The organism is Streptomyces sp. JJ38, assembly GCF_019303475.1.
In the GTDB taxonomy this organism is placed as follows: Bacteria; Actinomycetota; Actinomycetes; order Streptomycetales; family Streptomycetaceae; genus Streptomyces.
On record NZ_JABLSI010000004.1, the window covers coordinates 56,103 to 168,794 of the forward strand.

The window sequence follows — 112,692 nt, forward strand, 5'->3', positions numbered from 1 at the left end:
AGCTCGTCCAGCGCACCCGCGCGCGCGGCGGCGCGGGGGCGGAGGCGTTCGTGCGCCAGCTCGCCTGGCGCGACTTCCACCACCAGACGCTGCACGCGCGTCCGCGGTCCGCGCACGCCGACTACCGCACGCAGCAGGACCGCTGGCGGACCGACGAGGACGATGCCGCGGCCTGGCGGGAGGGCAGGACGGGCTATCCGATCGTGGACGCCGCCATGCGGCAGCTGCGCCACGAGGGGTGGATGCACAACCGGGCCCGCCTCCTGGTGGCGAGCTTCCTCGTGAAGACGCTGTACCTGGACTGGCGGATCGGGGCCCGGCACTTCCTGGACCTGCTGGTCGACGGCGACGTGGCGAACAACCAGCTGAACTGGCAGTGGATGGCGGGGACGGGTACGGACACCCGCCCGAACCGGGTCCTCAACCCGCTGACGCAGGCACGGCGGTTCGATCCGGACGGCGTCTACGTGCGGCGCTGGGTGCCGGAGCTGCGCGCCCTAGAGGGGCGCGCCGTCCACGAGCCCTGGAAGGCCGGGAACGTGGACTACCCGGCCCCGATCATCGACCTCGCCGACGGGCTGGCCCGCTTCCGCGCCGCCCGCGGCCTGGAGTGACCGGCCGGCCGCTCCAGGCCCGGGGCGACGTCAGCGTGAGCGCGGCGGGCGGGGGAAGAACCCGCTCGTCCGCGCCGCGTACTCGGCGTATCCCGGCCGGTCGGCCATGTGGGCCTCCAGCAGCCGCTTGCCGCTGCCCCGCGTGAGCAGCAGGCTCATGACCACGGGCGAGACGAGGACCGCGGCGGCCACCGCGGGGTCGGCGGCGGCGAAGAGGAACAGACCCCACCAGACGCAGGCGTCACCGAAGTAGTTGGGGTGCCGGGTCCAGGCCCACAGGCCGCGGTCCATGACGCGCCCCCGGTTCGCCGGGTCGGCGCGGAACCGGGCGAGCTGCCGGTCGCCGACCGCCTCGAAGACGAAGCCCGTCAGCCACAGCAGCAGTCCGGCCAGGGCCAGCGGTCCGAGCCCCCGGGGGAGGTGGGCGGCGGCCTGGACCGGCAGGGACACCAGCCAGACGAGGAAGCCCTGCAGCAGGTACACCACGCCGAAGGCGTAGACGTCGCGGGGGACGCCCCGCGGCGCCCTGGCGAGCAGCTTCTCGTAGCGCGGGTCCTCCCCGTGGCCGCGACCGCGCCGGGCGATGTGCGCGGCCAGCCGCAGCCCCCACACGAGCGTCAGGGCGGTGACGAGAAGCCGACGGCCGGGGTCGCCGCCGTCGGCGGAGAGGGCGAAGCTCGTCAGGGCGACGACGGCGAAGCCCGGCCCCCAGGCGATGTCCACCACCCGGTGCAGGCCCCGGCGCACGGCCACCGCGAAGGTGACCAGCATGACGCCGAGGGCCCCCGCGGCGCTGAACGCGAGGTTCACCCCGAAGTCGCCCCAGGGGAAGCCGGTCACGACACCGCTCCCGCCCCGGTGTGCCAGCGGGGAACCGTACCGCCGAGGCCGCTGCCGCCGTCGGCGTCGGGCCGTACGGCCAGGATCTGGTCGACGCCCATGCGGCCCTCCTCGAAAGCCAGCGCGCCGCCCACGAGGTAGAGCCGCCAGACCCGGGCGGTCCGTTCGCCGACGAGCTCGACGAAGGCCTCCCACCGCTCCTCCAGCGTCCGGTGCCACGCGCGCACGGTGCGCACGTAGTCCTCGCGCAGGGCGTGCACGTCGCGTACCTCCAGCCCGGCGTCCTCCAGCAGCGAGACGGTGCCGCCCAGCGGCCGCATGTGCATGTCGGGGGCGATGTACGTCTCGATGAACGCGCCGCCGCCCGGGGCCGTGGAGCCCCGGGACATCTGCTGCACCAGCACCCGGCCGCGCGGCCGGACCGAGCGCCGCAGCAGCGCCGCGAACGCGGGGTACTCGGCGTCACCGACGTGCTCGCCCATCTCGATCGTGCTGACGGCGTCGAAGCCGCCGGCCTCGATGTCGCGGTAGTCCCCCCACTGCACGTCGACGCGGTCGGCCAGGCCGCGCCGGGCCGCCCTCTCCCGCACGAAGCGGGCCTGCTCACGCGAGAGCGTGACCGCGGTGACCTCGGCCCCGTGGTGCTCCGCGGCGTACAGACTGAGCGAGCCCCAACCGCAGCCGACGTCCAGCAGCCGCGCACCAAAGCGCAGGTCCAGCTTGCGGCAGATCAGCTCCAGCTTGTCCCGCTGCGCGTCGGCGAGTCCGTAACCCGGCTCCTCCGACGGCGACGTCCAGTATCCGCAGGAATAGGCCATCGACTCGTCCAGCAGGAGTTCGTAGAAGGCGTTGGACAGGTCGTAGTGGTGGCTGACGGCCGCGCGGTCGCGGCTTCTGCTGTGCGGGGTTCCGGTCAGCCGGGCCTGCTCGGCGGGAGAGGCGGGCCGGGGGCCGACGACGCCGAGCCGGCCGGCCGTCAGCAGGGCGCGGCCGAGGAGGGACGCCGCGGCGCGCGGCCCTCCGGCTCGAAGCCTCGGCGGGTGAAGACCATGCTCCCGGGCGGCGCGCCACAGGGAGCGCAGCCCCTCGGCGAGGTCTCCCTCGACGTCGAGTTCGCCGGTGATGTAGGCCTCCGCCAGGCCGAGCTCGCCGGGTGACCAGAGCAGCCGGCGGACCGCCCGGGGGCTGCGCAGGACGACGACGGGGCCGTGGGCGGGGCCCGCCTCGCTGCCGTCCCAGGCACGCAGCCGCACGGGCAGCGGGCCGCCGAGCAGCTCTGCGGTGAGGGTGTCGATCTGGTGTGCGGCGTCCCGGTTCACGCGCGGGCCTCCCGGTGGTCGTGACTCGGGGTACGCGTGGCGCGGGGCGTCCCGTCCGTCAGCAGGATCTGGTGGACGTCCAGGTATCCGGAGCGGAACCCGGCTTCGGAGTAGGCGAGGTAGAGCCGCCACATACGGTGGAAGGTCTCGTCGAAACCCAGCGCCGCGACCTCGGCGGCGCGGGACTCGAAGCGTTCCCGCCACAGGCGCAGCGTCTCCGCGTAGTGCGGGCCGAAGGGGGCGCAGCGCTCGACCACCAGCCCGGTGTGCGCCCGCGTGATCTGCCCGATCGCCGTGACGGAGGGCAGGAACCCGCCGGGAAAGATGTACTTCTGCACCCAGGTGTGGGTGTTGCGGGTCGCCAGCATCCGGTCGTGCGGCATCGTGATCGCCTGGAGCCCGATCCGCCCGCCGGGGGCGAGGAGGCGTTCCAGGGTGCCGAAGTACTCCGGCCAGAACTCGGCCCCCACGGCCTCGATCATCTCGACGCTGACCACGGCGTCGTACCGGCCCGTGGCCCGGCGGTAGTCCTGGAGCAGAACCGTCACGTCCTCGGCGTGTCCCGCGGCGGCGATCCGGCGTTCGGCGAGGTCGCGCTGTTCGGCGGAGAGCGTCAGGCTGACCACCGTGGCTCCGCGCCCGGCCGCCCGGATGGCCAGTTCCCCCCAGCCGGTGCCGATCTCCAGCAGCCGGGACCCGGCCCGGACGCCGACGGCGTCCAGGAGCTGGTCGATCTTGCGGTGCTGTGCCGCGCGTAGTGCGGCGAAGTCGGCGGGGAAGCCTCGGAACACGGCGCTGGAGTACGACATCGTCGGGTCCAGGAAGAGGCCGAAGAGGTCGTTGGACAGGTCGTAGTGACGCTGAATGTTGTCCCGGGCTCCGGCCGGGGTGTTGCGCTGCCCCTCGGGCTGCCGTCGCACCCACAGCGCGCGCAGCCGCTGAAGAGGCCGGGGCACCAGTTCGGACACGTGGGTGGCCAGCACGGTCAGCACGCCGACCAGGTCCTCGGCCTCCCACTCACCGGCCATGTAGGACTCGCCGAACCCGATCAGCCCGTCGGCCCCGACACGCCGGTGGAACCGCTCGGGTGCCCGCAGTTCGAGGAGGGGGCCGCCCAGCCCGAGCGTCCCGCCGTCGGGCAGCCGTACCCGCAACGGCAGCCGGTCCAGGGCGCGTGACACGATCCGTTCGGCTATCAGGGTGCGCGCCACGGAGGCACGGGGTACGCGGGCCACGTCGGGCCACCGCGTGGGATCGGGGGCGATACCGCCGGTGGCTGGGGACATGTTCACTCCAGGCCTTTCTGAACTCGGTGACGGGGGCGCGGCAGCACGGGCAGCCCGCGCAGGAGGAGGCGGATGCCGTGCAGGCGGATGGCCGCGGAGACGGCGAGGGTGGACCACGGGTGGCGCAGCATCGCCCCGAGCACCCGAGGAGCGGTGGCCGCGCGGCGGTGACCGCGCACGGTCGCGGTGAAGGGGCGGGTGCCGTCCCGTTCGAGGTGGACCGTCAGGTCCAGCCGTCCGTCCGGCTCGGGGAGCCGCATGCGGTAGTGGCCGTCCACCGGGAAGAAGGGCGAGACGTAGAACTCCTTGGCGACCCGGGCCGCCCCGGAGTCCTCGGGACGCAGCACGTAGCAGTGCCGCTCGCTGTAGGTGTTGTGCACTTCCGCGACCACGCGCTCCCCCGAGCCGTCGGCGGGGGTGCACCAGTACAGGGTCAGCGGGTTGAAGACGTGGCCGAGGACCCTGGCGTGGGCCAGCATGCGCACCCGGCCGTCGCCGAGTCGGACGCCCTGTGCGTCCAGCAGCCGGGCCAGCCCTTCCCGCAGGGTGGGGGCGGTGCCCGCGAAGTGGTCGCGCGGATCGAACCGGACCAGCAGACGCAGCGGCAGGGGCAGGCGGGGCAGGTGGTCCACGTCGACGAACCAGAGGAAGGTGCGGTGCCGCAGCGTGTGCCGCACGGGCCGGCCGCGGACGTGGACGATCTCGCACGGGTACAGGGCCGGGACACTCACCACCCCACCCCCAGGGCACGGGCGGCCAGGGCCCCGGAGCGGCAGCCGTCCTCGTGGAAACCCCAGCCGTGGTAGGCCCCGGCGAACGCCGTGACGGGGCCGGAGAGCGCGGGCAGACGGCGCTGGGCGGCCACCGACTCCGGTGTGAACACCGGATGCTCGTAGACCATGCGCGCGAGCACGGCGTCAGGGTCGACCCGGTCGGCACCGTTGAGTGTGACGATATGGGGTCTCGAACTGCTCAGCCCCTGGAGCCGGTTCATGTCGTAGCTGACCCGCACCGCGCCGGAGCCGGCGTCACAGGCGGGCATCAGGTAGTTCCACGACGCCCTGGCCCCGGCCCGCCGGGGCAGCACGGTCGTGTCCGAGTGCAGCTGCGTGGGGTTGCGCGAGTAGCGGATGGCACCCAGGACCTCGCGTTCCGGTTCCGTGGGATCGGCGAGCAGCTGGAGTGCCTGGTCGGGGTGGACGGCGATCACCACGGCGTCGTAGCGCTCCGTGCCGCCGCCCGCGACCGTGATCTCCACCCCGTCGGCGTCGCGGCGCACCGCACGCACCGGGCGGCCCGTGCGCACGGTGCCGATCGCTTCGGCCACCCGCTCCACATACGTCCGTGAGCCGCCCACGACCGTTCGCCAGACGGGGGAACCGGTCACGGCGAGCATCCCGTGGTGGTCGAGGAAACGGAACAGGTAGCGGGCGGGGTAGCGCAGGGCCGTGTCCGCGGCGCAGGACCACACGGCGGAGACGAGCGGCGTCATGAAGTGCGTGACGAAGTAGCGCGAGAACCGCTCCTGGGTGAGGAACTGGCCGAGCGTTGGCTCGGCCTCGCCCTCGGGCGTGGCCAGGAGGGCCCGAGCCCTCCGGTGGAAGAAGGGCACCTCCGCCAGCAGCCGCAGGTAACCGGGACGGACCGCGTGCCGGGGGCTCGCGAACAGGCCGCGCGGCCCACGCGATCCGGCGTACTCGAGCCCGCACCCCTCGCAGCGCACCGACATGCTCATCTCGGACTCGCGGGTCTCGACACCGAGTTCCGCGAAGAGGCGCAGCAGGTACGGATAGGTACGCCGGTTGTGCACGATGAAGCCGGAGTCCACGCGTACGGGCCGACCCGTGCCGTCGGTGAGGTCGTGGGTGTGGGCGTGACCGCCGAGGCGGTCGTCGGCCTCGTACAGCGTGACGTCGTGGGCACGGCTCAGGACGTATCCGGCCGTGAGCCCCGCGACTCCGCCGCCGATCACCGCCGTACGCCGTCGGTCCCGGGACATGCTGTTCTCCTTACGTTCCCCGCGCCCGGCACCGTCGTCGGCCGGACAGGCGTGGGGGATTCGGGGCAGCCGCCCCGGCGGATTGGTCGACGCACGACGAAAGCGCAGGCCGCGGGGGTTGGCGTCACTCGATCGAAGGACAGACCAATCCGCCCTGCCCCGGGGCCCGAATGCCGGGTGTGACAGCGACATCCTCACCACGCCTCGCCCGGGCCGGACTCGGCGCGCTCAGCGGCCTGCTCGCGGCGGCGACGGCGCTGGCCTCGGCCGAGCTGGCCGCGGGGCTGGCCGACCGCCCGGAAGCGGGCCCGGTCGCGGTCGTCGGCGCCTCGGTCATCGACCTCACGCCACAGGCCGTCAAGGAGTGGGCGGTCCAGACGCTCGGGCCGGAGAACAAGACCTGGCTCACGCGGGGCGTGCTGGCGCTCAGCGCCCTGTTCGCGATGGGCCTGGGAGTTCTCGCACTCAGCCGACGCGTTCTCGCCTCGGCCGGGGTGCTGGTGTTCGGCGCGATCGGCGTCCTGGCCGCACTCGACCGTCCGACCGGCGTGGCCGGGGACGTCGTGCCCCCGCTGGTGGGCGCCGGCCTGGGTGGTCTCGTGCTGTACCTGCTGGCGGGCCGGCTCACCGCGCCGCCCCGCGCCGCGGAGGGCGGCGTCGGGCCGGCCGGCCTGCCGGGGCGGGAACAAGACTTTGGCGGCCCCGGGTTCGACCGGCGCGGGTTCGTCATCGTGGCCTCGGCCGCGGCGGCCGCCTCGGCGGGCGCGGGCGCACTGGGGCAGCGCCTGGACAGCTCCAGCGGGGCCGAGGCGACCGCCTCCCGCGGAGCCGTCCGCCTCCCGGAGCCGAACTCCCCGGCCCCGCCCCAACCTTCGGGCGCCGATCTGCGCCTGACCGGACTCACTCCGTTCTTCACGCCCAACGCCGACTTCTACCGCGTCGACACGGCCCTGGTCGTGCCGCGGGTGGACGCCACCCGGTGGTCGCTGCGCGTCCACGGCGAGGGGGTGCGCAAGCCGCTCACCCTCACCTTCGACGACCTGCTCGGACGTGAACTCGTCGAGCGCGACATCACGCTGGCCTGCGTGTCCAACCAGGTCGGCGGCCCCTATGTCGGCAACGCGCGCTGGATCGGGGTGCGGCTGGCCGACATCCTGCGGGAGGCGGGGGTTCAGGCGCCCTCCGCCGGCGGGCCCGCCGACCAGCTGGTCGCGCGCTCGGTGGACGGCATGACGATCGGCACCCCGGTCGAGACCGTCCTCGACGGGCGGGACGCCCTGCTGGCCCTCGGCATGAACGGCGCGCCGCTCCCCTTCCGGCACGGCTTTCCCGTGCGGATGGTCGTGCCCGGGCTCTTCGGCTACGTGTCCGCCTGCAAGTGGCTGCGCGAGCTGGAGCTGACCACCTTCGCCGACTACGACGCGTACTGGGTCAGGCGGGACTGGGCGGCGAAGGCCCCCGTCAAGACCCAGTCCCGGATCGACACCCCGAAGCCGCTGGCCACCGTCCGACGGGGACGGGTGCCGGTGGCGGGGGTGGCGTGGGCCCAGCACCGGGGCATCGCCCGCGTCGAGGTCCGGGTCGACGAGGGGGCGTGGCAGCGGGCCGAACTCGCCCCCGCCGCCACCGAGGACACCTGGCGCCAGTGGGTCTGGGAGTGGGACGCCACCCCCGGGCGGCACCAGGTGGAGGTGCGGGCCACCGACGGCGACGGCCGGACCCAGACCGCCCGGCGCGTGGGGACCATCCCGGACGGCGCCACCGGACGGCACACGGTGGTGGTCAACGTCGACTAGCCCCTGACCTTTCGGTGCTCGGCGCCGCAGGGCCGGCTCAACGCAGCCTTGTCGCGCCCGTTATCCACCCATAAGAACCTTTTCCGTCACTGTATTCCCGGGCTCGTTCGAGTCCGCCCACCAAGGAGAATCACTGATGACCACCTTCCACCACGTCCGCCGCTCCGCCGTGGCCGTCGTCGCCGCCGTCGTGCTGCCGCTCGCGCTGACCGCCTGCGGCTCCGACGGGGACACCTCCGACGACTCGACGGCCGCGGCCTCGGAGCAGACCAACGGCGCGAACGAGGAGTCCACCGAGAAGTCCGACAGCGCGGGCTCCGAGCCCTTCGGCCCGGGCTGCGCGGCGGTCCCGGAGGACGGTGCCGGCAGCTTCGAGGGCATGGCCAAGGACCCGGTGGCCACGGCGGCCTCGAACAACCCCGCCCTGTCCACCCTCGTGACGGCGGTACAGGCGGCCGACCTGGTCGACACGCTCAACAGCGCCGAGAACATCACGGTGTTCGCACCGACCAACGACGCCTTCGCCAAGATCCCCGAGGAGGACCTGAACGCGCTGCTCAACGACAAGGAGCAGCTCACCAAGGTGCTGACCTACCACGTCGTGGGCGAGCGTCTGCAGCCCTCCGACCTGGAGAACGGCACGTTCAAGTCCCTGAGCGAGCAGGAGCTGAAGACCTCCGGCTCCGGTGAGGAGTACGAGGTCAACGACGCCTCCACGGTCGTCTGCGGCAACGTGCAGACCGCCAACGCGAACGTGTACATCGTCGACACCGTTCTGATGCCCGGCTCCTGACCTGGCTCGCCCGGTGCCGCCGTCCGCAGTGCGGACGGCGGCACCGCCGCGTCGGCGGGACGACTCCAGGCCGTCTTGCCCCGGCGCGGAGGGGGTCGTAGTTTCCCGGACGAGACGGCTCCGCACGCGGCGGACCGTCACACCCCCCACGATTCGCCGGTCCGCTCACGGCCGCTCCCGGCACCCGGACGGGCCGCGCCGCGAGATGAGGACACATGGACCTGGAGCTACGGCATCTGAAGGTCGTCCGGGCGATAGCCGACGCGGGCAGTCTCACCCGCGCCGCGACCTCGCTGGGACTGGCCCAGTCGGCGCTGAGCGGCCAGCTCAAGCGCATCGAACGCGCCCTCGGGGGCGCCCTGTTCGTCCGGGACCGCAACGGCACCCGGCCCACCCAGCTCGGTGAGCTGCTGCTCGACCGGTCACGGATCGTACTGCCCGCGATGCGTCAGCTGGAGGAGGACGTCAAGCGGCTTGCCGGGGGTTCGGCGCCCCGCTTCCGGATCGGCGGCACCCACGGGCCGCTGCTGGGGGGCCTGGTGGACCGGCTCACCGCCGCTCACCCGCAGGCCCCGGTGAGCACCGTCACCGCCTGGTCGGTCGCCGAGCTCGCCGGCCAGGTGGCCGACGGGCGGCTGGACTTCGCCCTGGCGGGAGTGTGCGGGCACAGCACGCACCCGGCCGCCGGACGGCTGGACTGGCAGCCGTTGGGCCACGACCCCGTCTTCGTGATGCTGGCCGACGACCATCCGCAGGCCACCGAGCCGGAGCTGGAGCTGGGCAAGCTCGCCGGGGAGCGCTGGGTGGCCGTTCCGGGGGACGGCTGCTTCGCCGACTGCTTCACGGCCGCCTGCGCCCAGGAGGGTTTCGCTCCCGTCTCGTTCTTCAAGACGGACACGGCCGCCTGTGTGCATCTGGTCCAGGTGGGCCGGGCGGTGGGGCTGTGCCGGGCCACGATGCCCCCGACGCCAGGCGTCCGCTGCGTCCCGCTGGCCGGGACGCCGCTGAGCTGGCGTCATCTCATCGGCTTCGACCCCCGTTCGACGGCCGCGGAGAGAGCGGGCGAGGTGGCGCTGCACGCCCGGGCCGCGTACCGGGAGGCGATCGCGCGCAGCCCGGGGTACGCGCGCTGGCTGGAGGACCACCCGTGGTTCGGCCCGGAGCACTGACGGCACACGGGAGACCGCCGTGGGGGCCATCGCACCATAAGAGGGGCTAAATGACAGGTACACGACCTCAGTTCGGGTGGCTAGCTTCATCTCGGCACCCCCCAACACTGAGGAGAAACCCCATGCTCCACAGGAGACGTGCACTGGCCGGCACCGCCGCGGCGATCGCCGCACTGGGCCTTTCGACGCTTCCCGGCACCGCTACGGCGCAGGAGGTTCCGCAGAGCGAGATCGCGGCCGAACTCCCGGCCGGGATGCTGGAGGCGATGGAGCGCGACCTCGGCCTCACCCGGGCCGAGGCCACGGCCCGCGTGGCCAACGAGGCCGAGGCCAGCAAGGTCGCCCCCCGGCTGGAAGAGTCGCTGGGCCAGGAGTTCGGCGGCGCCTGGGTCACCGGAGCCACGGCGGAACTCGTCGTGGCCACGACCGACCGGGACCGGGCCGCCGAGATCGAGCGCGCCGGCGCGACGCCCGTCGTCGTCGAGCACAGCATGGCCGAGCTGGACGCCGTGCGCGCCAAGCTCGACCAGGCCGCCAAGGGCGCCCGGAACAACTCCCGGGCCGCCTCGCTCTGGTACGTGGACACCAAGGCCAACAGCGTCGTCGTCCACGCCCAGAACGCCGCCAAGGCCGAGAAGTTCGTCGCCGCCAGCGGTGCGGACGCCGACGCCGTCCGCGTCGTCACGTCGGACGAGCGGCCCGAGCCGTTCTACAACCTGCGGGGCGGCGACGCCTACTACATGGGCAGCGGCGGCCGCTGCTCGGTCGGCTTCTCCGTCTACCGCGGCTCCACGCCGGGCTTCGCGACGGCCGGGCACTGCGGTACCCGTGGTACGTCCACCTACGGCTACAACCGGGCGTACCAGGGCGCCTTCCAGGCGTCCTCGTTCCCCGGCAACGACATGGCCTGGGTCGCGGTCAACAGCAACTGGACCCCGACGTCGTACGTCAACGGCAGCAGGTACCGGGTCGCGGGCTCCCGGTCAGCGGCCGTCGGCTCGTCCATCTGCCGCTCCGGTTCCACGACGGGCTGGCACTGCGGCTACGTCCAGCAGTACAACTCGACGGTCCGCTACCCGCAGGGCACCGTCTACGGGCTCGTCCGCACCAGCGTCTGCGCCGAGCCCGGTGACTCCGGCGGTTCGTTCATCTCCGGCAGCCAGGCCCAGGGCGTGACCTCCGGCGGCTCGGGCAACTGCAGCTCCGGCGGTACCACGTACCACCAGCCCATCAACGAGATCCTGAACACCTACGGGCTCAGCCTCGTGACCGGCTGACGGTCGCACTCCGGTGCCCGTTCCCCCCTGCCAAGACGGGGAGCGGGCACCGGGCCGGGCGGCCGCAGGCCCGGCCCTAAGGCCCCGCGCTCACGCGCTAACGCGCTCCGTGGCCCGCCGCGATCTCCTCGATCCGGCGGGCCAGCCGCGTGTCGAGGGCCGTGATACGGCCGCCGACGCTGTGGGTGTTCACCGAGATCCCCACGGTGTTGTAGCCCAGGGCCACGTCCGCGTGGTGGCCCAGCTCCTCGTGGATGGCGGCCACGTGCATGACCATCGCGGCGGCGGGCAGATGGCCCGGGAAGCGGTAGTCGCGGGTCAGCAGATCGCCGTCCCGCTCCCAGCCCGGCAGCTCGGCGAGCGCGGCGGACAGTTCGGCGTCGGTGAGCGGCTCGGGTGCCGGCATGTGTGGCGTCTCCTTCGGTGCGGCGCGGTGTGTTCCCCCGCGGTGACGGTGTATCAGACGGGCGGCCTCTCCCGCCGCCTCACGGCAGCGCGCGCGAGCCGCCGACCGGCAGGTCCCACAGGTCCGCCGCGGGGCGGCCGTCCCGCTCCCACGCCTCGCGGACCCGCTCCAGCGGCTCCAGCGGAGGCTCGCTCGACAGCAGGAACGTGGCCCAGTGCATCGGCGCCATCCGGGCGGCCCCCACGTCCCGGCAGGCCCGGACCGCCTCGTCCGGATCGGTGTGCACCGGCCGCAGCAGGGCGCGGGGCGCGTAGGCGCCGATCGGCAGCAGGGCGAGGTCGATGCCCGGGCAGCGGCGGCCGATCTCGGCGAACCAGTGCCCGTATCCGGTGTCCCCGGCGAAGTACACGCGTCTGTCGTCCGGTGCCGTGAGCACCCAGCCGCCCCACAGCGAACGGCAGGTGTCGAGCGCGCCGCGGCGCGACCAGTGATGGGCGGGCACGAAGTCGAAGCGGACGGCGCCGCCGGGGGCGGGCAGCTCCGCGGCCTCCCACCAGTCCAGCTCCGTCACGGTGGTGAAACGGCGACGCCGGCACCAGGAGCCGAGCCCGGCCGGCACGAACAGCGGGGTGTCGCGGGGCAGCCGGGCGAGCGTCGGCGCGTCGAGGTGGTCGTAGTGGTTGTGCGAGATCACGACGGCGTCGACGCGCGGCAGCTCCTCCCAGGCCACGCCCACCGGGGTGAGGCGTGCCGGGGTGCCCAGGATCCGCCGGGACCACACGGGGTCGGTCAGGACCGTCAGCCCCGCGATGCTCACGACCCAGCTGGCGTGCCCGGCCCAGGTGACGGCGACGGTGTCCGGGCCGGCCTGGGGCAGCGGCTCCGGCCGCACCGGCAGCCGGGGGGCCTGGCTGCGGAGCTCCTCGGCGCTCGGGCGGAACCCGCCGCGCCGGCTGGCGCGCAGCATGTCCAGGGCCCTGGGGAGCGGTTCGGTCAGCCGGTCGGCGAAGGTGCGCGGCCAGGTACGCCGCTCCCCCAGCGGACGGGGCGGGGCGGCCGGCCGGGACGGGCCGGTCTGCTCGTACTGTTCCGTCATGGTCGGCTCTCCGTCGGTGTGCGGGTCAGTTCGGCCAGGGCGGCCTCCACCCGGGCCAACGCCGGGGCTCCGGGCGGGTGTTCCTGGGCGCCGTCCCGCTGCGCGGTGACGGGCAGCCGGGCGCGCAGGGCGCCCGGGTCGTCACCGAAGCGGTGCCCGCCCAGCACGCCGGGGCCGAGGCGCAGGACGAGGGCGGCCTCCAGGGTGGCCGCGTCGGTGACGCCGTGCCGGGCCAGCCGGTCGCGCAGCGGCTCCAGGTCGGGGTAGAGGTGCCCGCCGGCCTGAGGCGGCCGGCACAGGCCTCCGGCCGCGGTCACCGCCCGGCAGACGGCGGCGGCGTGGCGGCCGTCGGTGCGGGCGGCCGCCTCGCGCCGGGCGCGGAGCCCGGCCGGCTCGCTCAGCGCCAGGTCCGCTTCCGGGTCGGGGCCGGGGGGCCCGGCGAGAGTGTGCAGGGTCCGGCGGACGGCGTCGGCGGCGGCCCGGCCCCGCCCGGCCCCGGGGAAGCGGGCGAGCCCGGTGTGCCGGCCACCGGGGACGAGGGCGGCGGCGAGGTCGAGGAGCACGACGACGTCCTCGGCGTCCGCGGTTTCGGCGCCCTCGGTGGCCACGGGCCTCCCGCGGGACCCGGCCCGGCTTCCGGCCGCCCCGCCCTGCGGGTGCAGCATCTCGGCGGGCGAGACGACGACGGTGCCGTGCGGGTCGTGGCAGGTGTCGCGCAGGCTCTCGTCGCTGACGATGAGAAGGTCCTGGTCCACCGCCGCCTCGCAGACCTCGTACAGCAGTTCCGGCGGCGGGACGGTTCCCGTGGGGTCGTCCACGAGGGACAGCAGCAGCACCCCGGGATCCACGCCGGCCGCGCGGTCCCTGCGGACGGCTTCCAGCAGGGCGAAGGGGTCGGGCACGCCCCCGCACTCGGCGGGCGTCGGCACCGGGTGGACGGGCAGGCCCAGCAGCCGCGCCGGCGTGCCGTGCCAGCGCGGGCCGGGGACGGGCAGGTAGACGCCGCGCGGTCCCCCCGGACCGGGGGTTCCCCCCGGGCAGACGGCGAGGAGCGCGAGCAGCAGCAGTTCCGCGCCGGAGGCCGAGACGACCTGCGCCGGGACGGTGGGCAGGCCGCGCCGCTCCCAGTAGCCGCAGGCCGCGGCCTTGAGGTCCGGGCTCTCCCGGTCACCACGCATCCACGCCTCCGGTGCCTCTCCTGCCCTCCACGATGGCAGGTTCCCGGGCCCGCCGCGCGCCGTCGTCCCGGAGCGGGTTCCTCCTCCGCGCGGCGCGGTGCCCCGGCCCGGTGGATGTCCCGGCTCCCCGGACACGGTGATGCGGATGACGACGCCGGGTGAGCACCTGCCCGACCAGGATCTCGCCGGGTTACGCACGGACGACGTCAGGCGGCACACCGCCGAGGCGCTGGACCGCTTCCGGGCCGGACGCGGGGCGGGACGACGCCGGGCTGACGGCCCACCACACAACAAGTCCATAATACGAGATGATTATTCTCGTATCTCGGACTCTTGGCTACGGTGCGGACATGACCCAGGAGACCGCCGTGTACACCCACGGCCACCACGAGTCCGTGCTGCGCTCGCACCGTTGGCGCACCGCCGAGAACTCCGCCGGCTACCTGCTGCCGGAGCTGCGTCCGGAGGCGGCGGTGCTCGACGTGGGTTGCGGCCCCGGCACCATCACCGCCGGGTTGGCCGCACGGGTCGCCCCGGGGCCGGTCACGGGGCTCGACGCCGCCGGGGACGTGTTGGCCACCGCCCGGGAGGCCGCCGCCGAACGGGGCGTGACCAACGTCGCGTTCGTCACCGGCGACGTCGCTGCCCTGGACTTCCCGGACGACTCCTTCGACGTCGTCCACGCCCACCAGGTGCTCCAGCACGTGGGCGACCCCGTCGGCGCCCTGCGGGAGATGCGCCGCGTCTGCCGCCCCGGGGGCGTGGTGGCCGCCCGGGACGCCGACTACGCCGCGATGACCTGGTATCCGGCCTCGCCCGAGCTGAGCGCCTGGCAGGAGCTCTACGGGCGGGTGGCCCGGGCGAACGGCGGTGAGCCGGACGCCGGACGGCGGCTGCTGTCCTGGGCCCGGGCCGCCGGGTTCACCGACGTCACGGCCTCGGCGGACGTGTGGTGCTTCGCCACCGCGGAGGAACGGGCCTGGTGGAGCTCCCTGTGGGCCGACCGGACCGAGTCCTCGGCCTACGCCCGGCACGCCGTCGAGGGCGGTCACGCCACCCCCGGGCAGCTGGCCGGGATCGTCGACGCGTGGCGGGCCTGGGGCGCGTGCCCGGACGGCTGGTTCACCGTGCTGCACGGCGAGGTGCTCTGCCGCGCCTGACCGGCCCGCACAGCGGCCCTCCACGGCGCCCGCGAGCCGCCGACCACTGCGGTTGCCGGGCCTCTCCCACGGGCGGAGGATGACTGGTGTCGTACGGACGCCCCGTGCGGCGCCAGCACCAGCTCGACGTGGAGGTACCTACATGACCACGGCGAAGGACATCATGCACCCCGGTGCCCAGTGGATTCCCGCCCACGAGACGCTCGACCGGGCCGCTCAGCTCATGCGTGAGCTGAACGTGGGCGCCCTGCCCGTGAGCGATGCCGACGAACGCATGTGCGGCATCATCACCGACCGCGACATCGTCGTGGAGTGCGTCGCGGCCGGACACGACCCGGGGAAGGTGACGTGCGAGCAGCTGTGCCACGGTACGCCCCGGTGGGTTGAGTCCTCCGCGGACATCTCCGAGGTCCTGAACGAGATGGAAGGCCACCAGATCCGGCGGCTGCCCGTGATCGAGAACAAGCGGCTGGTCGGCATGATCTCCGAGGCCGACATCGCCCGCCATCTGGACGAGGGTCAGATCGCCGAGTTCGTCGAACGCATCTACGCCGGAAGCTGACACCCTTTCCCCGCCCCGCGCGTGGGGCGGGGAGGCGGCGCTCCCGCCCACCGCAGCGGACGTAGCGGTGGGCGGGGCCGCGCTTCCGCGGTGGTCCGGCCCCGTCTCACGCGGGCTCCGGTGTCGTCACCGGGGCGCCGAAGACCTCCAGGTACAGGTCGAGTTCGGCCTCCACGGCCCGCGCGATGGTGTCCGCCCGCCGGAAACCGTGGGCCTCGCCCTCGAACGTGAGGTAGGTGTGCGGCACCGGCGTGCCGCCGACGGCGGCCAGCGCGTCGAGGAAGCGTTCGCACTGCGCGGGCGGGCAGATGACGTCGTCGAGCCCTTGCAGGAGCAGGAACGGGGCCGTCATCAGGTGGGCGTTGCGTGCCGGAGAACGCTCGCGGTAGCGCTCGGCGTCCCGCTCCGGGTCACCGATGAGCCCTTCCAGGTAGCGGGACTCGAAGTCGTGCGTGTCATCGCCGGACCAGCCCTCGGGCTCGAGGATGGGGAAGCTGATGGTGCCGCACGCGTACACCCCGGCGGCCGCCGGTGAGGTGAGCGAGACCGCCGTCGTCCAGCCCCCGGCGCTGCCGCCCCGGATGGCGAGCCGGGCGCGGTCCGCGCTGCCCTCCTCGGCCAGGCCGAGCGCGACCGTCGCGCAGTCCGCCACGTCCACGACGCCCCAGCCGCCGCGCAGCCGCTCCCGGTAGGCCCGCCCGTAACCGGTCGAGCCGCCGTAGTTGACCTCCGCGACGCCGATGCCGCGCGAGGTGAAGTAGGCGATCTCCAGGTCGAGGACAAGCGGTACCCGGCTCGTCGGACCGCCGTGGACCCAGATCACGTACGGCGGCGCCTCCCCTTCGGGGCCGCGCGCCCGCGGGTTGGCCGGCGGGTAGACGTGGGCGTGCACCTCGCGGCCGTCGGGACCGGTGAACGTCCGCTCGACGGGGTGCGGGTAGTAGGCCGGGTCCACCGCGTGGGTGTGCCGCTCGGCGAGGACGCGGCTGTGCCCGGTTGCGGTGTCCAGTTCCACGATCTCGTACCCGCTGCGCGCGCCGGCGCCGACACCGACGACCCGGGTGCCGTCCAGGGCGAGCGTCGGGGCCCACTCCGTCCAGGGCCCGACGGCGTCCACCAGTTCACCGGTGTGCGGGTCCAGCACCCCCAGCCGCTTGGCTCCGCGCCCGTGCAACACGGCCACGGTGCCGTCCGCGAGCGGGGCGAACCAGCGCAGCCCCAGCTTCCACAGGCCGTCGCCGAACTCCTCCGCGCGCGGGCAGAGCCCGACCGCTTCCCCACCCTCCGGGTCGACGCGGTAGAGGTTCCACCAGCCGGAGGCGTCGCTCACCGCGAGCAGCGTGCCGTCGGCCGCCCAGTCGGCCTGGACGACGGACTCGGCCGGGCCGCCCAGCACCGTGCGCGCCGCGGTGAGGCACCCGTCCGCGGCCACCTCGGCGAGCCGCAGTTCGGTGCCGTCCCAGGGCATGTTCGGGTGGTCCCAGGCGAGCCAGACGGCCTGCCGCCCGTCCGGGGACAGCTTCGGCCCGGTGACGAAGTCGTTCCGGGCGGGGGCCAGTTCGCGGACACGGGAGCGGTCGTCCGCGGCGGAGCCGTCCAGTGGGACGGCCACCGGCACACGGCGCACGTCGGTGGGCCGCTCCCCGGTGAACTCCTCCAGGACGCACCACACCTCGCCACGGTCGAGGTGGACCTCGGGGTCGGCCCAGCGCAGCCCTTCGCCCCGGGAGCCCAGCGGGGTGAGCGGGCGCGGCTCGGCGCCGGGGACGTCGGGCTCGTGGGCGTACAGGCGCTGGTCGCCCTGGTGACAGAAGACGAGCAGGGGCCCGCCGGTGGCCCGGGCGGCGGCGCCCCAGGGCAGGCCGCCGTACTCATGGACGCGGTTGCGCACGTCCCACGGCGGCGGCAGCACGGACCGCGGCGTGCCCGGGTCGTCGCCTCCCGCGGCGTCCGGGGCGGGCAGCCGCAGCAGGGCCCGCCGGCCGCCCTCCTCGGGCCGCGGGGCCGTCCACCACAGCTCGCCACCGACGGCGCCCAGGAACTCGGGACGTCCGTCGTGGGCGGCGACCGTCCGGGCGTCGAGCGGGGAGGGCCACGTCCCGTAGGGGGCCGTCAGCACAGCGGTCACGGGGGTTTCCTCCTGAGGGTCGGGCGCTACAGGGCCAGCAGGGCACGGTCCAGGACGCGCACGCCGAAGTGCAGGGCGTCGACGGGGACGCGTTCGTCCACGCCGTGGAAGAGCGCGCCGTAGTCGAAGCCCACCGGCAGCCTCAGCGGCGAGTAGCCGTATCCGGCGATGCCGAGGCGGGCGAACTGCTTGGCGTCGGTGCCCCCGGTCAGACACCACGGGACGGCGTGCGCGCCCGGGTCATGGTGTTCGAGCGCCTCGCACAACACCTCGAACGTGCGCCCCTCCACCGGGGCCTGGAGCGGGATCTCGCGGTGCCGGAACTCCCAGTCCACGCCGTCCCCGGTGAGCTCGTCCAGCGTGCGGACGAACTCCTCCTCGGCACCGGGCAGCATCCGCCCGTCCACGTGGGCGCTCGCGCTGCCGGGGATGACGTTCACCTTGTATCCGGCGTCCAGCATCGTCGGGTTGGTGCTGTTGCGCAGGACGGGGCGCACGAGGTCGCCCGCGGTGGCCAGGGCGTCCAGCAGCGCGTCCACGTCGGCGTCGGGCGCGTCCAGGTCGCCCGGGTCCACGCCGCGCAGGGCCGCCAGGCGGGAGAGCGCGGCGCGTGTGGTGGGCGTGAGCCGCACCGGCCAGCGGTGCTCCCCGATCCGGGTGATGGCGGCGGCGAGCCGCGTGACCGCGTTGTCCGGGTGGATCTTCGAGCCGTGCCCGGCCGTGCCGCGTGCGGTCAGCCGCGTCCAGGCCGTGCCGCGTTCCCCGGCGCCGACGGGGTACAGCCGCAGCCCGTCGTCGGCGTGGAAGGTGAACGCGCCCGACTCGCTGATGCCCTCGGTGCAGCCCTCGAACAGCTCCGCGTGCTGCTCGGCGAGGAAGCCCGCGCCGTACTCGGCGGTGTCCTCCTCGTCGGCGGTGAAGGCGAGCACGATGTCCCGCCGGGGGCGCACCCCGGCCCGCGCCCAGGCCCGCGCGACCGTGAGCACCATGGCGTCCATGTTCTTCATGTCGATGGCGCCCCGGCCCCACACGCAGCCGTCCCGCAGCTCGCCGGAGAACGGGTGCACCGACCACTCGGCCGGGTCGGCGGGCACGACGTCGAGGTGACCGTGCACCAGCAGGGCGTCGGCCGAGGGGTCGCTACCCGCGATGCGGGCGACGACGTTGGTGCGGCCCGGCGCCTTCTCCAGCAGCTTGGCCTCGATGCCGGCGTCGGCCAGCCTCCCGGCGACGTACTCGGCCGCCGGGCGCTCGTGGCCCTCGCCGTCGCCCCGGTTCGTGGTGTCCATGCGGATCAGCTCGGCGGTGTCGGTCACCACCTCCTCCAGCGCCCGGGCGTCGATGGGCCGGCCGCCGGTCGTCTGCTCAGCCATACTGCTCCTCCACCGCCGCCGAGACGACCGTGGTGACGGCCTTGAAGCAGCGGACACCGTCGTACATGGTCGGGGAGGTGTACGCGACGCGCCGCTCCCCCGTCTGCCGGACGCCGGGCACCACCGTGGCCGCACCGGCCAGATGCTCGGCGTCGAACTCCAGGATCACCTCGTGCTCGGTGACGACCGGTGGCTGCCGCACGGCGAGCGCGGCCGCCTCCCGGGCCGCCGCGCGGATGGCGGCGGCGCTGCGCGCGGGCGGCAGGCACACGGCGGCGTAGCGCGACACGTACTCCTTGACGGCGGCGGTGCACGCCCGGGGGGCGTACACCTTGGCGTCCTCGCAGGCCTTGTCGTCCCCGGTGACGAGGACGACCGGCACCCCGAACTCCGCGCACACCAGCGCGTTCAGCAGGCCCTCGCTCGCCCGGGTGCCGTCGACCCACACGCCGGTGACGGAGTTGGCGAGGTAGGTGTGCGCGAGGACGCCCTCGGCCCCGGCCGCCGCGTGGTAGCCGACGAACGCCACGCCGTCGACGTCGCCGCGCTGCACGCCCTCGACCATCGACAGCTCCTTGTGTCTCCCGGTGAGCATCCGGGCGCGCTCGTCGAGCTGATCCAGCAGCAGGTTCCGCATCGTCCAGTGCGCCTCGTTGACGAGGACGTCGTCGGCGCCGCCGTCGAAGAAGCCGGCCACCGCGGCGTTGACGTCACCGGTGAACATCGGCCGGTGCCGCTCCCACTGGGCGTGGCCGGGCAGCACGTCGTCCGGCCAGGTGACGCCGGTCGCGCCCTCCATGTCGGCGCTGACGAGGATCTTCATGGCGGGCCACGTTACGCGCCCGGCCCTCGGCGGGGAAAGACCGGCGCCGACGGGCCCGGCGCGCCGCGCCCGGCCGACTCCCCGAGGGTGCCGGACTCAGCCCTCCCGGCCGAGGACGAGGTAGTGGGCGGGCAGTTCGACCGGCGAGCCGTCGGCCCCGGTCTCGGTGGTGGTGAGCGGAACCAGGCCGCTGTCGAGCAGCCCCAGCCCGGCCGCCGCGAACAGCCCGGGCACCTCCTCGTCGGCCATGGCCATGGGGGCGATGCCGTGCTCGAACACCGCGGCCAGGCTCGCCGGCGGGCCGCCCGGCCGCTTCATGAGCCTGAGCAGCGTGTCCTTGGCCGCCGCCGAGGGCTCGACGACGAAGGCCCGGCCACGGTCGCCGACGAGCCGGGCGACGGCCGCGGCCATGCGACCGCGGTCCTCGGGAGGGCACTGGTGGATCACGCCGCGTATGTAGACGTGGCTGTCGCCCAGTTCGGCGTGGAGGCGGTCGGCGGCCTTCGCGTCGGTGAGATCCTCGGCCCGGAAGTCCACCGCGGCACCACCGGGCAGCCGACGGGCGAGGGTGACGGCCGCCGGGGATATGTCGATGCCCAGCACGGGCGTGTAGAACCGGGCGAGGACCACGCTGTGCCGGCCGTTTCCGCAGCCCAGGTCCAGCACCGGCAGCTCGCCGGTGAAGTGCGGTGCGAACAGCGGGCGGTGACGCTCGACGGCCGCCTCGGGCACGGCGTCCCAGAAGACACCTCCCGGTACCGGTGGAGCCTCCCGCCAGAATCCCTCCCAGGCCCTGCCCGGCTCGGCGTTCACGTGCTCGGATGCCGTCATCTCGCTCCCAGGTTCCGTCGTCAGGGGCGCTCCAGCGCCGTCTCGCACCACACCGTCTTACCCCGGGCGGTGGGGCTCGTACCCCACCGCCCGGCGAGTTGGCCGACGACGTGCAGGCCGCGTCCGGCGTCGGCCTCCGGCTCCGGGCCCAGCAGCCGCGGCGGGGCCGGGTCCTCGTCAAAGACCTCGCACAGCAGCGCGTCCGTGCGCACCAGCCGCAGCTCGACGCGCGCGGTGCGGGCGTGCCGCACCGCGTTGGTGACCAGCTCGCTCACCAGCAGCTCCGCGGTGTCCGTGACGCCCGGAGCGCCCCAGCGCGCGAGCTGCTCGCGGACGAGGGCGCGGGCCCGCCCGGGCGCGCGGTGGTCCGCGGCGAGGTCGTGGACGGCCACGTCCCGGCCGCCGACCCCGTTGAGCCGGGTCATGAGCAGCGCGACGTCGTCGCGCCGCCCGCCGCGCTCGGTGGCCGTCGCGGTGGCGAGGGTGCGGATGATCGTGTCGCAGGCGTCGTCCATGGACGCCGCCGGATGGGCGGCGGACTCGCACAGCGCGGCCAGCCCGGCGCCGATGTCCTGGCCGCGCACCTCGACCAGTCCGTCGGTGCACATGACCAGCCGGTCGCCGGACTCGACGGCGAACTCGGCGGTCTCGAAGGCGACACCGCCGACCCCGATGGGCGCGCCCGTGGGAAGGTCGAGCAGTTCGCTGCGGCCGTCGGCGGCGCGCACCAGGACGGGCGGGATGTGCCCGGCGTTGGCGATGCGCAGCCGGGAGCCGATCGGGTCGTACACGGCGTACTGGCAGGTCGCCAGGTGGGTGTCGCCGAGCCGCTGGGCGAGGTCGTCGAGGTTGCGCAGGAGCTGGGCGGGCTCCAGGTCCAGCCCGGCCATCGTCTGCACGGCGGTGCGCAACTGGCCCATCATGGCGGCGGAGTTCAGCCCGTGACCCATGACGTCGCCGACGACGAGGGCGGTGCGCGAGCCGGGCAGCCGGATGGTGTCGAACCAGTCACCGCCGACGCGGCCGAGCCGGGTGCCGGGCAGATAGCGGGTGGCGGTGTCGCAGCCGGGCATGCGCGGGGCGATGCGCGGCAGCATGCTGTCCTGCAGGGTGTCGGCGACGTTCTCCTGGTGGGTGTACATGCGGGCGTTGTCGAGCACGAGCCCCGCGCGGGCGGCGAGCTCGGCGCCGGTGACCCGGTCCATGTCGTTGAACTCGGCGCGTCCGCGGTGGCGCAGGAGGATCATGAAGCCGAGGACGACGCGGCGGGCCATGAGCGGCACGACCAGCATCGAGCGGTCCGTGATGAGCGGGCGGATGTCCCGCTTCTCGAACTGCGAGGCGATCGCGTGGCCCATCGCCTCGTCGATGTGGGGGACGAGGACGGGCTCGCCGGTCGTCATGCAGCGGAAGAACGGGGTCTCGGCCGGGAACGTCATCGTCTCCCCGACGGGGACGACGTCGTCCCAGCGCCCGGGGGCGTCGGTGTGCTCCAGGGCCACGCGGTGCCACACGGTGCTGGTGTCGGGGACGCCGTCGGGGAAGCCCTCCCCCGCCACGACCTGTTCCCGCAGATAGGTGCCGGCGACATCGGTGAAGCGCGGGACGACGGCGGCGCTGACCTCCTCGATGGTGCGGGCCAGGTCGAGGGAGCTGCCGATGCGGCCGCTGACCTCGTTGAGGAACTCCAGCCGCTCGCGGACCGCGGCGTGTTCGAGGTCGGGGGCCGCCGTGTCCTCCCCCGGCGTGGCGGCGCCGTCCGGCGCCACGGCCGCGTGGGCGCCGTCGGCCGCGCCCCTCGCCCGTACATGGCGCCCGGACCGGCGCGGCACGCCCCAGTCGGGGGTGACCGGCACCCGCTCCTGCCGGTTGAGTTCCAGTACCGGATAGCCCAGCTCCAGCACCTGCGAGACGACGCGGGCACTCTCCTGCGGGCTCATGCTCGGCAGGATCTCGGGCAGCCCGGCGGCGAGCCGCGCGGAGCCGGAGAGCTCGGTGTGCCGTGCGGTCCCGGGCACGACGTGCCGTGCGTCCTCCTCGGTCGCGCCCAGGGCGTCGGTCCCGGTGGCGAGGACGAGCAGCCGGCCGGAGCCCGGGCCGACCAGGGGGTAGGCCCACCACAGCACGTCGCACCCCGGGCCTCCCGGACCGGCGCCGCGCGAGGCCCGGCCGGTGGTCGCGTGGCCCGCGGTGTCGCCCCGGAGCCCCGCCTCCCAGCCACGGTCGCCGAACGCGCCGAAGACGGGCATGAGTTCGATGGCGGGCCTGCCGACCGCCTCCGCGCGGGCGGGGCCGAAGAGCCGCCGGGCGCCGGTGCTCCAGTGCGAGATCACGCCCCGGTCGTCCACGACCACGACCGCCAGGGGGACACACCCCGGCACCTCCGGTTCACCCACGGGGGCCGGGGTGCGTGCTCGCTCGTGCTCCATGGGCTGCGGGTCTCCTTCCCTGCGGGCCCCTCCCACGGTAGGGGCCCGCGGGCCGCCCGCGCCGGTCAACCGCCCGAAAGGACCAGCAGAAACGGTCCACTGGGCCCGGGAAGCGGCTCAGGGCTTGCGCGCCACGCCGCAGTAGAAGGCGACCTCCTCCGGCTCACCGTCCGCCGAGGGCTCGGGGCGCCAGCGGGAACACGACACGACGCCGGGCTCCAGCAGCTCCAGCCCGTCGAAGAAGCCGGCGATCTGCTCGGGGGTGCGCTGCTTGAGCTTCGGCGTCCCCACGGAGTTCCAGAACTTCACGGCCTCGTCGACGTCGGGAAAACCGGGGGCGGTGATGGTGTGGGAGAGGACGAGGTGGCTGCCGGAGGGGACGGCGTCCATGACCCGGCGCACGATGCGGTACGCCTCGTCGGTGTCGTCGACGAACATGGCGACGCCGAGCAGGATGACGGCGGTCGGCTGGCTGAAGTCCAGCGTCTTGGCGGCCTGTTCGAGGATCGACTCGGGCTCGTGCAGATCGGCGTCGATGTAGTCGGTGACGCCCTCGGGGCTGCTGGTGAGCAGGGCACGGGCGTGGGTCAGCACGAGCGGGTCGTTGTCCACGTACACGATGCGGGACTCGGGGGCGACGCGCTGGGCGACCTCGTGGGTGTTGTCGGCGGTGGGCAACCCGGTGCCGATGTCCAGGAACTGACGGATGCCCACCTCCCCGGCCAGGTGCCGGACGGCGCGGCCGAGGAGTGCCCGGTCCGCCCTGGCGTAGTCGAGGATGCCGGGGTGCAGACGGCGAATCTCGTCGCCCGCGCCCCGGTCCACCTCGTAGTTGTCCTTGCCGCCGAGCCAGTAGTTCCACATCCGGGCGGAGTGGGGCACGGTGCTGTCGATCCGCGGCATTCCGGGCATGGCGGTGGACGCGTCGTCGGTCATGGGAACTCCGCGAAGTGAGCCGGTTGGTTGCGGTCCCAATCTAGACGGGAGGCGGCCCGGGCACGAGAGCCTGGGCGATCTTGCCCCACCCGAACCCCGCTCCGGCGTTTCCCGCCCGTTCGCGCCCGGGCGGCGGGCTGGACGCTCAGGGGTGGGCCGGCGCCGCTCGCACCCGTCGGCCCCATCTCCCGCACGAGCCCTCGCGCGGGAGATGGGGCGGCGCGGGATCAGCTCACCACGGAGTCGAGCCGGGCGAGCATGTCGTCGTAGATGCGGCCCAGCCCCTTCGGGGCGAAGGTCCGCTCGAAGAAGCCGCCGACGCCGCCGGCGCCCTGCCAGGTCGTCTCCACCGTGACGCGGCTGGCACCCTCGGCCGAGCCGGGCGTGACGGTCCAGGTGGTGACCATGGAGGAGTTGCGGTCCCGCTCGACGAGGCGGCCCTCGGTGGGCTCGTCGACGTCCAGGAGGCAGTCGCGCACCCGCTTGCTGGTGGCCTGGAGCCTCCAGTGCACGACCGTGCCCTTGCCCGTGCCGCCTTCGCGCACCTCGTACTCGCTGAAGTGGTCGGTGAGGATCCGCTCCCGGGTGCCCGCGTAGTCGGCGAGGGCCGCGAAGACGGCGTTCGGGTCCGCGGCGATCTCGCGCTCCCTGCCGACCTCTACCTGAGCCATGACTCCTCCTGCTGCTTGTCGCGTGGGGGCGGCTGCTGCCGCCGTGACCATCCCATCACCGCGCGGCGGGGGCGCCAAATCGCGGTTGACAGGACGGATGGGAACAGGTGTTCTATTCTCGAACCGGGGGCGAGACGAGGAGGCAGCCATGCGCTGGGATCACCTGGGTGAGGACGGCCCGGCCGCCCTGTTCGGCACGGACACGGTCGTCACCCGGACGTTCGACACCCCCGAGTTCCGCGGAATCACGTTCCACGAGGTGCGCGCCCGTTCGATCGTCAACCGGGTGCCGGGCGCCTCCCGGATGCCGTTCGACTGGACAGTGAACCCCTACCGGGGCTGCACCCACGCCTGCGTCTACTGCTTCGCCCGCAGGACGCACAGCTATCTGGACCTCGACACCGGGCACGGGTTCGACTCCCAGATCGTGGTCAAGACCAACGCGCCGGAGCTGCTGCGGCGCGAGCTGGCCTCGGCCAGGTGGCGCGGCGAGCACATCGCGATGGGCACCAACGTCGACTGCTACCAGCGGGCGGAGGGGCGCTACCGGCTGATGCCGGGCATTCTGACGGCCCTGCGGGACTGCGCCAACCCGTTCTCGATCCTCACCAAGGGCACCCTGATCCTGCGCGACCTGGACCTGCTGCGCTCCGCCGCGGCGGTGACGGAGGTCGGGGTGGCCGTCTCGGTCGGATTCACCGACGAGGAGCTGTGGCGGACGGTCGAGCCGGGCACCCCGGCCCCCGAACGCAGACTGGACGTGGTGCGCACCCTCAGCCAGCACGGCATCGGGGTCGGCGTCCTCATGGCCCCGGTCATCCCCTTCCTCGGGGACTCACCGGCCCAGCTGCGCGACACCGTGCGGGCGATCGCCGCCGCAGGAGCGACGTCGGTCACGCCGCTCACCCTGCACCTGCGCCCGGGCGCCCGCGAGTGGTTCATGACCTGGCTCCAGCGTCACCACCCGCGCCTGGTGCGCTCCTACGAGGGGCTGTACGCGGACGGGGCCTACGCGCCGAAGTGGTACCAACGCCGGATCACCGGCCAGGTTCACGAACTGGCCGCGGAGTACGGGATCGGACCCTCCCGGCCGGGGGCCGCCCGGCGGCTGCCCCCGGCCGGGCAACCCGCGCCGGAGCACGCCCACCCGTCCGAGGACGGCGTCCAGCTCACCCTGATCTGACGCCCACCACCACGCGCGGCGGCGGGCGGACGCCTGGGCGCGACGGCCCGCACCCCGCCCGGGCGTTCCGCGCGAGGCGCCACGACAAGAAGTTACCGACTAGTCGGTAACCCCTTCCGCTCCGCCGGGGATTGCTGACATCGTGTCTACTCGCACTCCCACCGAGCCTCCCCCGGTTGTCGGCCGGGGTACCCCAGAGGAGCCCTCATGACCGTCGCCCCCAGCGCCACGCCGCAGTCGTCACCGGGTTCGGTGATCCGGGTCAGCCCGGAGCCCGGGGCCGCTTTCGACGTCGTCTACGAGCGGCGCGGCAGCGGCGAGCCCATGCTCCTGCTGCACGGCATCGGCCACCACTGGCAGGCCTGGGAGCCGGTGTTCGACGCCCTCGCCGCCTCGTACGAGGTCACCGCCATCGACCTGCCGGGCTTCGGCGCCTCGCAGGGCCTTCCCCCCGGTCACCCGTACGGCGTCGCCACGATGGTGCCGGTCCTGGCGCAGACTGCCCGCGCGCTGGGCATGGACCGGCCGCACGTCGTCGGCAACTCGCTCGGCGGGCTGCTGGCGCTGGAGCTCGGGCTGCACGGCCACGCCCGCTCGGTGACGGCCCTCTCCCCGGCCGGCTTCTGGAACGAGCCCGAGCGACGCTGGGCCTTCGGGGTGCTGAAGGCGCTCCGGCTGGGCGCCGCGAGCATGCCCGAGGGCCTGGTGCGGCGCCTGGCGGACACCGTCGCCGGGCGGGCGGCACTCGTCGGCCCCATCTACCACCGCCCGGGCCGCCGTGCGCCGGAGGCCGTCCGCGCCGAGGTGGCGGCCCTGCGGGGCGCCGTGGGCTACGCCGACACCCTCGCGGCGGGCCGCTCTCCCGAGGCCCGCTTCACCGGCGACATCACCGATGTTCCGGTCACCGTGGCCTGGGGCGACCGGGACCGGCTGCTGCTGCCCCGGCAGGGCGTGCGGGCCAAGCGGGCTCTTCCCGACGCGCGGCTGGTGCGGCTGCCCCGCTGCGGCCACGTCCCGATGAACGACGACCCGGCGCTCGTCGCCCGCGTCGCGCTGGACACCGCAGCCCGGGCCTGACGTCTCCGGCAAAGCCGCGCCCCGTCGGAAACCCGGTTGGCACGGCCGAGGCCGCGGGGGCATGCTGACGCCGTGCTGATCAGGGAAGCGACCGAAGAGGACTGGCCCGCCATGTGGGCCTTCATGCGCGGCATCGTCGAGGCGGGCGACACCTACTCCTACGACCGGGATCTGACGCAGGAGGCGTGCCGGGAGCTCTGGCTCGTGCCGGAGCCCGGCCGGGCGTTCGTCGCCGTGGACGAGGACGGCAAGGTGCTGGGCACCTCGAAGGTGGCCCGCAACCAGGGCGGCGGCGGTTCGCACGTCGCCAACGGCAGCTACATGGTGGACCCGGCCCACCACGGCCGCGGGGTGGGCCGCGCCCTCGGCGCGCACTCGCTGGAGTGGGCCCGCTCGGCGGGCTTCCGCGCCATGCAGTTCAACGCCGTCGTCTCCACGAACACCCGGGCCGTGGCCCTGTGGCAGGCGCTCGGCTTCGAGATCATCGCGACGCTGCCGGGCGGCTTCGAGCATCCGGAGCAGGGCTTCGTCGACCTCCACATCATGTACCAGCGGCTCTGAGGCCGCGGGTGCCGGCCCGGCTCACAGCGCCGGGTGGCGGTGGGCAGGGCGGCCGCCGGCGCGTCAACACCCCCTCCGCCGAGCCGGTCCCGCCCCGCTCGGCGGTCCCGGCCTCGCCCTGCCCGTCGGCATCGCCCTCGCCCGTGGCCCCGGGCGTTCCTCGTACGCCGCACCGGTACCGGACTCGCCGTCGCCCACCGCTGTAGCCGCGCCGTCCCGTCCGTCCCCGGCGGCGGACGGGACGGCGCGGCTACAGCGCGCGCAGCGCCTCCGCGGCCGCCGGGCGCAGGGGCGGATGGTCCAGCGCCGCGGTCAGCAGGGGGCGGGCGACCGGATCGCCGAGGGCGGCCAGCCCCTCCACGCACGCCCGCGCCACCGGCCAGTGCCGCTCCGGCCCGGCCAGCAGTCTGCGCAGCACCGCCGCCAGCGTCGGAACGGACTCCGGCGCCCGCAACCGCGCCAGCAGCCGCACGGGATGAACGGCGTACGCGGTCCGCAGCTCGTTCCCGGCCAGCGCGGCGGCGGCGCGGGCGGTACGCGGGTCGCCGAGCCGGAACAGGCCCTCGGCCGCCGCCGCACACCGCTGCGGGTCCCGGTGGTTCAGCAGGAAGACCAGCGTCTCGAAGGCCCGGGGGTCGCGGGCGCCGGCCAGGGCGCAGGCGGCCATCTCCTGTTGCCACAGCGGCCGTCCGGTCTCCGCCAGGACCGCCGCGAGCGCGTCCCGTGCGGCGACGTCCCCCCGTCCGGCCTCCGCCTCTCCCCTGCCGTCCGCCGACGACAGCGCGGCGGCCAGCCCCAGCAGCCGGTCCCGCTCCGGCCGGTCGGCCTCCGCCGTCACGCGGTCCGCGATGGCCCGCAGCGTCTCCTCCACGTCCCCGCCCTCTCCCCGGCTCCGCGCCCGGTCTCGTCTCGCCGCTCTCCCACGTCGCGCACCGGGCGCCCCGGCGTGTGTCGCGGGGGTGTCCGGCACGTGTCACGCACCACACAGGATCGCGCGCCACGCCCTCTGGCGTTCTGGTTACTCGCCGGTTAGCCTGCTCATCAGAGCGGGAATACCGCTCAGGCGGTCTGGTGACGCAGCCGCCGAGAGTGTCAGTCGGTTCAGCATCCGTACCCCGGTACGCAGTGCGGCTCCGGCCCCGGGACAGGGCCGTGCCGACTCCTTCGTTCCGCCACGCCCACACCGTGCGCGCCTCTTCCGGGCGGCCCCACCGGCCCTCACCCGCGCCGGGCGTTCCGTGGCGGCCAACACCCTCCTTCTCGTCGTCACCCCTGGAGTCCCGTGATGGACCGTCCCTTCCTGAGCACAGTCGCCGTCGTCGGCCTCGGCACGATGGGCACCGGAATCGCCGAAGTCCTGGCCCGCGCGGGCCGGGAGGTCATCGGCATCGACACCAGCGACGAGGCCGCACGCCAGGCCGTGGCCACGCTGGAGGCGTCCACGGCCCGCGCCGTGGCGCGCGAGCGCATCACCGAGCAGGAGCGGCAGGACGTCCTGGCCCGCTTCCGCACGTTCACCGAACTGCGGGCCGCGGCCGAGGCCGACCTCGTCATCGAGGTCGTTCCCGAGGACTACGAGCTCAAGCACGCGGTCTTCCGAGGGCTCGACGAGGTGGTGAAGCCGTCCGCCGTCCTCGCCACCGGCACGAACGCGCTGTCCGTCACCCGCCTCGCCGCGGACTCCGCCCACCCCGAACGCGTCCTGGGTCTGCACTTCTTCAACCCCGCCCCGGCGATGAAGCTCGTCGAGGTCGTCTCCTCCGTCCTGACCTCGCCGGAGGCCGTCGACGCGGTGACCCGGCTCGCACAGGAGCTGGGCAAGGAGCCGATCAGGGTCGGCGACCGCCCCGGCTTCGTCGCCGACGGCCTGCTGTTCGGCTACCTCAACCAGGCCGCCGCCATGTACGAGTCGCAGTACGCGACCCGCGAGGACATCGACGCCGCGATGAAGCTCGGCTGCGGGCTGCCGATGGGGCCGCTGGAGCTGCTCGACCTCATCGGTGTCGACACCGCCCGCACCGTCCTGGAGGCCATGTACGCCGAGTCCCGTGACCGGCTGCACGCCCCGGCGCCCATCCTCGGCCAGCTCAGCCGGGCCGGGCTCACCGGGCGCAAGGCCGGGCGCGGCTTCTACACCTACGACGCCCCGGGCAGCGCCACGGTCGTGCCCGACGCCCTCACCCCCGACGCCGGAGCCCAGCGCGGCACCGCCCGCGCGGTGGAGAAGGTCGGCGTCGCGGGCTCGGGCACCATGGCCAGCGGCATCGCCGAGGTCTTCGCCAAGGCCGGCTACGAGGTCGTCCTGATCGCCCGCAGCCAGGAGAAGGCGGAGAAGGCCACCGCCCGCATCGCCTCCTCCCTGGACCGCTCGGTGAAGAAGGGGCGGATGAGCCAGGAGGACCGGGACGCGACCGTCGCCCGCGTCACCCCGGCCGGCACCCCGGACGCGCTGGCCGACGTGGACCTGGCCGTCGAGGCCGTCGCCGAGGACCTGGGCATCAAGCAGGAGCTGTTCGCCACCCTGGACCGCGTCTGCAAGCCCGGCGCCATCCTCGCCACCACGACCTCCTCCCTGCCCGTCGTCGCCTGCGCCCGCGCCACCAGCCGCCCGCAGGACGTCATCGGCATGCACTTCTTCAACCCGGCCCCGGCGATGAAGCTCGTCGAGGTCGTCCGCACCGTCCTGACCGACGACGACGTCCACGCCACCGTCCGCGAGGTCACCTCCCGCGTCCGCAAGCACCCCGTGGACTGCGGCGACCGCGCCGGGTTCATCGTCAACGCCCTCCTCTTCCCGTACCTGAACAACGCGGTGAAGATGCTGGAGGAGCACTACGCCTCCCTGGAGGACATCGACGCCGCGATGAAGCTCGGCGGCGGCTACCCGATGGGCCCGTTCGAGCTCCTCGACGTCGTCGGCCTCGACGTCTCACTGGCCATCGAGCAGGTCCTGCACCGCGAGTTCCGCGAGCCCGGGCTCGCCCCGGCCCCGCTCCTGGAGCACCTGGTGGCCGCCGGCTGCCTGGGCCGCAAGTCCGGCCGCGGCTTCCGCGAGTACGCCCGTCGGTGAACGTTCCGAACGGATGGGGCGGGCTGCTGGACCCTGGATCCGGCGGCCCGCCGCACCCGAACAGCGGCCCGTGTAACGTTCCCCACATGTCGCAGCCTGCCAAGACCGTTCGAACGACCACACGAAGCTCCGCTTCGTCCCAGCGCCTCAAGATGCGCCGGGAGCTGGCTGCTGCCGCGATGGAACTCTTCGCCACCAAGGGGTACGCGGAGACCACCGTCGACGAGATCGCCGCCGCGGCCGGAGTGGCCCGGCGCACCTTCTTCCGCCACTTCCGCTCCAAGGAAGAGGCGATCTTCCCGGACCACGACGACACCCTGGAGCGTGCCCGCGCCGTCCTGGACGCCGCACCGCCGCACGAGAACCCCCTCGACACGGTGTGCCGCGGCATCAAGGAGGTCATGCGCATGTACGCGGCCTCCCCCGCCGGCAGCGTGGAGCGCTACAAGCTGACCCGGGAGGTACCCGCGCTGCGGGAGCGCGAGATCGCCTCCGTGGCCCGCTACGAGCGGCTGTTCACCCGCTATCTGCTCGGCCACTTCGACGAGGCCGCGCACCACGACGGCGACGACGACCCGCTGCTGGCGGAGGTCGCCGCCTCGGCCGTCGTCACCGCGCACAACCACGTCCTGCGGCGCTGGCTGCGCTCGGGCGCGCAGGGCGATGTCGAGGCGCAGCTCGACCGGGCGTTCGCCATCGTCCGGGAGACGTTCGGCACCGGGTTCGGCGCGAGCCGGGCCACGGGCCAGCCGGCGCGCGAAGCCGAGTCCGCGGCGGCCAGCGCCACGTCCTCCGGGGACGTGCTGGTCACCGTGGCGCGGACGGATGCGCCGCTGGCGGAGATCATGCGGACGATCGAGGCCGCCCTCCGCCCGGAGTAGCCCGGGGCCCGGCGTCGGGAGCCCCGCCGAGCCCGCCGGACGCGGAGCTCACCGGCGCCCCCGGCGGCCCGTCCGGGGCCGTCTGCCTGCCTCCGCCGCCGAGTGTGCCCCGGTCCCGCCCGTCCCCGAAACCGGGGCCGCGCTCCCGACCCCAGCCCTCGCCCTGGCCGCCGACGGCCAGGGCGAGGGCATGCGGGGCGGCCCGCAACCGACGCTCCGGCTGACGGCTGCGGGGCCGCGGCAGTCCTCCGCCAGAGCGGATGCGCGGCCGGGGCTCGCGGGACCCGGGGTCGGGCCCCGGTTTCGGGGAGGGGCTCGGGGAGGGGCGGGACTGGGAGAGCCCCGCGGCGGAGCCGACAGGGGGCACCGAAAAGAAATGGCACGGGGTGTCTTGCGGGGTGGCACTGCGTGTCATACGGTGGGCGGCACACCGGCACTGTCCCCGCGGCCACACCCGATCCGCGTGCCGGAACCGCCTGCGTCACCAGGCACAACGCTGCACCGACGGCGTCCCCCTCGCGTTCTCGCACCACACGCTTCGCCGGAGGCATACCGTGACCAACCCCATCCTCGACGCGATCGTCTCGCCGGACAGCACCGCCGAAGACTTCGCCGCCCTGGAACTGCCCGAGTCCTACCGCGCGATCACCGTGCACAAGGACGAGCAGGAGATGTTCCACGGCCTCGACAGCCGGGACAAGGACCCGCGCAAGTCGCTGCACCTCGACGAGGTGCCCGTGCCGGAGCTGGGCCCCGGCGAGGCCCTCGTCGCGGTCATGGCCAGCTCGGTCAACTACAACTCGGTGTGGACCTCGATCTTCGAGCCGGTCTCCACGTTCGGCTTCCTGGAGCGCTACGGCCGTCTCTCCCCGCTGACGAAGCGCCACGACCTCCCGTACCACGTCATCGGCTCCGACCTCGCGGGCGTCGTCCTGCGCACCGGCCCGGGCGTCAACGCCTGGACCCCGGGTGACGAGGTCGTCGCGCACTGCCTGTCCGTCGAGCTGGAGTCGGCCGACGGCCACAACGACACGATGCTCGACCCGGAGCAGCGCATCTGGGGCTTCGAGACGAACTTCGGCGGCCTCGCGGAGATCGCCCTCGTCAAGTCCAACCAGCTCATGCCGAAGCCGAGCCACCTGAGCTGGGAGGAGGCCGCGGCCCCGGGCCTGGTCAACTCCACCGCCTACCGCCAGCTCGTCTCGCAGAACGGCGCCGGGATGAAGCAGGGCGACAACGTCCTGATCTGGGGCGCCAGCGGCGGTCTCGGCTCCTACGCCACCCAGTTCGCGCTGGCCGGTGGCGCCAACCCGATCTGCGTCGTCTCCAGCGAGGACAAGGCGGAGATCTGCCGCAAGATGGGCGCCGAGGCGATCATCGACCGCAAGGCCGAGGGCTACAAGTTCTGGAAGGACGAGAACACCCAGGACCCGCGCGAGTGGAAGCGCTTCGGCAAGCGCATCCGTGAGCTCACCGGCGGCGAGGACATCGACATCGTCTTCGAGCACCCCGGCCGCGAGACCTTCGGCGCGTCCGTCTACGTCACCCGCAAGGGCGGCACCATCACCACCTGTGCCTCGACCTCGGGCTACATGCACCAGTACGACAACCGCTACCTGTGGATGTCCCTCAAGCGGATCGTCGGCTCGCACTTCGCCAACTACCGCGAGGCGTGGGAGGCCAACCGGCTCATCGCCAAGGGCAAGATCCACCCGACGCTCTCCAAGACGTACTCCCTGGAGGACACCGGGCAGGCGGCCTTCGACGTCCACAAGAACCTCCACCAGGGCAAGGTCGGCGTGCTGTGCCTGGCCCCCGAGGAGGGCATGGGCGTCAGCGACCCCGAGACGCGGGCGAAGCACATCGACGCCATCAACCGCTTCCGGAACGTCTGAGAAGAGACGCCACCACCATGACTGAGCGTCAGAACACCAGCGCGCGCCCCCAGCGCGACCGCCCCTGGCTGATGCGCACCTACGCCGGGCACTCCACCGCGGAGGCGTCGAACGAGCTGTACCGGCGCAACCTCGCCAAGGGCCAGACGGGGCTCTCGGTCGCCTTCGATCTGCCGACGCAGACCGGATACGACCCGGACCACGTCCTGGCCCGCGGCGAGGTCGGCCGGGTCGGGGTGCCCGTCGCGCACGTGGGCGACATGCGGAGGCTGTTCCAGGACATCCCCCTGGAGCAGATGAACACCTCGATGACCATCAACGCCACCGCCATGTGGCTGCTGGCGCTCTACCAGGTGGTCGCGGAGGAGCAGGGCGCCGACATCGGCAGGCTCCAGGGGACGACGCAGAACGACATCGTCAAGGAGTACCTCTCGCGCGGGACGCACGTCTTCCCGCCGGGGCCCTCCCTGCGGCTGACCACCGACATGATCACCTACACGGTGGCGAACATCCCCAAGTGGAACCCGATCAACATCTGCAGCTACCACCTGCAGGAGGCCGGGGCCACGCCGGTGCAGGAGATCGCGTACGCGATGTCCACGGCGATCGCCGTCCTGGACGCCGTGCGCGACTCCGGCCAGGTGCCGCCGGAGCGGATGGGCGACGTGGTGGCCCGCATCTCCTTCTTCGTCAACGCGGGCGTGCGGTTCGTCGAGGAGATGTGCAAGATGCGGGCCTTCACCCGCATCTGGGACAAGATCACCCTTGAGCGGTACGGCATCGAGAACCCCAAGCAGCGCCGCTTCCGCTACGGGGTGCAGGTCAACTCGCTCGGGCTGACCGAGGCGCAGCCGGAGAACAACGTCCAGCGCATCGTCCTGGAGATGCTGGCCGTGACGCTGTCGAAGGACGCGCGGGCCCGTGCCGTGCAGCTTCCGGCCTGGAACGAGGCGCTGGGCCTGCCCCGGCCCTGGGACCAGCAGTGGTCGCTGCGCATCCAGCAGGTGCTCGCCCTGGAGAGCGACCTGCTGGAGTACGACGACATCTTCGCCGGCTCGCACGTGATCGAGGCCAAGGTCGACGGCCTGGTCGAGGAGTGCCTGACGGAGATCGACCGCATCCAGGACATGGGCGGTGCGATGGCCGCCGTCGAGTCCGGCTACCTCAAGTCGCAGCTCGTCTCCTCACACGCGGAGCGGCGGGCGCGGATCGAGTCGGGCGAGGAGAAGATCGTCGGTGTCAACTGCTACGAGGCCACCGAGCCGAGCCCGCTGACGGCCGACCTCGACACCGCGATCATGACCGTCGACCCGGCGAACGAGGCCCGGGTCATCGAGGCGCTGGGCGCCTGGCGGGACGGCCGGGACGAGCCGCGTGCCCAGGAGGCGCTGGCGGCGCTGAAGAAGGCCGCCGCCGGGGACGTGAACCTGATGCCGGCCACCGTCGAGTGCGCCCGCGCGGGCGTGACGACGGGTGAGTGGGCCTGGGCGCTGCGGGACGTCTTCGGCGAGTTCCGCGCGCCGACGGGCGTGAGCAGCGCCCCGGTCGCCGTCAGCGCCGAGGAGGGCTCCACGCTGGCCGAGGTGCGCCACAAGGTGGACGTGACGGCCCGGGAGCTGGGCAGCGGACGACTGCGGCTGCTGGTCGGCAAGCCGGGTCTGGACGGCCACTCCAACGGGGCCGAGCAGATCGCCGTGCGCGCCCGCGACGCCGGTTTCGAGGTCGTCTACCAGGGCATCCGACTCACGCCGGAGCAGATCGTCTCGGCGGCCGTCGCCGAGGACGTGCACTGCGTGGGCCTGTCCATCCTCTCCGGCTCGCACGCCGAGCTGGTGCCCGACGTCCTGGACCGGCTGCGCCGGGCGGGCGCGGGCGACATGCCGGTCATCGTCGGTGGCATCATCCCCTCCGCCGACGCCACCGCCCTGCGGTCCGCCGGTGTGGCGGCCGTCTTCACGCCGAAGGACTTCGGCATCACGGAGATCATCGGCCGTATCGTCGACGAGATCCGCATCGCGAACCAGCTCGACCCCCTGGAGGTCCCCGCATGAGCACCCCCGTCAACCGTCTGCGTCCGCGCCGGTCCTGCCTGGCGGTGCCGGGCAGCAACCCGCGCTTCCTGGAGAAGGCGCAGGGCCTCCCGGCTGACCAGGTGTTCCTGGACCTGGAGGACGCCTGTGCGCCGCTCGCCAAGGAGGGTGCCCGGCACAACATCGTCGACGTCCTGAACAACGGCGACTGGAGCGGCAAGACCCGCGTCGTGCGCGTCAACGACTGGAGGACGCACTGGACCTACCGGGACGTGGTGACCGTCGTCGAGGGCGCGGGCCCCAACCTCGACTGCATCATGCTGCCGAAGGTGCAGGACGCCACCCAGGTGAAGGCGCTGGACCTGCTGCTGACCCAGATCGAGAAGACGATGGGCTTCGAGGTCGGCAAGATCGGCATCGAGGCGCAGATCGAGAACGCCAAGGGTCTGGTGAACGTCGACGAGATCGCCGCCGCATCGGAGCGGCTGGAGACCATCATCTTCGGGCCCGCCGACTTCATGGCCTCGATCAACATGAAGTCGCTGGTCGTGGGCGAGCAGCCGCCGGGCTACCCGGCCGACGCCTACCACTACATCCTCATGCGGATCCTGATGGCCGCCCGCCACCACGACCTGCAGGCCATCGACGGCCCCTACCTGCAGATCAAGAACATCGACGGCTACCGCGAGGTGGCCGGGCGCTCGGCGGCGCTGGGCTTCGACGGCAAGTGGGTGCTGCACCCGGGTCAGGTCGAGGCGGCCAACGAGATCTACTCGCCCTCCCAGGAGGACTACGACCACGCCGAGCTGATCCTCGACGCCTACGAGTACTACACCTCCGAGGCGGGCGGGAAGAAGGGCTCGGCCATGCTCGGCGACGAGATGATCGACGAGGCCAGCCGCAAGATGGCGCTCGTCATCGCGGGCAAGGGCCGGGCCGCCGGCATGACCCGTACCAGCAAGTTCGAGGCACCGGAGGCGTAAGCGATGCAGTTCGGCCGTACCTACGAGGAGTTCGAGGTCGGTGCCGTCTACAAGCACTGGCCGGGAAAGACGGTCACGGAGTACGACGACCACCTGTTCTGTCTCCTGACCATGAACCACCACCCGCTGCACATGGACGTCAACTACGCCGAGAAGACGACGGACTTCGGCAAGAACGTCGTGGTGGGCAACTACGTCTACTCGCTGCTGCTCGGCATGTCGGTGCCGGACGTCTCCGGCAAGGCCATCGCCAACCTGGAGATCGAGTCGCTCAAGCACGTGGCCCCGACCTTCCACGGGGACACCATCTACGGCGAGACGACGGTCCTGGACAAGACGCCCTCGAAGTCGAAGTCCGACCGCGGCATCGTCCACGTGGAGACCAAGGGCTACAAGCAGGACGGCACGCTCGTGTGCGTCTTCCGCCGCAAGGTCATGGTGCCCACCGCCGAGTACATCGAGAAGCGGGGCGGTGAGCAGCCGGGCCGCCCGGAGCTCGTCGAGCGCGCGAAGGGCGGTCAGTGACATGGGGCGCCTCGCGCAGACCGAGGGTCTGACGGACATCCAGCAGGAGATCGTCTCCACCGTCCGCGGTTTCGTGGACAAGGAGATCATCCCGGTCGCGACCGAGCTGGAGCACAAGGACGAGTACCCCACCGAGATCGTCGAGGGTCTCAAGGAGCTGGGCGTCTTCGGGCTGATGATCCCCGAGGAGTACGGCGGCCTCGGTGAGTCGCTGCTGACCTACGCCCTGTGCGTGGAGGAGATCGCCCGCGGCTGGATGAGCGTGTCGGGCATCATCAACACGCACTTCATCGTGGCCTACATGCTCAAGCAGCACGGCACGCAGGAGCAGAAGGACTACTACCTGCCGAAGATGGCCGCCGGCGACATCCGCGGCGCCTTCTCCATGTCCGAGCCCGCGCTCGGCTCCGATGTCTCGGCCATCTCCTCCAAGGGCGTGCGGGACGGCGACGACTACGTGCTGACCGGCCAGAAGATGTGGCTGACCAACGGCGGTTCGTCCTCGCTCGTGGCGGTGCTGTGCCGCACCGACGAGGGCCACCCCGAGGGCACCGCCCCGCACAAGTCGATGACGACGTTCCTGGTGGAGAAGGAGCCCGGGTTCGGCGAGGTCAAGCCGGGGCTCACCATCCCCGGCAAGATCGACAAGATGGGTTACAAGGGCGTCGACACGACCGAACTCATCATGGACGGACTGCGGGTTCCGGCCAACCGCGTGCTGGGCGGAGAAACCGGCCGCGGTTTCTACCACATGATGGACGGCGTCGAGGTCGGCCGCGTGAACGTGGCCGCGCGCGGCTGCGGAGTGGCCCAGCGCGCCTTCGAGTTGGGCATCGACTACGCCCAGCAGCGCAGCACCTTCGGCAAACCGATCGCCCAGCACCAGGCCATCCAGTTCAAACTGGCCGAGATGGCCACGAAGGTGGAGGCCGCGCACGCCCTGATGGTCGGCGCCGCCCGCAAGAAGGACTCCGGGCAGCGCAACGACCTGGAGGCGGGCATGGCCAAGTACCTGGCCTCGGAGTACTGCAAGGAGGTCGTCGAGGACGCGTTCCGCATCCACGGCGGCTACGGCTTCTCCAAGGAGTACGAGATCGAGCGCCTCTACCGCGAGGCCCCGATGCTCCTGATCGGTGAAGGTACGGCGGAGATCCAGAAAATGATCGTCGGGCGCCGCCTCCTGGAGGAGTACCGGCTCCAGGGCTGAGTCACGTCTGGCCCCGGCTTGGGCGGTTTCCTCCGTGAGGGAGGTCACACGCCCGGGCCGGGGTTTCGCGTTTCCCCCGCAACTCCGGCTTTCCCAGTTGCCGTCACATGCCGATACCATGCGAACAACAGCCGTGGTCCACCGTATCTGCGCGGCGCCCTCCCGCTACGAAGGTCATCCATGCCCCACCGCTCACCCTCTTCTTCCCGTGGCCGTGTCCGCATCGCACGCGGAGCGTCGCCATGGCTCCTCCCGACGGTGGCCACGGCCGCCGTCAGCCTCGCCGGGGCCGGACGCTCCGGCAAGGCCCGGGCCGTGGCCGTACCGGCCACCGCGCTCGCCGCCGGCATGCTGTGGTTCTTCCGGGACCCGGAGCGGGACATCGCCCAGGGGCGGATCATCTCCCCGGCCGACGGCGTGGTGCAGAGCATCATGCCGTGGCAGGACGGCCGGACACGCGTGGCGATCTTCATGAGCCCGCTGAACGTCCACGTGAACCGCGCCCCGGTGGCCGGCACCGTGACCTCGGTCGAGCACGTCCCCGGCGGCTTCGTCCCGGCGTTCAACAAGGAGAGCGAGCACAACGAGCGGGTGGTGTGGCACTTCGACACCGAGCTCGGCGACCTGGAGATGGTGCAGATCGCCGGCACGGTGGCGCGGCGCATCGTTCCCTACGTGCCCGAGGGCACCAAGGTCGAGCAGGGTGAGCGGATCGGGCTGATCCGCTTCGGCTCGCGGGTCGACGTCTACCTGCCCGAGGGCGTCGAGGCGGCCGTCGAGGTGGGCCAGACCACGACCGCGGGGGTGACACGCCTTGACCGCGACTGACCAGGACGCCATGAGCGCCCCGGCCGGCTGGGGCCTGGACGAGGACGAGGCCGACGAGATGCCGCTGTCCACCAGGCTGTCCATCGCGGACACCCTCACGCTGGGCAACGCCACCTGCGGCTTCATGGCCGTGTACTTCACCACGACCGGCGTCCTCATCCCGCATCTGACCGGCAACGGCGACGGTGGCATGGCGCGCTCGAGCGCCGCTACAGCCGTGATGCTCATGCTGATGGCGTCGATCTTCGACCTCTTCGACGGCATCGTGGCGCGCAAGCTGCGCGCTTCGGCGATGGGCGCCGAGCTGGACAACCTCTCCGACCTGATCAGCTTCGGGCTGGCCCCGGCGTACTTCGTCCTGGTCTGGGGCATGGTCGCCAGTGACGCACACCAGCACGTGTCGGCACTCGCCGCGATCGTGGTGCTGCTGGCGGTGGTGCTGCGCCTGGCCCGGTTCTCCTGCGTCACCCTGCGTGACGGCATCTTCCAGGGCATGCCGTCCCCGTTCGGCGCCCTGACGGTGGTCTCCATCGTGCTTCTGGAGCTGCCCTTCGTGCCCACGCTCCTCGCGATCATCGGCACCGCCTGGCTCATGGTGAGCCGCGTGGAGTACCCGAAGCCGCGCGGCAAGCTGGCCGTGGGGATGCTGAGCTGGATCGTCCTCGCGATGGGCATGCTGGCCGCCTGGGCGCTGGACTCCCCCGGCGGCGAGCTGCTGCTCCAGACGGGCTGTGCGCTGCAGCTCGTCCTGGGCGCGGTCATCCCGCTGTTCGCGACCGCCCGGCGGGTGAACACCTTCCGTTACAACCGCCGCGAGGCGAGGGCGGGGCTCGGCGCCCGCCCCTGAGCCGACCGCGACGTGCAGGTGCCCGCGCCCCCTGGGGGCGCGGGCACCTGCGCGTTGTGGCCCGGGCCGCGCTCGCAGCTCCGCGCCCCGGGCGCAGACCTCCCGAACGCGGGGCCCGGGGCGGGGCTCCCCTACAGGTGCTCGGCGGCGAGCTGCTCCGCGACGCGCTCCAGCAGCGGGCCGGCGTTCGCGATACACCGCGCGGTGTCCGGCTCGATGGCGGTCAGCGGGTAGACGGCCCGGATGCCGGCCTCCCGCACCGCCGCCTCGTCGATCGCGAGCCGACCGCAGACGGCCACCACCGGCTTGCCCGCGGCCCGGGCCGCGTCCGCCACGCCCGCGGGGGCCTTGCCGTGCAGCGTCTGGGCGTCCATGGAGCCCTCACCGGTGATGACGAGGTCCGCGCGCTCCAGCGCGGGGGCGAAGCCCAGCACGTCGAGCAGGATCTCGATCCCGGGGCGGAAGGTGGCGTCCAGCCCCACCAGGGCGCCGTAGCCGATGCCGCCGGCCGCTCCGGCGCCCGGTGCCGCGGCGCACTCGGCGGCCCGCGGGCCGATGGCCGTCTCCAGCACGCCGGCGTAGTGGGCGAGGGCGGCGTCCAGGGTGGCGACGTCCTCCTCTGAGGCGCCCTTCTGCGGACCGTAGACGGCCGGAGCGCCCGTGGGCCCGGTGAGCGGGTTGTTCACATCGCTGGCGAGCACGATGTCGACGTCCTTCAGCCGGGGGTCGAGGCCGCTCAGGTCCGCCTCTGCCAGCTCGCGCAGGGGGCCGCCGCCGGGGGCCAGCGGCTCCCCGTCGGCGTCGAGGAAACGGGCGCCGAGCGCGGCGAGCATGCCGGCACCGCCGTCCGTGGTGGCGGAGCCGCCGACGCCGAACACGACCGAGGTGGCCCCGGCCTCGATCGCGGCGAGCAGCAGTTCACCGCTGCCGTAGGTGGTCGCCGTGAGCGGCGCGAAGACGCCCGCGGGCAGCAGCTGCAGCCCGGAGGCCTCGGCCATCTCCACGATCGCCGTGCCGCCGCGCAGGGCGTAGGCGGCGGTGACGGGGGTGCCGAGCGGGCCGGTGACGGTGGCCTCCCGGCGCTCGAAGCCACCGGCGACGGCCGCGGCGACGGTGCCGTCGCCGCCGTCCGCCACCGGGAGGGCCTCGACGTCCAGCCCCGGCCGGGCACGCCGCAGACCGGCCGTCACGTGCTCGGCGACCTCGACGGCCGTCAGCGATCCCTTGAACTTGTCTGCGGCGATCAGCACGCGCCCTGGTTGGCTCATGTGGGTCGTCCCTTGCTTTCGAACGGGCAGTCGCGCCAGGAACGACCCTATCGGGCACGATGCGGCGGCGGCCATCGCACACGGCGTGCCAGGCGGACAAAACGGTCCATAGCTCTGGTATTGAGACGCTATGAGCACGGACACGACGCCACCCTCGCCACCTCCGCAGGACACCCACATGGGTCCGCCGCACAAGGATCCGACCCCGGACACGAGCGTGGTGACCATCGGCGTCGTCGCGATCCTGTGCGTCGTCGTCTGGGCCTGGCTGGGCGAGGACTCCTTCTCCTCCGTGACGTCCACGTCTCTGGAGTGGGTGCTCAGGAACTTCGGCTGGCTGTTCATGATCAGCGCCAACGTGTTCCTGGCGCTGTGCGTCTACATCGCCCTGAGCCGCTACGGCCGCATCCGACTGGGCCGGGACGAGGACGAGCCGGAGTTCACGAACCTGGCGTGGATCGCCATGATGTTCAGCGCCGGAATGGGCATCGGGCTGATGTTCTACGGGGTCGGCGAACCGCTCATCCACTACTTCGACCCGCCGCCGTTCGGCGACATCCAGCCGCGCAGCGGGGAGGCCGAGCGGACGGCGCTGGAGTACTCGTACTTCCACTGGGCGCTGCACCCGTGGGCGATCTACGGCGTGACCGGGCTGGCGCTCGGCTACGCGACCTTCCGCAAGGGCCGGGGCAACCGGATCAGCTCCGTCTTCGTCCCGCTCATCGGCAAGCACCGGGCCGAGGGGCCGCTGGGCCGCGGGATCGACCTGCTCGCCGTGTTCGCCACCGTCTTCGGCACGGCGACGAGCCTGGGCCTCGGGGCTCTCCAGGTCGCCAAGGGGCTGAACATCACCACCGGCGTCGAGGACACCCGGGGCCTGGAGCTGACCGTCATCGCCGTGCTCGGCGCCGCGTTCGTGGTCTCCGCGTTCACCGGCCTGCACAAGGGCATCAAGTGGCTCAGCAGCATCAACATCGTCATGGCGGGGCTGCTGATGCTGTTCATCTTCGTCGTCGGCCCGACCGTCTACGTGCTGAACGCGATCCCGGCCGGGGTGGGCCCGTATCTGCAGGAGCTGCTCGTCACCTCCTCGCGCACCGGGGCCTTCGGCAACGAGAGCTGGCTCGGCGCCTGGACGATCTTCTACTGGGCCTGGTGGATGTCCTGGGCGCCGTTCGTCGGCACCTTCCTGGCCCGCATCTCCCACGGCCGCACGGTGCGGGAGTTCCTCGTCGGCGTTCTGCTCGTGCCCTCCGGCGCCAGCATCGCCTGGTTCTCCGTCATGGGGGGCAGTGCGCTGCGGCTGGACTCCACCGGCGAGAAGGACCTGTCCGCGCCGCTGGAGGAGGGGGTGGAGGCCTCGCTCTTCACCCTGCTGGAGGCCCTGCCGCTGGGCACCATCACCTCGGTCGTCGCGATGCTGCTCGTGATGACGTACTTCGTGACCAGCGCCGACTCCGCCTCGCTGGTCATGGGTTCGCTCACCAGCCGGGGCGCCCTGCACCCGCGGAACTGGCTCGTCGTCACCTGGGGAGTGCTCATGGCCTCCGTGGCCGCGGTGCTGCTGGTCGCCGGCGGCCTGGAGTCGCTCAAGTCGGGCACGATCCTGGTGGCCCTGCCGTTCGCCGTCGTGCTGATGGTCATGTGCTGGGCCCTGCTGCGCGAGCTGTACGCCGACCCCGGAGCAGGACCGGCACGGCACCACCCCCTGCACGGGCTGCGGGACGCCCTGCGGGCCATGGTCGGCGAGGCCGTCGGCGAGCAGACCCGGCCCCGGCACCCGCGGCTGCGCCGCGCGGCGGACCGGATCTCCGCGGACTCCGACACCGGAGAGGGGTACATCGAGCACGAGACGGAGCCCTGAGGGCCGCGTCGGCGGCCCGCCGCCCGGCGCCGTGCCTGCCGGGCTCCGGCCTACCGGGCGCGCAGACGGCGCCAGACGGCCCTGGCCGCGTTGTGGCCGGACATGCCGTGTACGCCCGGGCCCGGCCAGGTGGCCGAGGAGCACAGGAAGACGGCCGGGTGCGGTGTCGCGTAGGGCACCTTGGCGAGCCGGGGGCGCAGCAGCGTCTGAAGCCCGGTGAAAGCCCCGCAGGCGATGTCGCCGCCCACGTAGTTGGCGTTGCGGGCGGCCAGTTCGGCCGGGCCGGACACGGCACGGGCCAGCACCAGGTCGCGGAAGCCGGGGGCGAAGCGCTCGATCTGCCGCTCCATCGCCCCGGTGAGGTCGCCGTCCCAGCCGTGCGGCACATGACCGTAGACCCACAGCACGTGCTTGCCCTCCGGCGCCCGGGTCGGGTCGACGGCGGTGGGCTGGGACACGATGAGGAACGGCTCCTTTGGCGCCCGGCCCTGGACGGGCGCCCGCAGGGCAGCGCCGATGTCGCGGCGGTAGGGCCCGAGATGGACCGTCCCGGCGCGGCGGGCCTGTGGGGCCGTCCACGGCACCGGCCCGTCCAACGCGTAGTCGACCTTGAAGGCCGCGGCCCCGTAGCGGAAGTGCTCGAAGGCGCGGCCCAGCCCAGCGATGCGGGCGAGGGCGGTGGGCGAGGTGTCGAACAGGTACGCCCGCGCGGGCGGCAGCTCGTCCAGCCGCCGGACCTCGAAGTCCGTGTGCACGACGCCGCCCAGCTCGCGCAGATGGCCGGCCAGGGCGCCGGAGATGGCCTGGGAGCCGCCGCGGGCGATCGGCCAGCCGTGTTCGTGCGCGGCGAGCGCGAAGACCAGGGCGACCCCGGCCGTGGCGATGGTGCCGAGCGGCGCCATGACGTGGGCGGCGAGCCCGGAGAGCAGCGCCTTGGCCCCCTCGTCGTGGAAGCGCCGCGTCAGCCACGCGACGGGCTGGAGGCCGAGCACCCCGAAGCGGGCGAGGGTGACCGGATCGCGTGGTGGCCCGTCCCACGGGACCCGCAGGAAGTCCCCCGCCAGGCTGTCCCAGCGGCCCACGAACGGTGCCATGAGCCTCCGGTAGACACCGGCGTCCCGGGGCCCGAAGGACATCGCCGTCTCCCCCACCGACCCCGTCAGGGTGGCGGCCGTGCCGTCGGGGAAGGGGTGCGCGAGGGCGATGCCGGGGTGCAGCCACGTGAGGCCGTGCCGCGCCAGCGGCATGTCCAAAAAGGCAGGGGAGCCCGCGCCCATGGGATGTACGGCCGAGCAGGGGTCGTGCCGGAAGCCGGGGAGTGTCAGCTCTTCCGTGCGGGCACCGCCGCCCACGGCGGAGGCCGCCTCGAAGACCTCGACCGAGTGCCCCCTGCGGGCCAGTTCCACGGCGGCGGTCAGCCCGTTGGGCCCCGCCCCCACCACCACGGCGTCACGCATGGACGGCACGTCGGCTCTCCCTCACCCTCGAGGTGGTCAGTCTCCCGCGCGCGGGCCTGCCAGCAAGGAGAGGATACGCCGCAGCGTCTCCTCGTCCCGAGCCGCCGCGAACGGCAGGGCGTTGCCCCCGGCCACCGCGAAGGGCTCCCCGGCGAGGGTGGCCTGTGCGCCGCCCGCCTCCTCCACGAGCAGCAGCCCGGCGGCGTGGTCCCAGGCGTTCTCCCAGGTGAAGGCGATGGCGTCCAACCGGCCCGTGGCCACGTTCAGATACTCCAGCCCGGCCGATCCGCAGGGGCGCGCCTGGATGCCGTCGGTGCGCAGGCCGAGCAGGGAGCGCCGACGCTCCCCGTCGACGAAGTCGGGGTGGTCCGTGGCCACCCGCAGGTCGGCACCGGGCCGCGGCGAACCGGCCTCCAGCCTGTGGCCGCCGAGCGTGGCCCCGGCCCCACGCCGGGCGACGGCCAACTGGTCCCGCGCGGGCGCGTACGTCCACGAGGCCAGCAACTCACCGCGGTGGGCGAGGGCGACGAGGGTGCAGAAGCCGTCCTCTCCGCGGACGAACTGCCGGGTGCCGTCGACCGGGTCGACGATCCACACGGGGGCGTCACCGCGCAGCGCGTCCAGCGAGGCGGCGTCCGCGTGCACGCCCTCCTCGCCGACGAAAGCCGAGCCGGGCAGCAACGGCGGCAGGGCTTCGGCCAGATGGGCCTCGGCCCGCCGGTCGGCGATGGTCACCAGGTCGTGCGGGCCCGCTTTCTGGGTGATCTCGTGGTCGGCGAGCTGCCGCCAGCGCGGCATGATCTCCTCTGCGGCGGCCTTGCGGATGGCCGCCTCTACTCCGGCTGTCAGCACGTCGTCGATCATGTGCCCATACAACCACGCGGCGCGGACAGGGGCCGCTCCTGGCGGCAGCCACGGGCTCGGGACGGGACGGCGGTGGCCGCGCGGTGGGGACGCGGAGGGGTCCGGCCTCACCCGAACGGCCTAAGCTCACTCCCCATGGACGACTCCCTGCGCGACCTCGTACTGGGCCTGGCCGCCACCGGAATCGGCGCGGCGCTCGGCTGGTTCTTCCGCACCTTCCTGTGGCGCCGGACGCTGCGGCGCAGACAGCGCTTCCTCGGGCTTCCGGACAACGCCGAATGCGCACTGGTCGTCAACCGGGACGCCGGGAAGGCGGGTGCCGTGGCCCGCGCCGACGCGCTCGCCCTGCTGGAGCTGTCCTCACTGATCAAGGACTGCCGGGCGGGCGTCCAGGTGCTCCCCGCCGACGACGCGCGGCAGGGTTTCGGCGAGCGGGCGGAGTTCTGCATCGGCGGGCCCGTGTCCAACCCCCGCATGGAGGCGCACCTTTCGGTCCTGCTGCCCGGAGTGCACGTCAACACGGTGGAGTTCGGCGAGCCGGACCACGGCGTGATCACCGTCGGCGGAGAGCGGTACGGCTGGGAGAAGGGCCGCACGGCACACGTCCTGCTGGCCCGGCTGACGGCCGAGTCCGGGCAGCGGCCGGTGTTCCTGTTCTGCGGCCAGACGGCCGTCGCGAACCAGGCGGCCGCCCGGTACCTGGTCCGGCACCACCTGCGCCTGGCCCGCAAGCACGGCGCCGACGGCACGTTCTGCCTGCTGCTCAAGGTCGTCAACGACGCCGCGTACGGGCCGGACGTCGTGGAGCTGGTCGGCGACGTCACGCGCGCGGCCCGGACGCCCGCCCCCGCTCCGCAGGGCGACGCTCAGGACTCGGCCGCCTCGGCGTAGCTCTGCGACAGCTCGGGCGTCCCGGCGCTGGCCCAGTCGTGGCCGACGGCGACGACGTCGACCTCGCGCCCCGAGGCGAGCCGTACGACCGGGTGGCCGTTGGGCCACACCTGCCAGCACGCGCCGGGGACCGTGCGCACGAGCACCGTGCCCAGGTACAGCCCCGCGTCGTTGCCCAGCCAGCTCATCGTCTCCGGGTCGTCGCGCCACCGCGGCAGCAGCTGGTCGAGCGCCTCCAGTGACGCCGGGCTGTCGTCCAGCCGCACCCCGTGCTGGGCCGCCTGCCCGCGCAGCAGTTCCGCCTCGGCGAGCAGCCCCGCGATCCCCTCGGGGTCGGGTTCGGGGGAGCCGAACACCGCCACACCGCGCGCCGGACCGTGTCGCTTGCGCCAGTTGTCCAGGAAGGAGATGTTCATGGGCCAAGGGTCCCACTCGCCCGCTGTGTCACACCAGCGGCACGCGGACCGCGGGACCTACCCGGCGCCCAACTCCAGGTCCACCACGACCGGGGCGTGGTCGGAGGGGCCCTTGCCCTTGCGGGCCTCGCGGTCCACGTAGGCGTCCTTGACCGCCGCGCGGAAGGGCGCGTTGCCGTAGACGAGGTCGATCCGCATCCCCCGGTTCTTGGGGAAGCAGAGCTGGCGGTAGTCCCAGTACGTGAACGGCACGTCGTACTTGAGCGGCCGCGGGTAGACGTCGTCGAGCCCGGCCGACCGCAGGGCCGCGAGGGCGGCCCGCTCGGCCTCGGTCACGTGCGTCGCCCCCTCGAACTGGGTGATGTCCCACACGTCCTCGTCGGTGGGGGCGATGTTGAAGTCTCCCAGAATGGCGAACGGCCGCTCGCCGCCCGCCTCCTGCCCGGCGACCGCGTGGAGCGCCTCCAGCCACCGCAGCTTGTAGGCGTAGTGCGGGTGGGAGACCTCGCGGCCGTTGGGCACGTAAACGGACCACACCCGCACGCCCGCGCACACGGCGGACACGGCGCGCGGCTCCTGCTTGCCCTCGAACTCGGGCCCGCCGGCCAGCCCCGTGACCGGCTCCTCGACGCCGACCCGGGAGAGGACGGCCACGCCGTTCCACCGGCCGTCCGCGTGCACGGCCGCCTCGTAGCCGAGCTCCCGCAGCGTCTCGGCGGGGAACTGCTCGGCCGTGCACTTGAGCTCCTGCAGGCACAGCACGTCCGGCCCGGTGGCCTCCAGCCAGGCCGTGAGCCGCTCGATGCGGGGGTTGATCCCGTTGATGTTCCAGGTGGCGATGCGCGTAGCCATGGTGCCCAACCTACCGGGCGGCACCGACAGCGCTCACACGCGAGCGGACTGCCCGGGAGCCAGCCGGACGTGCTCGGTGTCGCCGATGCCGGGGCCCGCGGGGCCCAGCATGCGCCCGTACACCTGGAAGCCCGGATCCGCGAGCAGCCCGTCGTGCACGTCGTAGGCCCGGCGCGGTGCCACCTCACGCACGTAGTCGACGACCTCCGAGAGCTTGCTCCACGGCGCCTGCAGCGGCAGGAGCAGGGTCTCGACGGCACGCCCGGGGACGGTCAGTGCGTCGCCGGGGTGGAAGACGGCGCCCTCGGCCCCGTCCACGAGGAAGCCGACGTTGGTGATGCGCGGGAGATCCGGGTGGATGACGGCGTGCAGTTCCCCGTGCACTTCGACCGCGAAGCCCGCGGCCTCGAAGGCGTCCCCGTGCCCGACCGTGTGCACCCGCCCGGGGAACGCCGCCGAGAGCTGCTCCGCGACGCTGCGCAGCGTCCAGATCTCGGCGGCCGGGTTGGCCTCCAGCGCGGCGCGCAGCCGCTGTTCGTCGAAGTGGTCCGGATGCTCGTGGGTGACGAGGACGGCCTCGGCGCCCACCGCCGCGTCCGGTTCGCTGAAGCCTCCCGGGTCGATGACGAGGGTGCGGCCTTCACGTTCCAGTCGTACGGATGCGTGCCCCTGCTTCGTCAGCTTCATGGTGCCCATTGTCGTACGGGCCCCGGACGGCGTCTCCCACCCCGGCCGGCGGCGCAGCGCCCGTTCGGGGCCGCCCGGCACACGTCGTCGCACGGCGTCACCCGATCGCCCGGCGGACGTCGTCGGGCCCCTCGCCCCCGTCCGACGGCAGAGGGCGGGCCTGCTTCCGGGGAAGCGCGTGCGGTTCCGCCGCCTGGATCATGGCGGCCCGCGCCCGGACCACCTGTTCCGCGTGCCGTCGGCGCCAGTACGGGTTGTCGTGCGAGAGCTTGCTGGAGACCCGGCCGTACATGCCGAACGTCGCGATGAGCAGCCCCATGACGAAGCTGAAGATCACGTTGGTCATGCCGAAGTCGAGGACGTTGGCGGAGGTGTCCAGGATGAAGATGTGGGCGAGCCCGCTGAGGACGAAGAGTCCGCCCACCACCATGTTGAGGGTGGAGGCAAAGTTGCCGCCGACGGCGGCGCCGACGAGCAGCGCGAGCCCGACCACCGTGGAGATGACGCTGAGGGCCACGTTGGTGGTCATGCCCGCGATCGTGTCGCCCGAGGTGTCGAAGGAGCTGAGGGCGTCCGCGAAGCCGAGGCCGGCGAAGACGAGCAGGACGAGCCCGCAGAAGGCCGCACCGTAGCGGTAGACGGTCGCGAGGTGATGGTCGACGGGGAGTTCGTTTCGCAGCTTCATGACCCGCTTTCGACCGGAATGCGCTGAGCGGATGCAGCCGGACGCGGATCACCGCGCCCCCGTGGCCGCCGGGGCCCGGCCGGGACACGCGCCCCACCGTGTCCTCACGCCGGACATCCCCGGCGAGCGCTACGATCTGTGAGCAACCGTGGCACACCGCAGCCGCCGACCGCCCCGCGTGTACGCACCGCTCCGTGCACGCGGCGTGCGGCCCCCGCGGCTCGACGTGCCCGCCTCGCTCGACCCCCGGCGCGTGCCCGCCCCGCTGACGGGACCGGCACGCCCGTGGTCGCGACTGAGGAGGAACGCCCCGTGCACCGGCACCTCGGCGACCAGCTCAGCCCCCGCTCCTCCGCTCCGCCCACCACGTCGGCCGCACCCCCGCGCCGGGGCATACGAGACCGGCCGAGGCGTTCGCCGCGCCCCGGCGTCCCCGGGCTCCGTGCCCGAACGTCCCCGGCGACGAGCCGCGCGCCGGGCCGTCGTCAGCGCATCCGCCCAGGGGCACGCGACAGAAGCACAGGTGTGCAGGTGACCGAGAGTGAAAAGGGGTTGTGCATGCTGGTACTGCGGCCCACCGCGGCCGAACCGGTCAGGCCGGTCGACGGTCCGCTCACCGCCCGTGACGCCATCCGGGCCGCCGAGGCGGAACTCGGCCACGTCCTCGACGAGCGGCTGAGCCTGGCCCGCGACACGGATCCGGTCTTCGCCCGCGACGTCGCCGAGCGGGTCACCGCCTTCGTGCGGGGCGGGGGCAAACGGCTGCGCACCGCGTTCGTGTGGTCCGGCTGGCGGGCCGCCGGCGGTTCGGGGGACGCCACGGCGGTTCTGCGTACGGGCGCGGCCCTCGAACTCCTGCAGGCCTGCGCCCTCATCCACGACGACGTGATGGACGGTTCACCGCTGCGCCGGGGCGGACCGGCGATGCACGTCGACCTCGCCCGCCTGCACCGGGCCGCCCGGATGTCCGGCCCGGCCGGGGCGTTCGCGACGTCCGCCGCCGTGCTGGCCGGGGACCTGGCGCTGGCCTGGGCGGACGATCTGCTGGCCGAGACGGCGTTGGGGACACCCTGCGGTCAGCGCCTGCACCGCGAGTGGCAGGAGATGCGCACCGAGATGGTCGCCGGACAGTACCGGGACGTCCGGGCCCAGGCCATCGGGGCCGCGGACGCCGACGAGGCCCTGACCATCGCCACCCTCAAGAGCGCGCTCTACACCGTCGAGCGGCCCCTGGCCCTGGGCGCGGTCCTGGCCGGCGCCGACGCGCGGACCCTGGAGGCGCTGCGCCGCGCCGGACGGTGTGCCGGGCTGGCCTTCCAGCTCCGCGACGATCTCATCGGCACGTTCGGCGATCCGGCGCTGACGGGCAAGCCGTCCGACGACGACCTCCGGTCGTGCAAGCTCACCTGTCTGCTCGCCATCGGCCTCAAACTGGCCGAGGACTCCGGCGACCACGCGACCGCGGCCGACCTCTCGCCCGGCGAGCCGCCGCCCCTGTCGGACGACGCGGTACGGCGCATGCGTGGCGCCCTGGAGCGCGGCGGGGCGCGGTCCGCCGTCGAGGCGAAGATCAGGCGGCTGGCCGCGGAGAGCGTGCGGCACTTCGGCGGGACGGGCGCCGGGCCCGTCGTACGGCGGGAGTTCGCCGCGCTCGTCGAACGGGCCTCGGGCGTGGCCCCGGAGCACACCGGGGAGGCGGCATGAGGACGGTGACGGGTCCGACGGACCACGTGGTCGTGGTGGGCGCCGGCCTGTCCGGGCTCGCCTGCGCCCTGCACCTGCTCGGCGCGGGCCGCGCGGTGACGGTCGTCGAACGGGACGCCGGACCGGGCGGCCGGGCCGGACACCGGCGTCTGGGGGGCTACGAACTGGACACCGGGCCCACGGTACTGACCATGCCGCACCTGGCCGAGGAGGCGTTCGCGGCCGTGGGCGACAGCCTCGACCGTCACGTGGAGCTGACCGCCCTGCACCCCGCCTACCGGGCCCGGTTCGCGGACGGGAGCTCGCTCGACGTCCACACCGACGGCGGGGCGATGGAGGCCGAGGTCAGGCGGTTCGCCGGCCCCGCGGAGGCTGCGGGCTACCGTGAGCTGCGCGTCTGGCTGGGGAAGCTGTACCGGGCCCAGATGCGCCGGTTCGTCGACACGAACTTCGACTCGCCCCTGCGCCTGCTGCACCCCGACCTGGCGCGCCTGGCCGCGCTGGGCGGTTTCGGACGGCTCGACCGGCGCATCGGCCGCTTCCTCGCCGATCCCCGGCTGCGCCGCGTCTTCTCCTTCCAGGCCCTGTACGCCGGGGTGGCCCCGGCCAGGGCCCTCGCGGCCTACGCGGTGATCGCGTACATGGACACCGTGGCCGGCGTCTGGTTCCCCCAGGGGGGCGTGCACGCCCTGCCCCGGGGGATGGCGAACGCGGCACAGTCCGCGGGCGCCCGGTTCCGCTGGTCGTCCGAGGTCACCGAGCTGGAGAGATCGGTGGGCCGGGTCCGCGCCGTCCGACTGGCCTCGGGCGAGCGGATCCCCTGCGACGCCGTGGTGCTGACCTGTGAACTGCCGACGGCCCACCGGCTCCTGGGGCGGGCTCCGAAGCGCCCCGTGCCCCTGCGGTACTCGCCCTCGGCCGTCATCCTGCACGCCGGAACGGATCGCACCTGGCCTGGCCTCGCCCACCACACCCTGTCCTTCGGGGACGCGTGGGAGCGCACCTTCGAGGAGCTGACCCGCTCGGGACGGCTCATGAGCGACCCCTCGTTCCTGATCACCCGGCCCACCGCGCACGACCCGCGGCTGGCGCCGCCGGGGCGGCACCTCCACTACGTGCTGGCGCCCTGTCCCAACACCGCCGTCGGTCCCTCCGCCGCCGCGTGGCGTGACCTGGGGCCGCGCTACCGCGACAGCCTGGTCGCGGAGTTGGAGCGCCGGGGCCTCCACGGGTTCGCCGACAGCGTCCAGGACGAGCTGCTCGTGACGCCGCTCGACTGGGCGGCACAGGGGCACGCCGCGGGCAGCCCCTTCTCGGTGTCGCACACCTTCGCCCAGACCGGCCCGTTCCGTCCCCGCAACCTCGTGCGCGGCGTGGAGAACGTCGTCCTGGCCGGCTGCGGCACCACACCCGGCGTCGGCGTGCCGCCGGTGCTCATCAGCGGCAAGCTCGCCGCCGAGCGCGTGACCGGCGGGGTTCGGATGCGTCGTCCCACGCGCCCCTGCCCGCCACCGCACGGCGCCCGCACCCCCGCCTCGACCCCGGAAGGCGCGCATGACCCGTCGTGAACTGGACGCCGCCGGCATCACCGACCCCGCCCTGCGGGCGGCCTACACCCGGTGCCGGCGGCTCAACGCCCGGCACGGCAGGACCTACTTCCTGGCGACCCGGCTGCTTCCGGTGGAGCGGCGCTCCGCCGTGCACGCCCTGTACGGCTTCGCCCGCTGGGCGGACGACATCGTGGACGACCTCGACCGGCGCCGGACGCCGGACGAGCGCGACCGGCTGTTGCTGCGTCTGGAGAGCGACCTCGCCCACGGGCTGCGCACCGGCGTGGGCGACGAGCCCGTGGTGCGCGCCGTCGCCGACACCGCGGCCCGCTACGACATCGAGCACGTGCTGTTCGCCGACTTCCTGACGTCGATGCGCAGCGATCTGAGCGTGACGGACTACCCGACCTACGAGGACCTGCGGTCCTACATGCACGGCTCGGCCGCCGTGATCGGGCTGCAGATGCTGCCGGTGCTCGGCACCGTCGTCCCCCGCCAGGAGGCGGCACCGCACGCCGCCGACCTCGGCGTCGCGTTCCAGCTCACCAACTTCCTCCGGGACGTGGGCGAGGACCTGGACCGGGGGCGCGTCTACCTGCCGGCGGACCTGCTGGCCGCCCACGGCGTGGACCGGCCGCTGCTGGAGTGGAGCCGCCGCACGGGCCGGACCGACCCCCGCATCCGTCAGGCCCTCGTCGCCGCCGAGGCCCTGACGCGGAAGGTGTACCGGGCGGCGGAACCGGGCATCGCCATGCTCGACCCGCTCACCCGACCGTGTATCCGCGCCGCGTTCGCCCTCTACGGCGGCATCCTCGACGCGATCGCGGACCAGGGCTACAGCGTGCTGCACCGCCGCGCGGTGGTACCGCGCGGGCGCCGGGCGGCCGTGGCGGCGGCCGGTCTCGTCCGCGTCGCGGCCGCCCGGCGGCGGCGACGCCGCCCCGGGCACCCGGCCCACCGGGCGGGCGGCGCGGCACTCCAGTGGAAGGGGCCTGTGAAGTGAGCGGCCGATCGGATCGTTTCCGCCCCAAGGGCTGGACATCCCCGCTCCGGCGTCGTCGGGGTACCGGCTGGGCCGCGCAGGAGCCGACCTGGCGAGCGGCACGCCCGGCGCTGATCGCCGACGCGCTCAAGCGGGCGTCGGCGCGCCCCTCCGGCAACTGGTTCGTCGTCGGCGCCTCGCGGGACGTGCGCCCCGGTGACCGCCCCCGCGGCCGGACGGTGGGCGGCGTCGAGATCGTGCTGTGGCGCTCGGAGTCCGGTGCCCTGCACGCGGGCCCGGGCGCCTGCCCGCATCTCGGTGCGCCGCTGCGGGAGAGCCGGGTGGTGTGCGGCACGCTGGTGTGCCACTGGCACGGGCTGGCCCTGGACGGCGGCGCCTTCGCCGGGTGGGAGCCGTACCCGGTCCACGACGACGGCGTGCTGGTGTGGGTGCGGCTGGACGCGATCGGCGGCGAGGAACCGTCGGAGCGGCCCGTGGTGCCCGCGCGGCCGGAGCCGGACCGGGGGGTGGACGCCGTCTTCACGGCGGCCGGCCGCTGCGAGCCCGAGGACGTGGTCGCCAACCGGCTGGACCCGTGGCACGGCGCGTGGTTCCACCCGTACTCGTTCGTGGACCTGACGGTGGCCCGGCCGCCGCGGGGTGAGGAGGACGACGTCTTCGTCGTCGACGTCTCCTTCCGGGTGACCGGCCGTCTGGTGGTTCCGGTCCGGGCCGAGTTCACAGCTCCCGGGCCCCGGACCGTCGTCATGCGCATCACGGAGGGCGAGGGGGCCACGTCAGTGGTGGAGACGCACGCCACGCCGCTGACCGGCGACGCCGCCGAGCAGCCGAGGACCGCCGTCGTGGAGGCGGTCGTCGCCGCCTCCGGGCGACGCGGCTTCGCCCTGGCCCGGGCCGCCGCGCCCGCGCTGCGGCCGCTGATGCGGCGGACGGCCGGGCGGCTGTGGCGCGACGACCTCGCCTACGCGGAGCGGCGCTGGGCGCTGCGCAGCAGGGGACGGTTCCCGGGCTGAGGGGGCCGGGCGGTCGGCCCGGCCCGGCCCCCTCAGCCCACGGGGTCCGGTACGCCGCGCTCGTCAGGGCCCCGGCGGTCCGCGAGCCTGCCGAGGGCCCGCAGCGCGCGTGAGCGGCCCGTCCTCGGGACCGTCCACAGCGTCTGGCCGCGCACACCCCAGCGGGCGAGCAGCGCGCCGGCCGCCAGGAACCCGGTCGTGGCGGCGCGTTCCATGAGCGCCACGGGCAGGTCGCAGCGGATCGCGTCACCGGCCAGCGTCACCCGCGGGTCGGGGGTGGCCACGGCCGGCCGCCGGGCGTGGGAACCGACCGGGAAGAGGGGGCAGTCGGCACGCCACTCGTGCCGGGCGTCCACGAGCCCGGCGCGCTCCGTCTCCGGGTAGACGCGGCGCAGGCCGTCGACGAGGCGCTCCCGGACGGCCTCCCGGGGACCGGTCGCGGCGTAGCCGTGCAGTTCCACCACCGAGCCGCCGGTCCGCGCGGCCCAGCGAGCGGCCTCCCCCTCGTAGCGGTCCAGGACGCTGATGTTGTCGAGGCCGTCGTAGCCGCTGGTGCCGAGGAAACCCGGGCGGTCGGCGGCGACCGGCCGGTCGAGCCAGAGCCGGGAGACGAGGAAGGGAGGCGCGGTCCTCATGGCCTCGACGTCGTCGCGCCAGGCCGGGGTGCCGAGGCCGGGTGAGACGGAGACGAGCGCCCGCAGCGCCGCGGGGTCGAGGGCGAGCACCGCGGCCTCGTGGTGGTCGACACCGCCGTCGGTCAGCACCTCCACTCCCCCGCCGGCCCCGAGGTGGAGGCCGCGCACCGGGGTGCCGGTGCGCAGGTCGGCTCCCAGACGCCGGAGGTAGGCCCCGAGCGGCTCCCACAGGGCCTGGGGGAAGGGCTCGGTGGGCACGTCGAAGAGCAGGCCCTCGGCGGAACCGAGGAAGTAGATGTGGAACATCAGCAGCAGTTCCGCGGCGGACAGTTCGCGGGGATCGGCGAAGAAGCTGCGCGAGAACACCTCGAAGGCCAGGTGGTGCGCGGCCTCGGGGAAACGCACGCGCTCCAGGAACGCCGTCGCGCTCAGGCCGTCGAAGCGCTCGTAGACCTCGGGCACGCGGACGTCGAGGAGGGGGAGCGCGGCCCGGGGGGCCATGGCCGCCAGGTCGCGCCAGCCGAAGGTGGGGCTCAGGGCGACGAATCCGAGCGCGCTCAGCGGTGGGGTGCGCGGGACGCTTGCGAAGCTGTCGGTGAGCCCGCCGCTGTGCCGGAGCGGGTAGTCGGGCAGCGGCCGGAGCCGGTCGAGCCCGGGGTCGGTCCGCCGCAGCAGGCCGCGCAGGTTGTAGTACTGGCGGAAGAAGGCGTGGAAGCCGCGGCTCATGGTCGCCTCGGAGCCGTCCGCGAGGCGCGTGGGCCACCCCGCGAGACGGCCGCCGAGCGTGCTCTGGCCCTCGTAGAGGGTGACGCGGGCCCCGCGCTCCGCCAACAGGGTGGCCGCCGCGAGCCCGGCGATGCCCCCACCGACCACGGCGAGGCCCGGGGCGTCCTCGGGGGCGAAGCGGTCCCGGCCGGCGGCGGGCCTGATGATCTCGGCTCTGCGGTCGCGGCCCCGTCGGGCCGCCCGGGGGGAGGCGCTCACCGGTCCGCCTCCGCTGCCAAAGCGGCCTCGTTGCGCGCGAGGAAGGTGTGCACGATGCCGGTCTGCCATCCGGCGACGGGAACGGCGCGCACGCCGGTGAACCCCGCGTCCGCCAGCCGCGCGCAGAAGGCGGGCACGGTGTCGAAGTCGAGGACGCTGCGCCACAGGTGGCGGTAGAGCGCGCCGTCGCCGCCGAGCGTGCCCGCGGGGATGATCACGCCGCGGCACACGGCCGTCCACAGTGCCCGGTGGGGAGCGGAGCCGCTGAGGCTGTACTCGTGGACGGCGAGTCGGCCGCCCGGCCGCAACAGGGACCGGGCCGTCCGCAGCACGTCGTCAGGGTCCGTGACGTTGCGGAACAGGTAGGCGGCGAACACCGCGTCGTACGGCCCCTCACCGGCCGTCGCCGCCTCCTCGGCGCGCAGATGCCGGAAACGCACCGTGGCCGGCCACGGTTTCGCCAGAGCCCGCCGCAGCATGCCCGGCGAGGCGTCGACGGCCGTGATCCGCGCGCGCGGCGCCGCCCGCAGGAGCGCCCGGGTGGAGGCTCCGGTACCGCAGCCCAGGTCCAGCACGTGCGCCCCGGCGCCGTTCCGGGGCAGGCGCAGCCGGCGTGCCGAGCGGAGGAGATCCGAGCGGTAGCCGGGGTTGAGCGCCGTGAGGCGGTCGTAGGTGTGCGCGGCGTGGTCGAAGGCGCGGGCCAGGTCGTGGTCGCGCAGCAGTGTCATCGGTGGTCGTCTCCGGTTCGGTGCGCGGTGCGCGGGGCGGTGGGGAAGCGGTGCGGGAGAAAGGGGAGTTCGACGACGGTCCGGAGCATAGGGCCCACCGGGGTCCGCAGGCCGACACCCCACTCCTCCCACGGCGACGTGTCGCCGTCGAGGAAGCGCAGCAGGCGTTCGGCGGGCACACGGCGGAACAGGCGGGTGAAGAAGTCGGGGCCGTCGAGGCGACCGGTGTCCAGGGCCCGCAGCAGCACGGCGTCCATGGCCAACGCGCGCCTGCCGTGGGGCGGGAACGCGCGGGCGCGGCCCGCGCGCAGGCCGGCGGCGATGGCCCGGCTCTGCCGCTGCACGGCGGCGAAGGTGTAGCCGGTCGACGGGCGGGTGGCACCACCCGCGGCCCCGATCCTGAAGACGGCGGGGCCGGCCTGACGGGCGAAGCGCGCGTCGGTCATGGGGATGACGCCCTGCTCCGCCGACTCCACGGTGACGGCACCGAGCCCCAGGACGTCGCGGCAGTAGTGGGCCAGCGCCACCTCGTACGCGCTCGTGCTCAGCGGGCTCCGGGAGAACTCCGTGTACTCGACGAGGGCTCGGTTCGGCGTGAGGGGCAGGACGTAGCCGAAGGCGAGCCCGTGGGGCGGCTGCGGAACCCGGAAGTCCATCAGGTCGGCGACCGTGGGGTCGAAGGCCTCGCCCTCGGTGCGTACGAACCAGCCGCGGAAGTGCTGCAGCAGCCGCGTCCGGGCCGGTGGCGGCGTGGGGCGCGGGCGGGAGTCGAAGACGTGGCGGGCGCGGAGTGTCAGCGTCCGGCCGTCCGGGGTCGTGCACCGGACCTCCGCGCCGTCGGCCGTGTTGCGCACCGTGTCCGCGGTCGCGCGCAGGACACGGGCGCCTGGCGTGCCGGCCAGTCGGGTGTGCACCAGCTGTTCGACGTCCGTGGAGCGGAGCATCCGGTAGCGCAGCGGCGCCGGGTCCACGATAACCGGGCGGCCGTCGGTGCCGTGGACGCGCAGACGGTGCCAGGAGGCGGTGACCGCCTGCTCGAACTGGCCGTTCCCGCGGTCCCAGTAGCACCAGGTCCGCTCGGCAGGACGCCGGGGGCCGTCCGGTGCCTCGACGAGGGTGAGGGTGGGGGAGCCGGGTTCCGTCAGCCGGTGGGCGAGACTGAGCCCGGCCGCGCCGCCACCGACGATGACCACGTCGGATGCGGTGTCGCGAGGGCTGGAGGACCGGCTCACCGGGCGCGCCGTTCGACGACGGGGGTCCCGTCCGCGGCGCTGCGCAGGAGTTCGGCGTCCGCCTCCATCGCGTCGGCCACGGCGGCGACGACGCGCAGCGGGTCGCCTCCGGGAGGCGTCGGCGGGGCCGTGCCCGCCACGGCCCGGTCGGCGAAGCCCGTTTCCAGGTGCCCGGGACAGATGTCCAGGACGTGGATGCCGTGCGCCCCGGCCTCGCGGCGCGCGGCGGCCAGCCAGGCGCTCAGCGCGGCCTTGGAGGCGCTGTAGTCGGCCATCCCCGGCTGCGGGCGCTGCGCGACCACGCCGGTGAAGGCGGCGATCGTGGAACCGGGTTCCATGACGGTGAGCGCGGCGCGGAAGAAGGCGGCGGGTGCCAGGACGTTGACGGCGACGAGGTGTTCCGCGATCTCGTCACCGACCTCGGCCGCCGGGCCGAACGCGACCGTTCCGAAGGCCGTGACGACCGCGTCGAGCCCGCCCATTCCGGCCGCCGCGCCGTGCACGGCGCGGGCGCAGGAGTCGGGGTCGTAGGCGTCGAAGACGACGGCCGGAGTTCCGGGATACGCCCGGGCCGCGCGCACGAGGCGCACCGGGTCGCGTCCGGCAAGCGTCAGCCGGGCGCCACGGTCGGCCAGTTCGGCGACGAGGGCGCCGCCGAGCGTACCGGTCGCGCCGGCCACCAGCACGCGCGCGCCGTCGAGTTTCACATCGCACTCCCGATCGCGAAGGTCAGTCGAGGCGTTGCCTCTCGCCTCCTCTTCCGGGTGGCGGCGGCCGCTGGATGCGGCACGGGCCGTCAGGCCGGCCGTCATGCGCGGTCCAGGTCGGTGAGAACCTCCCGGGCGGCCCGCGTGCCCGAGGCCAGCGCGCCCTGCACGGAGCCGGTCGCCCGGTGGTCCCCGCACACGTATCTGGCCGCGGACAGCCGTGTGGTGCGGCTCAGCGGCCACGGGGGCCGCATGGCCGGCAGGGCGCCCCGGACGGTGTAGGCGGCGATCCGACGCCAGCCGCTCGTGTCCGTGCCGTACAGCCCGGCCAGGCGGCGGAGCGCGGCCTCGGCCACGCCGGGCCGGTCCTCGCCGAGCACGGACGTGGAGATCAGCGCGGTGCCCGGCGGTGCGTAGGTGGGGGCCGCCTCGGTCAGCACGCAGGTGTTCAGCACCTCCCCAAAGCTGTCCACCACCAGGGTCGGCTCGGCCAGTGGGGTGCGTTCGGCGGCATGGTAGTAGGTGGTGACCGTCCGGCTGTCCGGCACGGCCAGGCCCGGCAGCAGGCGGGCGGCGGCGGCCGCGTCCGTCGCCACGACGACGGTGGCGGCCGGCATTTCGGAGCCGTCGTCCAGCAGCACGCCCGAGGCGGTGACGGCGGCGACGGGCGTCTCCAGCCGGAGAACCTCACCTGGCAGGCGCTGTGCCAGGCGAGCGGGCACGGCGCCGACGCCGTCCGCGGGCAGACAGAGCGTCCCCCGGACCATGCTCCGCCAGACCAGGTGGAAGAACCGGGCGGAGGTCTCCAGCCGGTCTTCCAGGAACACCCCCGACAGGAAGGGCCGCAGGATCTCGGTGACCGTCTGCGCCGACACCCCGGCGCGCGTGAGGGCGTCGGCGGTGGACCGGTCCGCGCCGTGCTTGAGGAGGCGGACGGGGGCGAGGGCGTCCCGCGCGGTCAGTGCGGTCATGGCGGCCAGGTCCCGGGCGGGCAGTGCCCGGCCGGGCACCAGATCCCCCGCCGCCGACGGCCGCCGCGTGGGGTCCGTCAGGCGGACGGGGCCCGCCGAGGTGTGCGCCACGAAGCCCGGGGTGAACGGCCTCAGCCGCAGACCCCGCAGGTCCAGGCGCCGCTTCAACTGGGGGTACGAGGTGTTCACCACCTGGAACCCGCGGTCCAGCAGGAACCCGTCCCGCCGGTCGGTGCGCATCCGGCCCCCGACCGCGTCGGACGCCTCCAGCAGCGCCACCCGCCGTCCGGCGCGGCACAGGTCCAGGGCGCAGGCCAGGCCCGCGAGACCCGCTCCGATGACGACGGTGTCCGCGACACGACGGGGGTGACGGCTCATCTTCCTCTTCCTCCGGCTCTCTTCGACACGAGGGCGCCGAACACGCACGGCGTCCAGCCGAGCACGTCGCGTCCGGTGATGCCAGGCGCCACCACGGCCCGGCCCCGAGCGGATCCCCCGCTCACCGGTTCACGGCCGCCTCCACCGTCCGGACGGCCTCCGCCAGCCCGGCCGGATGCGGCAGCCCCGAGGTGGTCTGCCCCGCCCAGCCCGGACCGAGCGTCAGGACGACCGGCCTCCTGCGCGCGCCGCGGACCCCCCACTCGAGGGCCGACACGTGCTGGGCGAGCGGTCGGCTGGCCGTGGTCCGGGACTGCGCCCACAGCCCCACCGCGGCCGGCCCGGTCCTGCGCACGGCGGCCACGAGCGACTCGACGGGCAGGGCGCCGCCGAACATGCGGACCGGGAGGCCCCGTTCGGCCAGGGCGGCGGCCAGCACCTCCAGGGGCAGCGTGTGGTTCTCCGCGGGCACGCAGGCCAGCACCGTGGTCGCGCCGGGCCGGTCCGCGGCCACGGGCGGGGCGTGGCGCCGCAGTGCGCCGGAGACGTGCCAGGACAGGAAGTGCTCGACCTCGACGTACCTCTCCCCCGAGGTCTCCCACTTGCGGCCGACGGCCTGCAGCGTGGGCATGATGACCTCCGTCCAGGCCGTGACCAGGCCGTGCGCCGCGATGGTCTCGCTCAGGAGCGTGTCGAGCGCGGGGGCGTCGAGGCGCAGGGCCGCGCGAGCCACTCCCTTGCACTCATGGCGGACGTCGCCCAGCCGCATGCCGGAGCCGGCCCGCCCGCGCTGTGGGCCCGCCGGCCGCACCGGGGTGGCGACGGCCTCGCGCGGCGGCCGCGCGTCCGTGCCGCTGAGGGCCAGGCGCGCGGCCTCGGCGGGCGCCATGCCGGTCGCCGTCAGGGCGCACATCCGCTCGAGGCGAGCGATGTCGCCCGCCGCCCAGCGGCGGTGGCGGCCACCGGTGTGCTCCCGGGGACCGAGCCCGTAGCGCCGGTCCCACGAACGGACGGTGGTCGGCGCCACGCCCAGCCGCCGTGCCACCTCCCCGGTGGTCAGCGCGCCCGCGGGACGCTCGTCCGCCTCTCCCCCGAGGTTCCTCTCGCTTCGCATGCCTCCATATTACGACGCACAAACGATGCATGTTGTGTGCGTCGTTTTCTTCTGGCGAGAGTGGAACCGCGTCGCCGGCAACGGCACACGCGCCGACCGGACCCGCTACGCGGGCGGCCCCCGCCGGCGGCGCACACGGCAGGAGGAGCAGGTCATGACCACGCACACCCGGCCCACGGACATCCGGCCCGGGAGCACCCGCTCCCCGGCCGCACAGGACCGACTGTCCGACGAGGAGCTCGCCCGGGGCCTGCGGGCCGCCGACGAGGACGCGTTCGCGGCCGTCTACCGCCGCTGGGGTGCGCTCGTGCACACCATGGCCACCCGCTCACTCGGCGACACCCACGAGGCCGAGGACGTGACGCAGCAGGTGTTCCTCGGCGCCTGGCGCGGGCGGCACGGCTACCGCCCGGAGCGGGGGCCGCTCGGTGGCTGGCTCGTCGGCATCGCACGCCGCAAGATCGTCGACGCGCTGGCGGCCAGGACGAGGCGCCTCACCCTCGTCGACAAGGTGACGCACGAGGCCGTCGGCCGCCCCGGCGACATGGCCGCGCCGGATGAGGGCCTGGACCGCGTGCTGCTCGTCGACGCGCTCTCCCACCTGCCGAAACCCCAGCGCGAGGTCCTGTGCATGGCGTTCTACGAGGACCTCACCCAGGCGCAGATCTCCCGCCGCACAGGCGTGCCGCTGGGCACGGTCAAGAGCCACGCCCGCCGCGGCCTCCTGCGGCTGCGCGAGGGGATCGACCAGGGTCGCGTCGCCGACGGCAACGCCCCGTAGACGCGACGGAATCACCCCGCCGCCCGCATCCGGAGCGGCGCTCTCGCAGGAAACAGATACACGACAGATACGAGACGGCACACCGGGCGTCTCGTCACGAAGGGATCACTCTCATGACTTCTCGAATCCCCCTCGTCCTCGGCGCCTCGGCCGGGGCCTGCGTCCTGGCCCTCTCCGTCACCGCACCCGCGTTGGCGGCCTCCGACGCCGACGACTCCGCCATGGTCTCCGTCTTCCACGGCGTTCCCGGTCTCACCGTGGACGTGTACGCCAACGGGAACGAACTGCTGGGCGACTTCGAGCCCGGCACGGTGACCGAACCCCAGGCCCTCGACGCCGGTACCTACGACATCCAGGTCTTCGAAGCCGGCCAGGGCCCCGACGGCACTCCGGCCATCGAGAAGGAGATAGAGGTTCCGGAGGGCGCGAACGCCACCATCGCGGCCCACCTCTCCGCCGAGGGCGAGCCCCAGCTCACGGCCTTCGTCAACGACGTCTCCGAGATCGACGCCGGCGAGGCGCGGCTGACCGTGCGCCACGTCGCCGCCGCGCCGGCCGTGGACGTCCGGGCGGACCAGCAGCCCGTGTTCAAGGGCCTGGAGAACCCTAACGAGGACATGGCCGTGGTCGACGCCGGCACGGTGTCGGCCGACGTGACGCTGGCCGGCACCGACACCGTGGCGATCGGTCCGGCGGATCTGAACCTGGAGGAGGGTGCCAACACCATCGTCTACGCCTGGGGCAGCGCGGAGGACGAGAACCTGGCGCTCGCGACACAGACGCTCAAGGGCATGGACTCCGCACCGAACGGTGTGGACGCGGGCAGCAACAGCGGCGCGGCCGCCGGGACCAACTCCTCGGACCAGTGGCTGGCGTGGGCGGCCGCGAGCGGCATGGTCGCGCTGGCCGGCGCCCTGGTGATCCGCCGGGCCGCTGGTCGGCGTGGCTGACCGGACCCGACGGCTCATCGTCCTCTCCTCGCTGGCGACCGCCGCTCTCGCGGCGGTCGCCGTGCTGGAGACCGTTCCGTCGGACCCCACCGGGGCACCGCCCGACTTCGGCCCCGACGCCCCCGCGCGGGTCGTGGAATCCCGTGCGTCACCGTCCGGCGAGGCGACCAGGCCGGACACCGGGTCGAACGCGCCCCGTCGCAACGCCCCCGACCGGATCGAGGTCCCGGACGTCGGCCTGGACGCCCGTGTCGAGCCGGTGGGCGTCGACGAGACCGGCGGCGTGGCCGTCCCCGACGACCCGGCCGTCGCGGGCTGGTACCGCTTCGGTCCGGTGCCCGGAGGCCCCCACGGCTCGGCCGTACTCGTCGGACACGTGGACAGCGAGACCGGGGACCTCGGTGAGTTCGCCGCGCTCTACGACGTGGAACCGGGCGACGAGATCGAGGTGGGCCGTCAGGGTGCCGGGCCGGCGCGCTACCGCGTCACCGCCCGGTCGACGGTGCCGAAGGGCGAACTCCCGGACTCCACCTTCCGCCGAACCGGGCCGCCGGTGCTGACGCTCGTCACGTGCGCGCCCCCGTTCGTCCCCGACCGGGGCGGCTACCAGGCCAACCTGGTCGTCACCGCGGAGCCCCTCGTGGGCTGAGCGACCCGGGCTCGTCCGTGCCCGAGCACGCTCCGGCACCGGTACGGGCAGCGACCGAGCACAGGAGCAGGAGGCAGCGGTGCCCCATGTCGAGTCCGCGCACCTGGTGGAACTGGCGCTGGGAAACGACGTCCGGCGCCACGAGGACGGCGCGGCCCTGCGGCACATCGCCTCATGCGAGCGCTGCTCGGCGGAGCTGGACCGCATGACCCGGGTGATCAGCGTCGCGCGGGGCGTCGAGGAGCCGGACCTGCCGGTCGCTCCCCCGGAGCGCGTCTGGCAGCGGATCGCGCAGGCGCTTCCCGAGCCGGCCGACGACTCCGGGGCCCCGCTCTCCCCGGGCCGGGGCCCCGGACCCCCGGCGCCGCGGGGCGCGTCGCGGCGTGGCGGCCGCCACGGTGGGGCCGCCGGCCGGCGCCGCCGTCTCGTACCGGGCCTGCTCGGCGTGGCCGCCGTCGTCTGGTGCTGGAACCGCGTGCGGCGTGGTCAGAAGGAGGCGGTGGAGACGACGTAGACCTGGGGGCGGTCCGGGCGGGTGCGGTCGACGGTCACGGCCACCTCGGGCCGCAGGCCGGGCAGGTCCACGGTGGTGCCGGCGTAGTCGTGGCCCGCGCGGTCCAGCTCCCAGCCGACGACGTCCGACTGACGCGCCGAGACGGCGTCGGCGTCCGGGCTCAGGCGGGCGTTGCTCGTGCCCAGCTCGCCGAGGAACCACTCCAGTTCCTCCGGCGAGGTGCGGAACTGGACGTAGAGGGTGCTGGTCTCCCAGGCGTTCTGCTCGTAGTAGCCGACGTAGGTCGAGTCGCGGGGAATGGGCACCTCGAAGACACGCCGGGTCACCTTGCGCGGCCAGCGCCACTCCAGACCGGTCGCGGCGGCGACGGCCTGCTTGTCCTTGCCGCTGTCGCGGCTCTGGTAGGCGGAGAGGGCCATGTAGGCCGCGGAGACGGCGATGAGGAGCACGACCACCGCCCCGGCGAGCCAGCGGCGCGGCCGCCGGGGCGGGGCCGTCGGACCGGGGGGCTCCGGCTGCTCGGGATGCTCGGGGCGCTCGGGGCGCTCGGGCCGGGTGTCGTCGAGGACGGCGGTCACCGGCTCACCTCCCGGCCGCGCGGCGTCAGCCCGAGCTGGGCGGCGGCCCGCTCATAGCGCTCGTACCGTTCCAGTCGGCGCCGCGTGGCGCGGCGGAAGCGCCGGGCGACGAGCCGGGCGAGGTCGGCGGCGCCCACGAGCCCGGCCTCGGGCCCGAGCTCGGCCCGCGCGATCCGGGCCTCGGGACGGTAGCCGCGGCCGGTCAGATGGCGGTGGAAGGCCTCGCGGGCCGGGTCGATCAGCAGGTCACCGGCCGCGCTGACACCGCCGCCGACGACGAAGCAGGACGGGTCGAGGGCGGCGGCCAGGTTGGCGAGCCCGATGCCGAGCCAGCGGCCGATGTCCTGGAAGAGCTCGACGCACATCGGGTCGCCCTCGCGGGCCAGGTCGGTGACGAGCGGCCCGGTGATGTCGGCGGTACGGCCGCCGACGCGGCCGAGGATGGTCTGGGCCACCGGTGAGTCGGCGGCGGCCAGCTCCCGGGCCTCGCGGACCAGGGCGTTGCCCGAGCTGTACTGCTCCCAGCAGCCGCGGTTGCCGCACGGGCAGCGGTGACCGGACGGCACGACCTGCATGTGGCCGAACTCGCCGGCGACCCCGTACTTGCCGCGCTTGACCCGGCCGTCCTCCAGTATGGCGCCGCCGATACCGGTGCCGAGCGTGATCATGACGAGGTGGTCCTCGCCCCGGCCCGCTCCGAAGCGCCATTCCCCCCAGGCGGCGGTGTTGGCGTCGTTGTCGACCATGACCGGCACCGCCAGCCGGGCCTGGAGGGCCTCGCGCAGCGGTTCGTCCCGCCACGCCAGATGCGGGGCGAAGAGCACGCGGGAGCGGTCGGCGTCGACCCAGCCCGCGGCGCCGATGCCGACGGCGTGCACGTCGTGCCGGTCGGAGAGGTCGAGCACCAGCTCGGTGATGACGTCCTCGACGACCTTGGGGCTCTTGGACTTGTCCGGCGTCTCCGTGCGCACCTTCTCCACGATGGTGCCCTCGGCGTCCACCACACCGGCCATCACCTTCGTGCCGCCGATGTCGATGCCCACCGTGGGCACGCGGGGCGCGGACAGGTGCGAGCGCCGCTCCCGGGCGCCGGACGTGCCGCGGGCGGCGACGGTGCGGAGCACGGTGGCCCGGGCCGAGCCGTGGGAGGACGTGCGGTCACGGTACGTACTCATCAGCTCGATTGTGCCTCACCCCTTCGGTCCTGGCCGGGCGAGCGGCGGAGCCGGTCGGGGTGCGCCGCCGTGGCCGTCCGGGCCGCACCAGTATCGGACAGGTGCCGCGGGGTGGGACGGGCGGGCCCGCGCGCCGCATCCGCGCGCGGGCCGTGGGCGTGCCCCCGGTCAGCCGCCGAGCTGGCGGAAGCGGGCCGTGAGGGCCTCGGCGCCCGCCGTCGTCAGGGAGCCGAAGAGACGCAGCCGGGAGATGCCGCCGTCGGGGAAGATGTCCAGCCGGACGTGGGTGGCCGCCGGGGCGTCGTCGAGCAGGAACCGGTGGACGGTGTCCGGCTGCAGCCGGGTGCGCGGGAGCAGCTCGACCCACTCACCGTCCTCGCCGTCCTTGCCGACGAGCGCGGCCCAGCCGGCCGAGTTGCCCTTGAGGTAGGCGGTGTCGATCTCGACGGCGCGGATGGTGGCCTGGCCGGCGAGGGCGTAGCTGATCCAGTCGTTGCCCTGGTCACGGCGGCGGCGGGTCTCCCAGCCGTCGTCCATCTTCTGCGAGCGGCCCGGGTTGATGGTGTTGGTGGCCGGGGAGTAGAAGCGGTCGGACGCGTCCAGCACGGCGCCGCCGTTCTCCAGCGCGACGACGTCGAAGGAGCCGAGGGCCGCGAGCCACGCGGGGTCGGGGACGACCTCGCCGTGTACGCGCAGCCGGGCGATGCCCCCGTCGGGGTGCTGGTTGACGCGCAGGTGCGTGAAGCGCTGCTCGACGTCGACGGCGAAGCCGTTGGCGGCGTGGCCGCCGATGGGGGTACGCGGGACGAGGGTCGTCCACTTCACGTCCGCGGCCTGGAGCTCCTCGGGGGACGCGGACAGCGGCGCGGAGGTGGCCTCGACGGAGACGGACTGCGGGTAGTTGCCGCGGAAGTGCGCGGTGTCCACGACGATGCCGCGGATCACGCCGGGGGTGCCGAGGCGGACGAGGGCCCAGTCGTGGTCGTCCTCGGCGGGGTGCGGGGTACCGGCGTCGGTGCCGCGGCGGCGGCGGGTCTCCCAGCCGTCCATGACCTTGCCCTTGTGGCCGAAGTGCTCGGGGTCGAACTCGGCGCGGCTGGGGATCAGCAGGTTCTCGCGCTGGGCGAAGAACTCGTCGTTGGCGGCGATGACGCCGGCGCCCAGGCGGCGGTCGGCGAGGTCGGCGTACCGGGTGAAGGGGAAGTCCGCGGTGCGGTAGTCCGCGTACGGGTCGCCGCCGCCGTAGGGGTTCGCGTCACCGGTGAAGCGGGGCAGGGCGGTCATGCGGAGGTCCTCTCGATGAGTCGGCCGGTCTTGGCGATGGTGCGGCCGTGGTCGGTGATCTGCACGCCGCGCAGCCAGGCGGACCGGACCACGCCGGACAGCGTCTTGCCCGCGTAGGCGGTGACCTGGTTGCGGTGGTGGAGCTCGGCCGGGTCCACGGTGAAGGTCTCGTCGGGCGCCAGGACGGCGAAGTCGGCGTCCCGTCCGGGGACGATGCCGCCCTTGGTGCCGTCCAGCCCGGCGAGGGCGGCGGGGGCGGCTGCCATCCAGCGGACGACGTCCTCGGGCCGGTGGCCGCGCCTGCGGGCCTCCGTCCACACCGCGGGCAGGCCGAGCTGGAGGGAGGAGATACCGCCCCAGGCCTGGCCGAAGTCGGCGACCTTCAGGTCGGCGGTGCAGGGCGAGTGGTCGGAGACGACGCAGTCGATCGTGCCGTCGGCCAGGCCGGCCCACAGCGCGTCCTGGTTCTCCCGCTCGCGGATGGGCGGGCAGCACTTGAACTCGGTGGCGCCGTCGGGCACCTCCTCGGCGGTGAGGGTGAGGAAGTGCGGGCAGGTCTCGACGGTGACCCGGACGCCGTCCCGCTTGGCGGCGGCGATCATCGGCAGCGCGTCGGAGGAGGACAGGTGCAGCACGTGCACCCGTGCGTCCAGCGTGCGGGCGAGGTCGATGAGCAGCGCGATGGCGTCGTTCTCGGCCGCGCGGGGACGGGAGGCGAGGAAGTCGGCGTAGCGCGGGCCGTGCGGCTGCGGAGCGCTGCCGAGGTGGCCCGGGTCCTCGGCGTGCACGATGAGCAGACCGTCGAAGGCCGCGATCTCGGTGAGGGCGGCCTCCAGCCCGGCGGGGTCGAGCTCGGGGAACTCCTCCACGCCGGAGGGGGACAGGAAGCACTTGAAGCCGAAGACTCCGGCCTCGTGCAGGGGGCGCAGCTCCTTGACGTTGCCGGGGATCGCGCCGCCCCAGAAGCCGGTGTCGACGTGCGCCTTGGGCCGGGCCACGTCCTGCTTGACCGCGAGGTTGGCCGCCGTGGTGGTGGGCGGCAGGCTGTTCAGCGGCATGTCGAGCAGCGTGGTGATGCCGCCGGCCGCGGCGGCCTGGGTGGCCGTCCAGAACCCCTCCCACTCGGTGCGCCCGGGGTCGTTGACGTGGACGTGGGTGTCCACGAGGCCGGGGAGCAGCATGTCGTCGCCGACGTCGACGACCGTGGCGCCGGCCGGCGGCGGCGCGTCGTGCGGGAGCACGGCGGCGATCCGGCCGTCGGCGACGGCGACGGCCGCGGGGCCCGTCGTGTCGGGGGTGACGACGCGCGTCGAGCGCAGGACGAGGTCAGCATGGGGCGGGGTGGCGGCCAACCGGCTCTCCTTCGTGGTTTTTCAACTTTCTGTTGAAGTCTTCACTTCCGGAGGAGTGGAGTCAAGGGCTGCTCGGGTCTCACGACTCCCCGGGGGACACCTTGGAGATTTCCACAAAATGGATAACCATTATCGCATGACGGAACGTAGTTCCGCCCAGTGCGGACCCCGCGACGACCGGCCCCACCCTTGCGCGACACCCGGACAAACCCCCCTTGATCGGCGATAACCGCATGTGGCATGCCCCGCCGCCGCTCGGCGCCCGAGCCGCCGCGCCCGGTAGCATGCGCCCCATCCGGCCGAAAGGAAACGCGACGTGCCGCCGTCCGAGCGCAAGACCACTTCCGCCCCCGCGGCCACCGGGGGCGTCCAGTCCCTCGAACGTGCCTTCGATCTGCTGGAGCGGATGGCCGACGCCGGGGGCGAGGTCGGACTGAGCGAGCTGTCCGGCAGCAGCGGCCTGCCCCTGCCGACCATCCACCGCCTCATGCGGACCCTGGTCGCCTGCGGCTACGTCCGGCAGCAGCCCAACCGCCGCTACGCCCTCGGCCCCCGGCTCATCAGGCTCGGCGAGAGCGCGTCCCGGCTGCTGGGCACCTGGGCCCGGCCCTACCTCGCCCGCCTCGTGGAGGAGACCGGCGAGACGGCGAACATGGCCCTCCTGGACGGCGACGAGGTGGTGTACGTCGCCCAGGTCCCCTCCCGGCACTCCATGCGCATGTTCACCGAGGTCGGCCGCCGCGTCCTGCCGCACTCGACGGGCGTGGGCAAGGCCCTCCTGGTCGGCCACGAGCCCGAGGACGTGCGCGCCCTGCTCGGCCGCACCGGCATGCCCGCCGCCACCGAGCGCACCATCACGACCCCCGAGGGCTTCCTGGAGGCCCTGGAACTGACCCGCAAGCGCGGCTACGCCCTCGACGACAACGAGCAGGAGATCGGCGTCCGCTGCATCGCCGTCCCCGTGCCGGACTCCCCCACCTCCGCCGCGATCTCCATCTCCGGCCCCGCGGGCCGGGTCACCGACACGGCGACGACCACGATCGTGCCGCTGCTCCAGGAGGTCGCCCGGGAGCTCTCGGACGCGCTGGCCAGCACCGCGCCCGTCAACGGCAACGGCGGCTGACCTCAGCGCCGCCGCACCGGCTCGCCGAACAGGAGGACGGCCTCGCGCAGCTCCCGCACGGCGTCGGCCAGCGCGCTGAGCGAACCGAGCGCCCCCACGACCTGCAGCAGCCCCTGCCGCAGCGCGGGCACGTCCACGGCGCCCTCCGCGGCCATGGCCTCCAGCCGGGCCAGCTGCTCGTCGGCGACCTCCCGGTCGGCCAGCCGCCCCGGGTGTGCCGCCAGCGCGCGGCGCGCCCGCACGACGGCTGACCGCAGGGCCGCGGTGCGTGGGTCCGCCGCCGCCGCGACGGTCTCGACGGGGTGCTGCTCGCGCTGCCGCACCGCTGCCGGTTCCATCCGATCGCCTCGCAACGTCTGTGCCCCCAGGCGGAAGCAGGCTGGACTGGCGCCCCCGCGGTGGTCGGACGCGGGAAGCGGGTGACCCAGTAAACGCCACTCTCCGCTCATCAGTCCATACGCAAAGCGAATTCCGGCCAGCGAACGGTGCGGTGGACGCGCCCCGCCGAGGTCAGACCGCCGGCCGGCGGGCGAAGCAGAACAGGTGGTCCTCGGAGACGGCGCTCTCGGCCGCGGGCCGGAACGACGTCTCGGCGTGGTGCAGGACCTCCAGCCCCGCGTGCTCCAGCCGCCGCAGGTACTCCTCCGTGGGGTAGCTGGTGACGGAGACCGGGTGGTCCATGAAAACGATGTCGAGGCCCTCGACGTCCCCGGGGACGGTGGCCATGACGAGGTAGCCGCCGGGGGCCAGCCAGTCGGCGATGCGGGCGAGCGAGGCGTCGATGTCGGCGCGGTCCATCTGGAGGAAGGAAAAGAAGGCGCACACCGCGTCGAGACTGCCGGGTTCGGCCCGATGGTCGCGCACGTCCCGTTGCTCGAAGCGGGCCCCCGGCACCTGGGCGCGGGCCAGCTCGACCATCGTGCCGGACACGTCGATGCCGGTGACCCGGCACCCGGCCGCGGCCAGCAGCTCGGCCACCGGGCGGCCGGTGCCGCTGCCGACGTCCAGCACCGCGGCGCCCTCGGGCAGCCGCTCGACGAGCCACTCCACCGCCGCCCGCCGCTCCGGGAGATGCCCGAAGGCCCGCTCGTAGTCGATGCCGATCGCGTCGAACGTGGCCGCCGCCGGACTCACCGCTGGTTCCGTCACCGGTCCTCCTCGTCGTTCCCCGTCGATGTCCCCTCCTGTGTACGCGCGCTCACCGCGCCCTTCAAGGACCGCCGGCCGAAGGCGAAGGGCAGGGCGCGGACGCGGTTGTCGAAGCTGGAGGGCGCGAGGACGGGCGGCGCGGTGGCCCGGATGTCCGGGGTGCGGGTGAGGAGTTCGCGGAAGAGGGCGGCCATCTCCCGCTTGGCCAGGTGGGCGCCCAGGCAGTAGTGCGGGCCCCCGCCGCCGTAGCCGAGGTGGGGGTTGGGGCTGCGGGTGATGTCGAAGGCGTCGGGGTCGGCGAAGACCGCCTCATCCCGGTTGGCGGAGGCGAAGAAGAGGACGACCTTCTCCCCGGGCCGGAAGTCCCGCCCGCCCAGCCGGCAGGGCGCGGCGACGGTGCGACGGAACTGGATGATGGGGGTGGAGTGGCGCACGATCTCCTCGACGGCGCCCTCGATCCAGCCGTCGAAGTCGGCGGCGAGCAGCGCTCGTTGCTCCGGGTGCTCGGTGAGCAGGGCGAGGCCGTGGGCGAGGGCGTTGCGGGTCGTCTCCACCCCGGCGACCATGAGCAGGGAGAAGAAGGCGCCGAGCTGGCGGACGCCCAGCGCCTGCCCGTCGACGTCGGCGTGGACGAGCGCCGTGACGAGGTCGTCGGCGGGGTGGCGGCGCCGGTCCCGGGCCAGGGCGGCGATCATGCGCTGCATGCGGGCGAGCGCGCGCAGCCCCTTCCCGGGCACCCGCAACCGGGTGCGGGCGACGCCGATGTGCTCCGAGGCGTGGTTGACGCGGGCGAGGATCTCCGGGCGGTACCGCTCGGGCACGCCCATCATGTTGCAGATGACCTCGAACGGCAGCCGAGAGGCGACGGCGGTGACGAAGTCCTCGGGGCGCTCGGCGATCATGTCGTCGACGATGCGGACGGACAGGGCGCGGATGTCGGCCTCCGCAGCGGCCAGGACGCGCGGGGTGAAGGCCCGCGAGACGGTGCGGCGCAGCCGGGCGTGCTGGGGGTCGTCCAGGTTGACCATCGACTCGCCGAACAGGGCGCGGACCCAGCGGGCCGGTTCGGGGGTGGTGACGCCGGGGGCGCTGGCGAACAGGCGGGGGCTGCGGCTGGCCTCGACGACGTCCGCGTGCTTGACGAGGGCGTAGAAGCCCCTGCCCGAGGGGCCGGGGCAGTGGACGGGCGCGTCCAGCCGCCGGAGCCGGGCGAACGCCTCGCGCTGCCGGCTCTGCGGGAGCTGCCAGAAGCGCGGGTCGGCGGGGTTGGTGTCCGGGGACGGTGCGGTGGAGCTCGGTGCGGGGGTGGTCGCCGTCATGTGTCCCATGGTGCGGGCAGGGCGGCGGGCGGACACGCAGACGCTCCGTAGGGTCAGGAGCATGGAGGAGCGAACCGACAGGGACGGCGGCACGGGCCGCGTCGCCGGACTGCTGCTGGCGGCGGGCGGTGGACGGCGGCTCGGCGGCCGCCCGAAGGCGCTGCTGCCCCACCGGGGGCGGCCGCTGGTGGAGCACGCGGCACGGGTGCTGCGGGAGGGCGGCTGCGCGCCGGTGTACGTGGTGCTGGGAGCCGCCCGGGACCGGGTGCGGGAGACGGCCGGGCTGGAGGGCTGCGTGGTGCTCGACAACCCGGAGTGGGAGGAGGGCATGGGCTCCTCGCTGCGCGTCGGCCTGCGCGCGCTCGCCGGGGACGCGACCGGGGCGGAGGGTGTCGTCGTCGCGCTCGTGGACCAGCCGGGCGTGGGGGCGCGGGCGGTCGCCCGGGTCCGGGAGGCGTGCGCGGGGCCCGCCTCGCTCGCCGCGGCGGCGTACGGAGGGCGGCGGGGCCACCCGGTGCTCCTCGGCTCGGCGCACTGGGAGGGCGTGGCGGCCGACGCGCGCGGCGACCGGGGCGCGCGACGCTACCTGCGCCAGCACGCGGCGCGGCTCGCCCTGGTCGAGTGCGCCGACGTGGCCGACCAGGCGGACATCGACACACCCGCCGACCTGCACCGCCTCGCCTAGGCGGCCGGGCGGGTCAGGCCGACCCGCCGGACACGGCGTAGCCCTGGTTCGGCACTCCGGCGGCCGGGCGGGGCGGGGCGGCCAGCTCGCCGAGGGCGAGCAGCAGCCGGTCCCGGGGGTCCTGGAGGCTGCGGCCCGTCAGCTGCTCGATCTGCCGCAGCCGGTAGATGACCGTGTTGCGGTGGCAGAACAGCTGCTCCGCCGCGTGTGTGGGAGACCCGTGGTGGGCGATGAGGGCCCGTAGCGTGTCGAGCAGGACGGCGGCCTGCTGCGGCGGCTGTGCCAGGAGCGGGGCGACCGTCTCCTCCAGCAGGAGGGCCGTCACCTCCGGGGACGCGCCGAGCAGCACCTCGGGGAGGCGTTCGGTGACGGAGATGACCTCCGCCCGGCCCCGGGGCATCGTGTCGGCGGCACCGGCGGCGAGCCGGTAGGCGAGGGCGAAGCCCGCCAGGCCGTCCGCCGAGGCCGCGACCACGGCGCGGCCCGCGGCGGCGGGGCGCAGTGCCCGGACGAGCCCGTCGACACCCAGGACCGCCGTCGCGACGAGGCCGACGTGGACGTCGCCGCGGACGTGCCAGTACGACGTGGCGCCGAGCCGTTCGAGGCGTTCCTCGGCGCCGCGGATCGGCTCGTCCACAGTGCCGTCGAAGCAGGCGACGACGCAGGCCACGGGATCGCCGGTGGCGATGCCGAGCACGTCACGGGCCTCGGCCGCGAAGGCCGGGTCCGCTCCCCGCCCCTCGACCAGCCCGTCGAGCAGCCGCTGCTGGCGCTGGCGGTCCCGGCGCTGGAGGCGGGCGCTCTCCTTGCGATAGGACTCGACCAGGGTGGTGTTCTGGACGTCCAGGGCCCACCAGATGCGCTGGCCGGCGATGAGCAGCGTCCGGTCGTCGACGCCGAGGCCGGGCTGGCCCCGCTGGGCGAGCAGGGCCTCCCACAGCACCCGGGTGCCGATGCTGTAGGCGCTGAGGACCTGCTCCATCGGAACGCCCTGCCGGGCCCGGCGCCGGCCGGTCTCCCGCCACAGATGGACGGCCCGCTCGTCGTCCTCGGCGAGCCCGGCCATCGTCCGGATGCCCCGGCGGATGTTCTCCCGCGTGCTGGCCCGGATCTCGGCCCGCAGCTCGGCCCCCGCGCCCGCGTACCAGTCCTTGGCCAACAGCGTGAGCGTGATGTTGTCGGCGATGGCGTCGGCATGCGGCAGCAGCGACGCCCACGCGCGTTCGATGTCGCGTCGCAGCGCCTCGTCCTCGTCGGAGGCGGGAGGGGGAGCCATCGTGCCCATGCCCGTGAGGATCGCACGGAGCGCACAAGCACCACCACCCCTCGCGCCATGCGTAGGGCGGTGCGCACCAGCAGATCTGTGCGCTCCGCCCATGTCCGTTTCTGTGCTCAGCGACCAGGGTGTTCGGCATCCCATCCGACGACGAGCCCCGCCGGGGCGAGACAGGGGGCTCCCATGAGCGGACCCGTACCGGAGCCGACGGTCCGGCCCGGCGACCCCGCGCGGTCGGTGTTCTCGATGTCCGGGATCTGCGTGCGCTTCGGCGGCGTCCGGGCCCTGTCGGAGGTGTCACTCGACGTGGCTCCGCGGCAGGTGCTCGGGGTGATCGGTCCCAACGGCGCCGGGAAGACGACCCTGTTCAACGTGGCCTGCGGGTTCGTGCGACCGGACGCCGGAACGCTGTGCTGGAAGGGGGCGGAGCTGGCGGGGCTGCGCCCGCACCGGCTCGCCCGGCTGGGCATCGGGCGCACGCTGCAGGGCCTGGGCCTGTTCGACCGGATGACGGTGCTGGAGAACGTCATGGTCGGCGCGGACCGGCACGCGCGGGCCGGGTTCCTCTCCGCCCTGCTCGGTGCGCGACGTGGCCCCCGGGACGAGGCGGCGCTGGCCTCGCGGGCACGCGACGTCCTGGCGGAACTCGGCATCGAGCGGTACGCGCGACGCCTGCCGGGGAGCCTGCCGTACCCCGTCCGCAAACGCGTCGCGCTGGCCCGGGCCCTGGTGGGAGAGCCGGAGCTGCTGCTGCTCGACGAGCCCGCGGGGGGTCTGTCCAACGACGAGATCGACGAGCTGGGCGCGCTGATCCGGGGGCTGAGCGACCGGATGGCGGTGCTGCTCGTGGAGCACCACATGGATCTGGTGATGAGCGTGTGCGACGACATCACGGTGCTCGACTTCGGCCGGGTCATCGCCCGGGGCGGGCCCGAGGAGGTGCGCCGTGATCCCGCGGTCGTCGCCGCCTACCTCGGCGAGGAAGCGCCGGTGTCGAAAGGGAGCGCGCGCGGAGGGCCCGAGGAACGAGGGCCCGAGCACGGTCGGCTGTCGACACCGGATCCAAGCGCCGAGGTCAGCCGTGGCAGCGCGCGGACGGAGGTCCGATGATGTTCGAGGTACGCGATCTGACCACCCGCTACGGCGCCGTCACCGCGCTGGACGGGGTGTCCTTCACCGCCCCGCGCGGCAAGGTCACGGCCGTGCTCGGCGCCAACGGCGCGGGGAAGACGACGCTGCTGCGGACCGTCTCGGGCCTGGTCCGGCCGGAACGCGGGCAGGTGCTGCTGGACGGCCACGACATCACCCGCTCGTCCGCGGAGGACATGCCGTCCCTGGGGCTCGCCCACGTCCCCGAGGGGCGCGGTGTGATCGGCGAACTGACCGTGGAGGAGAACCTCCGGCTCGGCGGCCTGCACCGGGCCGACCGCTCGCGGCCGGCCGACGTCGGGCGCGTCCTCTCGCTCTTCCCCGTACTCGGCGAGCGTTCCGACGCCCGGGCGCACGTCCTGTCGGGGGGTGAGCGGCAGATGCTGGTCATCGGCCGGGCCCTCATGGCCACGCCCACGGTGCTCCTGCTGGACGAGCCCTCGCTCGGGCTCGCGCCGCGGATCGTGGCGCAGATCTTCGCACTGCTCAGGTCCCTGGTGGCGGAGGAGGGGCTGACGGTCGTGCTGGTGGAGCAGAACGCCCGCAGCGCGCTGTCCATCGCGGACGTCGGCGTCGTGCTGGGCCTCGGCCGGGTCGTCGCCCGGGACGAGGCCGCCGCGCTCGCCGCCGACGAGCAGCTCCGCCACGCCTACCTCGGCTTCTGACCCCGGGAGAACCCGTGCAGCAACTCCTCACCACCGCCCTGTCCGGGCTGACGCTCGGCGCGGTCTACGCGGCCTTCGCCCTGGCGCTGTGCCTGATCTGGCGTTCGACGCGGATCGTGAACTTCGCCCAGGCGCCCATGGCCATGGTCACCACCTACATCGCGCTGGTGATCGTGGACGCGGGCCACTCGTACTGGCTCGGGTTCGCCGCCGCCCTGGCCTGCGGGCTGGTCCTGGGCGCCGTCGTCGAACGCGTCGTGGTGCGTCCCGTCGAGGGAGGACCGCAGATCAACGCGGTCATCGTGACCCTCGGCCTGTTCATCGTGCTCCACTCGCTGGCGGCCCTCGTGTTCGGCTCCCGCTACCGCTCGTTCCCGGCTCCGTTCGGTCTGCGGGGCCTGAGCGTCGGCGACACCTCGCTCGCGATCACCGGCTTCGGCGTCTTCACCGTCATCGCCGTGCTGGTCGTGATGGGCCTTCTCGTGGCGCTGTTCCGCGGCACCGACATCGGGCTGAAGATGCGGGCCGCGGCGTTCAACCAGGAGGTCGCCCGGCTGCTGGGGGTACGGGTCGGCCGCATGCTCACCCTCGGCTGGGCGCTGGCCGCCCTCGTCGGCTCACTGTCCGGACTGCTCATCGCCGGCGGGAACCTCGTCCACCCGGCCTACATGGACTCCGTCGTGGTCTACGGCTTCGTCGCTGCGGTGCTCGGCGGGCTGGACAGTCCCGTCGGGTCCGTCGTCGGCGGCGTGCTGCTGGGCCTCGCCCTGAGCGCGGTCAGCGGCTACGCCGGCTCCGAGCTCGTGCCGCTCGCCGCGCTCGCCATCCTCGTCGCCGTCCTGCTGCTGCGGCCCGGCGGCCTGTTCTCCCACGTCGCGGAACGGAGGGTCTGACCATGACGACCACCTCGTCCACTCCCGAGGCCCCGGCCGCCACGCCGCCGGCCGCCCGCCCAGACCGGCGCCCGGCCCCGTGGCGCGCCCGGTGGGCGTCGTCCGTCCTGCCGCGCCATCTGCTCCTCGCGGGGCTCGGGCTCTGCCTGGTCGTCGTCGTGCTCGAGTCCAGCGGCGCGTTCCGCACGACCCAGTTCGCGACCATGGCCTACCTCGGCATCGCGGCCGGCGGACTGACCGTGCTGACGGGGCTGAGCGGCCAGCTCTCCCTGGGCCACGGCGCGTTCATGGCGGTCGGCGCCTACACCGCGGCGCTGCTGCTCCCCGCCGAGGGCCCCGTGCTGCCGCTGCCCGCCGTGCTGGCCCTCGCCGTGCTCACCGCGCTGGCGGCGGGGGCCGTCGTGGGCGTCGCGGCGGCCCGGCTGCACGGCCCCTACGTCGCCGGGGCCACCCTCGCGCTCGCCGTCGCGGTGCCGGCCACCGCCGTGTACTTCGACGGGCTCGGCGGCGAGCAGGGGCTGGGCGTCGCCGTGCCCGAGATCCCGGTGTGGGTGCGGGACGCCGCCTACTTCGTGACCGGCAGCGAGCTGACGTCGACCGGCTATGTCGCCTATCTCGGCTGGGTGTGTCTCATCGGCACGTACGTGCTGCTGGCCAACCTGGCGCGCGGGCGGGTGGGCCGGCTGTGGCGGGCGGTGCGGGACGACGAGGTGGCCGCGGAGCTCGCCGGAATCCACCTCGGCCGGGCCCGGGTGCTGGCCTTCGTGGTGAGCACGGCCTGTGCGGGACTGGCCGGCGCCGTCATGGCCATGGCGGTGCGCGTCACGGCGCCGAGCGGGTTCACCCTCACGCTCTCGCTCGTGCTGCTGAGTGCCGTCGTACTCGGCGGACTCGGCAGTCTGACCGGCGCCCTGATCGGTTCGGCGCTGCTGACGTTCCTGCCCCAGCTCGTCGCCGACCTCGGCGTGAACGCCGGGCTCTCCGACCTGCGCGCGGCCGAACTCGCCCCGCTCGTCTACGGACTCACCCTGATCGGCGTGACGCTCGCCGCGCCGGCCGGTCTCACCGGCACCGTCCGCGCGGCCTGGCGACGGCGTCGGCAGTCGGCCTGACGCTCCATCCTCCGGGCGGCGGCTTCCGCGCCGCCCGAACCACACAGGAGGCACCACGATGAGAAGACCGACCCAGCGCGCGACGTCGCTCCTCGCCGTTCTCACCGCGACGGCCCTGCTCGCGGCATGCGGGGCGGGTGGGCGGCCGGACGAGGGGTCGCCGGGGCCCGCGTCCGGTACCGGGATCACCGAGGACACCATCAAGATCGGCGGGCACTTTCCCCTGACGGGCGTCGCCGCCCCCGGCTACAGCGAGATCCCCAGCGGCCACCAGGCCTACTACGACTACGTCAACGCCCACGGCGGGGTGAACGGCCGGAAGATCGAGTACCTCGTCAAGGACGACGGCTACAACCCGACGAACACCAGCACCGTGACCAACGAACTGGTGCTCCAGGAGGAGGTCTTCGCCGTGGTGGGCGGCCTCGGCACCCCCACGCACAGCGCCGTCGTCGACTTTCTCAACGCCGAGCAGGTCCCGGACCTGCTGGTCTCCAGCGGCTCCCTCCAGTGGGGCGACGACCCGAAGAAGCGGCCGTGGACCTTCGGCTGGCAGCCGGACTACCAGGTCGAAGGAAAGATCATCGGCAAGTGGGTGGCGGAGAACATGCCGGACGCGCGCGTCGGCCTGTTCCTCCAGGACGACGACCTGGGCCGGGACGGCGCGGCCGGGGCCCGCAGGTACCTCGGCGGCCAGGTCGTCGAGTCGGTGACCTACACCCCGGGCAACACCGACGTGGCCCCGCAGCTCGCCGCTCTCCAGGCCGCCGACGTCGACCTCGTGATCGGCTTCAACGTGCCGTCGTACACGGCGCTGACCCAACTCGCCGCCATGAAGCTCAACTACGAGCCCACCTGGTTCTACAGCAGCGTCGGCTCCGACCCCGCCCTCGTCGGCTCCCTGCTGGCCCGGTTCTCCAAGGGGAAGGTCGAGAACAGCGCCGTCCTGCTCGACGACGTGCTGACCACCGAGTACATCCCCGGCACCGACGCCCCGGACAACGCGTGGGTGAAGCTGTGGCGGAAGGTGTGGAAGGAGCACGGTGGCGAGGGCGAGCTGACCAGCTACCGCATCTACGGCATGTCCCAGGCCTACACCTTCGTGCAGGCCCTCCAGGCGGCCGGGGAGAACCCCACCCGCGAAGGGATCGCGAGGGCCCTGGAGACGGTGGGCCAGGAGCTCGAGGGTCCCGCGCTGGCGCCGTTCCGCTACTCGGAGGACAGCCACCTGGGCATCTCCGGCATGCAGGTGATCCGGCTCGAAGACGGCAAGGGCGAGCCGCTCACTCCGGTGCTCGTCACCGACATCGGTGACGAGCCGGTCAGGGAGGAGGACTCGGCCGCGCAGGACGCCCCGCCCGCCGACGGCATCCCCGACGTCCGTCCGGTGTCCTGACGCGGGCGCCGGGACGCCCCTCCCCGTGTTACCGACCATCCACCCGCTCGGCGGGCGGCCCCCGCCGGGCCGCCCGCCCCGGCGCACCGGAGACCGCCACGTGTCCACCCTGTCCCTGGCCGCCATCCTGGCCGAGTCCGCCCGGTACCACCCGCACCGCACCGCGCTCGTGGAGGGCGACGTGCGGCTCACCTTCGCCGAGATGTGGCATCAGGCCCGCCGCCAGGCGGCCACGCTGACGCGGCTGGGCATCCGGCCCGGCGCCAGGGTCGCCCTCATGGCGCCCAACACCGCGGAGTTCCCCCGCGCCTACTACGCCATCCTGGCCGCGGGAGGCGTGGTCGTCCCCGTCCATCTGCTCCTCACCGCGCAGGAGGCCGCGCACGTCCTGCGCGACAGCGGCGCCGAACTGCTGCTGTGCCACACGGCACTGGCCGAGACCGGCCTCCAGGCCGCGGCCGAGGCCGGAGTGCGGACGGTGACGGTGGGTCCGCGAGCCGAACTGCCCTGCTGCGACGGACGGCTGGAGGACCTCGCGGCCACCGCCCCGCCGCTGCCGACCTACGTCGCCCGCGGCCCCGAGGACCCGGCGGTCGTCTTCTACACCAGCGGCACCACCGGCACGCCGAAGGGCGCCGTGCTCAGCCACCTCAACCTGGTGATGAACGCGACGGTCAACGCCTTCGACGCCAACCACGTCCGACCCGACGACGTGGCCCTGGGGGCCCTGCCGCTGTTCCACACCTTCGGACAGACCGTGAGCATGAACTCCACCTGGCGGGCCGGAGCCGCCCTGGTGCTTCTGCCGCGCTTCGACGGCGCGACGGCCATCGAGCTGATGGTCCGCGAGAACGTCAACACCTTCCACGGCGTCCCCACCATGTACACGCGGCTGCTGGAAGCCGCCCGCGAGGCCGGGACGCTGCCCCGGCTGCGGCTGTGCGTGTCCGGTGGCGCCTCGCTGCCGCCGCCGGTGCTGGAGGCGTTCGAGGACTCCTTCGGCACGGTGGTGTACGAGGGGTACGGACTGTCCGAGACCTCACCGACGGCCTCTGTCAACCAGCCGGCGTTCGGGGCCCGGGCCGGAACCGTGGGGCATCCGGTCTGGGGCGTGGACGTCGAGATCGCCCGGCCGGAGGTGACGGACCGCGTCGCGCTCGTGCCGGCCGGCGAACTCGGCGAGATCGTCGTGCGCGGGCACAACGTCTTCTCCGGCTACCTGGACCGTCCCGAGGCCACGGCGGAGGCGCTCACGGACGGCTGGTTCCGCACCGGCGACCTCGGCCGCAAGGACGCGGACGGTTTCGTCTCCATCGTCGACCGCACCAAGGACCTCGTCATCCGCGGCGGGTTCAACGTCTACCCGCGCGAGGTCGAGGAGGTCCTGCTGCGCCACCCGGCCGTCGCCGAGGCCGCCGTCATCGGGGTGCCGGACCCGCTGCACGGCGAGGAGGTCTGTGCCGTCCTCATCGCCGACAAGGACGCGGCGGCCGCGCCCTCCGCCGAGGAGGTCATCGCCTGGTCGAAGCAGCGGCTGGCCCGGCACAAGTACCCGCGCCGCGTCGAGTTCGTCGACTCCTACCCGCTCGGCCCCAGCCACAAGGTACTGAAGCGCGAACTGCGCCGCCGTTTCGGCAGCCCCTGACGGGAGGGGGCTCCGTCGCCCCCCTCCGCACCCCGCCCAGACCGCCCGCGAGCTCACCGAACACGCCCCAGCCCGAGGACCGCCCATGCCCCATCCCCCACCTCCCGCACACCGCAGGCCACACCGCGGCGCGCATCGCGCCGGGGTACCGGGCGCGGGCGTCGAGGCCCCGGCCGCGCCCGGCGAGCCGCGCCGCACGCTCGCCGCCCTCCGCCAGCGGTGCGTCGCGGTCAACGGCTCGGGCCTGCTCGTCACGGCGCTTCTCGCCGCGGTGTGCGGCGACGCGATGGGCACCCCCGTGTTCGGCGGGCTGTCCGCGGGCATGCTGCTGTGCGGCGGGCAGCTCGCGGCGCTGCTGGTCACGGCCCGGTGGTTCGACGTCATGTGCAGCCGCCATGTCGACCCGTACGCCGCGCGCGAGGCGGGGCGGGCCGGATGACCGGGTTCGACGCCGGGCAGCTCGCCGTGGGCGCCGTCGACGCGCAGGAGCGCGAGCTGGTCCTCATCTCCTTCCTGGCCTTCGTGGCCCTGTCCCTGCTGCTGTGCGTCATGGCCGGGCCGGAGGGCGACGACACGGCCGACTTCTACGCCGGAAACCGGTCGCTGTCGCCCCGCAAGAACGCGCTCGCCCTCGCCGGGGACTACCTGTCGGCCGCCACCCTCCTGGGGACCAGTGGGTTCGTGGCGCTGAGCGGGTACGACGGCATGGCCCTGGCCGTCGCCACCGCCCTGGCCCTCGGCGGCCTCCTCCTCGTCGCGGGCCCCCTGCGCCGGGCGGGCGGCTACACACTCGGCGACGTCTTCGCGCTGCGCTCGCCCGGGCCCGCGGCGCGGATCGCCGCCGCCGTCATCGCCCTCGCGATCTCCCTGCCCTTCCTCGTCGTCCAGCTGTCCGCGGCCGGACGCGCCACGGCCCTGCTCATCGGGCTCGGCAATCCGGGGGCGGAACAGGTCTGCACGGCCTTCATCGGCGTGCTCATGGTCTTCTACACCGTGCTCGGGGGGATGAAGGGCACCAGTCTGGTCCAGATCGTCAAGGTGACCGTGGCCTTCACCACCATGGCCGCGCTCGCCGTCTGGGTCCTGCAGCACTTCGACTGGAGCCCCGCCGCCCTGCTCGCCGCCGCGGCACAGGGCAGCGGCAGCCCCGACACCTATCTCGACCCCGGCCGGGCGCTGGGGACGGACGCCACCGGACGACTGGACTTCCTCGGCCTGCAGCTCAGCATCGTCCTGGGCGGTGCCTGCATGCCGCACATCCTCATGCGGATCGGCACGGCGGGGAGCGGAGCCGCCGCCCGCGAGGCCACGCAGCGCGCGGTCACCCTCGTCGCCGTCTTCTGCTGCTTCGTCGTCATCGCGGGGCTGGGCGCCGCCGCGGTCGTCGGCGGCCGCGCCATCACGGCCGTCGACGGCAGCGGCCAGGCGTCGCTGATGCTGCTCGCGGCGGAGCTGGGCGAGGGGAAGGCGGGCAGCGCCCTGTTCGTCGCGGTGGCCTGTACGGTCTTCGTCACCGTCCTGGCCGTCGTGGCCGGCATCGCGCTGAGTGCCGCCGCGGCGCTGGCCCATGACGTGTACGCCCACGCGGTGCGCGGGGACCGCGCCACCGAGCGGGACCGGGTGCGTGCGGCGCGCTGGTCGGTGGCCGCCGTGGGGTCACTGAGCGTCGTCGTCACCGTGACGCTCCAGGGCTACAACGTGCAGGGGCTGATCCACCTGACGCTCTCCCTGGCCGCCGCCACGGTCCTGCCCGCCTGTCTGTACGGGATGTTCTGGCGGCGCTTCAACCGGACGGGTCTGCTGTGCACCGTCTACGGCGGCCTGCTGTGCACCGTCGTGCTGTTCCTCGTCTCGGCCGCCTTCTCCGGCTCGCCGGACTCCCTGCTGCCGGACCGCGACCTCCAGTGGATCGGGCTGCGGTCCACGGCTCTGCTGGCGATCCCCGCCGGATTCCTGCTGGGGTGGGCGGGCAGCCTGCTGGCCCCCGGCGGCGGCCGTGTCACCGCGCGGGCAGCGGTATCTCGACCTCGGTCTTCTCGACATCGTCCATCTTGATGTCAACAAACTATTGAAGTTCCACCATGAGGAAACTACTCTCCACTTTCGAAGGCGTGTGGCACCCCGTGCCGCATGCGCGTACCACGAGCACGGAAGTCCGGCGGTCCCAGGCACCGGCCCCTTACCGTCCCCAGGGGGCAGCGTGGCAGGGTCGTTCGGAGACCCAAGAGGAGTGACAGCCCATGTCCGCACCAGCGCCGTCACCGCTGGCCATCGTCGATGTCGACCCCGACCGGGCCCCCGCCCGGCGGGACGAGGTGCTCACCGAGGCCGCGCTGGCGTTCGTCGCCGAACTTCACGAGCGGTTCACCGCCCGTCGTGACGAGCTGCTGGCCCGCCGGGCCGAGCGCCGGGCGGAGATCGCCCGGACCAGCACCCTGGACTTCCTGCCCGAGACCGCGCACATCCGGGACGGCGACTGGCAGGTCGCCCCGGCCCCGGCCGCGCTCGAGGACCGCAGGGTCGAGATCACCGGTCCGACCGACCGGAAGATGACCATCAACGCGCTCAACTCGGGCGCCCGGGTCTGGCTCGCCGACTTCGAGGACGCCTCCGCCCCCACCTGGGCCAACGTCGTCGACGGCCAGGCCAACCTGATCGACGCCTACGAGCGCCGCATCGACTTCACCGACGCCCGCGGCAAGTCCTACGCGCTGCGCCCGGCCGAGGAGCTGGCCACCGTCGTCATGCGGCCCCGCGGCTGGCACCTGGACGAGCGCCACCTCCAGGTGCGCGGCCGGGCCGTCCCCGGCGCCCTGGTCGACTTCGGGCTGTACTTCTTCCACAACGCCCAGCGGCTGCTGGACCTCGGCAAGGGGCCCTACTTCTACCTGCCGAAGACCGAGTCGCACCTGGAGGCGCGGCTGTGGAACGACATCTTCGTCTTCGCCCAGAGTTACCTCGGTATTCCGCGGGGCACGGTGCGCGCCACCGTCCTGATCGAGACGATCACCGCGGCCTACGAGATGGAGGAGATCCTCTACGAGCTGCGGGAGCACGCCTCCGGGCTCAACGCGGGCCGCTGGGACTACCTGTTCTCCATCGTCAAGAACTTCCGTGACGGCGGGGAGAGGTTCGTCCTGCCCGACCGCAACGCCGTGACGATGACGGCCCCGTTCATGCGCGCGTACACGGAACTGCTCGTGCGCACCTGCCACAAGCGCGGCGCCCACGCCATCGGCGGCATGGCGGCCTTCATCCCCAACCGCCGGGACCCCGAGGCCAACGAGCGGGCGCTGGCGAAGGTGCGCAACGACAAGGAGCGCGAGGCCGGGGACGGCTTCGACGGCTCCTGGGTCGCCCACCCTGACCTGGTCCCCGTCGCGCGGGCCTCGTTCGACGCGGTCCTCGGCGACCGTCCGAACCAGAAGGACCGGCTGCGCGAGGACGTCCGGGTCTCGGCCGCCGACCTCATCGCCATCGACTCGCTGGACGCCCGGCCGACGTACCAGGGGCTCGTCGACGCCGTCCAGGTCGGCATCCGCTACATTGAGGCGTGGCTGCGCGGCCTGGGCGCCGTGGCCATCTTCGGCCTGATGGAGGACGCCGCCACGGCGGAGATCTCCCGCTCGCAGATCTGGCAGTGGGTCGACGCGGGCGTCGTCTTCGAGGACGGGCAGCGGGCGACGGCCGAGCTCGTGCGCGAGGTCGCCGCCCGCGAGCTGGCCGCCATCCGGGAGGAGGCCGGCGAGGAGGCCTTCGCCTCCGGCCAGTGGCAGCAGGCCCACGACCTGCTGCTCAGGGTGTCCCTGGACCGCGACTACGCCGACTTCCTCACCCTGCCCGCGTACGAGCTGCTGGGCTGAGCGCCCCGGGTCGGACGACGACGGCCCCGGCCCGCACGCGTGTGCCTGGGATCAAGGGGTCGTCCGCCGCGCGGGGACTACGGGGTGATGGGGCGCCCCGTGCGGCGGGAGGCCTCGCAGGCCTCCGCGATGCGCAGCGCGCGCAGGGCCTCGGCGCCCTCGCAGGGGTTGTCCCGCCGCCCCCGCACGACGTCCAGGAACGCGGCCAGCTCGGCCCGGTAGGCGGGAGCGAACCGGTCCAGGAAGCCCTGCCAGGCCGCCGCCCCGCGCGGCGCGGCGTCCGGCTCCGCCGAGCGGAGCGGGGTGCGCGGGCCCAGCCCGACGGCGATCTGGTCGCGCTCCCCCGCGAGCTCCATCCGCACGTCGTATCCGGCGCCGTTCATCCGCGTGCCGGTGGCCGTCACCAGGGTGCCGTCGTCCAGGGTGAGGAGGGCGGCCGCGGTGTCGACGTCGTCCGCCTGACGGAACATCGGCGGCCCGGCGTCCGAGCCCGCCGCGTACACCGAGACGACCTCACGCCCCGTCACCCAGCGCAGGGCGTCGAAGTCGTGGACGAGACAGTCCCGGAAGATGCCGCCGGAGAGCGGGAGGTACCCCGCCGGCGGCGGGGCCGGGTCGGCGGTGAGCGTACGCACGGTGTGCAGCCGGCCGAGCCGCCCCGCGCGCACGGCCTCGCGCGCGGCGGCGTAGGCGGCGTCGAAGCGCCGCATGAAGCCGATCTGCAGGACGGTTCCCGCCCGCGCCACCTCCGCCAGCGCCGCCCGGGTGCCGGGCAGGTCGGCGGCGACGGGCTTCTCACAGAACGCGGGCACCCCCGCCCGCGCGGCGCGCGTGATCAGCCCGGGGTGGGAGTCCGTGGCCGAGGCGATCACGACGGCGTCCGGCCGTGCGGCGAACAGCTCGGGGGACGAGGGCAGGGCCTGCGCTCCGGTCTCCGCCGCGACGGCCGCCGCGCGGGCGTGCTCCGCGTCGACGAGTAGCAGCTCGGTGACGCCCGGCAGTTCGCTGAGGTTGTGGGCGTGGAGGGCCCCGATCCGGCCCGTTCCGATGAGTCCGATGCGCATGGCGTCCAGCCTTCCCGGTCGCGGCGGAACGGTCACAGGTGCGGGCGGCGGGCGGCGGCTCCCCCGAGGTAGTCGGCCCGGGCGCGCAGCGCCGCCTCCCGGGTGGCGACGGCGGCCACCGGCACGTCCCACCACGCCTGGGCCGTGGGCGCGGTGGACCGCGGGTCGGTCTCCACGTGGACGCAGGTGGGGTGGGTGGAGGCGCGGGCCTCCGCGAGCGCGGCGCGCAGGTCGGCCACGGTGTCGGCGCGGATCACGTCGAGGCCGAGGGAGGCGGCGTTGGCGGCGAGGTCCACCGGCAGCGGGTCGCCGGTGTAGCCTCCCTCGGCGTCCCGGTAGCGGTAGTCGGTGCCGAACCGTTCGGCACCGGTGGCCTCCGACAGTCCGCCGATGGAGGCGTAACCGTGGTTCTGGATCAGCAGCAGGTTGACGTTCAGCCCCTCCTGGACGGCGGTGACGAGCTCGGTGGGCATCATCAGGTAGGCGCCGTCGCCGACGAGGGCCCACACCGGGGTGCCGGGGGCGGCCAGCCGTACGCCGAGGGCGCCGGGGATCTCGTAGCCCATGCAGGAGTAGCCGTACTCCAGGTGGTACTGGCGGGGTGAGCGGGCCCGCCAGAGCTTGTGCAGGTCGCCGGGGAGCGAGCCCGAGGCGGCCACGATGACGTCGGTGTCGTCGACGACGGCGTCGAGCGCGCCGAGGACCTGGCTCTGGGTGGGACGCGCGGCGGTGTCCGAAGCGGCGTAGGCGGCGTCGACGCGGCGTTCCCAACGGGCCTTCGCCTCGCGGTACTCGGCGACGTAGTCCGGCTTGACCCGGTGGCCGGCGAGGGCCTGCCGCAGGGCGTCGAGCCCGGCCCGGGCGTCGGCGACGAGCGCGGTGGCCGCCTGTTTGTGGGCGTCGAACGGGGCGATGTTGAGACCCACGAAGCGGACCTGCGGGTGGGCGAAGAGGGTGCCGGAGGCGGTGGTGAAGTCGGTGAGGCGGGTGCCGACCCCGAGGACGAGATCGGCCCTGCGGGCGAGGTCGTCGGCGGTCGCGGTGCCGGTGTGGCCGATGCCGCCGACGTCGGCGGGGTGGTCGTGGCGCAGCGAGCCCTTGCCGGACTGAGTGCAGGCGACGGGGATGCCGGTGGCGTCCGCGAAGGCCCGCAGGGCCTCCTCGGCCTCGCTGTGGTGGACGCCGCCGCCCGCGACGAGCAGGGGCCGGCGGGCGCGCCGGACGGCGCGGGCGGCCTCGGCCAGCGCTTTGGGCTCCGGCGGCGGGCGGCGCACGGGCCAGACCCGCTCGGCGAGGAAGTCCGCCGGCCAGTCGAACGCCTCGGCCTGGACGTCCTGCGGGAGGGCGAGCGTGACGGCGCCGGTCTCGACGGGGTCGGCGAGCACCCGCGCGGCCTGGAGCGCGGCGGGGACCAGGGCCTCGGGGCGGGCGATCCGGTCGAAGTAGCGGGAGACGGGTCGCAGCGTGTCGTTGACGGACACCTCGCCGGCGTAGGGGACTTCGAGCTGCTGGAGCACCGGGTCGGCGACGCGGGTGGCGAAGGTGTCGCCGGGCAGCAGCAGGACGGGCAGCCGGTTCACGGTGGCGAGCGCGGCGCCGGTGACGAGGTTGGTCGCGCCGGGGCCGATGGACGTCGTCACGGCCTGGGTGCTCAGCCGGGCGCTGTGCCGGGCGTAGCCGACGGCGGCGTGCACCATGGCCTGTTCGTTGCGGCCCTGCAGGAACGGCATGGCGCGGCGGTGCTCCAGGAGCGCCTGGCCGATCCCGGCGACGTTGCCGTGGCCGAAGATGCCCCAGGTGGCGCCCACGAGCCGGTGGCGCACGCCGTCCCGCTCGGTGTGCTGGGCGGCGAGGAAGCGGACGAGGGCCTGGGCGACGGTGAGTCTGTGGGTCGGGGTCATCGTGCCTCCCCGTAGAAGGGCAGCCGCTCGTCCACCTCGGCGCCGCTCCAGGTGTCGCGGATCCAGGCGTGGTCGGGGTGGTCGCGGATGAGCCAGGCGCGCTCGTCGTCCGGGCCGGCCATGACGTTGAGGTAGTACAGGGTGTGGCCGGGGGTGGCGATGGACGGGCCGTGCCAGCCGTCCGGGACGAGTACGGCGTCCCCGCTGCGGACCTCGGCCAGGACGTCGGTGCCGCGGCCGTGCCCGGACGGCGAGACGCGCTGGTAGCCCAGGCCGGCGGTGCCCTCGTGCGGGGCGATCTCGAAGTAGTAGACCTCCTCCAGCCGCGACTCCCGCCCGGGTTCGTGGACGTCGTGCTTGTGCGGCGGGTAGGAGGACCAGTTGCCGCCCGGGGTGAGGACCTCGACGGCGATGAGCCGGTCGGCCGCGAAGACGTCGGCGGCGGCGAAGTTGTTGACCTGCCGGGAGCACCGGCCGGCGCCGCGCAGTTCGACGGGGACCGCCGTGGCGGGGGTGTGGCGGGCAGGGAGCCGGGCGGCGCAGCGGGCTCCGGGCAGCGCGAACCGTCCGCCGCCGGCGCTGGCCACCGTCACCTCGCTGTCCCTGGGCACGTAGGCGAAGTCGGTGACGCCCTCGAACACGCTCGCCCGGCCCTCGAGCTCGAAGGTCAGCCCCTCGGCGGTGACGGTGCAGGAACCGCTCAGCGGCAGGACGATCCACTCGCTGTCGCCGGTGGCGTAGGTGTGCGTGCCGCCCGGGGGCAACTCGATGACGCGCAGCGAGCTGTGGGCCCAGCCCGCGGTGTGCGGGTCGATGTCGAGCGCGTAGGGGCCGCGTGCGGCGCGGCCCGCGCTCAGGTGCACTCCGATGTCGCTCATGGGCATCAGCCTCCCCGTTTCCGTCCGTTCTACCGCGCAGCGCCGCGCGGCGGCCCGATCGCGGGTGTCACGAGGCGAGCAGCGCCTCGACCTCGTCCGGCGTGGGCATGGCGGCGGAGCAGGCCAGCCGGGAGGCGACGAGGGCGCCGGCGGCGTTGGCATAGCGCAGCACCCGCTTCAGGTCCCAGCCGGCGAGGAGACCGTGGCAGAGGGCGCCGCCGAAGGCATCCCCGGCGCCGAGGCCGTTGACGACCTCGACGGGGTGCGGCGGGATCTCGGCCTCGGTGCCGTCGCGGTGGACGGCGAGCACGCCGTGCGGTCCCCGCTTGACGACGGCGAGTTCGGCGCCCGCGTCGAGCAGCGCCTTGGCGCAGTCGGCGGGCTCGCTCCGCCCGGTGGCGACCTCGCACTCGGCCAGGTTGCCGACGGCGACGGTGGCGAGGGCGAGGGCGTCCCGGTAGCGGGGGCGGGCGGCCTCGGCGTCCCCGTGGGGCCAGAACATCGGCCGCCAGTCGAGGTCGAGGACGGTGACGCCGCGCCGGGCGCGGGCCTCCAAGGCGTGCAGGGTCGCGGTGCGGCTCGGTTCGGCGCTCAGGCCGGTGCCGGTCGTCCAGAACACGCGGCTGACGGTGATGGCGTCCAGGTCCAGCTCGTCGGCGTGGATCTCCAGGTCGGGGGCCTTGGGCCAGCGGTAGAAGTAGAGCGGGAAGTCGTCGGGCGGGAAGATCTCGCAGAACGTGACCGGGGTCGGGTAGGCGGGCACGGGCCTGACCCAGCGGTCGTCGACGCCGAACTCCCGCAGGGCCTGGTGGCAGTACTCCCCGAAGGGGTCCTGGCCCGTACGGGTGATGACGGCGGCCGAACGGCCCAGCCGGGCCGCGGCGACGGCGACGTTGGTGGCGGAGCCGCCGAGGAACTTCCCGAAGGACTCGACGCGGGGCAGGGGGACCCCCGTCTGCAGGGGGTACAGGTCGACACCGATACGGCCCATCGTGATGACGTCCAGCGGCCGGGGCATGCGGGGCTCCTTCTCGGGGGTCGGTCGACGCCGTCGGGCGGGGGCACGCACCATGCCGGTATGCGCCGAGACGTCGAGAGCGGAAACAGCGACAGCAGCGATGACCACTACCCCACCACGATGACACCCCGCACCCGCCCCACCCTGGACCGGCTGCGGATCGGCTCGGCACCCGACTCCTGGGGGGTGTGGTTCCCCGAGGACGAGCACCAGGTGCCCTGGGAGCGGTTTCTGGACGAGGTGGCGGAGGCCGGCTACGACTGGATCGAGCTGGGCCCCTACGGCTACCTGCCCACCGATCCGGCCAGGCTGAGGGCCGAGACGGAGCGGCGGGGGCTGCGGGTCTCGGCAGGCACGGTCTTCACCGCCCTGCACCGCGGCCCCGGCGTATGGGAGGAGACGTGGGCCCACGTCTCCCGGGTCGCGGCCCTGACGCGGGCGATGGGCGCCCGGCACCTGGTGGCCATCCCGGCGTTCTGGCGGGACGACCGGACGGCCGAGCCGATCGAGCCGCCCGAGCTGACACCCGGGCAGTTTCGGGAGCTGACCTCGGGCACCGAGCGGCTGGCCCGGCGGGTGCGCGAGGAGTTCGGACTGGAGGTCGTCGTCCATCCGCACGCGGACACCCACATCGACTCCGAGGAGAACGTCGCCCGCTTCCTCGACGCGACCGACCCCGACCTGGTGAACCTGTGTCTGGACACCGGGCACTACGCCTACTGCGGCGGCGACAGCGTGCGGCTCATCCGGACGTACGGGGAGCGCGTCGGCTATCTGCACCTCAAGCAGGTGGATCCGGCGGTGCTGGCCGACGTCGTGGCGCGGGGCACCCCGTTCGGCCCGGCCGTGCGGCAGGGGGTGATGTGCGAACCGCCGCTGGGCGAGCCGCCGCTGGAGCCGGTCCTGGAGGCGGCGCAGCGACTGGACGTGGATCTCTTCGCCATCGTGGAGCAGGACATGTATCCGTGCCCGCCCGACCGCCCGCTGCCCATCGCCCGGCGCACCCGCCGGTTCCTGCGCTCCTGCGGCGCGTAGTCCGCGGCGCTTGGGAGGTCTGCGCGAAGGCGCAGGGCTGGCAGGCGCAGCGCCGGGTGCCCCTGGGCACCCGGCGCCCCTGGGCACGGGGTGCCCCGCTCCGCCGTTCCAGGACGCACGAGCGTCGTGGCTGGTCGCGCGGTTCCCCGCGCCCCTGGGGGCGCGGGGAAGAGGCTCAGTGCAGGGGCGCGGCCGCCGCCTGGTGGGGGACGGTGGCACCGCCGTCCGGGGGCGGCGAAGCCTCCTTGCGGGCGCCCATGTGGTTGAACAGCAGGTTCAGCAGGACGGCCAGGATGCAGCCGGTGCTGATGCCCGAGTCCAGGATGGTCGTGGCGCTGTCGGGGAAGCGCTCGTAGAAGCCGTGCGCCATCTCGGGTGCCAGCCCGACGCCGAGGGTCACGGCGACGATGAGCGCGTTCTCCCCCTTGTCCAGCCCCGCCTGCACCAGGGTCTGGATGCCGCTCACGGCGATGGTGCCGAACAGCACCAGGCCGACGCCGCCGAGCACGGGCAGCGGCACGGCGGAGACGAGCGCCGCGGCCACCGGGCACAGGCCGAGCAGCACGAGGATGCCGCCGCCCACGGCGACGACGTAGCGGCTGCGCACCTTGGACATGGCCACCAGGCCCACGTTCTGGGCGAAGGCGCTGGCGGCGAAGCCGTTGAAGACGGGGGCGACGGCGCTGCCGAGGGCGTCGGCACGCAGTCCGGCCGCGATGACCTTCTCGTCGGCCGGCTTGTCGACGATGCGGCCCAGGGCGATCATGTCGGCCGTCGACTCCATCATGATCACCAGCATCACGACGCACATCGAGACGATGGCCGGGAGCGAGAACTGCGGGGCGCCGAAGTGGAAGGGCGTGGGGAAGCCGACGAGACCGGCCTCGCCGAGGCCGGAGAAGTCCGCCATGCCGAGCGGGACGGCGATCAGCGTGCCGCTGACCAGGCCGAAGAGGATGGCGATGGACTGGAGGAAGCCGCGGGCGTAGCGGCGCACGGCCAGGGTGATGACGAGGGCGACGGCGGCGAGGCCGATGTTGCCCGCGGGGGCGCCGTCCGCGCCACCGGCACCGTCGGCTATCCAGCCGAACGCGACCGGCATCAGGGACAGGCCGATCAGGGTGATGACACTGCCGGTGACGACGGGCGGGAAGAACCGCACGAGTTTGCAGAACCAGCTGCTGACGACGAAGGCGAGCAGCCCGGCGACGATGACCGAGCCGAAGATGACGGGCAGCCCCGACTCCCCGCCCTCGGCGGCGATGATGGCGGTCATCGCGGCGACCCCGCCGAAGGAGACGCCGTTGACGAACGGGAGTCTGGCCCCGACCTTCCAGATGCCGAGGGTCTGGAGGAGCGTGGCGATCCCCGCGGTGAACAGGCTGGCCGCCATGAGCAGCGTGGTGTCGGCGGGGCCGAGCTGGGCGGCGGCGCCGATCACGAGCGGTACGGCGACGACACCGGCGTACATGGCGGCCACGTGCTGGAGCCCGCTGGTGATCATCTTGAGGGGTGGCAGTACCTCGTCGACGGGATGCCTCGCCCCGTCCGCGTTTTCGCTGTCCTTCTCCTGACTGTCGTCGTTCCGAATACCGGTACCGGGCCTAGCGGACACGCGGTCCTCCTGTTGCTTTCTGCGCCGCCGGGGAAGCGGCACGAGGTTTTCCGGGAGGTGTGGATGGAACTGGGTGTGGGAGGTGGCGACGGAGCATGGCGGGGGTACCGGGGCGGGAGCGCGTACCGTAGGCGCGCTCCCGCCCCGGCCGTTCGTTCAGGGCCCCGCTCGGACCCTGAACCACCGGCCGGGAGCCGTCCCTCCCGGCCGGAGTCCGGTGGTGCGTCCCCTCAAGCCGGGACGCGGGTGGTGCGTCCCTCAGGACGCGTCGGCCGCTACCTGGGCCAGGCGGCGGGCCTGGTCCCGGGTGCCGCGGGCGATGGTGTCCTCGTCGGCGGTGGTGAGCCGGCCGTCCTCGACGACGGCCCTGCCGTTGATCAGCGACAGCGTGATCGGTGCCGCGGCGCCGAGGACGAGAGCGGCGACGGGGTCGGCGATGGTGGAGTGGCCGAGGCCGTCCAGCTTCCAGAGCACCAGGTCGGCGAGCTTGCCGGCCTCCAGCGAGCCGATCTCGGCCGTGCGGCCGAGTACCTGGGCGCCGCCGTAGGTGCCCAGCCGCAGCGCCTGCCGGGCGTTGAGCGCGCGCTCCCGGTGGGCGCCGAGGCGGTTGATGAGCAGGGCGTTGCGCAACTCGGTGTGGAGTTCGCCGGACTCGTTGGAGGCCGTGCCGTCCACGCCGAGGCCGACGGGCACCCCGGCCGCCAGCATGTCCGGCACCCGGGCGATACCGGCGGCCAGCCGGGCGTTGGAGGAGGGGCAGTGGGCCACCCCGGTGCCGCTGCGGGCGAAGGCCGCGATGTCGGAGTCGTTCATGTGGACGCAGTGCGCCATCCACACGTCGTCACCGAGCCAGCCGGTGGACTCGAAGTAGTCGGTGGGGCCCATGCCGAACAGCTCGTGGCAGAACTTCTCCTCCTCCACCGTCTCCGAGCCGTGGGTGTGCAGCCGCACTCCCTTGCGCCGCGCGAGCTCGGCGCCCTCGCGCATGAGCTCGGTGGAGACGGAGAAGGGCGAGCAGGGCGCCACGGCGATGTGGAGCATCGAGCCGAAGGAGCCGTCGTGGTGGGTGTCGACGGCGGCCTCGGTGGCCTCCAGGATGCCGTCGAGGGTCTCGACCGCGAAGTCGGGCGGCAGGCCGCCGTCCGACGCGCCACGGTCCATCGAGCCGCGGGCGGCGGTGAAGCGGACGCCCAGCTCGGCGGCGGCGCGGATCTCGGCGCCCAGGAGGTCGCCGCCGCCGCGCGGGAAGACGTAGTGGTGGTCCATGGCGGTGGTGACACCGCCGCGGGCCATCATGGCCAGTGAGCCCTGGGCGGCCGAGTGGACCATCTCCTCGTCGATCCGCGCCCAGGTCGGATAGAGGGCGACGAGCCAGTCGAAGAGGTTGGCGTCCTGGGCGAGGCCGCGGGTGAGCCACTGGTAGAAGTGGTGGTGGGTGTTGACGAGGCCGGGGGTGGCCAGGTGCCCCGAGCCGTCGATCCGGCGGACGACGTTCTCCAGGCCCGCGGGGGCGGCGCCGGCGCCCACCGACTCGATGACGTTGCCGGTGACGACGACGTGTCCGGCCGCGTACTCGGTGTCGTTCGCGTCCACGGTGGCGATGGCGCAGTTCTCGATGACGATGCGCTCTGGTGCGTTCCCGGCCATGGGATGTCCTCGTGCTTCCGTCCGGAGGTCCGGGCCCGGGGGTCGAGCGGGGTGCCGACCGGGTCCGGAATCTGTCATTCTGCGCAGAATGCCCCCGCTCTCCCCCCAGGATCGATGACGCCGGCGCTGCGTCAGGGGGCCCGAGTGGCCGCCCGGGTGGGCGGCCGGTGCGGGCTGCTTACAGGTTGGTCATGTCGACCGGGATGCGCGGCTCGACCCCGTCCCGCAGGATGGTGGCCTCGATGAGGCCGTAGGGGCGGTCGGCCGCGTAGTAGACCTCGTTGTCGTTCTTGAGGCCGAAGGGCTCCAGGTCCACCAGGAAGTGGTGCTTGTTCGGCAGCGAGAAGCGGATCTCGTCGATCTCGCCGCGGCTGTTCAGGACCCGGGTGCCCATCTGGTACAGCGTCTGCTGCAGCGAGAGGCTGTAGGTCTCCACGAAGGCGTCGAGCATGTGCCGCTTGACCTGGGCGTAGCTGCGCTCCCAGTTGGGCATGCGCTGGTCGTCGCCGGTCCAGTTGTGCCGCCACCAGCCGGCGACCTCGGTGGCCAGGATCCGGTCGTACGCCTCCTTGAGGGTGGTGTACTTGTCCTTCACGTAACCCCAGAACTCCGAGTTGGTGGAGTTCATGACGGTGAGGTCCTTGAGGCCGGAGAGGACCTCGAAGCGCTCGCCGTCGTAGGTCACCTGCGCGGTGCGGATCTCCTGGCCCTTGCGGACGAAGGAGTGGCGGACCTCCTCGGCGCCGATGAAGCGCTGGCCGGAGTCGGAGGTCTCGATGCGGTCCCAGGCGTACTCCTCGATGCGAATACGCGCCCGCTCGATGGCCGGCTGCGACTCGACGAAGTGCCGGGCCAGGTGGATGCCGAACTGTTCGGCCGACTCGATGCCGTGTTCCTTGGCGAAGGCGAACACCGTGTTCTTGGTGGTGTCCGTCGGCAGGCAGTTGGCGTTGGAGCCGGAGTAGTGGACGTCGTCCATGTCGCCGGAGAGGGCGACCGAGACGTTGAGGTCCTTGATGTGGTGGGTGTCGCCGTCTCGGGTGATCTTGACGACGCGGTTCTCGGCCTTGCCGTACTGGTTCTGTCCGAGCATCACAGGACGGGCGGGGCGGGAATGAGCAGTCATGTCGGGTGTCAGCTCCCTCGGTACACGGAGTAGCCGAACGGGTTGAGCAGCAGCGGTACGTGGTAGTGCTCGCCCGGGGTCACGGCGAAGACGATCGCCACCTCGGGGAAGAAGACACCGCTGTCCCTTACGCGGGGGGCGTCCTGCTGTTCCTCGGCTTGCCTGGTCGAGAAGTACGGCTCGACCTCGAAGTAGAGCCGTACGTGGGTCGTGCCCTCCGGCAGGGCCGGAAGGTCCTTGCAGCGCCCGTCGTCGTCGGTCCTCGACGCGCCGTGCGCGGCCCATGCGCCGTCGGCACCGCTGCGGACGGACAGCTGGACGGCGACTGCGCCGGCGGGCCGTCCGACGCTGGTGTCCAGGATGTGCGTGGACACCGACGCGGTCGTCGTGGTGCTCATGGTCAGCCTCCTTGTGCGAGACGGGTCAGCCGGATGCGGTTGATCTTCACCAGTTCGGTGCGGACGTTCTCCCGCTCCCGTTCCGGCGTGTTGTCGATCCGGGCGCGTACCGCGTCGCGCATCTCCTCACCGGTCAGTCCGGTGGCGCAGATCAGGAAGACATGGCCGAACTTGTCCTGGTAGGCCAGGTTGAGTTCGAGCATCTCCGCCCTGAGCTCCTCGGAGGCCCCGGACATCCCGCGCTGCTCGCGCGAGGAGGTCGGGTCGCCGGGCTTCGGCCGGCCGATGGGCGGATGGCCGGCCATCGCCTCGGCCAGGTCCTCCGCGTTCAGCTCGGCCATGGCGGCGTCGCTGGCGGTGAACAGGGCCGCCGCGTCGGCGTACGGGCGCTGGGCGAGCAGTTTGCCGACCCAGGTCGTCGAGGCGCAGACCTCGTGGAGCGCCGCGCGGGCGTCGCCCTCCTCGGCGGTGTTGAACCGGGTCAGCCCCGGTGCCGTACTCGAAGTCACGGGAGCCTCTCTGGCCGTGGTGCGGGTGGGCTGCGCAATAGCTAAGCCGCCGGGAAACCTCCCGTCAACACTTTGTTGAACTTTTTCGCCGCGGGCTTCCCCCGCGCCTCACGCGCCCCCGCGCTTGGGAGGTCCGCGCGAAGGCGCAGGGCTGGCAAGCGCAGCGCCGGGCGCCCCCGGCTCCGGACCCCGGACCCCGGAGCCCGGACCTCGGGACAGAGGCTTCCCTGCCGGCGCGTCGCCGACCGCGGGTGCGCCGTGGCCACTCGCGCAGTTCCCCGCGCCCCGACGCGGGGCGCGGGGGCGCGGGCCTACTTGCCGGCTTCCCGGTTCAGGTAGTTGTAGACCGTGAACCGGCTGACCCCGAGAGCGGTGGCGACGGTCTCCACCCCGTGGCGCACGGAGAACGCGCCGCGCGACTCCAGCAGCCGCACCACGCGCTGCTTCGACTTCCGGTCCAGCTCGCTCAGCGGCTTTCCCTGAGCGCGCTCGAGCCCGGCCAGGATGTGGTCGAGGGACTCGGAGAGGTGGGGCAGCCGGACGGCCAGGACGTCCTCGCCCTCCCAGGCCAGCACGACGTCGGCCTCGGTGGCGTCGTCGACGCCGATGATCTCGCCGCCCATCGCGTCGACCAGCGGCTTGACCGCCGTGGTGAATGGGTGTTCGCCCAAGCTACTCATGCGTCACCCGGCTCCCGGTCGTCGGATTCGACCAAATTCACCTGCAATGACACACGAGTCGCCCCCGAGGCAAGGGTTCGGCGTAGCATCTCGTTCACCACGGCGAGCACCTCGTCCGCGGCCCCTTCGGCCGTATTGCCGAACGGGCCGACGTCGACGGCGTCCAGACCGGCGCGCTGCACGACCTCGCGTGCCACCACCGCGTGCTCCGGAGCCTCGTCCAGATCGAACGGCTCTGTCGTGAATTCCACTTTCAATCGCACCGGCTCAACGTACCGCGCCGCCCCGTGGCCACCATCGGCACATTTCGGACGCCCACTTGACAGCGACGCGAAGCCGACTGCAATCTTCCATCAGATAGAAACTGACTTCCGCAATACGGAAGGACCAGGGAAGGAGTCGGGTCTCCCCTCATGGGTTACACGGACACACGCTTCACAGTGAACCTGTCGATCCTGTTCACCGAGTTCCCGCTGCTCGAGCGGCCGGCCGCCGCCGCAGCCGCGGGCTTCACCGCGGTGGAGCTGTGGTGGCCGTGGATCGACACGCCGACGCCGGAGCAGGCCGAGCTGGACGCCCTGCGCGACGCCCTCAACGACGCGGGAGTGCAGCTCACCGGGCTGAACTTCTACGCGGGACAGCTCCCCGGCCCCGACCGCGGCGCCCTCTCGGTGCCCGGTGAGGAGTCGGAGAGGTTCCGGGCGAACGTCGACGTCGCCGCCGACTTCGCGGCCTCCGTCGGCTGCAAGGCGCTCAACGCCCTCTACGGCAACCGGGTGGACGGCGTCGACCCGGCCGCCCAGGACGAGCTGGCCCTGGAGAACCTGACGACCGCCGCCCGCGCGGCGGACCGGGTCGGGGCGATCCTCCTGGTCGAGGCGCTGAACCAGCCCGAGTCACCGAAGTACCCGCTGGTGAGCGCACCGGCCGCGGTCGAGGTCGTGGAGAAGGTCAACGCCGCGACGGGCCTGGGGAACGCCAAGTTCCTGATGGACCTCTACCACCTGTCGATGAACGGCGAGGACCTGGCCGAGGTGATCGAGAAGTACACCGCCGTCACCGGCCACGTGCAGATCGCCGACAACCCGGGGCGCGGCGCCCCCGGCACCGGCGACCTGGACTTCACCGACCTGCTGGACCGCCTGAAGAAGGCCGGGTACAGCGGCTGGGTCGGCCTGGAGTACAAGCCCGGCGACGCGCCGAGCGCCGGCAGCTTCGAATGGCTGCCCGCCCCGCTGCGCCCCGCCCCCGCGAACTGAGCACCGCGCTCCTCCCGCTTCCCCTCCCGCACGGCACCGAAAGGCACCGAACACATGAGCAGCAACCTTCCGAAGATCGCCTGGGTCGGCCTGGGCATCATGGGCTCGCCGATGGCCGAGAACCTGATCAAGGCCGGCTACTCCGTCACCGGCTTCACCCTCGAGCAGGAGAAGCTGGACCGGCTCGCGGCCAACGGCGGCACCGCCGCCGGCTCGATCGCCGAGGCCGTCGAGGACGCCGACGTGGTCATCACGATGGTGCCCGCCGACCCACACGTGAAGGCCGTCATCCTCGGCGAGGACGGCGTGATCGCGAACGCCAAGCAGGGCGCCACGATCATCGACATGTCCTCGATCACCCCGCAGACCTCCATCGCGGTGGCCGAGGCCGCAGCCGCGGCGGACAAGGGCCTCAAGGTGCTCGACGCCCCCGTCTCCGGCGGCGAGGCGGGCGCGATCGAGGCCGTCCTGTCCATCATGGTCGGCGGCGAGCAGGACGTCTTCGACGCCTCCAAGCCGATCCTCGAGGCGCTGGGCAAGACCATCATCCTGTGCGGCCCGCACGGCGCCGGCCAGACGGTGAAGGCCGCCAACCAGCTCATCGTCGCCGTCAACATCCAGGCCTGCGCGGAGGCCGTCGTCTTCCTGGAGAAGTCCGGCGTGAACCTGGAGGCCGCCCTGGAGGTCCTCAACGGCGGTCTCGCCGGCTCCACGGTGCTGTCGCGCAAGAAGGACAACTTCAAGAACCGCGACTTCAAGCCCGGTTTCCGCATCGACCTCCACCACAAGGACATGGGCATCGTCACGGACGCGGCCCGCAGCGTCGGCGCCGCGCTGCCGGTCGGCGCGGTCGTCGCCCAGCTCGTCGCCTCGCTGCGCGCCCAGGGCGACGGCGGCCTGGACCACTCCGCGCTGCTGCGCGCCGTCGAGCGGCTCTCGGGCGACCAGGTCGCCTGAGCCGCCCAAGCGGGACCCCCAGCCTCCGGGTGGCGGCGCTGACAACCTGTCCTGTCGCGCCCAGGCGCCGCCACCCGGAATTTCAACAAACTGTTGACGTGCTGCCGCAGCCGTCCTTACGCTCCACATCCGCGGAAGTCCCCTTCCGCGCTCACGTACGGAAGGTCACGATGTCCAAGCCCACGCTGACGACCGAGTCCGGCGCCCCGGTCGCCGACAACCAGAACTCCGCCACCGCCGGCGTCGGCGGTCCGATCCTCCTGCAGGACCAGCACCTCCTGGAGAAGCTCGCCCGCTTCAACCGTGAGCGCATCCCGGAGCGGGTCGTGCACGCCCGCGGCTCCGGCGCCTACGGCCACTTCGAGGTCACCGACGACGTCACCGGCTTCACGCGGGCCGCGTTCCTGGACACCATCGGCAAGCGCACGGAGGTCTTCCTCCGCTTCTCCACCGTGGCGGACAGCCTCGGCGGGGCCGACGCCGTGCGCGACCCCCGCGGCTTCGCCGTGAAGTTCTACACCGAGGAGGGCAACTACGACCTCGTCGGCAACAACACCCCCGTCTTCTTCATCAAGGACCCGCTGAAGTTCCCCGACTTCATCCACTCGCAGAAGCGCGACCCCTTCACCGGCAAGCAGGAGCCGGACAACGTCTGGGACTTCTGGGCCCACGCCCCCGAGGCCACGCACCAGGTCACCTGGCTCATGGGCGACCGCGGTATCCCGGCCTCCTACCGCCACATGAACGGCTACGGCTCCCACACCTACCAGTGGACCAACGCCGAGGGCGAGGCCTTCTTCGTCAAGTACCACTTCAAGACGAACCAGGGCATCCGCTGCCTGAGCAGCGAGCAGGGCGCCGAGCTGGCCGGGCAGGACCCGAACAGCCACCAGACGGACCTGCTCCAGGCCATCGAGCGGGGCGTGCACCCGTCCTGGACGCTGTACGTGCAGGTCATGCCGGCCGCCGAGGCCGCGGAGTACCGGTTCAACCCGTTCGACCTGACCAAGGTGTGGCCGCACTCCGACTACCCGCTGCAGCGAGTGGGCCGGCTCGTCCTGGACCGCAACCCGGACAACGTCTTCGCCGAGGTCGAGCAGTCCGCGTTCTCGCCGAACAACTTCGTGCCCGGCATCGGCCCCTCGCCGGACAAGATGCTGCAGGGCCGGCTGTTCGCCTACGCCGACGCGCACCGGTACCGCCTGGGTGTCAACCACACCCAGCTCCCGGTCAACGCGCCGAAGGCGACCACGGCGGAGAACTACGGGCGGGACGGTTTCATGGCCACCAACGCCCAGGGCCGGGACGCGAAGAACTACGAGCCCAACTCCTACGGCGGCCCGGTGGAGACCGGTCAGCCGCTGGCGGCCCCGTTCGCCGTGGTGGGCCACACCGGCACCCACGCCGCCCCGCTGCACGCCAAGGACGACGACTTCTTCCAGGCCGGTGAGCTCTACCGGCTGATGTCGGAGGAAGAGAAGGGCCGCCTGGTGGCGAACATCGCCGGCGGTCTGTCCCAGGTGACCCGCGACGATGTCGTGGAGAAGAACCTCGCCCACTTCCACGCCGCCGACCCGGACTACGGCCAGCGCGTCGAGGAGGCTGTGCGCGAGCTGCGCGAAGGCTGATTGGGAGGTCAGCCTGAGCGCAGTCCCGCACCGCCGGCCCGTGGACGAGGGGTGGCCGGCGGTGCGGGACACAACTCGACGCCCGTCGACTGCCCTTGAAGCCCGCCCGGGGGCGCGAACGTCCTGTCGCGCCCAGCCTCGCACCCTCGGGCGCTCTACTTCCCCACCGGGCCCCGCGTTCGCCTGCGGGGCCCGGCCGTTTCAGGGACCATGGACCGATGGCGGACATGAGCGAGAACAGGTCGGTACGGTGCCCCGTCTGCCGGCGTGAGCACCGCTACGTTCCGCCCAGTTACCCGTGTCCCTGCGGCGCCGCGGTGGTGCTGTCCCTCGCACCCGGCGGCACCCCGACGCGGATCAGGCGGCGCACCTGGGCGGGTTCCTGGGTGGCCGTTCCCTGCGGAGCCTGCGGACGCAGCGACGACTGGCCGCAGCCGGAGGTGTGCTGCCCCTGCGGCGCTCTGCTCGTCCTGCCGGTGGACCGGACGGGGTCCGCCGGAGGGCCGGAGGCGGTCGGTGGACCGGTCGGGGGTTCACCGACCGACCCGCCCGTCTTCACGCCCGTGACCATCCGCACCGCACGCGACGCGGTGCTGGCCGCCGCGCAGTACCTGCGCTGGCTCGGCTTCACCGACATCGTGATGGCGCACACGCCTCCGGCGTCCGGTGTGGACCTGCGCGGACGGGGCGTCGTCGCCCACATCGACCCGTCGACGACGCCGATCGACGCGTCCACCGTGGAGACGGTGTGGCTGACGGGGATGCACGGCTCCGCGAGGGCCGTCTGCTTCGCCCTGGCCGGGTACGAGCAGGAGGCGTCCACCCGCGCCGAGGCGATCGGCGTCCCCCTGTTCGTCCTCGACCTGACGGGCACTCCGCAGCCGGTCAACGACGCGGCTCAGGCACTGGTCACCACCCGCGCCTGAGCCCGCTCCGCCCGGCCCCCGGGCCCGCGCCCCGACGCGGGCCGCACCCCGAGCCCGTCCACGACCCCGTGGCCCGCGTACGCCGCGTCGCGGGGCCGTTGGGCCGTCAGGCCGTCCGGTCCGCACGGCTCGCGCCCCAGCGGCACCATCGCCGTCCGCCCCTCTCCTCCCGCGCGCTCCCCTGCCGTCGCACCGACCCGGGGTTGACGGTTTGTTGAAGCCCGCCGTACATTGTTTTCCATAATTCAGAACGTGTATTCCGTAATACGGAAAAGCCATGCACGGTCGACCCAGGAGCATCAATGCCTCGTATGACCGCCGCCCGCGCGGCCGTTGAAATCCTCAAGCGTGAAGGCATCGACACCGCCTTCGGTGTGCCGGGCGCGGCGATCAACCCGCTCTACGCCGCGCTGCGCGCCAGCGGCGGCATCGAGCACAAGCTCGCCCGGCACGTCGAGGGCGCCTCGCACATGGCCGAGGGCTACACCCGCACGAAGCCCGGGAACATCGGTGTGTGCATCGGCACCTCGGGCCCGGCCGGCACCGACATGATCACCGGCCTGTACTCCGCGATCGGCGACTCGATCCCGATCCTGTGCATCACCGGCCAGGCGCCCACCGCCCGGCTGCACAAGGAGGACTTCCAGGCCGTGGACATCCAGTCCATCGCCAAGCCGGTCACCAAGATGGCGATGACCGTCCTGGAGCCCGCCCAGGTGCCCGGCGCCTTCCAGCAGGCGTTCCACCTCATGCGCTCCGGCCGCCCCGGCCCGGTCCTCATCGACCTGCCGCTGGACGTGCAGCTCGCGGAGATCGAGTTCGACCCCGAGACCTACGAGCCGCTGCCGGTGCACAAGCCCGCCGCGACCCGCAGGCAGGTCGAGAAGGCGATCCGCATGCTGGGCGAGTCCGAGCGCCCGCTGATCGTCGCGGGCGGCGGCATCATCAACGCCGACGCCTCCGACCTGCTGGTCGAGTTCGCCGAGCTGACCGGCGTCCCGGTCATCCCGACCCTCATGGGCTGGGGCACCATCCCCGACGACCACGAGCTCAACGTCGGCATGGTCGGCCTGCAGACCTCGCACCGCTACGGGAACGCGACGTTCCTGGAGTCGGACTTCGTGCTGGGCATCGGCAATCGCTGGGCCAACCGCCACACCGGCGGCCTGGACGTCTACACCAAGGACCGCACGTTCGTCCACGTGGACATCGAGCCGACGCAGATCGGCCGGGTGTTCGCCCCCGACTACGGCATCGTCTCCGACGCCAAGCCCGCGCTGGAGCTGTTCGTCGAGGTCGCCCGCGAACTGAAGGCGGCCGGGAAGCTGGCGGACCGCAGCGCCTGGGCGGCCTCCGCGCAGGAGAAGAAGGCCACGCTCCAGCGGCGTACACACTTCGACAACATCCCGATGAAGCCGCAGCGGGTCTACGAGGAGATGAACCGCGCCTTCGGGCCGGACACCCGCTACGTCACGACCATCGGTCTGTCGCAGATCGCCGGCGCCCAGATGCTGCACGTCTACAAGCCGAGGCACTGGATCAACTGCGGCCAGGCCGGCCCGCTGGGCTGGACCGTTCCGGCGGCCCTCGGCGTCGCCACCGCCGACCCGGACACCCAGGTCGTCGCCCTCTCCGGCGACTACGACTTCCAGTTCATGATCGAGGAGCTGGCGGTCGGCGCCCAGCACAAGATCCCCTACGTCCACGTGCTGGTGAACAACTCCTACCTGGGCCTGATCCGCCAGGCCCAGCGGATGTTCGAGATCGACTTCCAGGTCAACCTGGAGTTCGAGAACATCAACTCGCCGGAGATCGGCGTCTACGGCGTGGACCACGTGAAGGTCGCCGAGGGTCTGGGCTGCAAGGCCATCCGCGTCACCGACCCGGCCGAGCTGGGCGCCGCCCTCGAGCAGGCGAAGAAGCTGGCCGCCGAGCACCGCGTGCCGGTCGTCGTCGAGGCCATCCTGGAGCGGATCACCAACATCTCCATGAGCGGCAACGACATCGACAAGGTGAACGAGTTCGAGGAGCTCGCCACCGAGCCGGGCCACGCGCCCACCGCGATCTCCCCGCTCACCTGACGGTCGGGGACAGCAGGCCGAGGGGCCCCGGTTCAGCACGAGCCGGGGCCCCTCGGTCGTTCCCGAGGGGCTTGTAATCAAGTTTGACTAGCAGCCCTACGGAGCCTTACCCTCCCAAGGTCATCAAGTTTGACTACATTCAGGGGGAGCCAGCATGACGTTCCACTACGACCTCAACGCCCGCCTCACCGGCCACTCCCCCACCGCGGAGGAGCGCGCCAGCCTGGAGGCGTGGTTCGCCGAGTACGACGCGGCCAGCGGCAAGGGCGACGTCGCGGCCATGGGCGACGCGGCCGTCTTCCCGCTCAACCTGGTCAGCGACGACTCCTCCGGCAACGCCTGGACCGGCCAGTGGGACCGTGAGCGGTTCACCGCGACGATGACGCGGGTCATGGGCGAGGCGGCCGACGGTGGCGGGAGCTCACCTTCACCTCCGAACGCACACCCGTCTTCCTCAGCCCCGCGCTCGTCGTCGTGTTCACCCGATCGACGATGACCGTGACAGGCGAGGACGGGCCGGGCCAGCAGATGACGTACGCCGACATCCTCGTCCGCAGCGGGGGGACATGGGCCTTCCAGACGATGATCCAGGCAGGGTGGGGCGACATGCTGAACGGCATGCCGGACATGGCACAAGGGTGAGGTCCGCCGTCCGCCGCCGGTGATGGTGCACGATCAGGGATGTGCGGACACAAGAGTATGACCAGCCGACGAACGCCAGGCTGGTTCCCAAGCCCCAACCCATGCCCGCGGCCGAGTGCGTGCCGCCGTCCGCTTCCCGCCGCGGACGGCGGCGCCTCCGGCCGGTCGCCGGGCTCACCGCGCTGCTGTTGCTGCCGCCCAGCGCCGGCCTGAGCGCCCGCGCCCTGGGCTGGGACGGGCCCATGCCCCTCCCCCAGCTCCTCGCCTTCCTGCCGTGGTTCCTCGTCCCCGGCTGGATCGCCCTCGCCGTCGCCGTCCTGGCCCGCCGCCCGCTGCTGAGCGGATGGGCGCTGGCCGTCCTGGGCACGACCGCCTGGTTCCTCCAGCCCTACGGCCCGGCGGTCACGACGCCCTCCGGTGAACCGAGGGCACAGATCCGGGTCCTGAGCGCCAACCTCGAGTTCGGCAACGCCACCGGCGGCCTGCTCGACGTCCTGCGCCGGGAGCGACCGCACCTGGTCTCCGTCCAGGAGTGCGACCGGCGCTGCGCCGAGGCCCTGAACACCCCCGGGCTGCGGCGGGCCTACCCCCACCGCGTCATCCGCGGGAACGAACCGGCCGAGGGCTCAGCCCTGCTCAGCGTCTACCCGCTCAGCGAGGTGGGGCAGATCCCCGGCCAGCTGTCGATGCCGAGCGCCGTGGCGGACGTGGCGGGCGTGCCCGTGCGGGTTCACGTCGTCCACCCCATGCCGCCGCGCCTCGGCTCCATGGACGCCTGGGAACGGGACCTGGACGCCGTGCGGCGGGCCGCCGAGCGCCGGGGCACGGCCCGCACCATCGTCGCCGGCGACTTCAACGCCTCCCAGGACCACGCCGCCTTCCGGGCCATCCTCGACACCGGGCTGCGGGACGCCGCCCGGGGCCTCGGCCACTCCCGGACGCCGACCTGGCCGGCGGCCACCGCGCCACTGCTGGGCGTCCAGATCGACCACGTCCTGCTGAGCGAGCGGCTCACCCCGGTCGGGGCGCGGTTCCTCGACCTGCCCGGCACCGACCACCGGGCCGTGCTCACCGACGTCCAGGTGCGTTGAGGCCGACCCACCAGGCCGCCACGGCGGCACACCCGCGGCCGCCGGGAACGGGGCACGGCCGCGAGGCGTTGTACCGGAGGCGGTGAGGCAAGCCCCGGCCCTTGGCGGCGGGCCACGGAGGAGGAGCGCCGATGAACCTGCTCGACGTGGTACTGCTGCTCGCCGTGGCCTCCTTCGCCGTGGCCGGCTATCAGCGGGGCCTGGTCACGGCCCTCGTGGCGCTGGCCGGCTTCCTGGGCGGCGCCGTCGTGGGCGTGTGGCTGCTGCCCTTCACCCTCGGCCTCGTCCAGGAGGGCAGCGGCGCGGCGACGGCGACGGCCGTGCTGACCGTGCTGCTGCCCGCCGGGGCCGGTCACCTGCTCGCCTCCCGGCTCGGCTGGGAACTGCGGGATGTCCTGCGCTGGCGTCCGGTGCGCTGGCTGGACGGCGCCGGGGGCGCCCTCGCGAACGCGGTGGCCGTCCTGCTCGTGGGCTGGGTCGCCGCCAGCGCGCTCGTCGCCTCCCCCTCGCCGGACGTCAGTCAGTCCATCCGCGGCTCGGCGGTCCTGCGCGCCGTGGACGGCCGGATGCCCCAGCAGGCCGCCACCTGGTTCAGCCGGGCCACCGAAGCGCTCACCACCGCCGGGTTCCCGCAGGTGTTCAACCCCTTCGAGAGCGAGCCGGTCACCGGAGTGCCCGAGCCGACCGGTGACGCCGTCACCGACGCGGCCACCGTCGCCGCGCAGCGCAGCTCGGTCAAGGTGGAGGGTGTGGCCCTCGTGGACGGGCGGCGGCAGGGGCAGGAGGGCAGCGGATTCGTCTACTCCGAACGCCGGGTGATGACCAACGCCCACGTCGTGGCCGGGGTGGACCGGCCCACCGTGCGGGTCGGCGGGGTGGGCCCGGCCCTGCGGGCCACCGTCGTCCACTTCGACCCCGACATCGACATCGCCGTGCTGCGGGTGCCCGAGCTGACGGCGCCCGCGCTGGAGTTCACCGCGGAGGGCTCGCGCGGCGATCCGGCCGTGGTGGCCGGCTACCCGGAGAACGGCGGGCTGGACCTGCGGGCGGCCACGGTGGCCGGGGAGGTGACCGCGCGCGGGCAGGACATCTACGGCGGCAGCGTCGTCACCCGCGAGGTCTTCCCCCTGCGCGGCACGGTCCGGCCCGGCAACTCCGGCGGCCCGCTCCTCGCTCCGGACGGCCGGGTCTACGGAATGGTGTTCGCGCGGTCCGTCAGCGATCCGGACACCGGCTACGCGCTCACCGCGGACCAGGTGCGCCGGGCGGCCGAGGCGGGCGACGCCTCCACGACTCCCGTGGACACCGGCGATCGCGCGGCCCGGATCGGCTGACGGACCGGGCCACCGGACCGGGGCCACCGGGCCAGTGCTGGCGGACCGGCCGCCGCCGTCGCCCGCCAACGTCGCGGCCGTCAGCTGTCGAAGCCCAGGCCCATCCGGTCCAGGGCCCGCAGCCACAGGTTCCGCCGACCGCCGTTCGCGTCGGCCCTGGCCAGCGACCACTGGGTGAGGCCGATACCCGCCCAGCGCACCGGCTCGGGCGGGAACGGCAGCGGCTTCGTGCGCACCATCTCCAGGGCGGTCCGCTCGGTGCGCTCCCCGTCCAACAGGTCGAGCATCACCTCGGCGCCGAAGCGCGTGGCGCCGACGCCCAGGCCGGTGTACCCGGCCGCGTAGGCCAGCCGGCCGCCGTGCGCCGTGCCGAAGAAGGGCGAGAAGCGGGAGCAGGTGTCGATGACCCCGCCCCAGCGGTGGGTGAAGCGCACCCCGGCCAGCTGGGGGAAGCAGCGGAAGAAGTGCTCGGCGAGGGTCCGGAACGTCTCGGGCCGCTGGTCGTGGTCGGGGTGGATGCGGCTGCCGTAGTGGTAGAGGACGTCGTAGCCGCCCCACAGGACGCGGTTGTCGGCGGTGAGCCGGAAGTAGTGGAAGTGGTTGGCGCTGTCGCTCAGCCCCTGCCGGTGGTGCCAGCCGATCGCCGCGAGCTGCTCGGGGCTGAGCGGTTCGGTCATCAGGGCGTAGTCGTAGACGGGGACGACGTAGGGGCGCACCCGGCGCACCAGGGAGGGGAAGGCGTTGGTGCCGAGCGCGATCCGGCGGGCCCGCACCCGCCCGTAGGGCGTACGGACGCCGACGTGCTCGGCGTCGCCTGCCAGCGCCTTTGCCGGGGTGTGCTCGTAGAGGCGGACGCCCGCCTCCTCGCAGGCGCGGCGCAGGCCCCAGGCGAGCCGGGCGGGGTGCAGCATGGCGACGCCGTCGTGGTTCCACAGCCCGGCGAGGAACGTCGGGGAGTCGATCTCGGCGCGGACGGCCTCCCGGTCGAGGAAGGTGTACCTGCCGAGCCCGAGCCGTTCGGCCTCGGCGGCGGTCTCGCGCAGTTCGGCGACCTGGTGGGGTTCGGTGGCGAGGTCGATCTCCCCCGTGCGCTCGAAGTCGCAGTCGATGCCGTAGCGTTCGACGGCCTCCGCGATGGCGTCGAGGTTGGCCAGGCCGAGCTTCTCCAGGGTCTCGATCTCCGCGGGCCAGCGGGCGGCCCCGTTGGCGAGGCCGTGGGTGAGGGACGCTGCGCAGAAGCCGCCGTTGCGGCCGGAGGCGGCCCAGGCGGTCTCCCGGGCCTCGATGAGGACGACGTCGCGGTCCGGGTCCCGTTCCTTGGCGAGCAGCGCGGTCCACAGTCCGCTGTATCCGGCGCCGACGACGAGCAGGTCGCAGCGCTCGTCCCCGACGAGAGCGGGGGCGGTGGCCGGGCGGTGCTCGGGGTCGTCCAGCCAGAAGGGCAGGGGACGGGCACCGGCCAGCGAGCGCAGGGCAGCGCGCTCGGCGGGGTCGGTGGCGGCCGCGACGGCGGCCCGGCGGCGGGTCATGGGGTCCTCCTGCGGCGGTTGGCGGCGAGCTGTCCGGCCAGCACGATGCCGACGGCGAGGACGAACATCGCCGTGCCGATCACGTTGACCTGGACGGGCAGGCCGCGCTGGGCGGCGCCCCACACGAACATCGGGAAGGTGACGGTGGAGGGGCCGGAGTTGAACTGGGTGACGATGAAGTCGTCGAAGGACAGGGCGAAGCTGAGGAGCGCTCCGGCCGCGATGCCGGGGGCGGCGAGCGGCAGGGTGACACGCAGGAAGGTCTGCACGGGCCCGGCGTACAGGTCGCGGGCGGCCTCCTCCAGCCGGGGGTCCATGCTCGCCACCCGGGCCTTGACCGCCACGATGACGAAGCTCAGGCAGAACATGACGTGGGCGATGAGGATGGTGGTGAAGCCGAACTCGAAGCGCATGTTGAGGAAGAGCGTGCCGAGCGAGGCGGCCATCACGACCTCGGGCATCGCCATGGGCAGGAAGATGAGCCCGCTGGCCACGCCCCGGCCGCGGAAGCGGTGCCGGGCGAGGGCGAAGGCGGCCAGGGTGCCGAAGAGCGTGGCTCCGAGGGTGGCGAGCGCGGCGATCTGCAGGCTGAGGGCGAGGGAGCCGCACATGTCGGCGACGGCGCAGGGGTCGGTCCAGGCGTCCGTGGAGAAGGTGCGCCACTCGTAGTTGAAGCGGCCCGCGGGCTTGTTGAACGAGAACAGCAGCACCACGAGGTTGGGCAGCAGCAGATAGCACAGGGTCGCCGCGCCGGCGAGGACGACGGCGTTGCGGCGCAGCCAGCGCAGCGGCGCGGGCCGGCGGCGCACGGGGCGCGGGGCGGTGGTGGCCATCAGACCAGCTCCTCCGTTCCGGCCTTGCGCATGTAGACGCTGACCATGATCAGGATGAGAGCCATGAGCAGGAAGGACATGGCGGCGGCGGTGGGGTAGTCCAGGACGTTGAGGAACTGCTTCTGGATCGCGTTGCCCACCATCTGTTCCGAGGGGGAGCCGAGGAGTTGGGCGTTGATGTAGTCGCCGGAGGCCGGGATGAACGTGAGCAGGGTCCCGGCGACGACACCGGGGAGCGAGAGCGGGAAGGTGACCCGGCGGAAGGTGGTGGCCGGGCGGGCGTAGAGGTCGCGGGCGGCCTCGTGCAGGGACGGGTCGACGCGTTCGAGGGAGGCGTAGAGGGGGAGGATCATGAACGGCAGGAAGTTGTACGTCAGTCCGCACACGACGGCCAGGGGGGTGGCCAGGACGCGGTCGGTCCCGGTCAGCCCGAGCCAGGCGGTGACGTCGAGGACGTGCAGCGCTTCCAGGGCGCCGACGACGGGGCCGCCGTCGGAGAGGATCGTCTTCCAGGCGAGGGTGCGGATGAGGAAACTGGTGAAGAACGGCGCGATGACCATGACCAGCAGCACGTTGCGCCAGCGCCCGGCGCGGAAGGCCAGCAGGTAGGCCAGGGGGTAGCCGATCACGAGGCAGAGCGCGGTGGCGGTGGCCGCGTAGCCGAAGGAGCGCAGGAAGTGCTCGCCGTAGTCCCGCAGGGCCTCCCAGTAGGTGGCGAAGTGCCAGGTGACGCGGTAGCCCTCCTCCAGGGAGCCGGTCTGCACGGAGGTGGAGGCCTGGTAGACGAGGGGGGCGACGAAGAACAGGGCGAGCCACAGGGCGGCCGGGAGCAGCAGCCAGTAGGGCGTGAGTCCGCGGCGCGGGGTGCGGGCCGGGAGCTCGGGCGGGGCCTTCGGCCGCTCGGTGGGGGCGGTGGCCAGAGCCGTCATGCCGCCTCCTCGTCGGCGTCGGCGGGCCGCGCAGCCCGCCCGGACGCGGCGTCGGCTCCGATGCCGAAGGTGTGGGCCGGGCTCCAGTGCGCGACGACCTCGGCGCCGGGGACGAGCCGGGGGTCGCGCTCGATGTTCTGCTGGTAGACGGCGAGTTCCGGGCAGCCGGGCACCTCGACGACGTACTGGACCGAGACGCCGAGATAGCTGGCCTCGGCGATGCGGCCGGTGAGCTGGTTGCGCTCGGCGGGGACGGCGTCAGCGGCGCTCTCCGCGCTGCCCCCGTCGACCGGCGTGAGGGCGATCTTCTCCGGCCGGACGCCGACGAGCAGCCGCCGCGCGGCCTCGGAGCCCTCGGGGAGGCGGGCGGCGGGCAGGCGGAGCGGCTGGCCCACGGCCTTGACCCGGGCCTCGGTCACGCCCACCGAGAGCACCTCGGCCTCGATGAGGTTGGAGGTGCCCAGGAAGTTCGCGACGAAGGCGGTCCGCGGGCTCTCGTAGAGCCCGGCGGGGGTGTCCAGTTGCTCGACCCGCCCGCCGTTCATCACGGCGACGGTGTCGGCCATCGCCATGGCCTCCTCCTGGTCGTGCGTGACGTGCACGAAGGTGATGCCGACCTCGGTCTGGATGCGCTTGAGTTCGAGCTGCATCCGGCGGCGCAGCTTGAGGTCGAGCGCGCCCAGCGGCTCGTCCAGGAGCAGCACCTGCGGCTTGTTGATCAGGGCCCGGGCGAGGGCGACGCGCTGCTGCTGGCCGCCGGAGAGCTGGCGGGGCCTGCGGCGGGCGAGGTGACCGAGCTGGACGAGGTCGAGCATCTCCGCCACCTGCCTGCCCACGGACCTCACACCGCGGCGGCGCAGCCCGAAGGCGATGTTGTCGCGGACATCGAGGTGGGGGAAGAGGGCGTAGCTCTGGAAGACGGTGTTGACCGGGCGCCGGTGGGCCGGCTGGTGGGTGATGTCGGTGCCGTCGAGCACGATGGACCCCGCGCTGGGGTCCTCCAGCCCGGCGATCATGCGCAGGGTCGTCGTCTTGCCGCAGCCGGAGGCACCGAGGAGCGCGAAGAACGAGCCCTCCGGGACGGTGAGGTCGAGGGGGTGGACGGCGGTGAAGTCACCGAAGGTCTTGGTGAGCCCGGTGAGCTGGATCGTCATGGTGTGTTCTCCCCGGTCCTCTCAGGCGCCGATGAGGTCGGCGAACCGGCCTTCGTAGCGCTCCTCTTCCGTCGCGCTGAGCGGCCGGAAGTTGTGGCCCCGGGCGATCATGTCCTCGTCCGGGAAGATGAGGGGGTTCTCCGCGAGGTCCGGGGCGATGCGCTCCATCTCCTGCCGGGCACCGGCGACGGGGCAGATGTAGTTCACCCAGGCGGCGAGTTCGGCGGCGACCTTCGGCTGGTAGTAGTGGTCGATGAAGGCCTCGGCGTTGGCGCGGTGCCGGGCGCGGGCGGGAACGAGCAGGTCGTCCGTGCCGAAGAGGTAGCCGGACTCGGGCAGGTGGAACTCGATGTCGGGGTTGTCCATGCGGAGTTGCACGATGTCGCCCGCCCACGCGACACAGGCGGCGATGTCGCCCCTGCTGAGCCCGTCCAGGTAGTCGTTGCCGGTGAAGCGGCGTATCTGGCCCCGGTCGACGGCCTTCTGGACGGCGTCGATGGCGGCGTCGAAGTCGTCGTCGGTGAAGGTCTCGGAGTCGGCGCCCATGCCGAGCATGACCAGGCCCATGGTGTCGTGCATCTCCGTCAGCAGCGAGACGCGGCCCTTCAGCTTCGGGTCGGTCAGCAGCTGTTCGGTGCTGGTGACCTTGCGTCCTCCGGTGGCCTTGCGGTTGTAGGCGACGACGGCCGCGGTACCGGCCCAGGGATAGCTGTACTGCCGTCCGGGGTCGTGCAAGGCCGTGCGGAACCGGTTCTCCAGGTGCGTCACCGCGTTCGGCAGGTTGGCCGCGTCGAGGCGCTGGGCCCAGCCGTGGCTGATCAGGCGCCCGGCCATCCAGTCGGAGAGGCAGACGAGGTCGCGGCCGGTGTCCTTGCCCGCGGCGAGCTGGGGTTTGATCTTGCTGTAGAACTCGTTGTTGTCGTTGACGTCCTCGATGTACTTGACCTTGATGCCCGTCTGACGCTCGAAGGCCCGCAGGGTGGGCCGGTCGTGCTCGTCGTCCTCGGCGACGTCGATGTAGAGGGGCCAGTTGGAGAAGGTGAGCTCCTTCTCCTCGGCCGAGTGGTCCTCGCTGCGCTGCGACTCGCCCTGCTTACCGGTCTGGGCGGGCGGGATGCCGCAGGCGGTGAGGGCGGCGCCGCCGGCCGCGAGGGCTCCGGTGCGCAGCAGCCGTCTGCGGGTCATCGCGGCGCGGCCGGTGGTCAGGCTGCGCCGCCAGGCCTTGCGGACGGGGGCGGGCAGGTCGTCGAAGAGCTCCACGGAGCCTCCTGGGGGTGCGGGTGAGCGACGGGGCGCTGGGGATGGGGTGAGAGGGGGCGCCGGCCCGGTGGGGACGGGACGCGGCGGGAGCGGGAAGGGGAGGCGCGGCCTCAGAGTGCGAAGACGGTGCGGTGCCAGTCCTTGCGCGCCACCCCGGTGTTGTCCGACATGACGTGCTTGACCTGGGTGTACTCCTCGAACGAGTAGGCCGACATGTCCTTGCCGTAGCCGGAGGCGCGGTAGCCGCCGTGCGGCATCTCGCTGATGATCGGGATGTGGTCGTTGACCCACACGCAGCCCGCGCGGATTTCGCGCCCGGCCCGGCCGGTGCGGTAGACGTCCCGGCTCCACACGGAGGCGGCGAGCCCGTACGGGGTGTCGTTGGCCAGGGCGAGGCCCTCGTCGTCGGCGTCGAAGGGCGAGACGGTGAGGACGGGGCCGAAGACCTCGTGCTGGACGATCTCGCTGTCCTGCGCCGCCCCGGTGACCAGGGTGGGCAGGTAGTAGGCCCCCTCCGCCAGGGCGCCGCCCGGCGCGCACCCCCCGGTGACGACGGTGGCGTGGGCGCGGGCCCGGTCGACGATGGCGGCGACGCGGTCGCGGTGGGTGTGGGAGACGAGGGGGCCGAGGTCGGTGTCCGGGTCGAAGGGGTCGCCGACGGTGAGGGAGGCCATGAGGTCCGCGACACCGCTGACGAACGCCTCGTACAGGGGCCGCTGGACGTAGGCGCGGGTGGCGGCGGTGCAGTCCTGCCCGGTGTTGATGAGCGCCCCGGCCACGGCCCCGTGGACGGCGGCCTCCAGGTCCGCGTCGTCGAAGACGAGGAAGGGCGCCTTGCCGCCGAGTTCCAGGTGCAGCCGCTTG

102 protein-coding genes and 1 pseudogene (2 of these 103 running past the window's edge) are annotated in these 112,692 nt (G+C 73.5%); 49 read left to right on the plus strand and 54 right to left on the minus strand.

The annotated features are described in order from the left end of the window. Positions 1–614 carry the final stretch of a deoxyribodipyrimidine photo-lyase gene (locus HPT28_RS02925; RefSeq protein WP_219088886.1) on the plus strand. Its footprint begins 733 nt before the window's first position, so only the last 614 of its 1,347 coding nucleotides appear in the window; its start codon lies off the left edge, out of view; its stop codon occupies positions 612–614. Between the two features lie 30 nt (positions 615–644). Here HPT28_RS02925 and HPT28_RS02930 read toward each other — a convergent pair whose 3' ends face one another. The 5 genes from HPT28_RS02930 to HPT28_RS02950 are packed head-to-tail and all read right to left on the minus strand — an operon-like array spanning position 645 to position 6,058. Beyond that, positions 645–1,454 (minus strand): DUF1295 domain-containing protein, encoded by an 810-nt coding sequence (locus HPT28_RS02930; RefSeq protein WP_219088888.1) that lies wholly within the window; start codon positions 1,452–1,454, stop codon positions 645–647. Next, positions 1,451–2,773, minus strand: a complete 1,323-nt coding sequence (locus HPT28_RS02935; protein WP_219088890.1) for a cyclopropane-fatty-acyl-phospholipid synthase family protein — start codon at positions 2,771–2,773, stop codon at positions 1,451–1,453. Before HPT28_RS02935 ends, HPT28_RS02930 begins: the two co-directional genes overlap by 4 nt. Further along, entirely contained in the window at positions 2,770–4,059 is a 1,290-nt protein-coding gene (locus tag HPT28_RS02940) for a cyclopropane-fatty-acyl-phospholipid synthase family protein (RefSeq protein WP_219088891.1), read from the minus strand. Before HPT28_RS02940 ends, HPT28_RS02935 begins: the two co-directional genes overlap by 4 nt. A 2-nt stretch (positions 4,060–4,061) precedes the next feature. Continuing rightward, positions 4,062–4,790, minus strand: a complete 729-nt coding sequence (locus tag HPT28_RS02945) for a DUF1365 domain-containing protein (protein WP_219088892.1) — start codon at positions 4,788–4,790, stop codon at positions 4,062–4,064. Further along, positions 4,787–6,058 carry an NAD(P)/FAD-dependent oxidoreductase gene (locus tag HPT28_RS02950; protein ID WP_219088893.1) on the minus strand — a complete coding sequence of 424 codons (1,272 nt, stop codon included), beginning with the start codon at positions 6,056–6,058 and terminating at the stop codon, positions 4,787–4,789. The genes HPT28_RS02945 and HPT28_RS02950 overlap by 4 nt, the downstream gene beginning before the upstream one ends. A gap of 170 nt (positions 6,059–6,228) precedes the next feature. Between HPT28_RS02950 and HPT28_RS02955 the strand changes: the two genes are divergently transcribed. The 4 genes from HPT28_RS02955 to HPT28_RS02970 all read left to right on the plus strand — a co-directional run bounded on the left by HPT28_RS02955 (position 6,229) and on the right by HPT28_RS02970 (position 11,093). Continuing rightward, complete coding sequence (locus HPT28_RS02955; RefSeq protein WP_219088894.1) at positions 6,229–7,854, plus strand: molybdopterin-dependent oxidoreductase; 1,626 nt, start codon at positions 6,229–6,231, stop codon at positions 7,852–7,854. 136 nt (positions 7,855–7,990) lie between these two features. Then, positions 7,991–8,647 (plus strand): fasciclin domain-containing protein, encoded by a 657-nt coding sequence (locus HPT28_RS02960; RefSeq protein ID WP_219088895.1) that lies wholly within the window; start codon positions 7,991–7,993, stop codon positions 8,645–8,647. 215 nt (positions 8,648–8,862) lie between these two features. Further along, the gene (locus HPT28_RS02965) at positions 8,863–9,816 is read left to right on the plus strand and encodes a LysR family transcriptional regulator (RefSeq protein ID WP_219088896.1); all 954 of its coding nucleotides are present in this window, start codon (positions 8,863–8,865) and stop codon (positions 9,814–9,816) included. A 122-nt stretch (positions 9,817–9,938) separates the two neighbouring features. Continuing rightward, positions 9,939–11,093: a S1 family peptidase gene (locus HPT28_RS02970; protein WP_219088897.1), complete on the plus strand. Its 1,155-nt coding sequence runs from the start codon at positions 9,939–9,941 to the stop codon at positions 11,091–11,093. A 97-nt stretch (positions 11,094–11,190) separates the two neighbouring features. Here the strand turns inward: HPT28_RS02970 and HPT28_RS02975 are convergent, their stop codons facing one another. The 3 genes from HPT28_RS02975 to HPT28_RS02985 form a co-directional block, all read right to left on the minus strand. Then, positions 11,191–11,499, minus strand: a complete 309-nt coding sequence (locus HPT28_RS02975; RefSeq protein WP_219088898.1) for a 4a-hydroxytetrahydrobiopterin dehydratase — start codon at positions 11,497–11,499, stop codon at positions 11,191–11,193. A gap of 79 nt (positions 11,500–11,578) precedes the next feature. Next, on the minus strand, positions 11,579–12,595 hold the full coding sequence (locus tag HPT28_RS02980; protein WP_219088900.1) for an MBL fold metallo-hydrolase: 1,017 nt from the start codon (positions 12,593–12,595) through the stop codon (positions 11,579–11,581). Beyond that, a complete protein-coding gene (locus HPT28_RS02985; RefSeq protein WP_219088902.1) occupies positions 12,592–13,773 on the minus strand; it encodes an aminotransferase class I/II-fold pyridoxal phosphate-dependent enzyme in 1,182 nt (393 codons plus the stop codon). The genes HPT28_RS02980 and HPT28_RS02985 overlap by 4 nt, the downstream gene beginning before the upstream one ends. Before the next feature lie 350 nt (positions 13,774–14,123). Here HPT28_RS02985 and HPT28_RS02990 point away from each other — a divergent pair, with 350 nt between their 5' ends. Both HPT28_RS02990 and HPT28_RS02995 read left to right on the plus strand, forming a co-directional pair. Further along, positions 14,124–14,933: a methyltransferase domain-containing protein gene (locus HPT28_RS02990; RefSeq protein ID WP_219088904.1), complete on the plus strand. Its 810-nt coding sequence runs from the start codon at positions 14,124–14,126 to the stop codon at positions 14,931–14,933. 142 nt (positions 14,934–15,075) lie between these two features. Next, complete coding sequence (locus HPT28_RS02995; protein ID WP_219088905.1) at positions 15,076–15,495, plus strand: CBS domain-containing protein; 420 nt, start codon at positions 15,076–15,078, stop codon at positions 15,493–15,495. A gap of 106 nt (positions 15,496–15,601) precedes the next feature. Here the strand turns inward: HPT28_RS02995 and HPT28_RS03000 are convergent, their stop codons facing one another. From HPT28_RS03000 to HPT28_RS03030, 7 genes are all read right to left on the minus strand, one after another. Further along, a complete protein-coding gene (locus tag HPT28_RS03000) occupies positions 15,602–17,614 on the minus strand; it encodes a prolyl oligopeptidase family serine peptidase (protein WP_219089103.1) in 2,013 nt (670 codons plus the stop codon). A gap of 35 nt (positions 17,615–17,649) precedes the next feature. Continuing rightward, the gene (locus tag HPT28_RS03005) at positions 17,650–18,996 is read right to left on the minus strand and encodes a M20/M25/M40 family metallo-hydrolase (protein ID WP_219088908.1); all 1,347 of its coding nucleotides are present in this window, start codon (positions 18,994–18,996) and stop codon (positions 17,650–17,652) included. After that, positions 18,989–19,819 carry a M55 family metallopeptidase gene (locus tag HPT28_RS03010; RefSeq protein WP_219088909.1) on the minus strand — a complete coding sequence of 277 codons (831 nt, stop codon included), beginning with the start codon at positions 19,817–19,819 and terminating at the stop codon, positions 18,989–18,991. Before HPT28_RS03010 ends, HPT28_RS03005 begins: the two co-directional genes overlap by 8 nt. A 96-nt stretch (positions 19,820–19,915) precedes the next feature. Then, positions 19,916–20,650, minus strand: coding sequence for a class I SAM-dependent methyltransferase (locus HPT28_RS03015; RefSeq protein ID WP_219088911.1), 735 nt, complete (start codon positions 20,648–20,650; stop codon positions 19,916–19,918). Positions 20,651–20,670: 20 nt separating this feature from the next. Continuing rightward, positions 20,671–23,079: a SpoIIE family protein phosphatase gene (locus tag HPT28_RS03020; RefSeq protein ID WP_219088913.1), complete on the minus strand. Its 2,409-nt coding sequence runs from the start codon at positions 23,077–23,079 to the stop codon at positions 20,671–20,673. A 117-nt stretch (positions 23,080–23,196) separates the two neighbouring features. Next, the gene (locus HPT28_RS03025; RefSeq protein ID WP_219088915.1) at positions 23,197–24,015 is read right to left on the minus strand and encodes an SAM-dependent methyltransferase; all 819 of its coding nucleotides are present in this window, start codon (positions 24,013–24,015) and stop codon (positions 23,197–23,199) included. 227 nt (positions 24,016–24,242) lie between these two features. After that, positions 24,243–24,686 (minus strand): SRPBCC family protein, encoded by a 444-nt coding sequence (locus tag HPT28_RS03030; protein ID WP_219088917.1) that lies wholly within the window; start codon positions 24,684–24,686, stop codon positions 24,243–24,245. Positions 24,687–24,834: 148 nt separating this feature from the next. On the opposite strand from HPT28_RS03030, the gene HPT28_RS03035 reads away from it, so the two are divergent. The 3 genes from HPT28_RS03035 to HPT28_RS03045 all read left to right on the plus strand — a co-directional run bounded on the left by HPT28_RS03035 (position 24,835) and on the right by HPT28_RS03045 (position 27,507). Continuing rightward, complete coding sequence (locus HPT28_RS03035; RefSeq protein ID WP_219088919.1) at positions 24,835–25,869, plus strand: Rv2578c family radical SAM protein; 1,035 nt, start codon at positions 24,835–24,837, stop codon at positions 25,867–25,869. Between the two features lie 207 nt (positions 25,870–26,076). Further along, complete coding sequence (locus tag HPT28_RS03040) at positions 26,077–26,946, plus strand: alpha/beta fold hydrolase (RefSeq protein WP_219088921.1); 870 nt, start codon at positions 26,077–26,079, stop codon at positions 26,944–26,946. 72 nt (positions 26,947–27,018) lie between these two features. Continuing rightward, positions 27,019–27,507, plus strand: a complete 489-nt coding sequence (locus HPT28_RS03045) for a GNAT family N-acetyltransferase (RefSeq protein WP_219088923.1) — start codon at positions 27,019–27,021, stop codon at positions 27,505–27,507. Positions 27,508–27,757: 250 nt separating this feature from the next. Here the strand turns inward: HPT28_RS03045 and HPT28_RS03050 are convergent, their stop codons facing one another. Further along, complete coding sequence (locus HPT28_RS03050; protein ID WP_219088925.1) at positions 27,758–28,378, minus strand: HEAT repeat domain-containing protein; 621 nt, start codon at positions 28,376–28,378, stop codon at positions 27,758–27,760. Between the two features lie 414 nt (positions 28,379–28,792). On the opposite strand from HPT28_RS03050, the gene HPT28_RS03055 reads away from it, so the two are divergent. The 9 genes from HPT28_RS03055 to pssA all read left to right on the plus strand — a co-directional run bounded on the left by HPT28_RS03055 (position 28,793) and on the right by pssA (position 39,773). Continuing rightward, positions 28,793–30,577 carry a 3-hydroxyacyl-CoA dehydrogenase family protein gene (locus HPT28_RS03055; protein WP_219088927.1) on the plus strand — a complete coding sequence of 595 codons (1,785 nt, stop codon included), beginning with the start codon at positions 28,793–28,795 and terminating at the stop codon, positions 30,575–30,577. Positions 30,578–30,663: 86 nt separating this feature from the next. Further along, the gene (locus HPT28_RS03060; RefSeq protein WP_219088928.1) at positions 30,664–31,458 is read left to right on the plus strand and encodes a TetR family transcriptional regulator; all 795 of its coding nucleotides are present in this window, start codon (positions 30,664–30,666) and stop codon (positions 31,456–31,458) included. 554 nt (positions 31,459–32,012) lie between these two features. Then, complete coding sequence (ccrA, locus tag HPT28_RS03065) at positions 32,013–33,353, plus strand: crotonyl-CoA carboxylase/reductase (RefSeq protein WP_219088930.1); 1,341 nt, start codon at positions 32,013–32,015, stop codon at positions 33,351–33,353. Positions 33,354–33,370: 17 nt separating this feature from the next. Continuing rightward, positions 33,371–35,404, plus strand: a complete 2,034-nt coding sequence (locus HPT28_RS03070) for a protein meaA (protein ID WP_219088932.1) — start codon at positions 33,371–33,373, stop codon at positions 35,402–35,404. Next, complete coding sequence (locus HPT28_RS03075; RefSeq protein WP_219088934.1) at positions 35,401–36,366, plus strand: CoA ester lyase; 966 nt, start codon at positions 35,401–35,403, stop codon at positions 36,364–36,366. Before HPT28_RS03070 ends, HPT28_RS03075 begins: the two co-directional genes overlap by 4 nt. A gap of 3 nt (positions 36,367–36,369) precedes the next feature. Further along, entirely contained in the window at positions 36,370–36,891 is a 522-nt protein-coding gene (locus tag HPT28_RS03080; RefSeq protein WP_219088936.1) for a MaoC family dehydratase, read from the plus strand. A gap of 1 nt (position 36,892) precedes the next feature. Continuing rightward, the gene (locus tag HPT28_RS03085; protein ID WP_219088937.1) at positions 36,893–38,098 is read left to right on the plus strand and encodes an acyl-CoA dehydrogenase family protein; all 1,206 of its coding nucleotides are present in this window, start codon (positions 36,893–36,895) and stop codon (positions 38,096–38,098) included. A gap of 180 nt (positions 38,099–38,278) precedes the next feature. After that, positions 38,279–38,926 (plus strand): phosphatidylserine decarboxylase, encoded by a 648-nt coding sequence (locus HPT28_RS03090; protein WP_219088939.1) that lies wholly within the window; start codon positions 38,279–38,281, stop codon positions 38,924–38,926. A 10-nt stretch (positions 38,927–38,936) separates the two neighbouring features. Beyond that, on the plus strand, positions 38,937–39,773 hold the full coding sequence (pssA, locus tag HPT28_RS03095) for a CDP-diacylglycerol--serine O-phosphatidyltransferase (RefSeq protein WP_219089104.1): 837 nt from the start codon (positions 38,937–38,939) through the stop codon (positions 39,771–39,773). A 131-nt stretch (positions 39,774–39,904) separates the two neighbouring features. On the opposite strand, the gene HPT28_RS03100 is transcribed toward pssA, so the two are convergent. Next, on the minus strand, positions 39,905–41,041 hold the full coding sequence (locus HPT28_RS03100; RefSeq protein WP_219088941.1) for a glycerate kinase: 1,137 nt from the start codon (positions 41,039–41,041) through the stop codon (positions 39,905–39,907). A gap of 130 nt (positions 41,042–41,171) precedes the next feature. On the opposite strand from HPT28_RS03100, the gene HPT28_RS03105 reads away from it, so the two are divergent. After that, a complete protein-coding gene (locus HPT28_RS03105) occupies positions 41,172–42,905 on the plus strand; it encodes a BCCT family transporter (protein WP_219088943.1) in 1,734 nt (577 codons plus the stop codon). A gap of 50 nt (positions 42,906–42,955) precedes the next feature. Here the strand turns inward: HPT28_RS03105 and HPT28_RS03110 are convergent, their stop codons facing one another. Beyond that, positions 42,956–44,371 (minus strand): NAD(P)/FAD-dependent oxidoreductase, encoded by a 1,416-nt coding sequence (locus HPT28_RS03110; RefSeq protein WP_219088945.1) that lies wholly within the window; start codon positions 44,369–44,371, stop codon positions 42,956–42,958. 27 nt (positions 44,372–44,398) lie between these two features. After that, positions 44,399–45,226 carry an inositol monophosphatase family protein gene (locus tag HPT28_RS03115; RefSeq protein ID WP_219088947.1) on the minus strand — a complete coding sequence of 276 codons (828 nt, stop codon included), beginning with the start codon at positions 45,224–45,226 and terminating at the stop codon, positions 44,399–44,401. Positions 45,227–45,361: 135 nt separating this feature from the next. Here HPT28_RS03115 and HPT28_RS03120 point away from each other — a divergent pair, with 135 nt between their 5' ends. Further along, positions 45,362–46,117 (plus strand): hypothetical protein, encoded by a 756-nt coding sequence (locus HPT28_RS03120; protein ID WP_219088949.1) that lies wholly within the window; start codon positions 45,362–45,364, stop codon positions 46,115–46,117. Here the strand turns inward: HPT28_RS03120 and HPT28_RS03125 are convergent. The 4 genes from HPT28_RS03125 to HPT28_RS03140 all read right to left on the minus strand — a co-directional run bounded on the left by HPT28_RS03125 (position 46,093) and on the right by HPT28_RS03140 (position 48,757). Continuing rightward, the gene (locus HPT28_RS03125) at positions 46,093–46,533 is read right to left on the minus strand and encodes a DUF6278 family protein (protein WP_219088950.1); all 441 of its coding nucleotides are present in this window, start codon (positions 46,531–46,533) and stop codon (positions 46,093–46,095) included. The genes HPT28_RS03120 and HPT28_RS03125 overlap by 25 nt on opposite strands. 57 nt (positions 46,534–46,590) lie before the next feature. After that, positions 46,591–47,385, minus strand: coding sequence for an exodeoxyribonuclease III (locus HPT28_RS03130; protein WP_219088952.1), 795 nt, complete (start codon positions 47,383–47,385; stop codon positions 46,591–46,593). Between the two features lie 33 nt (positions 47,386–47,418). Next, positions 47,419–48,072 carry an MBL fold metallo-hydrolase gene (locus HPT28_RS03135; protein WP_219088954.1) on the minus strand — a complete coding sequence of 218 codons (654 nt, stop codon included), beginning with the start codon at positions 48,070–48,072 and terminating at the stop codon, positions 47,419–47,421. 97 nt (positions 48,073–48,169) lie between these two features. Beyond that, positions 48,170–48,757 carry a DUF4383 domain-containing protein gene (locus tag HPT28_RS03140; protein ID WP_219088956.1) on the minus strand — a complete coding sequence of 196 codons (588 nt, stop codon included), beginning with the start codon at positions 48,755–48,757 and terminating at the stop codon, positions 48,170–48,172. Positions 48,758–49,315: 558 nt separating this feature from the next. Here HPT28_RS03140 and HPT28_RS03145 point away from each other — a divergent pair. The 4 genes from HPT28_RS03145 to HPT28_RS03160 are packed head-to-tail and all read left to right on the plus strand — an operon-like array spanning position 49,316 to position 54,027. Continuing rightward, on the plus strand, positions 49,316–50,461 hold the full coding sequence (locus HPT28_RS03145; protein ID WP_219089105.1) for a polyprenyl synthetase family protein: 1,146 nt from the start codon (positions 49,316–49,318) through the stop codon (positions 50,459–50,461). Then, positions 50,458–52,029 (plus strand): phytoene desaturase family protein, encoded by a 1,572-nt coding sequence (gene crtI, locus HPT28_RS03150; protein WP_219088958.1) that lies wholly within the window; start codon positions 50,458–50,460, stop codon positions 52,027–52,029. The genes HPT28_RS03145 and crtI overlap by 4 nt, the downstream gene beginning before the upstream one ends. After that, a complete protein-coding gene (locus HPT28_RS03155) occupies positions 52,016–53,014 on the plus strand; it encodes a phytoene/squalene synthase family protein (RefSeq protein ID WP_219088960.1) in 999 nt (332 codons plus the stop codon). Before crtI ends, HPT28_RS03155 begins: the two co-directional genes overlap by 14 nt. Continuing rightward, positions 53,011–54,027 carry a DUF5914 domain-containing protein gene (locus tag HPT28_RS03160; protein WP_219088962.1) on the plus strand — a complete coding sequence of 339 codons (1,017 nt, stop codon included), beginning with the start codon at positions 53,011–53,013 and terminating at the stop codon, positions 54,025–54,027. The genes HPT28_RS03155 and HPT28_RS03160 overlap by 4 nt, the downstream gene beginning before the upstream one ends. A gap of 32 nt (positions 54,028–54,059) precedes the next feature. On the opposite strand, the gene HPT28_RS03165 is transcribed toward HPT28_RS03160, so the two are convergent. The 6 genes from HPT28_RS03165 to HPT28_RS03190 all read right to left on the minus strand — a co-directional run bounded on the left by HPT28_RS03165 (position 54,060) and on the right by HPT28_RS03190 (position 60,776). Beyond that, the gene (locus tag HPT28_RS03165; protein WP_308119052.1) at positions 54,060–55,646 is read right to left on the minus strand and encodes an FAD-dependent oxidoreductase; all 1,587 of its coding nucleotides are present in this window, start codon (positions 55,644–55,646) and stop codon (positions 54,060–54,062) included. Continuing rightward, the gene (locus HPT28_RS03170; protein ID WP_219088965.1) at positions 55,643–56,374 is read right to left on the minus strand and encodes a methyltransferase domain-containing protein; all 732 of its coding nucleotides are present in this window, start codon (positions 56,372–56,374) and stop codon (positions 55,643–55,645) included. The genes HPT28_RS03165 and HPT28_RS03170 overlap by 4 nt, the downstream gene beginning before the upstream one ends. Further along, positions 56,371–57,606 (minus strand): lycopene cyclase family protein, encoded by a 1,236-nt coding sequence (locus HPT28_RS03175; protein WP_219088967.1) that lies wholly within the window; start codon positions 57,604–57,606, stop codon positions 56,371–56,373. Before HPT28_RS03175 ends, HPT28_RS03170 begins: the two co-directional genes overlap by 4 nt. Further along, a complete protein-coding gene (locus tag HPT28_RS03180; protein WP_219088969.1) occupies positions 57,603–58,313 on the minus strand; it encodes an SDR family oxidoreductase in 711 nt (236 codons plus the stop codon). The genes HPT28_RS03175 and HPT28_RS03180 overlap by 4 nt, the downstream gene beginning before the upstream one ends. 101 nt (positions 58,314–58,414) lie before the next feature. Continuing rightward, positions 58,415–59,662 (minus strand): NAD(P)/FAD-dependent oxidoreductase, encoded by a 1,248-nt coding sequence (locus HPT28_RS03185; protein WP_219088971.1) that lies wholly within the window; start codon positions 59,660–59,662, stop codon positions 58,415–58,417. Positions 59,663–59,783: 121 nt separating this feature from the next. Further along, on the minus strand, positions 59,784–60,776 hold the full coding sequence (locus tag HPT28_RS03190) for a MerR family transcriptional regulator (RefSeq protein ID WP_219088973.1): 993 nt from the start codon (positions 60,774–60,776) through the stop codon (positions 59,784–59,786). A 154-nt stretch (positions 60,777–60,930) separates the two neighbouring features. On the opposite strand from HPT28_RS03190, the gene HPT28_RS03195 reads away from it, so the two are divergent. From HPT28_RS03195 to HPT28_RS03210, 4 genes are all read left to right on the plus strand, one after another. Then, complete coding sequence (locus HPT28_RS03195) at positions 60,931–61,557, plus strand: sigma-70 family RNA polymerase sigma factor (RefSeq protein ID WP_219088975.1); 627 nt, start codon at positions 60,931–60,933, stop codon at positions 61,555–61,557. A 113-nt stretch (positions 61,558–61,670) separates the two neighbouring features. Next, positions 61,671–62,507 carry a DUF4397 domain-containing protein gene (locus tag HPT28_RS03200; protein WP_219088977.1) on the plus strand — a complete coding sequence of 279 codons (837 nt, stop codon included), beginning with the start codon at positions 61,671–61,673 and terminating at the stop codon, positions 62,505–62,507. Continuing rightward, complete coding sequence (locus HPT28_RS03205) at positions 62,500–63,156, plus strand: class F sortase (RefSeq protein WP_308119053.1); 657 nt, start codon at positions 62,500–62,502, stop codon at positions 63,154–63,156. The genes HPT28_RS03200 and HPT28_RS03205 overlap by 8 nt, the downstream gene beginning before the upstream one ends. A 79-nt stretch (positions 63,157–63,235) precedes the next feature. After that, the gene (locus HPT28_RS03210; protein WP_219088979.1) at positions 63,236–63,670 is read left to right on the plus strand and encodes a hypothetical protein; all 435 of its coding nucleotides are present in this window, start codon (positions 63,236–63,238) and stop codon (positions 63,668–63,670) included. Here HPT28_RS03210 and HPT28_RS03215 read toward each other — a convergent pair. The 4 genes from HPT28_RS03215 to allB form a co-directional block, all read right to left on the minus strand. Beyond that, a complete protein-coding gene (locus HPT28_RS03215) occupies positions 63,643–64,248 on the minus strand; it encodes a hypothetical protein (protein ID WP_219088981.1) in 606 nt (201 codons plus the stop codon). The two genes, HPT28_RS03210 and HPT28_RS03215, sit on opposite strands and share 28 nt — an antisense overlap. Further along, a complete protein-coding gene (locus HPT28_RS03220) occupies positions 64,245–65,423 on the minus strand; it encodes an ROK family glucokinase (RefSeq protein ID WP_219088983.1) in 1,179 nt (392 codons plus the stop codon). Before HPT28_RS03220 ends, HPT28_RS03215 begins: the two co-directional genes overlap by 4 nt. A gap of 168 nt (positions 65,424–65,591) precedes the next feature. After that, positions 65,592–66,707 (minus strand): allantoicase, encoded by a 1,116-nt coding sequence (alc, locus tag HPT28_RS03225; RefSeq protein ID WP_219088985.1) that lies wholly within the window; start codon positions 66,705–66,707, stop codon positions 65,592–65,594. After that, entirely contained in the window at positions 66,704–68,059 is a 1,356-nt protein-coding gene (gene allB / locus HPT28_RS03230) for an allantoinase AllB (RefSeq protein ID WP_219088987.1), read from the minus strand. Before allB ends, alc begins: the two co-directional genes overlap by 4 nt. A 316-nt stretch (positions 68,060–68,375) precedes the next feature. On the opposite strand from allB, the gene HPT28_RS03235 reads away from it, so the two are divergent. Continuing rightward, positions 68,376–69,182: an IclR family transcriptional regulator gene (locus HPT28_RS03235; RefSeq protein WP_219088988.1), complete on the plus strand. Its 807-nt coding sequence runs from the start codon at positions 68,376–68,378 to the stop codon at positions 69,180–69,182. 2 nt (positions 69,183–69,184) lie between these two features. Here HPT28_RS03235 and HPT28_RS03240 read toward each other — a convergent pair whose 3' ends face one another. The 3 genes from HPT28_RS03240 to HPT28_RS03250 all read right to left on the minus strand — a co-directional run bounded on the left by HPT28_RS03240 (position 69,185) and on the right by HPT28_RS03250 (position 71,650). Beyond that, complete coding sequence (locus tag HPT28_RS03240; RefSeq protein WP_219088990.1) at positions 69,185–69,520, minus strand: DUF5955 family protein; 336 nt, start codon at positions 69,518–69,520, stop codon at positions 69,185–69,187. A 172-nt stretch (positions 69,521–69,692) separates the two neighbouring features. Next, a complete protein-coding gene (locus HPT28_RS03245; protein WP_219088992.1) occupies positions 69,693–70,331 on the minus strand; it encodes a bifunctional 2-polyprenyl-6-hydroxyphenol methylase/3-demethylubiquinol 3-O-methyltransferase UbiG in 639 nt (212 codons plus the stop codon). After that, positions 70,328–71,650: a cytochrome P450 gene (locus HPT28_RS03250; protein WP_219088994.1), complete on the minus strand. Its 1,323-nt coding sequence runs from the start codon at positions 71,648–71,650 to the stop codon at positions 70,328–70,330. The genes HPT28_RS03245 and HPT28_RS03250 overlap by 4 nt, the downstream gene beginning before the upstream one ends. 61 nt (positions 71,651–71,711) lie before the next feature. On the opposite strand from HPT28_RS03250, the gene HPT28_RS03255 reads away from it, so the two are divergent. Then, on the plus strand, positions 71,712–72,335 hold the full coding sequence (locus tag HPT28_RS03255) for an NTP transferase domain-containing protein (RefSeq protein ID WP_219088996.1): 624 nt from the start codon (positions 71,712–71,714) through the stop codon (positions 72,333–72,335). A gap of 13 nt (positions 72,336–72,348) precedes the next feature. Here HPT28_RS03255 and HPT28_RS03260 read toward each other — a convergent pair whose 3' ends face one another. After that, the gene (locus HPT28_RS03260) at positions 72,349–73,620 is read right to left on the minus strand and encodes a CdaR family transcriptional regulator (RefSeq protein WP_219088998.1); all 1,272 of its coding nucleotides are present in this window, start codon (positions 73,618–73,620) and stop codon (positions 72,349–72,351) included. A 174-nt stretch (positions 73,621–73,794) separates the two neighbouring features. On the opposite strand from HPT28_RS03260, the gene HPT28_RS03265 reads away from it, so the two are divergent. From HPT28_RS03265 to aceB, 9 genes are all read left to right on the plus strand, one after another. Next, positions 73,795–74,721, plus strand: coding sequence for an ABC transporter ATP-binding protein (locus HPT28_RS03265; RefSeq protein WP_219089000.1), 927 nt, complete (start codon positions 73,795–73,797; stop codon positions 74,719–74,721). Then, positions 74,718–75,425, plus strand: a complete 708-nt coding sequence (locus HPT28_RS03270; RefSeq protein WP_257577965.1) for an ABC transporter ATP-binding protein — start codon at positions 74,718–74,720, stop codon at positions 75,423–75,425. Before HPT28_RS03265 ends, HPT28_RS03270 begins: the two co-directional genes overlap by 4 nt. Before the next feature lie 14 nt (positions 75,426–75,439). Next, on the plus strand, positions 75,440–76,318 hold the full coding sequence (locus HPT28_RS03275) for a branched-chain amino acid ABC transporter permease (protein WP_308119054.1): 879 nt from the start codon (positions 75,440–75,442) through the stop codon (positions 76,316–76,318). Between the two features lie 2 nt (positions 76,319–76,320). After that, complete coding sequence (locus tag HPT28_RS03280) at positions 76,321–77,430, plus strand: branched-chain amino acid ABC transporter permease (protein ID WP_219089002.1); 1,110 nt, start codon at positions 76,321–76,323, stop codon at positions 77,428–77,430. Between the two features lie 58 nt (positions 77,431–77,488). Then, entirely contained in the window at positions 77,489–78,826 is a 1,338-nt protein-coding gene (locus tag HPT28_RS03285) for an ABC transporter substrate-binding protein (protein ID WP_219089004.1), read from the plus strand. A gap of 100 nt (positions 78,827–78,926) precedes the next feature. Continuing rightward, complete coding sequence (locus tag HPT28_RS03290) at positions 78,927–80,471, plus strand: long-chain fatty acid--CoA ligase (RefSeq protein ID WP_219089005.1); 1,545 nt, start codon at positions 78,927–78,929, stop codon at positions 80,469–80,471. 85 nt (positions 80,472–80,556) lie between these two features. Beyond that, complete coding sequence (locus HPT28_RS03295; RefSeq protein ID WP_219089007.1) at positions 80,557–80,910, plus strand: hypothetical protein; 354 nt, start codon at positions 80,557–80,559, stop codon at positions 80,908–80,910. Continuing rightward, positions 80,907–82,526 (plus strand): cation acetate symporter, encoded by a 1,620-nt coding sequence (locus HPT28_RS03300; RefSeq protein WP_219089009.1) that lies wholly within the window; start codon positions 80,907–80,909, stop codon positions 82,524–82,526. The genes HPT28_RS03295 and HPT28_RS03300 overlap by 4 nt, the downstream gene beginning before the upstream one ends. Before the next feature lie 185 nt (positions 82,527–82,711). After that, the gene (aceB, locus tag HPT28_RS03305) at positions 82,712–84,334 is read left to right on the plus strand and encodes a malate synthase A (RefSeq protein ID WP_219089011.1); all 1,623 of its coding nucleotides are present in this window, start codon (positions 82,712–82,714) and stop codon (positions 84,332–84,334) included. Between the two features lie 77 nt (positions 84,335–84,411). Here the strand turns inward: aceB and HPT28_RS03310 are convergent, their stop codons facing one another. From HPT28_RS03310 to iolC, 4 genes are all read right to left on the minus strand, one after another. Continuing rightward, on the minus strand, positions 84,412–85,398 hold the full coding sequence (locus HPT28_RS03310) for a Gfo/Idh/MocA family oxidoreductase (RefSeq protein ID WP_219089012.1): 987 nt from the start codon (positions 85,396–85,398) through the stop codon (positions 84,412–84,414). A 32-nt stretch (positions 85,399–85,430) separates the two neighbouring features. Continuing rightward, positions 85,431–87,299, minus strand: coding sequence for a 3D-(3,5/4)-trihydroxycyclohexane-1,2-dione acylhydrolase (decyclizing) (gene iolD / locus HPT28_RS03315; RefSeq protein WP_219089014.1), 1,869 nt, complete (start codon positions 87,297–87,299; stop codon positions 85,431–85,433). Further along, positions 87,296–88,177 (minus strand): 5-deoxy-glucuronate isomerase, encoded by an 882-nt coding sequence (iolB, locus tag HPT28_RS03320; RefSeq protein ID WP_374226909.1) that lies wholly within the window; start codon positions 88,175–88,177, stop codon positions 87,296–87,298. Before iolB ends, iolD begins: the two co-directional genes overlap by 4 nt. Positions 88,178–88,244: 67 nt before the next feature. Beyond that, positions 88,245–89,195: a 5-dehydro-2-deoxygluconokinase gene (gene iolC / locus HPT28_RS03325; protein ID WP_219089018.1), complete on the minus strand. Its 951-nt coding sequence runs from the start codon at positions 89,193–89,195 to the stop codon at positions 88,245–88,247. 120 nt (positions 89,196–89,315) lie between these two features. Here iolC and HPT28_RS03330 point away from each other — a divergent pair, with 120 nt between their 5' ends. Continuing rightward, positions 89,316–90,230, plus strand: a complete 915-nt coding sequence (locus HPT28_RS03330; protein ID WP_219089109.1) for a sugar phosphate isomerase/epimerase — start codon at positions 89,316–89,318, stop codon at positions 90,228–90,230. A 175-nt stretch (positions 90,231–90,405) separates the two neighbouring features. Here HPT28_RS03330 and HPT28_RS03335 read toward each other — a convergent pair whose 3' ends face one another. The 7 genes from HPT28_RS03335 to HPT28_RS03365 form a co-directional block, all read right to left on the minus strand. After that, complete coding sequence (locus tag HPT28_RS03335; protein ID WP_219089111.1) at positions 90,406–91,734, minus strand: nucleobase:cation symporter-2 family protein; 1,329 nt, start codon at positions 91,732–91,734, stop codon at positions 90,406–90,408. 369 nt (positions 91,735–92,103) lie between these two features. After that, positions 92,104–93,492 carry an 8-oxoguanine deaminase gene (locus HPT28_RS03340; protein WP_219089020.1) on the minus strand — a complete coding sequence of 463 codons (1,389 nt, stop codon included), beginning with the start codon at positions 93,490–93,492 and terminating at the stop codon, positions 92,104–92,106. Positions 93,493–93,670: 178 nt separating this feature from the next. Beyond that, positions 93,671–94,618 (minus strand): factor-independent urate hydroxylase, encoded by a 948-nt coding sequence (gene pucL / locus HPT28_RS03345; RefSeq protein WP_219089022.1) that lies wholly within the window; start codon positions 94,616–94,618, stop codon positions 93,671–93,673. Positions 94,619–94,626: 8 nt separating this feature from the next. Next, a complete protein-coding gene (gene uraH, locus HPT28_RS03350) occupies positions 94,627–95,016 on the minus strand; it encodes a hydroxyisourate hydrolase (protein ID WP_219089024.1) in 390 nt (129 codons plus the stop codon). Between the two features lie 2 nt (positions 95,017–95,018). Next, positions 95,019–95,525 carry a 2-oxo-4-hydroxy-4-carboxy-5-ureidoimidazoline decarboxylase gene (gene uraD / locus HPT28_RS03355; RefSeq protein ID WP_219089026.1) on the minus strand — a complete coding sequence of 169 codons (507 nt, stop codon included), beginning with the start codon at positions 95,523–95,525 and terminating at the stop codon, positions 95,019–95,021. Positions 95,526–95,836: 311 nt separating this feature from the next. Further along, on the minus strand, positions 95,837–96,205 hold the full coding sequence (locus HPT28_RS03360; protein ID WP_219089028.1) for a helix-turn-helix domain-containing protein: 369 nt from the start codon (positions 96,203–96,205) through the stop codon (positions 95,837–95,839). Continuing rightward, positions 96,202–96,468 (minus strand): thiamine-binding protein, encoded by a 267-nt coding sequence (locus tag HPT28_RS03365; RefSeq protein WP_219089030.1) that lies wholly within the window; start codon positions 96,466–96,468, stop codon positions 96,202–96,204. The genes HPT28_RS03360 and HPT28_RS03365 overlap by 4 nt, the downstream gene beginning before the upstream one ends. Before the next feature lie 150 nt (positions 96,469–96,618). Between HPT28_RS03365 and HPT28_RS03370 the strand changes: the two genes are divergently transcribed. From HPT28_RS03370 to HPT28_RS03405, 8 genes and pseudogenes are all read left to right on the plus strand, one after another. Continuing rightward, positions 96,619–97,464 (plus strand): TIM barrel protein, encoded by an 846-nt coding sequence (locus tag HPT28_RS03370; protein ID WP_219089032.1) that lies wholly within the window; start codon positions 96,619–96,621, stop codon positions 97,462–97,464. A gap of 54 nt (positions 97,465–97,518) precedes the next feature. Beyond that, positions 97,519–98,421, plus strand: coding sequence for a 2-hydroxy-3-oxopropionate reductase (locus tag HPT28_RS03375; protein ID WP_219089034.1), 903 nt, complete (start codon positions 97,519–97,521; stop codon positions 98,419–98,421). 170 nt (positions 98,422–98,591) lie between these two features. Next, complete coding sequence (locus tag HPT28_RS03380) at positions 98,592–100,049, plus strand: catalase (protein ID WP_219089036.1); 1,458 nt, start codon at positions 98,592–98,594, stop codon at positions 100,047–100,049. Between the two features lie 227 nt (positions 100,050–100,276). Next, positions 100,277–100,975, plus strand: coding sequence for a hypothetical protein (locus tag HPT28_RS03385; protein ID WP_219089038.1), 699 nt, complete (start codon positions 100,277–100,279; stop codon positions 100,973–100,975). 302 nt (positions 100,976–101,277) lie between these two features. Next, positions 101,278–103,056 carry a glyoxylate carboligase gene (gcl, locus tag HPT28_RS03390; RefSeq protein WP_219089040.1) on the plus strand — a complete coding sequence of 593 codons (1,779 nt, stop codon included), beginning with the start codon at positions 101,278–101,280 and terminating at the stop codon, positions 103,054–103,056. A gap of 154 nt (positions 103,057–103,210) precedes the next feature. After that, positions 103,211–103,698, plus strand: a pseudogene (locus HPT28_RS03395) (nuclear transport factor 2 family protein). 41 nt (positions 103,699–103,739) lie between these two features. Beyond that, positions 103,740–104,789, plus strand: coding sequence for an endonuclease/exonuclease/phosphatase family protein (locus tag HPT28_RS03400; RefSeq protein ID WP_308119055.1), 1,050 nt, complete (start codon positions 103,740–103,742; stop codon positions 104,787–104,789). 131 nt (positions 104,790–104,920) lie between these two features. Then, positions 104,921–106,123 (plus strand): MarP family serine protease, encoded by a 1,203-nt coding sequence (locus HPT28_RS03405; RefSeq protein WP_219089042.1) that lies wholly within the window; start codon positions 104,921–104,923, stop codon positions 106,121–106,123. 80 nt (positions 106,124–106,203) lie between these two features. Here the strand turns inward: HPT28_RS03405 and HPT28_RS03410 are convergent, their stop codons facing one another. The 6 genes from HPT28_RS03410 to HPT28_RS03435 form a co-directional block, all read right to left on the minus strand. After that, on the minus strand, positions 106,204–107,652 hold the full coding sequence (locus HPT28_RS03410; RefSeq protein ID WP_219089044.1) for an FAD-binding oxidoreductase: 1,449 nt from the start codon (positions 107,650–107,652) through the stop codon (positions 106,204–106,206). Then, on the minus strand, positions 107,649–108,485 hold the full coding sequence (locus HPT28_RS03415; RefSeq protein WP_219089046.1) for an ABC transporter permease: 837 nt from the start codon (positions 108,483–108,485) through the stop codon (positions 107,649–107,651). The genes HPT28_RS03410 and HPT28_RS03415 overlap by 4 nt, the downstream gene beginning before the upstream one ends. After that, positions 108,485–109,414 carry an ABC transporter permease gene (locus HPT28_RS03420; RefSeq protein WP_219089048.1) on the minus strand — a complete coding sequence of 310 codons (930 nt, stop codon included), beginning with the start codon at positions 109,412–109,414 and terminating at the stop codon, positions 108,485–108,487. Before HPT28_RS03420 ends, HPT28_RS03415 begins: the two co-directional genes overlap by 1 nt. Next, positions 109,411–110,568, minus strand: a complete 1,158-nt coding sequence (locus tag HPT28_RS03425) for an ABC transporter ATP-binding protein (protein WP_219089049.1) — start codon at positions 110,566–110,568, stop codon at positions 109,411–109,413. Before HPT28_RS03425 ends, HPT28_RS03420 begins: the two co-directional genes overlap by 4 nt. A gap of 21 nt (positions 110,569–110,589) precedes the next feature. Then, positions 110,590–111,828 (minus strand): spermidine/putrescine ABC transporter substrate-binding protein, encoded by a 1,239-nt coding sequence (locus HPT28_RS03430; RefSeq protein ID WP_219089051.1) that lies wholly within the window; start codon positions 111,826–111,828, stop codon positions 110,590–110,592. Positions 111,829–111,938: 110 nt separating this feature from the next. Next, positions 111,939–112,692, minus strand: partial view of a gamma-aminobutyraldehyde dehydrogenase gene (locus HPT28_RS03435; RefSeq protein ID WP_219089053.1) — the end only. Its footprint extends 761 nt past the window's final position; the window shows 754 of its 1,515 coding nt (coding positions 762–1,515); its start codon lies off the right edge, out of view; its stop codon occupies positions 111,939–111,941.

What these genes read in the sequence shown, in the direction of transcription:
- HPT28_RS02940 (WP_219088891.1), bottom strand. Translation starts at nt 4,059, where the DNA reads ATGTCCCCAGCCACCGGCGGTATCGCCCCCGATCCCACGCGGTGGCCC.
- HPT28_RS02950 (WP_219088893.1), bottom strand. Translation starts at nt 6,058, where the DNA reads ATGTCCCGGGACCGACGGCGTACGGCGGTGATCGGCGGCGGAGTCGCG.
- HPT28_RS02955 (WP_219088894.1), top strand. Translation starts at nt 6,229, where the DNA reads ATGCCGGGTGTGACAGCGACATCCTCACCACGCCTCGCCCGGGCCGGA.
- HPT28_RS02960 (WP_219088895.1), top strand. Translation starts at nt 7,991, where the DNA reads ATGACCACCTTCCACCACGTCCGCCGCTCCGCCGTGGCCGTCGTCGCC.
- HPT28_RS02965 (WP_219088896.1), top strand. Translation starts at nt 8,863, where the DNA reads ATGGACCTGGAGCTACGGCATCTGAAGGTCGTCCGGGCGATAGCCGAC.
- HPT28_RS02970 (WP_219088897.1), top strand. Translation starts at nt 9,939, where the DNA reads ATGCTCCACAGGAGACGTGCACTGGCCGGCACCGCCGCGGCGATCGCC.
- HPT28_RS02975 (WP_219088898.1), bottom strand. Translation starts at nt 11,499, where the DNA reads ATGCCGGCACCCGAGCCGCTCACCGACGCCGAACTGTCCGCCGCGCTC.
- HPT28_RS02980 (WP_219088900.1), bottom strand. Translation starts at nt 12,595, where the DNA reads ATGACGGAACAGTACGAGCAGACCGGCCCGTCCCGGCCGGCCGCCCCG.
- HPT28_RS02985 (WP_219088902.1), bottom strand. Translation starts at nt 13,773, where the DNA reads ATGCGTGGTGACCGGGAGAGCCCGGACCTCAAGGCCGCGGCCTGCGGC.
- HPT28_RS02990 (WP_219088904.1), top strand. Translation starts at nt 14,124, where the DNA reads ATGACCCAGGAGACCGCCGTGTACACCCACGGCCACCACGAGTCCGTG.
- HPT28_RS02995 (WP_219088905.1), top strand. Translation starts at nt 15,076, where the DNA reads ATGACCACGGCGAAGGACATCATGCACCCCGGTGCCCAGTGGATTCCC.
- HPT28_RS03005 (WP_219088908.1), bottom strand. Translation starts at nt 18,996, where the DNA reads ATGGCTGAGCAGACGACCGGCGGCCGGCCCATCGACGCCCGGGCGCTG.
- HPT28_RS03010 (WP_219088909.1), bottom strand. Translation starts at nt 19,819, where the DNA reads ATGAAGATCCTCGTCAGCGCCGACATGGAGGGCGCGACCGGCGTCACC.
- HPT28_RS03015 (WP_219088911.1), bottom strand. Translation starts at nt 20,650, where the DNA reads ATGACGGCATCCGAGCACGTGAACGCCGAGCCGGGCAGGGCCTGGGAG.
- HPT28_RS03020 (WP_219088913.1), bottom strand. Translation starts at nt 23,079, where the DNA reads ATGGAGCACGAGCGAGCACGCACCCCGGCCCCCGTGGGTGAACCGGAG.
- HPT28_RS03025 (WP_219088915.1), bottom strand. Translation starts at nt 24,015, where the DNA reads ATGACCGACGACGCGTCCACCGCCATGCCCGGAATGCCGCGGATCGAC.
- HPT28_RS03030 (WP_219088917.1), bottom strand. Translation starts at nt 24,686, where the DNA reads ATGGCTCAGGTAGAGGTCGGCAGGGAGCGCGAGATCGCCGCGGACCCG.
- HPT28_RS03035 (WP_219088919.1), top strand. Translation starts at nt 24,835, where the DNA reads ATGCGCTGGGATCACCTGGGTGAGGACGGCCCGGCCGCCCTGTTCGGC.
- HPT28_RS03040 (WP_219088921.1), top strand. Translation starts at nt 26,077, where the DNA reads ATGACCGTCGCCCCCAGCGCCACGCCGCAGTCGTCACCGGGTTCGGTG.
- HPT28_RS03055 (WP_219088927.1), top strand. Translation starts at nt 28,793, where the DNA reads ATGGACCGTCCCTTCCTGAGCACAGTCGCCGTCGTCGGCCTCGGCACG.
- HPT28_RS03060 (WP_219088928.1), top strand. Translation starts at nt 30,664, where the DNA reads ATGTCGCAGCCTGCCAAGACCGTTCGAACGACCACACGAAGCTCCGCT.
- HPT28_RS03070 (WP_219088932.1), top strand. Translation starts at nt 33,371, where the DNA reads ATGACTGAGCGTCAGAACACCAGCGCGCGCCCCCAGCGCGACCGCCCC.
- HPT28_RS03075 (WP_219088934.1), top strand. Translation starts at nt 35,401, where the DNA reads ATGAGCACCCCCGTCAACCGTCTGCGTCCGCGCCGGTCCTGCCTGGCG.
- HPT28_RS03080 (WP_219088936.1), top strand. Translation starts at nt 36,370, where the DNA reads ATGCAGTTCGGCCGTACCTACGAGGAGTTCGAGGTCGGTGCCGTCTAC.
- HPT28_RS03085 (WP_219088937.1), top strand. Translation starts at nt 36,893, where the DNA reads ATGGGGCGCCTCGCGCAGACCGAGGGTCTGACGGACATCCAGCAGGAG.
- HPT28_RS03090 (WP_219088939.1), top strand. Translation starts at nt 38,279, where the DNA reads ATGCCCCACCGCTCACCCTCTTCTTCCCGTGGCCGTGTCCGCATCGCA.
- pssA (WP_219089104.1), top strand. Translation starts at nt 38,937, where the DNA reads ATGAGCGCCCCGGCCGGCTGGGGCCTGGACGAGGACGAGGCCGACGAG.
- HPT28_RS03100 (WP_219088941.1), bottom strand. Translation starts at nt 41,041, where the DNA reads ATGAGCCAACCAGGGCGCGTGCTGATCGCCGCAGACAAGTTCAAGGGA.
- HPT28_RS03105 (WP_219088943.1), top strand. Translation starts at nt 41,172, where the DNA reads ATGAGCACGGACACGACGCCACCCTCGCCACCTCCGCAGGACACCCAC.
- HPT28_RS03115 (WP_219088947.1), bottom strand. Translation starts at nt 45,226, where the DNA reads ATGATCGACGACGTGCTGACAGCCGGAGTAGAGGCGGCCATCCGCAAG.
- HPT28_RS03120 (WP_219088949.1), top strand. Translation starts at nt 45,362, where the DNA reads ATGGACGACTCCCTGCGCGACCTCGTACTGGGCCTGGCCGCCACCGGA.
- HPT28_RS03125 (WP_219088950.1), bottom strand. Translation starts at nt 46,533, where the DNA reads ATGAACATCTCCTTCCTGGACAACTGGCGCAAGCGACACGGTCCGGCG.
- HPT28_RS03130 (WP_219088952.1), bottom strand. Translation starts at nt 47,385, where the DNA reads ATGGCTACGCGCATCGCCACCTGGAACATCAACGGGATCAACCCCCGC.
- HPT28_RS03135 (WP_219088954.1), bottom strand. Translation starts at nt 48,072, where the DNA reads ATGAAGCTGACGAAGCAGGGGCACGCATCCGTACGACTGGAACGTGAA.
- HPT28_RS03140 (WP_219088956.1), bottom strand. Translation starts at nt 48,757, where the DNA reads ATGAAGCTGCGAAACGAACTCCCCGTCGACCATCACCTCGCGACCGTC.
- HPT28_RS03145 (WP_219089105.1), top strand. Translation starts at nt 49,316, where the DNA reads ATGCTGGTACTGCGGCCCACCGCGGCCGAACCGGTCAGGCCGGTCGAC.
- crtI (WP_219088958.1), top strand. Translation starts at nt 50,458, where the DNA reads ATGAGGACGGTGACGGGTCCGACGGACCACGTGGTCGTGGTGGGCGCC.
- HPT28_RS03155 (WP_219088960.1), top strand. Translation starts at nt 52,016, where the DNA reads ATGACCCGTCGTGAACTGGACGCCGCCGGCATCACCGACCCCGCCCTG.
- HPT28_RS03170 (WP_219088965.1), bottom strand. Translation starts at nt 56,374, where the DNA reads ATGACACTGCTGCGCGACCACGACCTGGCCCGCGCCTTCGACCACGCC.
- HPT28_RS03185 (WP_219088971.1), bottom strand. Translation starts at nt 59,662, where the DNA reads ATGAGCCGTCACCCCCGTCGTGTCGCGGACACCGTCGTCATCGGAGCG.
- HPT28_RS03190 (WP_219088973.1), bottom strand. Translation starts at nt 60,776, where the DNA reads ATGCGAAGCGAGAGGAACCTCGGGGGAGAGGCGGACGAGCGTCCCGCG.
- HPT28_RS03195 (WP_219088975.1), top strand. Translation starts at nt 60,931, where the DNA reads ATGACCACGCACACCCGGCCCACGGACATCCGGCCCGGGAGCACCCGC.
- HPT28_RS03200 (WP_219088977.1), top strand. Translation starts at nt 61,671, where the DNA reads ATGACTTCTCGAATCCCCCTCGTCCTCGGCGCCTCGGCCGGGGCCTGC.
- HPT28_RS03220 (WP_219088983.1), bottom strand. Translation starts at nt 65,423, where the DNA reads ATGAGTACGTACCGTGACCGCACGTCCTCCCACGGCTCGGCCCGGGCC.
- alc (WP_219088985.1), bottom strand. Translation starts at nt 66,707, where the DNA reads ATGACCGCCCTGCCCCGCTTCACCGGTGACGCGAACCCCTACGGCGGC.
- HPT28_RS03240 (WP_219088990.1), bottom strand. Translation starts at nt 69,520, where the DNA reads ATGGAACCGGCAGCGGTGCGGCAGCGCGAGCAGCACCCCGTCGAGACC.
- HPT28_RS03250 (WP_219088994.1), bottom strand. Translation starts at nt 71,650, where the DNA reads ATGACGGCGACCACCCCCGCACCGAGCTCCACCGCACCGTCCCCGGAC.
- HPT28_RS03255 (WP_219088996.1), top strand. Translation starts at nt 71,712, where the DNA reads ATGGAGGAGCGAACCGACAGGGACGGCGGCACGGGCCGCGTCGCCGGA.
- HPT28_RS03260 (WP_219088998.1), bottom strand. Translation starts at nt 73,620, where the DNA reads ATGGGCACGATGGCTCCCCCTCCCGCCTCCGACGAGGACGAGGCGCTG.
- HPT28_RS03265 (WP_219089000.1), top strand. Translation starts at nt 73,795, where the DNA reads ATGAGCGGACCCGTACCGGAGCCGACGGTCCGGCCCGGCGACCCCGCG.
- HPT28_RS03270 (WP_257577965.1), top strand. Translation starts at nt 74,718, where the DNA reads ATGATGTTCGAGGTACGCGATCTGACCACCCGCTACGGCGCCGTCACC.
- HPT28_RS03280 (WP_219089002.1), top strand. Translation starts at nt 76,321, where the DNA reads ATGACGACCACCTCGTCCACTCCCGAGGCCCCGGCCGCCACGCCGCCG.
- HPT28_RS03285 (WP_219089004.1), top strand. Translation starts at nt 77,489, where the DNA reads ATGAGAAGACCGACCCAGCGCGCGACGTCGCTCCTCGCCGTTCTCACC.
- HPT28_RS03295 (WP_219089007.1), top strand. Translation starts at nt 80,557, where the DNA reads ATGCCCCATCCCCCACCTCCCGCACACCGCAGGCCACACCGCGGCGCG.
- HPT28_RS03300 (WP_219089009.1), top strand. Translation starts at nt 80,907, where the DNA reads ATGACCGGGTTCGACGCCGGGCAGCTCGCCGTGGGCGCCGTCGACGCG.
- aceB (WP_219089011.1), top strand. Translation starts at nt 82,712, where the DNA reads ATGTCCGCACCAGCGCCGTCACCGCTGGCCATCGTCGATGTCGACCCC.
- HPT28_RS03310 (WP_219089012.1), bottom strand. Translation starts at nt 85,398, where the DNA reads ATGCGCATCGGACTCATCGGAACGGGCCGGATCGGGGCCCTCCACGCC.
- iolD (WP_219089014.1), bottom strand. Translation starts at nt 87,299, where the DNA reads ATGACCCCGACCCACAGACTCACCGTCGCCCAGGCCCTCGTCCGCTTC.
- iolB (WP_374226909.1), bottom strand. Translation starts at nt 88,177, where the DNA reads ATGAGCGACATCGGAGTGCACCTGAGCGCGGGCCGCGCCGCACGCGGC.
- iolC (WP_219089018.1), bottom strand. Translation starts at nt 89,195, where the DNA reads ATGCCCCGGCCGCTGGACGTCATCACGATGGGCCGTATCGGTGTCGAC.
- HPT28_RS03330 (WP_219089109.1), top strand. Translation starts at nt 89,316, where the DNA reads ATGACACCCCGCACCCGCCCCACCCTGGACCGGCTGCGGATCGGCTCG.
- HPT28_RS03335 (WP_219089111.1), bottom strand. Translation starts at nt 91,734, where the DNA reads ATGATCACCAGCGGGCTCCAGCACGTGGCCGCCATGTACGCCGGTGTC.
- HPT28_RS03340 (WP_219089020.1), bottom strand. Translation starts at nt 93,492, where the DNA reads ATGGCCGGGAACGCACCAGAGCGCATCGTCATCGAGAACTGCGCCATC.
- pucL (WP_219089022.1), bottom strand. Translation starts at nt 94,618, where the DNA reads ATGACTGCTCATTCCCGCCCCGCCCGTCCTGTGATGCTCGGACAGAAC.
- uraH (WP_219089024.1), bottom strand. Translation starts at nt 95,016, where the DNA reads ATGAGCACCACGACGACCGCGTCGGTGTCCACGCACATCCTGGACACC.
- HPT28_RS03360 (WP_219089028.1), bottom strand. Translation starts at nt 96,205, where the DNA reads ATGAGTAGCTTGGGCGAACACCCATTCACCACGGCGGTCAAGCCGCTG.
- HPT28_RS03370 (WP_219089032.1), top strand. Translation starts at nt 96,619, where the DNA reads ATGGGTTACACGGACACACGCTTCACAGTGAACCTGTCGATCCTGTTC.
- HPT28_RS03375 (WP_219089034.1), top strand. Translation starts at nt 97,519, where the DNA reads ATGAGCAGCAACCTTCCGAAGATCGCCTGGGTCGGCCTGGGCATCATG.
- HPT28_RS03380 (WP_219089036.1), top strand. Translation starts at nt 98,592, where the DNA reads ATGTCCAAGCCCACGCTGACGACCGAGTCCGGCGCCCCGGTCGCCGAC.
- HPT28_RS03385 (WP_219089038.1), top strand. Translation starts at nt 100,277, where the DNA reads ATGAGCGAGAACAGGTCGGTACGGTGCCCCGTCTGCCGGCGTGAGCAC.
- gcl (WP_219089040.1), top strand. Translation starts at nt 101,278, where the DNA reads ATGCCTCGTATGACCGCCGCCCGCGCGGCCGTTGAAATCCTCAAGCGT.
- HPT28_RS03405 (WP_219089042.1), top strand. Translation starts at nt 104,921, where the DNA reads ATGAACCTGCTCGACGTGGTACTGCTGCTCGCCGTGGCCTCCTTCGCC.
- HPT28_RS03410 (WP_219089044.1), bottom strand. Translation starts at nt 107,652, where the DNA reads ATGACCCGCCGCCGGGCCGCCGTCGCGGCCGCCACCGACCCCGCCGAG.
- HPT28_RS03415 (WP_219089046.1), bottom strand. Translation starts at nt 108,485, where the DNA reads ATGGCCACCACCGCCCCGCGCCCCGTGCGCCGCCGGCCCGCGCCGCTG.
- HPT28_RS03420 (WP_219089048.1), bottom strand. Translation starts at nt 109,414, where the DNA reads ATGACGGCTCTGGCCACCGCCCCCACCGAGCGGCCGAAGGCCCCGCCC.
- HPT28_RS03425 (WP_219089049.1), bottom strand. Translation starts at nt 110,568, where the DNA reads ATGACGATCCAGCTCACCGGGCTCACCAAGACCTTCGGTGACTTCACC.